Source organism: Mobilitalea sibirica, assembly GCF_015999265.1.
Lineage (GTDB): Bacteria > Bacillota > Clostridia > Lachnospirales > Lachnospiraceae > Mobilitalea > Mobilitalea sibirica.
The window spans coordinates 1-115343 of record NZ_JAEAGR010000005.1 but is presented as its reverse complement, the minus strand read 5'-3'; the positions used below and the strand labels follow the sequence as shown (position 1 = coordinate 115343).

Sequence of the window (115343 nt, the reverse complement as noted above, 5' to 3'; positions counted from 1 at the left end):
AATTGATTTCGCCCTTTTCATCATCTTTGCCGCTTTATGCCCTATGGCTCCCCGATCAGCCGAATGGGTACCTATTTTGGAAGCTTCCACCTGATCTGCCCAGCCCATGGCCCTTTTTGCAGCATCATTTAAAATTGCTATCTCCTTCTTCAACTGCTCATTTTGCTCTAATTCATAGCGCTCCTGCAACTCTTTGTTCTCATGCCAGGAAGAGAAATTGCCCTTTTGTACTTCGATGTTATTAAGATTAATGGAAAGTACATGATCAATACATTGATCTAAAAAAGCCCGGTCATGGGATACCAGTATAAAACCCTTTTTTGTCTGAAGATATTGCGCCAAAGTCTCCCTGCCTTCCATATCCAGATGATTCGTAGGTTCATCAATCAATAAAAAACGATTCTTCTTTAAGAATAAGGCTCCCAGCATAATCTTAGTCCGTTCCCCAAAGCTTAAGGTAGAAAACGGTCTGTGAAGTACCGAAGGGTCCATCGAAAGCTTAGCGATTTCTTTGTCAATCAGCTCTTCAATAATATAACCGTCATGCTTTTGATATAGCTCCTGAAGCTCTCCATAGCGGTTTAGTCCTAAGGTTACATCCCGATCATTCTCTTGAGCCTTCAGGCATAGCTCCATCTCCCTTTCCCAGTCCTGAAACGGAGCAATAATCTCTTTCATAACCTCCATAGAACTTTTATCGTCATCTGTTACCTCAAAGGGAAAGTAATCAAACTCTATGGAAGTACTGATGCTTCCCTGGTAATCATATTTACCCAATAAAAGGTTTAGAAAGGTTGTCTTCCCTCTTCCATTCCTTCCGATAAAACCAAGCTTCCAATCCGTATCAATCTGAAAGCTGACATGTTCAAATATATTATCATACACTGTATCATAGCTAAAGGTTAAATCATTTACCGCAATCTGCGACATAATATCATCCTCCTTCTTAACGTAGCCACAAGTATTGTTTCTGTAGTACCTTTCAGCGGATTTCACACCACACTATTTCATGAACACAAAAAAACCACAAGAAATTATCCTTCTTGTGGTTACGTTTGCTTTCATAATTTATGAAACCTAATCATATAGGAAGCTTATATTTTGGTGATTACAATAGAGCTTCCACCATTATAATCATAAATTAGGTTCCTAACTGCACTTATAATCAGAATTTGAATGATAATTTCTTGCCCGCAATAAAACAAAGCTAACAATTAGCTTGTAATAATGCATATTCAATTACTTATTAGCAAGAAATTTTAAACATCCTTTACCCTCACTTTATAAATATATTTTTGCTTATTCTAGCATTGAAACCTAAGTATGTCAACACCGAAACCTCAGTTTTCTTTAGCTTCTTCGTTTTCCTTATCAGTATCCATATCCAGAAGGATATCTAAAAACTTAAGGTAATCCTCATAGGAAAAGATGGATTCTACTAATACGGATACATCCTGATTTGAGACAATCGGAGCTGCTTTCACAGGCTGATAAGTATAATTTATGGTCGGTGCAGTTACCATCGGAGTAGACTTCGTTACGGTAACGTTACCGGTATTCAGTTCCTGCTTCATGAATTTATTTACTTTAACCACATAGTTTTGAGTTTCTTCAAAAGGGGGAATCCCACCGTATTTTCTCACATTACCCATACCGGCATTATAAGCTGCTAAAGCTAAGTTTGTATCTCCATCGTATTTATCCAGTAATTCCTTGATATACTTAGCACCACCCATAATATTCTGCTCCGGATCAAAAGAATCCTTTACTCCTAGATAAGCTGCTGTCTTAGGCATTAATTGCATGATACCCTGAGCTCCGCTTCTGGATACGGCCTCCGGTCTAAAATCAGATTCCGCTTTTCCAATTGCTTTTAACAAATTTACCGATACATTATATTTTTTTGCCGCTTCTTCAAAAATATCATCCAAAGACTTCGTCTCTTTCATATAGGAAGAGAAATCCGGATTGTTATTTCCTTTTACTTTAACAGCATTTGTTCCATAACTATTCTTTTGTTCTATATTAGATACCGCGTTCACTTCTGACATTGAATTCCTCCGTATGTTTCTAAAAGCATAACGGAAATACCGTTATATCATCCTTATCAAAAAGTTAATATTGAATTAAACACCGATGTATAGCTAATATATACTCGATTTATTTTCCGTTGATTTATTATGCATCCATTTATTATACGTTAATTGCTATGAGTTGATTTAACTACACTCCGGTCTATATAAGCACCAATCCTAGTCAGAGTATATGTGTACTTGATGGAATCTGTGTTAATGGAATCTTTGTTGATGATATCTTTGTTGATGAAATCTCCACCTATCATATCTCTTTTTATAATAACGTTCTTCTTAACTCCTCGCCGGATTTGATTGAGAGATACGCCGGCGCGATGTCAAATACGGATCTGGCACCGGTTTGACCTTCTTGGTTTAATCGATAGGCTGCTCTTGCATAAGCCAATAATACATTAGCCGTAAAATCAGGATTAGAATCTAGTTTTAGGCTATATTCGATAATATGAGAGCTCTCGTTATGAAAGCCTGTTTTACCACTTTGGAATACAAAACCACCGTGCGGAATTCCCTGATGATCTCTTTCAAGTTCTTCTTCTGTGATAAAATGCACGATGGTATCATAGTCGGCGAAATAATTCGGCATTGATTTTATCTCATGCTCAATTTTTTGCAGATCCGCTCCGGCTTCTGCTACGACAAAGCATTCTCTAAGATGCTTTTCTCTCGTTGTGAATTCCGGTGTTTCACCCTTTCTTACCCTTTCCATCGCTTCTTCCACAGGGATGGTATACTGCTTGGCATTCCGTACCCCCTCTACCCGGCGGATTGCATCGGAATGGCCCTGACTTACTCCTTTTCCCCAGAAGGTATAATTTTTACCTTCCGGTAAGATTGCCTCAGCATACAATCGATTTAATGAAAACATTCCGGGATCCCAGCCACCGGAGATGATACCTATCTTTTTCGATGACTTTGCTTTCTTATCAACAGCATCAAAATACTCAGGAATCTTAGCATGGGTATCATAACCATCCACTGTATTAAACATTCCGGCAAACTCCGGTCCCTGTTCCGGCAGATCAGACATACTTCCTCCACAGAGTACCATAACATCAATCTGATCTGTCATGTTAGCCGCATCCTCTATATGATAAGCTTTTACACCTTCAGTTAAAAGGTGAATAGAATTTGGATTACGTCTTGTAAAAACCCCAACTAATTCCATGTCAGGATTCTGACGAATTCCAGCTTCCGTACTCTTACCTAAATTACCATAACCTACAATACCAATTCTAATTTTCTTCATATGAAGTACCTCCAGTAAACTTTATGCTAATAAATATGTTATATGTATTATTTTGTATTATAACATAATCTAGTCATAGATTGTACTATCTTTTTCATTTCAATATAAAAATGATTCATACAATTAAATGTAGAAATAAGATGAACCGACAAGCAGTATCTCTTGTCATGTATTATATAACTCTAAGAAATAAGCTATGCGAATTTCTCCGATGTCAATTGTATGGAGATTTTACGCGGGTCATGACAAATTCCATAGGAAAAATATCTTATTATAGCAATAGCATCACAATATGTTAGTAATATCTCTACGCTTTATATGAACAAGGACAAGTGGTAATCCACTTGTCCCTGTTCGATAATTATTTTATATCAATCCTTACTAAGAATTAGTTTGTAAATAACTGTGTCCAGTATAATCTACCATTGGACTGATATACACCAATACCAATCTTATTGAAGTTACCGTTTAAGATATTCGCTCTGTGTCCGGGAGAATTCATCCAACCGGTTACTACTTCCTGTGCTGATTTCTGTCCCCATGCGATATTCTCACCGGATGTTCTGTAAGAAACTCCATACTCTTTTAATGCTGTTGAGAAGGATGTTCCGTTAGGTCTGGTGTGGGAGAAAGACTGAACGATTTCTTGTGCACGCTTATTCGCTGCATTTGTTAGTGCAGGGGTTGTAGTGAAAGCGGATAATCCTGCTTTTGCACGTTCCTGGTTAACTAATTGAAGAACCTGATTTGCATAAGCGCTAAGTCCTGTATTAGCATTCGTATTTGTAGGTGTCTTAGTACCTGTATTGCTTGGTATTTTTGTATCTACCTTGTTCGGAGCCTTAGGCTCTGTATAGCTGGGCGCTTTTGTAGGCGCCGGTGTCTTTGCAGCAGACTTTTGATTGTTAATTTTGTTTTCAAGCGTTGCTAAAATATCTTCTAAAGAATCGATGTTTTGAATATTTTTGTTAGTAATATTGGTATAACCGTTTTTCTGTAGCTCATTTACAACATCTTGTGTTGTTTCACAATTGGATAAATCAATATTCTTAAATATAACTTGTCCATTCTTTAAGTCGAAATTATCATCCTTAACTGTGCTAGTATTCACATTTGTCTTCTGAGGAACTGTTTCTTTGACAGCTGCTTTTTGTACAGGAGCTTCTGCTTTCTTAACTTCTGCTTCTACTGCCTCTTTCTTGGTACCGGTAACCCCTTTTTTCTTCTGAACAGGTGCTACTTTATTATTGCTGTTATCACTAACCTTCTCTGTTTTCACTTCTTTTTTATCTTCATTGTTCTTAATCTGAACTTCATTCTTTTCGTCTTCTGCTGTATCTTTCTTATCCACTGTCTCAATATCTTTTTCTACTTTAGCATTATCGGAAACAGTTGTTTCCACCTCTGTAATTTTATTAACTTTATTTTCTACTTCTGTAGTTTCTTCTATTTCATTTATATTTACATTATTTGTATTTATATCGTTTACTATTTCTTGCGTATCTTGTTTTGCTCCAATTGTACCGAAGAGTGATAATGCCAGTGTACATATAGATGTTATGATTAATCTTTTCAATGTTTGTACCTCCTTATTGGTATCTGTCTTGCTGCTCCTTTAGACTATCACATACGGCTTAGGGGTTCAATAGTTAGATACTGGTGGATTTCACAACTCTTGTAACATTTGTGTTATTATATTCCTGAAATTATGTAATAAAGTTCTAAATTTTTTACATTAAATATCCAACTTCTAAATACGCTGATTTCTATATAACCCTTGTATTACATAGGTTACACGTATTTATACAAAGATTTATTTCGTTACGGGCTATGGGAAAAACGATGGATTTTACGGCTGATTTATACCCTTAATTATGTTTCAATATTTTTAATTAATTGTTACAATATTATTAATTTCTTTTTACTTATATTGAGTTTCATAACCAAAAACATAATAATCGTTATAGTTATCAGTGCAGTCAACCATATAAATAATACATAGAGGTAACTACTATATTACTCTTCCCTATGGAATCATCCTATTGTTAATTAATAAGTATATGATCCGGCAGCCTATTGGTTCCTCTTATGATCTCATTGATGAGAAAAAGAGAAGGTACAGAATAAACTTTCTTATGCTTTCAATCAGCATAAGCAGCTTTAATCTGTACCTTCTCTATTTTAAATTTGAATCAACTGATATTAATATATTAATCAGGTTGAATACTATTATGAGATTCTTAGTTATTAAGTAATTTCTTTTTCTTAGTCCAGCTCATCATATTACGAAGTTCTGCTCCGACTGTTTCCAGCTGATGCTCGGATTCAATTCTTCTTCTTGCATTGAAGTTGGTACATCCGATCTGATTTTCTAATAACCAATTACGGGCAAAGGTACCATCCTGAATATCAGAAAGAACCTTTCTCATCGCATTCTTAGTATCTTCTGTAACAATCTTAGGACCTGTAATATAATCGCCGTACTCTGCAGTATTGGAGATAGAGTATCTCATTCCGGCAAAACCGCTTTCGTTAATTAAGTCTATGATTAACTTCATTTCATGAATACACTCAAAATATGCACTCTCTGGTTCGTAACCTGCTTCAACAAGTACCTCAAAGCCTGCCTTCATAAGCGCTGTAACACCGCCACAAAGAACTGCCTGCTCACCAAAAAGATCTGTCTCTGTCTCCTCACGGAAAGTAGTCTCAAGAACGCCTGCTCTGGCTCCACCAATTGCTAATGCATACGCAAGACCCAGATCATGTGCTTTTCCTGTTGCGTTCTGATGAACAGCGATCAAGCAAGGTACGCCCTGTCCTTCCTGATACTGGCTTCTAACGGTATGTCCGGGGCCCTTAGGAGCAATCATTAATACATCAACATCAGCCGGAGGAATAATCTGTCCGAAGTGAATAGAAAAACCATGAGCAAACATTAGCGCATTGCCTGCCTCTAAATTCGGTTCAATTGCTTCTTTATAAAGTTTAGCCTGTTTCTCATCATTAATTAAAATCATGATAATGTCAGCCTTTTTCGCCGCCTCTTCCGCAGTATATACATTAAATCCGGCTGCTTCTGCTTTCGCCCATGACTTACTTCCTTCATATAGGCCGATGATAACATTAACACCCGACTCTTTCATATTCAGTGCATGTGCATGTCCCTGGCTACCGTAGCCGATTACTGCTACTGTCTTACCTTCTAATAATGATAAATTACAATCCTGTTGATAATAAATCTTTGCCATAACCTTTCTAATCCTCCAATTCTTTATTTGGGAGGATTTCTCCTCCAGTTTTATTATTGAATTTCTTCCTTTTTTTTGTAGTTAGGAAGATTTCTCTTCGTTTTTATACAACAAACATATCAACTTTTGATTTATACGTTTATTTCTCTTACATAGCTAACTAGTGAATTGCATCGTATCCATCATCTTAATATCTCAATATGTCGGTAATGATTATGCTCTCAATCATCAATATAATCAGCGATATCACCAGATCCTCTAGGTAAACCGGTGATACCTGTTCGAACCAGTTCCTTTATAGAATATGGCTCCAACAGATTAATAAATGCATTAATTTTATCCTGATTTCCTGTAAGTTCAATCATCAGAGATTCCATAGCTACATCTACTATCTTAGCGCGGAAAATATCTGCGATCGATATCACTGCCTGCCGATCCTTCTGTGCTACATTGACCTTCACTAAAATCAATTCTCTCGTTACAGATTCACCCGGTACCAATTCAATGATTTCAATTACATCTTCCAATTTCTGAAGCTGCTTTCTGATCTGTTCCAGAATTTGATCATCTCCTTGTGCTAAAACAGTCATTCTTGAGATAGCAGGATTTTGTGTTTCACCAACAGTTAAGCTGTCAATATTATATCCTCTTCTGCTAAACAGACCCGCTACACGACTCAGTACACCTGCCGTATTATCCACTAGAATTGACAATACTATTCTCTTCATAGCATTCTCCTCTCTTATTTATGTATCTACGCCAACAAATCCGTCTTACTACGCCAGCAGTTATAAGAAAAGCCCCACACCACAGGACTCTCTGTAATGGGGCTGCTGTTGTATAAAAAGTAAGATTATTAAACTTTAGGTTATTGTATCAACTACCATTTCATTTGTCAAGTACAGAAATAAAGCACTTTACAGATTTTTTTTAATAATGCTCATCTATAAAAGCATTGCATAAAAATACAAAACTATACAATAATCATAAGTCCGATGTTACGTATTAACCCAGTTTTCAAAAATCCATAACGCAGTATATGAATTCTTTTGGTTAAAAAATTTACATCATGTAAATTGGAAAAACGCTGAAGTATTATTTTATTTTTATCGGATAAATAATCTTTATATAGAATATAAAATTCTGCTGCCTGACGTTCCAGTACCAGAATGGACTCTTTCTGTTGCTTTAATGATAATATTCTGTTCTTCATATAAGAGCGAAAATTCATATTACCCACTACATTGCCACCATGTTGGCGATAAAGAAGTGTGGTCTGATTTAAGTAATCTATCCGACCAAGAGAAGAAGCAATGAGTGCAACCCATCCATCATGAAGCTTAGCTCTCTCCGGTAACTTACTCTTCTGCACAATTTTCCGTAGTGCTGCATTCATCATTACCGTACATCCAATCACCTTATTCTCCATCAGAAGATGAGGAAGATCTGTTTTATAAGGATTGAGTCTGCCGGATCGAAAAAAAGAATTCTGAATAATTGACAAATCTTTATCCACAACCTGTGCATCTGTAAATACAGCGATTGGTATATCTTTACCATCCGCTGCCTCTATCTCTCTCATCTTATTTAGTGTAACTAAAATTTTATTCGGATTCCATACGTCATCCTGATCACAAAACATCACATAATCCGTAGAGGTGCGACATAACCCCTGTAGGAAATTACGAGTTACTCCAAGATTTTTCTCGTTTTTATAAACATGAATTTTATCTGGATGATGAGCCGAATAACTGTTAACAATCTCTAATGTCTTATCCTTTGATCCGTCATCATAGATAAATAGTTCAAAATCCTGATAATCGGATTTCAGTATCGATTCAATCTGGGCACCGACATATTTTTCTCCGTTATAAGTTGACATCACAACAGATACCATACTCATGGTTTGTTTATCTCCTGACCTAAATGTAAGTTTCCTAAGGATAGGAAACTATATACTATTTCTATTTAAATAAACATTAATTTTAATTCAGCAATATATCTATCATTGCTTATTCTAGATAAGTCAAAATCTATTAACAGACATAGACCGGTCTAATTCCAGTAAGATTTATTCATACTAAATCGAACCACTAAGTCCCTCGGAAGTTTATTGTAATGAAAGCCCAGCTTGTAGCCAAGGTACTTGCAGCCTGCCGTCAATATTAGATCCGGTATTAATAGATATTGTTTATGATCGATTAAATATTGCAGTGATTGCTTTACCAGCTTTATTCCTTCCGTCTCTGATTTAACACTTTGAAACAGTTCAATATATTGCCTATGGGATACACCCAAATCAAAATTTCTGGTAAATTGTTGAAGGCAGGAATATCTATGGGAATGTATTACTTTCGCATCTGCTGTATAAGCAATCTTATATCCGGCACCTATGATAGCAAAAGCCAGAATCATATCTTCATTAAATATAGTGTTTTTTACAAAGCCTCCAAGCTTTTGATAGGTTTCCTTCCTGTAACTTGCACATACATTGGAACAAAAGAAGGTTTTTATACCAAGATCATGAATGTCCTCTGAGGATTTTACTTTGCTGTCTTTCGGATAATTAAATAATCTCGAATATCGCTCCAATAAATCAGCTTTTTCCTCCGGCAGCTGTCTGGCATAGGTAGCTGCAACCCTAGGATCCTCATAGGGCTTTATCAGGTTCTCTATCAGATATTCATCTACCGGAATTGCATCCTGAGTCATATACAGAAGAATATCCGCATCCGATAATTCTGCTCCGTATCTTCTGGTACCCCCATGGTCAAAATCCTTTTTATCAATCGGTATTACTGTGATATTGGTATCCGGTATTTTGGGAAGCTTTTGCTCCTGACCTTCTGTTTCTACTGTATGAAGTATAATCACTCTTTTGGGCTTTACTGTCTGGCGGTAAAGCATAAATAATAATTGATTGAATTTGTCATCTGTATGATAAGTCGGTATTATAACATCGATTGAATAATCTTTTATAATATTTTCCCTGTCGTTATTCTTAATCATAAGCCTCATCTTATCCTTTCATTTCGTTTCGTACCATAGCAATACCTTCTATACATATGATATCGGTTATGCACATTCCAGTCTCTGGCATATTCTGTTATTCATTATTATACCACATTTTGGAGAAAATGAAACGGATAAAAAGAACCAAGCTTAAAATTCAGTAACCATCCTTCATATTGTTTTTTGTTACTCATTATGGTTCGAAGGATCCAAAAGCTTCTTAACCAGATTTACGGCTGACTGCGCATCAGAGGAATATCCGTCCGCTCCTATCTCTAACGCATAGCTCTCTGTAATTACAGCACCACCGATAATTACCTTGGATTTTAATCCACTTTCTCTTACCAGTGATACAACACGTTTCATCTCTACCATGGTCGTTGTCATTAATGCAGAAAGCGCGATAATATCAGCTTCTTTTTCTTTTGCGGTGCTTATAATTGTTTCAGCGGCCACATCCTTACCAAGATCTATGATTTGATATCCATAATTCTTTAACATTAAGGCGACCAGATTTTTTCCGATGTCGTGGATATCACCGGCAACCGTAGCAATTATAACTGTTCCCGGACTTTTGGTTTGCTCTCCCTTTTGAAGCATAGGTTCAAGATAATCAATTGCCTTCTTCATAGTCTCTGCACCGGCAATGAGCTGTGGTAGAAAATAAATCTGGCGATCAAATAAACTTCCTACTTCATTGATTGCTGGAATTAACATTTCTTCAATAATTGCTTCCGGAGCTTTGTTATTATTAAGTTCCTGTTCTACGAGGGAAATGATATCTCTTTTGTTACCCTTTATAACAGCATGAAAAACTTCATTACCCGTTTTATCCTTAGCTAGATCACTATCCTGCTTTAAAGCTTTCTGCTTAATGTTACCTGTTTTTTGTTTTTCATCCCCTACGGTTAATTGCATTGGCCTGGCAGTAACCCGTTGGATATAGCGTTCTGCGGCATCTTCTTTCCCTAAAAGTAGATCTGCAGCAAATGCCGTATTCATTAAAAGGTCCTGAGAAGGGTTCGCTATTGCCATCGTAAGTCCTGCTTGTATAGCAAAGGCCAAAAATGTACTATTAATAAACTGTCTCTCAGGAAGTCCAAAGGATATATTAGACAGACCGACTACGGTTGCAATTCCTAACTCTTCCTTACAGTATCGGATTGTCTCCAAAGCTTCCAAAGCAGCCGTTTTATTAGCACCAACCGTATTTACCAGGCCGTCCACAATGATATCTTCTTTTGTTAGCCCTAACTTAAGCGCTTGATTTAAAATAGTCTGTATAATTAACTTCTTCTCTTCCATGTCCTTTGGTAAACCTTGATCGGATAGAGGCAGAAGAATGAACATTGCTCCATACTTCTTTGCAATAGGAAGCAGCTTCTCAAATTTCTCCTTCTCAAGGGATATGGAATTAATAAGAGCCCTGCCAGGGTATAACCTAAGCGCCGCTTCAATAACATCTATATGACTTGAATCAATACATAGGGGTATATCCGTTACTCTTAGAACTTCATGCATTGATAAAAGCATCATTTCTTTCTCATCGATTCCATTCATTCCAAGATTAAGATCTAAGATATCAGCCCCCAGCTCTGACTGTTCCACTGCCATTTTAGAAACCAGGGATACATCTCCCTGCCTAAGTTGCTCCTGTAGTTTCGTCTTACCGGTTGGATTAATCCGTTCACCGATAATCATAAAACGGCCGCTAAGATCTATTGTAGTCGTTGTTCTCTCCGTTGTCAGTGCCCTGATATGCTTTTCATTCAAAGGTTGCGGAATGAAGTTCTTTACTCTGTCAGCCATACGTTTTATATGCTTTGGAGTACTTCCGCAGCATCCGCCAATGATCGATGCGCCTTCTTTCACCAAACCTTCCATCTCCAGAGCAAACTCTTCGGCCTCCATAGGAAAAACCGTATGTCCGTCAACCAGTTTCGGTATTCCGGCATTGGGTTTGGCCATAACCGGGACATAGGCATACTTTTTCATATCCTTTATAATAGTATGCATTTTCTCAGGGCCGGTGGAGCAATTTACTCCCACTGCATCTGCCCCAAGACTTTGCAAAGTAATCATCGCAGTTTTTGGATCTGTACCAAAGAAAGTGCGCCCCGTTTCTGTATATGTCATCGAAACCATAACCGGAAGATCACAAAGCTCCTTGATTGCCAGTAGGGCCGCCCTGCATTCTTGCAGACTCATCATAGTTTCGACTACGAATAAATCTACCCCTTCTAAGAGGAGATATTTAGCCTGTTCCTTATAAACCTCCACCAGATCTTCAAACGCTAACTTACCCACCGGATACACCTGTTCACCGGTCATAGTCATATCGGCAGCGATATAAATATTTCTTTGATCACCGCTTTTTTCACGATACAACCGTATTGCTTCTTTACTTATTTTAATCAGTTCCCTGTTAAACTCCACTATCCTGTCTGTCTGTCCATATTCCTCCAACTTAATACGGTTGGCTGTAAATGTAGGCGCAAATAAAATATCGGTACCGGCCTCAAGAAATTCTCTTTGTAGCTCTACTACCTTCTCTTTATTATCAACCATCCAACACTCCGGACATACACCGGCTGCCATGCCCCGCTTTTGAAGATTGCTGCCGGTAGCACCGTCAAGGATTACGATTTTTGATTGTGTCAAGGATAGAAACTCCTGTTTTGTCATCTTGCTTCCTCCGGATTGAATTCTAAAGTTCTAAATAATCGGTTAATATAATAAACCGTAGCACCGATTAATACAACGGAATAAATCATATAAAACGTATCCCTACCATAGAAGAAATGAATAAAGATCAAGACCCCTTTACTCATCATTGCTAATATCCAACCGGCCAATAATTCGTTGTTATGCCACTTATTCTGAAGACAGTTTGTCATTTTTACAATACCTCGAATAACGTTAAACTCTATTAATATTTCAATAATAACAATTAGAAAATTGTATCCGGCAGCCTTTAAATATAAATCCTCTAACTGAAAATGATAAGGTAACTGTGGTATCACAATATGTAATACAACCGCAACAGGTATTAACAACATAGCTGTAATAAAACGCTTACTGCCTTTTACTAATAGAAAACATCCGATAAAAATGAATAAATAACCCAGCAAATCCGGTATAACATCTATCATTGGACGGGACCCGATAAAATTGTTAATAACCCGAAGCTGCAATTCTTCACCAAGTTCTTTCGTTAAAGGCATGTCAGAATACACTTTTCCAAAAGGAATTTGATAATCAACCACCATTAATAAAATACCAATCACTATAAACCAAATAGACTTTTTCATACATACATCCTCCTTCTAACCCATGATCTTTTCCATAAGACTTACCCGATTAAACGGCAACATGATATAATATCCATCAGCAACAGGTTCCAAAAACTCCATGATTTCTCGAGCTATGGAAGCCCCCACCAGCTCTGCCTCTTCCTTTGACATATCAGGGCGATACCGATTAACAATTTCATCCGGTACGTTGATACCGCTAAATTCGTTTTTAATAAAGTTAGCATTTCGGTAGCTTACCAAAGGCATAATACCACATAATATTTTAGTATCTACCAATTCTTTAATTCTAAGGATCCGCTCAGCATCTTCTATTGAATAAACAGGCTGGGTAAGAAAAAATTTAGCTCCGGCATCAATCTTTTTCTTCATCCGCGCTACAACTTTTTCAATCGAACCTCTTCCATGATTAAGAGCTCCACCGTAGTAAAAAGGTTCCGTCTTAAAATGTTCTATATTCATTTCCTTCACATATTCCATCAAACGAATCGAATTATAATCGAATACACCGGTCGTAGATACTCTGCTATCTCCGGGTACCGGATCTCCGGTTACGATGAGGAGGTTTCGAATTCCATGGATATACGCTCCAAGTAAGGATGCCCGCATGGAAATCATATTCCTATCCCGACAGCAAACATGGGGCATAACCTTCAACCCTGTCTCTTCTGCTATTTTAGTGCTCATCAGTATGGAATCAACCCGACTTCTTCCAAGTGGGGAATCTGCAAAGGTAATAATATCTGCCTTACTGTTCTTTAATATATGGGCACATTCCAATATATGATCTATATTGGCATCATAAGGAGGATCCAGCTCCACTGCAATCACTTTCTTTTTGCTTTTGAAGAGTTCATAAAAGTCATTGGGTTTTTCCACAGTTTCTATCCCGGAAGCCTGACTTTGGTTTTTCTTACGTATATTAGATGGCTGATCGATGTCAATGTTTTGTATCATTGCTTTCATATAAGCCGGAGTCGTTCCGCAACAACCACCTAATAAATCCGTACCAAGTTCCGCTATTTGTCTCATATTTTTTGCAAAATATGCTTCGTTATCCATAAAAACCATTCGGTTTTGCATCTGTTCGGGATAACCTGCATTCGGTGCCGCAAATATATATTTATGATCCGGAAAGTTAACCTTCTTAAATATCTGGTACATATGACCCGAACCAACACCGCAATTAAATCCACAGCCGTCGATTCCCTCAATCAGACCTACCTTTTCCATCAAACGGGAAGCGCTGATACCTGCCCCGGAATAGCCGTTTTTATTCAAGGAAAAGCTGGCTAGAATAAACATATCCTTATTCCTTTCTTTAATATAAGGAACCAACTCCTCGATATATTTTAAACTCGGAAATGTTTCAAAATGAATTCCGTGAAGCCCCTGGTCGATAAAAATATCACAAAGAAGCTTATACTCTTCAAAAATCTCCTCCCAGGTAGAATTAGCATCCTCTACTATTGGACCAACATCTCCTGCAATCCATATCATGTGGCTGTTTTTGTCTGTAGTAAATTCTGAAACTGCGTTTTTGGCAATCCGGCAGGCCGCTTCCACTAAAAGCCTCTGCTCTTTGACATCTATCTTTAGAGCTGCTCTATTGGCAGCAAATGTATTAGTTCGGATCATTCTGGCTCCGGCCAGTATATATTCTGTATGTATTTGTTCAATTACTTTTGGAGTTGTAAGGTTAGCTGTTTCAGAAAAAGCCCCGGGTAGATTTATTAGATTCGAATAATATGTTCCCATGGAGCCGTCCATTATTAATCTATGTTTCATTAAATATTCTTTAAGTCGCATTTATTTATTCCCTTCAACATAAACCGGATTTTATAGTATCAATTAATTACCTTCTATAGTGGATCGGTAGCGTAGCTTAGAGTCTTTTGACCTATTATATACTAATATATTTACCACTACAAGTATATAAAAATCCTATTGTTTACATTCATTTATTCATTTTAAGATAATGTATTATCCGGTTTTTACCTTTTTACAAGATACCTCACACACTCAAATCTTTTACTGATCATACCATATTCAGGAGGCCAATTCAACGAAATAGAGTAACCTGCATTAATTAATGATACTTTTTATTTAAATCACCCTAGATTTTCATGGAACTATTGGTCTTTGCATCTTTTGCAAAGCTGTATACATCTATATAAAATAATTGTTTTACATTGACGAATTTGAAATAACAAAATATAATGTTTATGGATATTCATTCATATTAAGTAACGGAGCATCGAATCTGATCTTAACATTGTTCTTTCATGTCGTAGTTTCTATTAAGTATAGGAATCAGACTGATATGATACATACTCTATGTATTTCGTATCTTAATGAAGCGATTTTTGTTCTAAGAATGCTTATACGGTTGTATGAATATTAACGGAAATGAATTGGAGGAAATGAAATGAAAAACATACCTGAATTAAAACTGGGAATTGTTGCTGTGAGCAGAGATTGCTTTCCCATGGAACTGTCGGAAAACAGAAGAAAAGCTGTTGTTGCTGCATATCAGAAAGGTTACGGGAAGCTTTATGAATGTCCTACCACTGTAGAGAACGAAATCGATATGATGAAAGCTTTGGAAGAAGTTAGAAATGCAGGCTGTAATGCTTTGATTGTATACCTTGGAAACTTCGGTCCCGAAACACCGGAAACATTACTTGCAAAATACTTTGACGGCCCTACAATATATGTAGCTGCTGCAGAAGAAAGCGGAGATGATTTGCTTGATGGCAGAGGCGATGCTTACTGCGGAATGTTAAATGCAAGCTATAACTTAAAGCTTAGAGGCATCAAAGCGTACATACCGGAATATCCCGTAGGTAATCCGGAAGAAATAGCAGACATGATAGCTGAATTTGCCCCAATTGCACGAACAGTCATCGGCTTAAAAAATCTAAAGATTATATCCTTCGGACCCCGTCCTCAGGATTTCCTTGCGTGCAATGCACCAATTAAGCAGTTATACAACTTAGGTGTTGAAATTGAAGAGAATTCAGAACTGGATTTATACGCTGCATTCAATGATCATGCCAATGATCCTAGAATTCCCGATGTAATCAAAAGCATGGAGGAAGAATTAGGTACCGGTAATAAAATGCCTGGCATACTTCCTAAATTAGCACAATACGAACTTACCTTATTGGATTGGATGAATGCTCACAAAGGTTCCAGAGAATATATTGCCTTTGCTAACAAATGCTGGCCTTCCTTCCAGACACAGTTTGGATTTGTACCCTGCTATGTAAACAGTCGTCTTACTGCTATGGGCATTCCGGTTTCCTGTGAAGTAGATATCTATGGTACCTTAAGCGAATATATCGGAACCTGCATCAGTGAAGATGTAGTTACTTTACTTGATATCAATAATACCGTACCCGCAGATATGTACCAATCAGAGATTAAAGGCAAGTTCCCGTATGAATTAAAAGATACCTTTATGGGCTTCCACTGTGGTAATACTGCAGCATGTAAACTAAGTAGCTTTAATATGAAAAACCAAAAAATTATGGCTAGAGCTTTAGAACCGAACCAGGAACCGAATATAACCCGCGGTACTTTGGAAGGTGACATCGCTCCCGGCAAGATTACTTTCTTCCGTCTGCAAAGCACAGCGGATGCTTTGTTAAAAGCATATGTAGCAGAGGGCGAAGTGCTTCCCGTAGCTACCCGTTCCTTTGGATCCATTGGTGTATTTGCCATCTCTGAAATGGGACGTTTCTATCGTCATGTATTAATTGAGAAAAATTATCCTCATCACGGTGCAGTTGCTTTTGGTCATTTCGGAAAGTCGCTTTATGAAGTATTCAAATATCTTGATGTCGAAGATGTTGGTTTTAATCAACCAAAAGGTATGTTATACAAGACTGAGAATCCATTTGCATAATATGTGTCGTGTCGAAGGCAGAAAACACAAATAAAGTGATTATCAATAATTTCTTAGATCAGAAATTTTATTAATTTACTCTCCAATCATAAACATTCGGTTTACATGCCGTTAATGATTGGAGAGTTTTTATTTCAATGGTATTATGTATTAAACAGTACAAGTGAAATATTTTATAAACACCCGAAATTTTACTTTACCTATATTTACATATTTTTTTATTAAAACAGATGCATACTTATTTCCCAATCAGCGAATAATTAGATTACAGTATGGTACTTTTATCATCAAAGTTGCAATCCTAATTCATATATTCAATGAAAGGTATGAACCTATGCTTGATTTTAATGGATTTGCTGAAAGTGGAGCTTTTTCCGGCCTCGACCCGGCACAATTTTTCATATCTCACAATCCCAGAATTGAAAGCCGTCTAGACCAGCTTGACGGTGCTACCAGAGATGAAGTAAAAAATCATCTTAGAGAGTTCCATTCAGAAGAAGAAATGGAGCGATTTATTGACCATTTAACCATAGGCATAAAAATATTACATGACAGCAAAAGCTGTCCTCCTTATAATATATAACTCACGTATTAGAGTAACACTAAGGCTGTTCCGGGCGAAGTACACCCCAAAATTATATCCTGTAGATCCAGTGAATAAATTAGGCGGTGCATTTCACCCGGGACAGCCTTGCCCTACTCTATATTTTATATTAATTAAGTTCCATATCGTAGTATTTTACCCATTCCTGTGCAGAACCATCATAAAATTTAACGTTGTTATAACAGTGTTATTACAAATCACAATAGACGACGTACTTCATTCAAGCGAGAGCGTGTTTCGAATAAACTATGTTTGTATCACTAATTCAATAACTAATATTGCGAAAAATATACGTATGATATTTGTTTGATTTTTATAACATCCTAATCCTATAACATAACAAAGGGACAGTTGAAAAATTAATTCATTTTTCAACTGTCCCTAAGATTTAGAAACAATTAAGTTAATCGAGCAAAATGTAGTACTTTATTTAATCTCTATTCTTTTTGTTTCCACGACTTGAGCATTTTCTTTCGGTAAATGAATCTCTAATACTCCATCATTATAAGACGCCGAGATTTCATCCTTTTTGATTCCGGGAATATGGAAGCTTCTACAGTATGAATTATAACGTCTCTCCTGTCTAACATAATTGTTTTTATTTACCTTCTTTTCTTCACTATGGGTCGCAGATATTGTTAAATTATCATGATCAATATCAATATTAATCTCATCCTTTTTAAATCCCGGTAATTCAGCCTGTAGCTGATAGCTATCACCCTTATCAATTACATCTGTATTGAAGTTATCAAAGTGGTTTAATCCATTGCCAAAGAAGTCATGAAATACTCTGTCAAAAAATAATGGTCCTGAAGGTTCAAATATTGTAGGTCTTAACATATAAATCACTCCTTTTTAAATTATAGGTTTTTTGTTTCTCTTGTAATATATGTTATACATGATATATAACAGATATTCAATATATTATTTATAAAATTTTTATAAAAAAAATATAAAATGTATAGATAGAACTAACGATATTAACGATCCATTAGATAAAAAAGCATAATGTTTGTATCAATTAACTGCTTCCTTTGTTTGTTACGAAAAATCCAATATACAGAAAGATTATAGTAAGTATATTACATATCTAGAGTCATAATTGGCTACACTACCTTCGAGGTGATAATATGTCTTATGTAGCTCCTGAAATTAGAGAAAAGTTTGAAACTCTTTCCATCGATCTTAAAAATGTTATTTTAGAACGGGATGTACAATTATATACAATCCATGACCTAATTAATGTTTTAGACGATATTGTTAAAGAGGCGGATGCCGAGGATACCAGAATAAATCAAACATCAAGATAAAAACTGCAAAGCAAAATATTAACTTTATTTTCTTTTAATCGGCATGACAGATAACACATAATATTGTTTTAGAATTACCAAAAAATGATACGGGTGATACGAAAATTCTATGTTTCATTCAGTAGATATAATTATCTACTGAATAATTACATTTGATTTTTGTATCACCCGTATTTTAGTTTTATTTATAAATCCTGTAACGTAACAAGTATAAGACAAAATTAATAAGTAATAGTTATGTCCTTTGTATGGATATAGTGTTCAGATTATACTTCTGTTTTTTTTAGTTCTTCTGTCGTACGAATTATCTTTCTTCTCACACCTGTCATATATATCCCATACATTCCGGCGGCACCGAATAAAGATAGTATAATGCTTAGTAACCATATAGATTTTAAGCCGTTGAGTTCAATAAAACTTCCTGCTATGGAGGTTCCCAATGCTCCTCCTATGGACCAGCTTAAGGAACCTACGGCACTAAACCTGGCCCTGAAATTACTGGGGCTGTTCTCCGCCATATATACCCCAAAGTTCGTTACAACCAGTATCTCTCCTAAGGTCCATATAATTGTTGATAATATGAACATTGGATAACTTTGAATAAAACTCAGCATTCCAAATCCAATTGCATAAAAAATGCCGGCTATTGTTATGTTAATGATCGGTTTAAGATTCTTTGTAACTGTAGTGACTGCTACAGTACAGAATAATACTGTAAAAGCATTAATACTCATTAATAGTCCGAAGCGACTCGCTCCTGCTTCTCCAAATACCAAGTCTGCCGTTAATGGAAGCGAAAAACTATGTTGTGTATAGACAAAACTATAAAATAAATAAACGATTAAAAAGAATGTAATCTGTGGTCTTTTAATTAATGCACATATCGTGCTCCCTTTTTCTTCTTTTTCCTTCTCACTATATATTGTCTCCTGCAGATGTTCGGGTTCTACTTCCTTAACATTTTTCCATATCAGAAATAAAGCAATAATGGATGTTAATGCATCACCAATAAAGAGCAATGGCAAAAGATTATGAAACAAAAAACCGGCTACGATAGGTCCCAGTGCTACGCCTACGTTAATGCCCAAATATTGAAGTGAAAAACCCTGCTGTCTTTGATTAGGTGGAAGCATATCGGTTATCATCGCACTCATCGATGGTCTTGCAGCTCCTCGTAAAAATGTAGAAATCATAAGAGATATTACAATTAGAATAGGATTCGTTAGAAAAGCACAAGGAAGAAGGGTTAAGGCTGCTCCCCCTTGCGATATGATATAAATCTTTTTTCTTCCTACCTCATCTGCAAGCTTTCCACCCAATAAGGAGGACGGAATACCCATAAGTGAGGTAATCATTACAATCACTCCCGCAACCCCTACAGAAAGACCTATCTTAATCGTAAGATACATTGTTAAAAAAGGCATCACGAAATCGCCAAATCTGTTAATAATGGTAGCTATAAACATGATATACATATTTTTAGGAAGACCCTTATAAGTATCAATTATTCTAAGCTTAATCATGAATACCTCTTTTCTGTCCTCATCGACAATATTAATATGTAAAGCCATTCTACTGATAAGTTATATTTTTGTCAATTGTTAACTATACTGAAAGTTAGTATCTATAAATTAAAGTTATCTCTTTTATGCACAAATATAACTGTTTTCTTATTTCTACATTGACAAATATCATTGTATATAAGAATGCAATACAGATACATTATATTGCTTGTTGCTGTAACATTCATAGACAAAAACATAATATCTCATTATAATAGATATATCTGAGAGGAGGAATTAAAGGATGCAGCAATATTATTCAATTGGTCAAATAGCATCAATCTGTTCGATCTCTATTCAAACACTTCGTTATTATGACAAAATCAACCTAATAAAACCTTCCTATGTTGATAGGTTAAGTAATTATCGCTATTATACAGATGCAGATATTAAAAATCTACGAATTATTATTGACATGAAGGATACCGGACTTTCACTGGAGGAGATTAAAGATTGCTTGTATAAAGAAAATTATACGGATATTACATATATACTTGAAAAAAAACGTGAAGAATACCTTGATAAGCTTAAAGCTACAAATACAATACTTAGTCGGATTAATTATCGCCTTGAGAATTTGAAATTGCAGGATAGAGCTGCGGATACCATATCTGACTTTATAAATTCAATAGAAATAAAAGAGATACCTAAACGCACGGTTGCATATACCAGATATATGTCAAGCTGTAGCCATGATCAGATCGTCAAACGATATTTTGATCTAGATAACCTACTGAAAAGGGAAGGACTAGAAGCAACGGGGAGCAGAATTGCCATATATCATGACTTTTTAAATAACTTCAATCCACTTAATTGTGATTTTGAAACCTGTATTCCTATTAAAACAGATATTGTTCATAAAGATTTTATTCGTGTCATTAAAGAGGGATTATATGCCACCGGTATATTTAAGGGCACCTATGAAGGACAATGTAGCGTTTTAGTGGAATGGATAAAAGAAAAGGGGTTTCAAATTACAGGACCGGGAGTAGAGGTATACATTAACAGCTTTATGAATACAAAATTTCCAAAAAACTATATTACCGAAGTACAATTCCCTATAAAAAGGTGTTGACTCTATTGTTACTATAGACTTTATAATCATGGTATAAAAACACTAAGGAGGGCTATTATGTCAAATAGACGGTTGTTTCGATTACTTATGATTATATCAGTTATTATGCTTTTCGGTTGCAGTCAAAGAGATAATGATGCTTCAGAGAATGAGTCGGACACTTCAACAGTCTTAAAAGATGTAGGAAATGATAAAGCTATGGAAAAAAATGAAAACTCAGGTAAAGAACCGGAAATAACAGAAGAAATCAAACAAGATATTTTAGAACCAAGGTTAATATACAATTCTGATACTATGGTTTTACCTGAAATAGACACCAGAAACAAAGAATGGATTGAAACTTTCAACTCTACGGAGGGAAGTTTTGGTGAATTTTATACCTCAACATCATTATTTTTCCCCGAAAAAGAATGCATCTTACAGGACTCAGATGCTATTATTAACTATTACAAGGATATGGCAAAATCATCAAAAATTCAAAACTTTACTGTGGAGCACCGTGTACAGCTTGAAGAAAACTCGTCAGTGACATACGAAATAGGTCACTTTTCAACAAATGGTGGCGACGAATATCAATACCTTGTTGCTTGGTTAAATGAAGACGGTATTTGGTTTCGTGAAATAGACGCTATTGCTAAAAAGGAAAATCAATTAAATTATGAGTCAGAAATTGATAGCATTAGAGAAACATGGATAAGGTTGGCAAATGAACACTCCTCAGTAAATCTTGTGGAGGGAGTCTACTCAGAAGATTTTGTCTATTATGGTGGTAGAAGATTGTTTCAAGGGTATGAAAACTTAGCAAGGGAATACTCTTATATGAATGCAGAATCTTTTACAATGAATCTTACGGCAGATAAAGTTGCTTTAGTCCAATCAGATTTGGCATATGAGATTGGCGAATGGGATGTAGGATTTACAGGAAAGTATATTATTATATGGAAAAAGATTAATAACGAATGGAAAACATGGTTAGATGCGAATTGGTAGTTAACTTTATACAAAAAAACGGCGTAGATTTCGGAACCACCGAACAATACGCCGTTTTTTATAAATTATAGCTATTCATACGATTGCATATATAGCCTATTTAAGCCATTTCTTAGAACTTTCCTGCATCAGCAGCTTCCTGTATAGCAACTGCTACTGCAACCGTAGCACCAACCATAGGGTTATTACCCATACCGATCAGACCCATCATTTCAACGTGAGCCGGAACAGATGAGGAACCTGCAAACTGAGCATCAGAGTGCATTCTTCCCATAGTATCGGTCATACCGTAAGAAGCAGGACCTGCTGCCATGTTGTCCGGATGAAGGGTTCTACCGGTACCGCCACCGGAAGCAACGGAGAAATATTTCTTATTCTGCTCAACGCATTCCTTCTTATAGGTACCTGCAACCGGATGCTGGAATCTGGTAGGATTGGTAGAGTTACCGGTAATGGAAACATCTACTTTTTCCTTATGCATAATTGCAACACCTTCTGTTACATCGTTTGCACCATAACAGTTAACCGCAGCTCTGGGACCGTTGGAGTAGGATTTACGGAATACTTCCTTAACCTCACCGGTTGCGTAATCCATGTCTGTTTCCACATAGGTAAACCCATTGATACGGGAGATAATCTGAGCAGCATCCTTACCAAGTCCGTTTAAAATAACTCTTAAAGGATTCTTTCTTACCTTGTTCGCTGACTGAGCAATACCGATTGCACCCTCAGCAGCAGCAAAGGATTCATGACCTGCCAAGAAGCAGAAACATTCCGTAGACTCTTCTAAAAGCATCTTACCCAGGTTACCATGACCTAAGCCAACCTTTCTCTGATCAGCAACGGATCCCGGAATACAGAAAGCCTGAAGACCTTCTCCAATTGCTGCCGCTGCATCTGCTGCTTTTTTTGCTCCCTTTTTAATCGCAATCGCAGCACCTACAACATATGCCCAGCTGGCATTCTCGAAAGCAATCGGTTGAATTCCTTTTACCTGATTGTATACGTCAAGACCGGCATCCTTCGTAATCTTCTCAGCTTCTTCAATAGAAGCGATACCGTAGCTGTTTAAAACAGCATTAATCTGTTTAATTCTTCTTTCATATGATTCAAATAAAGCCATTTTATGTATCCTCCTTTACTATTCGTGTCTTGGATCAATGATTTTAACAGCATCAGCCACACGTCCGTATTGGCCTTTGGATTTTTCTAATGCAGTATTAGCATCATCACCTTTTTTGATGAAGTCCATCATTTTGCCAAGGCTCACGAATTGATAACCGATAATTTCATTATCAGCATCAAGAGCGATACCGGTTACATAACCCTCTGCCATCTCAAGATATCTGGGTCCTTTTTCAAGTGTACCATACATGGTACCTACCTGGCTGCGAAGTCCCTTACCTAAATCCTCAAGACCTGCACCAATCGGAAGACCGTCTTCAGAGAAAGCACTCTGGGTTCTACCATAAGCGATTTGTAAGAAAAGTTCTCTCATCGCTGTATTAATTGCATCACATACTAAATCCGTATTTAAAGCTTCGAGAATGGTTCTACCCGGTAAAATCTCGGATGCCATAGCAGCTGAATGAGTCATGCCGGAGCACCCAATCGTTTCTACTAAAGCTTCCTGGATAATACCATCCTTAACGTTTAAGGTTAATTTACATGTTCCCTGCTGAGGTGCACACCAGCCTACGCCATGGGTTAAACCGGAGATATCGGTTACTTCCTTTGCTTTTACCCATTTTCCTTCTTCCGGAATAGGTGCAGCGCCATGGTTTACGCCCTGTTTCACGGGACACATCATTTGTACTTCATGTGAATAAATCATGTTGTTGAAACTCCTTTCGGTTTACATTAGTGTAGCATGTTTCTTTTTTCTATAGTAAAAACAATGCTTTCATAATAGATTAACTACATTCCAGTTAATAATTGTAAATAATAACAAATAAGTCTGTTATTTACTTAACATATTTTCGCATAAAACCTTTCATAAGTCTAGAGTTTTTTTATGAAATTCCATAAGAAGCGACAATAAAAACCCAAAATATAAGAAAGCTGACATTTTAACACCATCTCCACACCAAGGTAATCATCAATTGATAATTAACTTATATATGCGTACATATCATTGAAAAGGGTTATATAAACGAATTCTACTATTGTATAAAAAATCAGCACGCCTATATCAATAAGATACAAACTTGCTGATTGTAATGATGGATCGAGATTTTTATTTTCATTATGTATGTTTCTATATACTTAACCCATTCTTAAGTAAATAAGCTTTTCGTCCAGGTTCTTTTATAACATTTTCGTTTATTTTTTTGTGTTCATAATTCTAATATATTTCACTCTACCTTTTCTCGATAATTTCCCCAACCTTTTTGTAGATACTTCCCTCAGGTACATAACCTCTTACCATGGACAGAGGATAAACGTTGGAATTTCTTCCAACCACGGTACCGGGATTTAGTACGCTATTGCATCCAATCTCTACGTTGTCTCCTAGAATAGCACCGAATTTCTTTAAACCGGTTGCTATCCTATCTTTTCCCGCTGTTACCGTTACAAGGGTCTTATCTGATTTCACATTCGAAGTAATGGCTCCTGCACCCATATGAGCTTTGAAACCAAGAATGGAATCTCCAACATAATTATAATGGGGTACTTGAACCATATTAAATAATATAACATTCTTTAACTCTGTGGAATTGCCGACAACAGCTCCCTCTCCCACGATTACACTTCCCCGAATGAATGCACAATGTCTTACCTCAGCATTCTTACTTATGATTGCCGGTCCATAGATTGCGGCTGTGGGGGCCACTTTCGCTGATTTTGCAATCCAGACATCACTGCCAAGCTTATCATAATCCTCCGCAGATAAAGTCGCACCAATTTTAAGTATCTCATCTTTAATTTTACCTAATACCTCCCAGGGATAGGTATACCCCTGAAACATATGAGCTGCTATAGTTTCGTTAAGATCTAATATCTCATTAATGTTAAGCTTTTCCTGCAAAACAATACCCCCTATCATCCATTTATAGCTAATTTATATCTTTTGCTCAATTCATTATATTATAAATATCTATAGAATACTACAGGTACTAATGTTACCCGTCTTCTTATACTGAGTTCAGTTTACTTATAATAAGAAGCTACATCATTAAAATAATTAATCAAGGCTGTCTGGTTATTTAAGGTTTTGACTCCTTCCACCATTCTACCTACAAAGCCCTCCAGCTTCTCCATATATTCTTCCTTGGAGATTTGACCCTCTGACACATAGGTAAGCCCCTTTTCCCAACTGGCTGTAAGTTCGGCATTTAATAAGGATTTAATCGATGTGTTTACCACTTCAAACACCAACTCTCCAAGTAAAGTAGGAGTAATAATCTGTGTCTTTTTATTTAAATGCAGGTAAGTGATTTTTACCAGCTTGTTTAATATCTCGGCTCTTGTGGCACTGGTTCCGATACCGCTACCTTTAATCTGAGCTCTAAGCTCTTCATCCTCAATTAATTGTCCTGCATTTTCCATCGCAAGAATTAAGGTACCGGAGCTATATCTCTTTGGAGGGGTTGTTTCACCCTCTTTTATCATAAGTCCGTGAACCGGAAGCAACATGCCCTTCTTAAGACTCATTACGATCTGTAGAAAGGATTGATCCGAATTCTCATCCTCTCCATTATCTCCTTCCTCAGGGCTGTCCTTGTCTTTACCTAAATCTTTCGTCCCTTTCTCATTCGGACTACCCAGCACCTTCAGATACCCTTCCTTCTCCAGTACCCGAAAGGAAGCGAAAAAGCTCTCTCCTTTAATTGCAACTGTAACGCCTACTTTACGATACTCCGCTGCCGGATAGAAGATACTTAAAAAACGTCTTACTATGGTTTCATAAATTCTAGCGGCTGTATGTGTGATACTTCCAAGAGCATTCAACCCCTGACCGGTTGGTATAATTGCATAGTGATCCGTGATCTGACTGTCATTGACATATCGGGTTTTCGCTATGTTCTTATAGGTTCCCTGTTCTAAAATCTCCGTAGCAAAATCTCTTGCTGTGTTAAGTCCCTGCAAGCCTTTGATATTTTTGTATATTTCTTTGGCAACTGCTGATGACAATACTCTGGCATCGGTTCTAGGATAGGTCACTAATTTTTTCTCATATAATTCCTGAACCACCTTCAAGGTTTCATCGGGGCTGATTTTAAACATTCTGGCACAATCATTCTGAAGCTCTGCCAGGTTATATAAAAGCGGCGGATTCTTATTCTCCTTCTTCTTCTCAATCCGGGTTACCTCAGCCATAAGTTCTTTTTGTTTTTCCCCATTCACATTAGGAGACCAGTTACCATCCTCTGTGATCGACGGAATATCCTCTGCCAGTTCTGCAATTAAATTCGTCGCAGATTCTCGTTTCAGAAAACCATTTTCTTTATATAGTAAGGGGGAATTAAAGTACTTCGATCCTTCGACTGCTCTGAATTCCCCGTTAAATTCTTTATCCCCGGCCATAAGAGCAGCCATTACTCTGTAAAATGGAGTTTTAACAAAGCTTCGTACCTCCCTTTCCCTACGAACCACCATACCCAAAACACAGGTCATTACCCTGCCGACGGAAATAGCGGACCATTTTTGAGATTTAAGAAATCTCTGAACTTCGTTTCCATACTTTAGGGTTAATATTCTGGAGAAATTGATACCCATCAGATAATCTTCCTTGGCTCTAAGATATGCTGCATCGGATAAATTATCATAGGAGGATAAGGGTTTCGCCTCTCTAATTCCACGAAGGATCTCTTCCTCGGTTTGGGAATCAATCCAAACCCTCTTCTTAACCTTTGTATCCGGTACTCTGGCCGCCTTATCTACCAGCCGATATATGTATTCTCCTTCTCGTCCGGAGTCAGTACAGACATAGATCGTATCAATGTCTTTTCTGTTTAATAACTCTCTCACTATTTTAAATTGTTTTTTTACATTCGGAATTACTTCATACAGAAATTCCTTTGGAAGAAACGGTAAAGTATCCATCGTCCATTTCTTTAATGCAGGATTATAAGCCTCAGGATAACTCATGGTTACCAAATGACCGACACACCAGGTTACAACTGCAGTCTCAGATTCAATGAAACCATCCTGTTTTCTTCCGGATATTTTCAGTGCCTTTGCAAATTCAGTTGCTACACTCGGTTTTTCTGCTATATATAAACTCTTAGACATCGTTTCCCAACTTTCTATCAATTTCCTCTTTTCGTAGTTTCTTATTTTCTTTTCTTATCATTCCATAAAACGCCCAAGAACGAACAATTAATTTAAAATCATTAAAACTATGATGTATCATGAAATAGTATTTGTCTGAAATACCGAAAAGAGATCCAGTTACATTTAGTATACCTTAAAATTACGATCAGGACAAACAAAAAATCATTGGTTATTAAAGAGAATATTCTCATTATTTTTATTGAATATTAACATACTATCGTATACAATATATTTAATAATATAGGCTTTTTTACACATTCCGTATGTATTTCCGGTATGTTATAAATCATTTGCTTTCGCTTAATACTGGTACTGGTGCAACGTTAGCAAATAAATGTGCATACAATGATTCTTATTTTACAAAACTTTGTACTAGATACAATTAGGAGGAAATCATGAGAGAATATCAATTGTTCAGCGATTCATCATGCGATTTACCTGAAAGCTTAATCTTAGAACACAATATTAAGTTAATACCCTTCTATGTAAGCTTTAATCAGGAAAACTACTATAAGGAAAACATAGAAATATCCAAAGAGACTTTTTATGAATATCTAACGGAGAAGCGTCTTTTTTCAAAAACCTCTCTTCCCTCCGTACAAGATTATATAAATGAGTTTAAACCGGCTTTGAAGGAAGGGTATGATATTCTATGCCTATGTCTTACCCAGAAGTTTAGTGGTTCCTATCAGTCGGCCGTTAATGCAAAGCATATTTTAGAAGAGCAATATCCAAATTCGAAGATTTACGTTGTGGACAGTATTCAGGCTACTGCAGGTCAGGGCTTACTACTGCTTCAGGCAGCTTATATGAAGAAAGCCGGTTTATCAATTGAAAAAAACGTTGAAAACCTTAATATAATAAAACCGACAGCAAGGATTATGTTTACTGTAGATACTTTAGAATACTTAATGAAGGGCCGGCGTATCGGAAAAGTAGTTGCCTTAGCTAAGGATATGCTGGATTTAAAACCATTAATACAATTAAAAGAATCTGAACTGATCCCATATTCCAATATCCGAGGCCGTAAAAAATCCTTAGACAAAGTATTTGAGATGGTTGAGGAATACTTTTCGCAAACCGGAGAAAATCCGAAAGATTATGATTACTGCATCGCCAATGCCACTACCATGAAGGATGCATTATTTCTACAAAAACGCCTGGAAAAATATATTGGTAGTGATATTACCTATCCGATATTCCAGATCGGTGTGACTATTGGAACCTATACGGGGCCGGGAGCCATTGGGATCTGTTTTGTAAAAAAATATGACAGAACTTGATTATCTGCTGAATAAATAAAGTAAAGTTAGATTTACAATTGAAAGGGGCGATAACAAATGTCAGCCAAAAAAAACTATTATGAGAATCTAGCAGACAGTCTCATTGAAAAATTTAATAAAAGGGGTATAGAAGGGTATTATTGTGATAATGCGGAGGAAGCCCTATTAATGGCAAAACGTTTTCTAACCCCCGGTTGTTCCATCTCCTGGGGTGGTTCGGTGACCTTAGATGAAATTGGTTTAATCGATGAGCTAAAGGCCTCCGATTACATACTTTATGACCGTCATGCAGCACATACCCCGGATGAGAAATCTCATATGTATAGTAAAATTGTAACTTCAGACTACTATTTTATGAGTTCAAATGCAATTACACTGGATGGACAGTTGGTGAATATTGATGGTCATGGCAACCGAGTTGCATGTCTTATTACAGGACCTAAGAATGTAATCATAATTGCAGGTATGAATAAAATAGTAACGGATGTTAATACCGGCATCGAACGGGTCCGTAATATGGCATCCCCTCCGAATGTGGTACGTTTGGGTTTAAAAGCCCCTTGTGGAGAACTGGGTAAATGTGCAAACTGCCTTGTGGATGACTGTATCTGTTGTGAAATAGTAATAACCAGAAAATCCAAAATACCCGGTCGTATTAAGGTAATTCTTGTCGGAGAAGAGCTTGGCTATTAATAATACGCATGAAAATGCATAAGAACAAATAAGATATAGAAAGATAGATTTAAATAATCTAATGGAAAGGATGAGATTTATGTCAAAAAACGATTGTTGTTCACAGGAAAATGTAGGTACCTCTGTTACCGTTAAGGTGGATGTATCAAAAATTGTAAAATATGCTTGTATTGCCGGTGTATTTATCGTAGGAATTATCTTTGGAACAAGATGTTATCAGAAGATGCTCGAAGAAGGATATATTGATAAATTATAATGCTAATAGAAAGTCTACTATTACATGGTAGTAGTGAAAATTTCTTACACTAATGTTTTATTTATTAAGACGGTATTCCGACTATAAAAGGGAGTATAACTTACCACACACAATGTATTACGGTAAGTCATACTCCCTAAATTTTATTGTAAACCTTGCAGTATAGAAACCTACTTAGGTTTAATACAAAGGATATTGATCTGTTAAGGTCTTAACCATAGCCATAGCCTTTTCTTTATTCGCATCAACATCTTTGATCAACAGATAAATCGCTTCTGCAATTACATCCATATCCTCTGGCTTTAACCCTCGGGTAGTAACAGCTGCTGTACCAAGACGAATACCGCTGGTTACAAACGGAGAAGCCGGATCGTTAGGAACTGTATTCTTATTACATGTAATATTCGCAGCATCCAATAACTTCTCAGCATCTTTACCGGTAACTCCCATATTTTGAAGATCTACCAGCATAAGATGGTTATCCGTTCCACCGGATACGAGATTAAAACCTCGTTTCATTAAGCCTTTCGCAAGTGCTTGTGAATTCTCTATTACTCTTTTTGCATATTCGGTAAAGCTAGGGTCCAGAGCTTCTTTAAAGCATACTGCTTTCGCAGCGATCACATGCATTAACGGACCACCTTGAATACCGGGGAATACGGATTTATTTAATTTATATTCCTCTGCAAATTCTGCACTGGATAGAATCATTCCGCCTCTTGGTCCTCTTAAGGTTTTGTGGGTTGTTGTTGTTGTTACATGGGCATATGGAATTGGACTTTCATGGCATCCGGCAGCAACCAGTCCGGCAATATGTGCCATATCAACCATTAAAAATGCCCCAACCTCATCTGCAATTTCTCTAAATTTCTTAAAATCTATCTTTCTTGCATAAGCACTGGCACCGGCAATGATTAATTTAGGTTTACTCTCCAGGGCAATGCTTCTTAAATCATCATAATCTATAAAACCTTCATCATTTACTCCGTAAGGAACAATATTAAAGTAACTTCCGCTCATATTGACAGGACTTCCATGGGTTAAGTGTCCTCCATGGGCCAGGTTCATGCCAAGAACTGTATCACCGGGTTTTAACAGAGCAAAAAACACTGCCATATTCGCCTGCGCTCCGGAATGGGGCTGAACATTGGCATAGGTACAGCCGAATAATTTCTTTGCTCTTTCAATTGCAAGATTTTCTGCCATATCAACATACTCACAACCGCCATAATATCTTTTTCCTGGATAGCCTTCCGCATATTTATTCGTTAGCTGGCTTCCCATGGCTGCCATTACAGCCTTGCTGACAAAGTTTTCAGAAGCAATCAACTCGATATGATCATTTTGTCTTCCAATTTCTAAGGATATTGCCTCTGCCAGTTCAGGATCATATACTTTTACATCATCAAATGAATACATTCTCATCCGTTCCTTTCCGGTTAAAATATTACTGTGCTTTATGCATAAAACATATAATGCACTTTGTACTAGTTATAGTAATCTATTGGATTAGTATATCATAATCAAGATAATTATGGAAGTATGAATAATGAATCTATTAGGTTTGATTTATTACTAAATCTAATAATTATTATATTCCGTATTTATAATTATACGGTATTGAGCATACGTGATCGTTACTATCCTGCAATTTCATTCAGTGCCGTTTTCCTTTATTATCTTAAGTTCAGTTTAGAATCATCCTATTCTTTTGTGATGAATCTATTCTGGTACTTTAAGATGATATCCTGCTCCGGTTCTACATAAACAATCCCATTCTCAGCGTCCAGAACAGCCGATTTATGATGATAGTGTTCCTCCGGTTTAAGATCCGATTGGATCAGTGTCGGAATGTTTTTATTTCTTGCAATGATTGCCATATGAGAATTCTCTGAACCTTTATATAGAATAATACCCTTTAACAAATTACAATCGATGGCCATCAATTCACCGGGAGTTAAGTCATCAGAAATTAGAATAGTCGATTTACCTTCCACTTCTATATCATGATGTTCATTGTACAATATACCAAGCAATCGAACTACAACATCCTCAATATCCGCAGCCCGTTCTTTTATATACTCATCCTTTATTGTTTCAAACAAAGAAACCAGACTTACTTTTGTTGATAAAATTCCATACTCTACATTCATGTTCTCTTTTTCAATGATATCAATCACCTGCTGATAAAATTGCGGATCTTTAAGAACCATCTGCTGCGCTTTAAATATTCCCGCAACGTCAGGACCTAACTCCCCTAGGGTTTTATGATAAACTTCCTCCAATTCAACTTCAGCTTTTAAAATGGCATCTTGAAAACGTTTAATTTCCACCTTGCTGTCTTCGACTTCTTCCTTAACAATATGGAAATCCTTTTTATGAAAAATGGATAACCTTCCAAAGGTTATCCCATTATATATACTCTTTCCATGAAAAACACTGCTCATACTTAAGCCCCCAATATAATATGCTGCAAATTAAGAGCAGTTCTTAAAATCATCGCATGATTTATGCAAGTTAATTTACCCTTCAACTGCTACATACAGCTTCTTACTTTTATCCTATGTATGGCCCTTCTATAGATACATCACACGGTAAAACACTTCACTATGACGATGATTTATAATTAATTCCTACATTAATTATTCTATAAGCTTTCCGGACCAAAACCCATTGGTAAAAGTTCCTCCAAAAAAAACAAAAGATAGTCCTCCTCCGACTTAGCCAGTATCACTAAAAACTGTTTTGGATCTACAAACTCTCTTATCACCTGCCTACATACTCCACAGGGAGGACAATAATCTGTAATGATGCCTTCTTTTCCTCCTACGATAGCAATTGCTGCAAAATCTCTTTCTCCTTCGCTGACTGCTTTAAAAAAAGCCGTCCGCTCAGCACAGTTAGTCGGAGTATAAGATGCATTTTCAATATTGCATCCTGTGTATATTTTTTGTCTGGATGTAAGTAATGCAGATCCAACATAAAAGTGGGAATAGGGATTATAAGCGTGTTCCATACTCTCCATGGCTTCTCTGATCAGGTTTTTAACAACGGACCTGCTCACAATGCTTTGTTTTCCCAACAACTCACCTTTTTCTCTTTGAATCAGACTGTTTTTTGGTTCATCTTCTCTTTGCATTCTAAGAAACCTCCTTTATAGATATTGCATTTTAATATCCGGATCCCTCTTGATTTTTGGCAAGCTTAATTATCCGGCTGGTTCCAAGTCTGGAAGCCCCCAGTTCAATAAATTTCTCTGCATCTTCAAAGGATGCTATTCCTCCTGCTGCCTTTATCTTAACTTCCTTACTCACATACTTAGAAAACAATTCAACATCCTCAAAGGTTGCACCGCTCTTTGAAAAACCGGTTGAGGTTTTGATATAATCCGCACCGGACTCAGTAACAATTTTACACATTTTTATCTTCTCTTCCTCTGTAAGGAGGCAAGTTTCAATAATAACCTTTAATATCTTATCCTTACATGCTACTTTGATCTGCTTAATCTCATCCAATATTTTATCATATTCGCCATTTTTCAATAATCCGATATTTATTACCATATCAATTTCATCGGCTCCGTTACTGAGTGCGTCCTTCGTCTCATAGACTTTCACATCGGTTGTATTATAGCCGTTGGGAAATCCGATTACCGTGCAGACTGCTATTTTATCTTTCACATATTCCTTTACCCTCTTCACATAGGAAGGAGGAATACATACAGAAGCCACCCCATAAGTGATGGCATCATCGCATATCTGTTTGATTTCTTCCCAGGTTGCAGTCTGTAATAATAAAGTATGATCTACTTTTTCGAAGATTAATTTTCTATCCATATTGTACTCTCCTGTCATTTCACTATTAATTCTAGTTAATTAATATTACGCTATCTCCAGAGCAATCTCCATCATATCCCGGAAGGTATTTTGACGGTCCTCTGCCGAAAGGGAGGCTCCTGTAAATACATGATCAGAAATCGTAAGAATACAAAGTGCTTTCTTACCGGCTCGTGCAGCATTCATATACAGAGCTGCTGCTTCCATTTCAACTGCCAGTACATTCATTTTACTCCATAGCTTCATTGCTTCCTCATTATCATCGTAGAAGGTATCTGATGAAAGAATATTACCTACTACAGTTTTGATATTCATTTTATCAGCCGCTTCCACTGCTTTTCTAAGTAATTCAAAGTCTGCAATTGGTGCATAGGTACCCGGTAGACGATACTGATTAGCAAAACTTGAATTCGTGGAGGCTCCCATTCCAATAACGATATCTCTTAGCTGTATGTTCTCAGCTATTCCACCGGCAGAACCAATTCGAATAATATTATCCACATCATAAAAATGATATAGTTCATAGGAATAAATACCGATGGAGGGCATTCCCATTCCGCCGCCCATAACCGATACCTTTTTCCCTTGGTAGGTACCTGTATAGCCAAACATATTTCTTACTTTATTAAAACAAACCACATCCTCAAGGTAATTATCTGCGATGAATTTTGCCCTAAGGGGGTCTCCCGGCATTAAAACTGTTTTTGCAATTTCTCCTGCTTTCGCCTCATTGTGCGGAGTTGGTATATTATGCATAATGTTTCCTCCTTTATGTTGGTACATATATTTATTTCCAATCTTATTGTGTACTGCTTCCATTTAGTTTATGAATTATGAGACACTCTAATTCACAATCAAAGCAAATAATAAATATTGATATTATTTGTTATTGATATACTTAACCTATACATAATTATGGAAATATTTATGAATTAATCATACCATAAACTCATAAAAAAGGCAATGAACGTTATATGATCTCACCAGTAAAACAGTTTACTTTAAACCAACCGTAAGTCACGGTATGTCCAATTCCGGTAACCTCATCGTCCAATACGAATTCATATAAATGAATTAGATAGTAATTATCTTCTTCGATATAATCTTCGTTTACAAGATAATACTCTGCCTCCGATAGTTTATAATAGTATCGGGTTTCATTCTCCCATACCTTTATAAAATTAGTTGCATGGATTTCCTTTATCCTATCCAAAGCCTCCATCGGAGATATCATTGAAGGCATATGTAAGCTTTCCTCCTGCGTATGTGTTGCTATTGCTATATCTGATTTATCTATAATGGACAAGAGAGAATGAATTATCTGAAGTATATCTTTCTTCATGGTTTGTAAATACCGGATATAGAAACCGACATGTGTCTTTTCTCTGTCGTCTTTTTCGGTTTGTGTAGCATAGATTTCTTTCGTATAATCTACATGTGAATATCCGGCGGTGAAGGATAGACACATAAGAATCATCAGTCCAATAATGAGCCGTCTTCGTTTCATATAAATTCATACTCCTACCTTTATTTAGTTTAGCGCAATACGCTAAGTTAGGTTTATTATATCATTGTTTTACATATATTTCCATTTATTTGAGCGCCGAGGAATCGACTTGGTTCTTATCTATAAATGATGTAAAGCAATGCTTTATACTATATTATGATTATCCCACAGGCGATATCTTTATCGAGATTATACCGACAAGGAGGCCGGTTCACTCAGTTCAATAAAAGAGGTAGCTAAAGCAAAACAGGACATAGGCTCCCTTAGGGAACCTATGTCCTGTTTCATCATGAACCATTTTCAATTATGAGACTGCCTAATTTATTGGTAACTAGTCAACTAATAAATTCTTATGAATACCGTGAAGTTTTCTAAACCCCATGATACGCTTTGATATATAGATCTTTTAATTCCGATACCAGCGGCATTCTAGGGTTCGCAGTCGTACATTGATCTTCAAAGGCCCTATCTGCTAACATATCAATCGATTGCATAAACCGTTCCTTAGCTATACCACAATCCTTTATGGAAAGGGGCATGTCCAGTTGCTTCATCAGATCAATTAATTTTGATATTAAGCTTGTAATACCTTCCTCGGTGGTACTACAGGGTAGTCTAAGATATTTTGCAATTTCTGCATACTTTTCATCCGCTATATAATGTTCATATTTTGGAAAAGCAGTAAATTTAGCCGGTATCGACGCGTTATAACGGATAACGTGTGGAAGCATAATCGCATTCGCTCTACCGTGAGGAATATGAAATTCACCCCCAAGTTTATGAGCCAGACTATGATTGATTCCCAAAAATGCATTTGTGAATGCCATACCTGCGATACAGGAGGCATTATGCATCTTTTCTCTGGCGATCTGATCATTACCGTTACGATATACAATCGGTAAATATTCAAAAACCAATTGTATCGCTTTCATGGCCAGCGCATCCGTATAGTCGGATGCCATTACAGAAACATAAGCTTCGATTGCATGGGTTAGAATATCGATTCCGGTATCAGCCGTTACATTCGCAGGTACTGATTGAACAAATTCCGGATCTATGATGGCAACATCCGGAGTAAGTTCATAATCAGCAAGCGGATATTTTGTATCTTTCGCCGGGTCGGTAATTACGGTAAAAGAGGTAACCTCTGACCCGGTTCCCGAGGTGGTCGGTATAGCAACTAATTTTGCTTTATTACCAAGGGGTGGATATTTAAAAACTCGTTTACGGATATCCATAAACTTCATTCGAAGATCCTCAAAATCGGTTTCCGGATGTTCATAAAACAACCATATGGCTTTGGCTGCATCGATGACGGAACCGCCACCTAAAGCGATAATCACATCCGGTTGAAATGACTGAGCTACCCGAAACCCATCCAGGACTGTATCTACAGTAGGATCCGGCTGTACTCTGTCGAAAAGCTCCGAATGAACATATTCTCCAGTGCTCCGTTTTCTTAAATGATATAACACTTTTTCAACATAACCAAGCTTCACCATAACTTCGTCCGTAATAATGAAAGCTCTTGAAATATGAGGCATCTTAGCTAAATACTGTACGGAACCGGGTTGAAAATATATTTTCTCAGGGATCTTAAACCATTGCATATTATACCTTCTTCTTGCTACACGCTTTTTATTAATTAAATTTACTGCTGTAACATTTGCCGTTGTACTGTTTCTACCAAAGGAACCACAGCCAAGAGTTAGTGATGGCATATTCGTATTATAAAGATCACCGATTGCTCCATGACTCGAGGGTTGGTTAACAATGATCCGCCCTGTATTTACTTGTTCAGCAAAGCAATTGATGACTGCTTCATCATTCGAGTGAATGACTGCGGAGTGTCCTGAACCACCGAAGTTAACCATCTCCACAGCTCTTTTGATCCCTTCCTCTGAATTAGCCACCTTATAGCATGCCAGAATTGGACAAAGCTTTTCTCTGGATAATGGATATCGGTCACCCACTCCTTCCACATTTGCAACTAAGATCTTCGTACCTTCCGGGACTTCAATTCCGGCTAATTTTGCTATTGTCATAGCAGATTGTCCTACAATCTGAGGATTCATGGCACATTTCTTTTCATCAATGGCTAACTTTTCAAGCTTTTTCTTTTCTTCACCATTGACAAAATAACAACCTAGCATAGTCATATAGTTAACCGTTTCCTCGTATATATCCTGATCTATGATTACTGCTTGTTCTGAAGCACAAATCATACCGTTATCAAAGGTTTTCGACAATATCAAGTCCGTTACGGAACGTTTTATATCTGCCGTCTTTTCAATATAACAGGGTACATTACCCGGTCCTACCCCGAGTGCCGGTTTTCCTGCACTATAGGCTGCTTTCACCATAGAAGATCCACCGGTTGCCAGAATTAATGAGATGCCATCGTTATTCATTAAAGCCTGGGTAGCATCAATTGAAGGTTCCTCAATCCATTGAATACAATCTTTTGGGGCTCCGGCAGCTATAGCAGCATCACGAACAATCCTGGCGGATTCTACACTGCAGTTTTGAGAACTGGGGTGGAAAGCAAAAATAATCGGATTCCTGGTCTTAATTGATATAATACATTTAAATAATGTAGTTGCAGTCGGATTCGTAACCGGTGTGATACCGGCAATGATACCTACCGGCTCAGCAATATCAAAATAATCCTCTTCTTCGTTTTCATCGATGATACCAACCGTTTTTTGATATTTGATACTATGGTAGATATATTCGGTTGCAAATAGATTTTTTATAATTTTATCTTCATATACACCGCGTTTTGTTTCTTCCACTGCCATTTTTGCAAGTGACATATGATTCGCCAAACCGGCAAGTGCCATTTCTTTTACAATATGATCTACTTTTTCCTGATTTAACTTTATCATGTCTTTTAAGGCAATCTTAGCCTTTTCAACCAGTTGTTCTATCGCATTCGGGACATCATTGGTTACATTATTATGCTCAGCCATAAAACTCTCCTATCTATTACTGTAAATTTTTATGTCTTTTTCTTATTTATTATTTACAAGCTATGGCTGTTTTATTATATAATATTAAAGAATCACAAAATCGAAGAGGACGCTGTCATTATTCCAACAGCGCCCTTAAATCAAGGTGATTTCATATCAAGTTGTATTTGACCATAATTACTTCCGGTATGTTTTCAGCAAACATTATATTTGCTGTATAGTAATAATTTGAAATAAATTTTCCATCTGCTGTTTGTTTGCTAATGGTAACAAAAACATTCTCATCCGATATCTTCTCTATCTTAAAGCTAGTCATTATATTATTGTTAAGATGCATAATAGCCACCATATTTTATATTAGCGTCTATTTTCTGAGATGGAGTTAGTTTTTCTATAAAACTACAAATAGTATCCCGCTGTTTCTTAGTAGCAGTTTTCTCATCAAAACCAGTACCTTCAATAAATTGATACATTATAATCTGATCACTTCTACTAATATTTAAGACTTTAAATATCTTATCTCTGGGTTTGATAAAAAACCGTAAAAATTAGAATAGTCACAACAGGGATAATTAATAGAAATATCTTATTTTGTTTCATTTTTATTCAATCCATCACTATTTACTTGTTTTCATCTATCCTATCTTCCTTGTTATTGTCTGAATTCCCATCTCTGTCTTGTTTGACCTGTGGATGATATTCTTTCATAGTCTTTTTATAAATCCTTCTTCCTATGAGAATAATTACAGTTATTATAATTGCCCAAATGATAAGATAAGGCAAGTTTACAACAAACCATACGAAGAAGTTTTGAAATCCTTCACTTATATTATAAGTTGTTTCACGAAAACCGGTTCCGATTCTCTTCCATACCGTGAGCTTCTCTTCTTCCACCGGTGTCATCCGTTCTACTTCTTCGATTGACATCGTCACCGTACTATAATCCACCTTATTATCAATTGTTCTAAGCTGGGTTTCATAATTTTGCAATTCATAACGGATAGAACTAAGTCTGCTTTCCAATGTGATTATCTTGTCTAAGGTATCTGTCTTTTCTAGTAGTGCAAATAGTCTTTCCTGCTCAATCTCAAGAGCCTTTTTTCGGCTTTGGGCATCTACATATTCAAGCGTTACATTTTCTGTATCTACTGCCTTATTTACAACATTAGCATTATCATATACGATATCAACGAATTCATCCAATCTGTTTTTGGGAATCCTTGCAACAATATGCCCCCTTCGGGAAACGTTTCTGCTATAATATCTTTTTCCACTTAGGTTTGAGCTTTCTACATAGCCACCGAGTCTATTAATCTCCTCATCAATAGTATTCACTAAGGTATCAAACTCCTGGGTTTCCACATCCATATTCACACGACGGATAATCTTCTCCATAGACATAGCACCGGAATTACCGGTTGTAAAAACTGAGGTGCTGGTGAGGCCTGCCTCATTACCGTCCATAGCGTAATCATAGTATTCATCATCCGCCATTTCACCCTTGGCTTCCTGAGGTTCTGTCGCGGATGAGTCATATTCGGTACTCTCATTCTCGCTGTATTTATACTCACTGCTGTCTGATTTTGCACCACAGGCACTCATCGTCATAATCAATACAACAACAATAGTCAGTAGTTTGATTGATCTTTTCATTTTCATATTCATAAAAACCCTCCCTTAACAAATCATTTAAGAACTTACCTACCACTTTTTAAACATTCCTTATGTCTTTTAAGCAATAGAATATTAGCTTTAAAAACCGGTATTGTTTTATATCTGTTTGTCGTATACGTTCTGTAAACTTTTATCTAGTTAAGAATTAGACGATAAGTGCGTACTTATGGTTCCTATTTTTCCAATTTTATGAGCTTAAACAGAAAATCAAGATAGGAATATTCAAAAAAGACCCCATCTGCTATCATCTTTCTTAGTTGTTTTTGCGTAACCCATTTTGCATCGGCCACTTCGGATTTCTGCAGTTTCAGATCTTTTATCTCAATATCTGTTTTAACCAGCCACACGGTAGAAAAATGATCTAATCGTTTATACATGAATGCCAGAGTAGAATTTTCTTTCGTAGCTTTAATCCCTAGCTCTTCTAACAGTTCTCTTTGACATGCGGTCCAGGCATCCTCTCCGGCAATAGCAGAACCTCCAGTAGCTGCCCAGATACCGGGTTTCCAGCTGATCGTTTCCGCCCTTTTTTGGATTAGGATTTCACCCTTTTTGTTAATCGGATAGATATGTACTACCAGATGATAATCACCTTTAGCCAAAGGCTTTCCTCTTTCATGGGTTCTTCCTGTTTTCATAAAACAATCATCATAAATGTCCCAAATCTCCATAGTACCCTCCTGTAATTTCAGTTTTTTCTTTTTTGTATTAATATAACCCAAGATCCAATCATTAATTTATCTCATTATTTCATCTCATTAATATATACAAATTTTCTACTATATAAAATCTTTTGCTAGTAAGTCAACTTACCTTTCACGTAAAAAGACTGTACCATCTGAATATATCCCTACCGTTTCATGGTAGATCTATGTCCTCCTGATAGTACAGTCTTATCATATCATATTAACCTTATTATTACTACACCGTTTCCCGGTAAAACGAATGATACCTTGTGCTAATTGGAACCGGTAATCACCTTGATTAAAGGTCCTCTGCCTGCTTTATTCATTCCCCATACCTTAACCGCAGTATCTGCTTTTAACTTAGGTATCTCAATCGTAAAATTACCCTTATTGGTAATGGTTCCTTCATAGTTTTTCTTGCCAATTGTAACGAATATTCTCGTCCGGGTATTTAAAACCTTAGAAGGAGCATTGGTTAGGCTTTTCGGTAATTTCTCATCCCCGGTATCTTGTTCATCCTCAGAAATATAATCTAATAATTCTATCTTCCCGGTGATGGTGGTATCCCCTTCCTTAATCGGATTGACCTTGGGCGCATCCGGAGCCGCCTTTACGACAGCTGATGTAAGGGCATCACTGGTTCCGCTTAAATTCGTAGCTGTAACCGAAACCTTAGTCCCTGATACATCTCGATCCGTTGTAAAGGAATAGATATACTGATCTGTCGTTGAATCGTAATGGTATTGATCGGTTACGTACTCTTTTGCTCCAATGGTAAGAGTAACTTCACAATCTTTAAAAGCTGCAACCTGAACCAGTTTATCTGTATTTCTTACTTCCTGTAAAAGAACAGGTGTCTCCGGCCTGCCTGCGATTACCTCTGTTTTGTTGGCTATCAGTATTCTACCATCTGAGAATCTGACCATTGCATATATCTTGGTTCCAGCCTCTAAGTTCGTCTCAAGCGGATACCGAAATTTGGCAAAGGAATCTGTTTCAACACTCAACAGAGAGTTTTTAAGGCTCATACCTTCACCTCTTGCTATTGCAAGATAAACCATACCCCTATCTTCATAAGTTCCGGTTATAAAGATAGACTTATTTGATACTCTGTTAATCGTAAGGATTGTAGTTTCATTCCTTACATAGTTTTCAATATCATTAACGATCACCTCTGTTACGTGGCTCTTACGAATTATTCCATTCTTCGTATCCCTTGCTGTCACCTTCAATATCTGCCCGCTATATAACTGATCCGTAAAAAGGAAAGTAAATTTACCCTCTTTATCTGTCTGAGTGTTATAAGTCTTTTCTCCAATCTCAAGTGTTATATCATATGCCTTTTTCGCGGCACCCGGTATATAACCACTAAGGGATTTCTCAATATTACTTACCTCATAAACAACCGGTGCATTCGGAGCTGCTTCACTTACGGTTGTTGTATTTATTCTACTATTTCTTCCAATATGATCCAGGCTATAAACAGTTATTTTCTTTCCTGCTTCCTGTGGAGGTAATAGCAACATATAATAGCCACCATCAAAAACTTCGGAATAAGTTTCTACAATATTTAAGCTTCTATCATAGATCTCAGTATTCTTTTCATAGAGTTCCTTGCCACCATCTTTCGATACATATACGGTATCATCAATGATCGCAATTACCGTTGCATCCCCATCTTTTGTCTCACCGCTAATAAAGCCATCATTATTATGAAACGGATTTATACTTGGTTGGTTGGGTCCGGTTCGTTTTACAGGGACTCTGATGTGTTCACTTTCCAGTCCATTCTTCTCATCTTTTACATAAACAATTACTTCGGTACCGGAAGGTTGTGCCGGTAGTGAATAGGAGAAATTACCGCTGCCATATACTTTACTTTCATAAACTCCGGTATAAGCTTCGAATACAATCGTAGAATTAGGTTCTGCGATACCTCTTATACTTGACTTACGATTCGTATAAGTTTCAACCGTCGGTTTTCTCATCATATTCTCGTTAAAATTATCAATCGTTAGTTTTTTAATTGTTTTATTACCATGGATATCTTCTGCATAGATAGAATATAAACCGTTCTCCCATACCGTAAATGTATTGGCTGTAACTTTATTCGCTACCGACCACCCGTTATAAGATATATTATAATCACCCTTGAGATATCGTACCATTTTTAATTCTGATTTATCTGTTACATGGACCGAAACCTCAAAAGAATTGGCTGTTGCGCTGGTTGTCAAAGGGGCTACAATAATATGTGGTCCGGTGGTATCCCCATTCTCTTTGGGATAGGATGCAACATAATAACGGTATTGATCAGCTTCCTTCAGATATTTCCTGTACCATGATGTTTCCTGTATCAACTCATTGGCATAATAAGGTGCTCTTATTAAAAACTTATTCTCTGCGGGAAGACTTACCCTCCAGTTATAGTCTACTTGAGGAATGATATTACCGCTGATGGTTAATTCTTTAATATATTTACTTAAAACTGACTGGCTCCGTGTAAATCCTTTTAAAACAGCTTGAGTTTCTATTCCTCTGTTAGCATCCTGAGGTTTCGTTATCTTATTGGTAACCAGCAGAAGTTTCATCGTGTCTGTAACCTCTTTGCCATTATAGGTAACACTCTTAATACGTCTGTTGTCACTGATTAAATTACCGGAGATATCATAACGGGGAGGTGCATCCGGATTTATCACATAATCTATACCGTCAAATATAAAGAAACTACTCCAATCCTCCATCCATTCTTCACGGATAAGTGATTTTATTCCTTCCTCTCTCATAAGCTCTTTCATGGTCTCATTGGTCCAATCCGAACTATGATACCCGGATTCATAAGCACTGGCTGACCATTCCAGCCATTCCTTTAATTGTTTCCCTGTAATGGAATAAACATAAAGATAATTATTATATGGTTGAATTGCTTTTAAATCTGACTCAGTTATCTGATCTCGAATATTAACAAAGTCGTCAATGGAATTCAACCCATAACTCGCATAATTTGAAGCTGCCACAATCGGATAGTCTTTATATTGTTTTCCTGTTGTGTTAGCATATTTCAAAGCATAATGGATTTTAGAATCATTTAGTAATTGAATTGCAAAATTATCACCCAGTAACCCATAATAATTTTGTATCACTACATTCTTTTCCAACTCTCCAATGATATCCGTTGAATAATTTAACAAACGTTCATCCCAAGATCCATACAGAGAAGCTATTGTCTTATTTTCAACTGTTTTTTTCTCAGATACCATACGAATTTCCGACTTACGATCCATAATAGAGACTTCATCTTTTCTTACCCTCAGTGTGAGATCTACAACTCCGATTGCTTCTCCACGGTCACCGGCCATAATAACGTTCTTTCCATTCATCAGATAGGTTTTCCTATCGACATTAGGTAGCTGATAATAAGGTGAAGTCATATCTGTTGTAGGAAAAAGATTGTGCTCATGCCCTGCTACAACAATATCAACTTCCGGAATTTTTGTTAGTGCATAGGCCACATTCTTAAAGTTTAGTTCCGGATTTTCAGGTCCAATACCGGTATGAGAAAGGCAGATAATGATATCCGCTCCCATTTCTTTAAGCTTTATCGCTTGTGCTTGTGCGTTAAGAACCATATCCTCGGTCTTGAGAATCCCTGCATAGCTATGGGTCTTTGAGGTTAGAGTTGGAATGGTTTGGCCAATGATTCCTACCTTTACTTCCACCTCATTTCCTAAGGATGTTTTTAATTTTCGTGTTATAATCATATTTTCCAAAAAAGGATGTTTCCCAGTTTTTGAATCAACCACATTGGAAACCACGGTAATATCTCGCATACCTGACCCGTTTAACTGTCTCAGTAAATACTCATAACCGTAATCAAACTCATGATTTCCAAGAGTAATTGCATCATATCCAATCATAGCCATAGCCTGATAGATTGGTTGAATCGCATCCTGATTCTCTGAAAAAATGTACTCTGTGGTATAATCAAATAACACATCACCATTATCCAGAGTTATAGTATTCTCTTTCGGTAACTCTTCCCTGGTTTTTGTAATTAAATCAAATACTCTTGCCAGACCACCATTGTTATAATCAATACCCTGTTCATAATCCTTGCTGTTAAGCTGTCCGTGTAGGTCAGTTGTTCCGATAACCCTTAAGTTAACCGTCTCTATTTTTTGTTCAGCCGCATTTACTTCCTGCTGCCTGAATTCATTAATACCCCATATTGTGCCACATACAACAGTAGATGTAGATATGACAGTTGCTAAAATAATCTTAAATCTTTTCTTCAATCTATGCATTCCATCTCCTTACCCGTAAAAAGACATCAAAATACAGTATCATACATCTTTTTACTATTATTAGTCTCCATTGCCAGTGTTTCACATCCCAAGATTATTTTAGAAAAATTTTAAGGCAAAAGAATGTCAGAAAAATTAAGAAAAACTTACCATTTGTGATATTGTTTTATAAAAATATGCTCCTGAGCAAATAAAATAATAGAGGAGAATTCTGATATGACCCCTGTCAAGTAGACAGGTTAAATTATGAAAACAAAGCACCAAAAAAAAGTAGAGCCTTACATATAGATGTAAGAAATTGATTTATGAAATAGAAAGCACCTAGTAACATAAATTCTTACAATAACAGATGTAAAGCTCTATTCTTATTTATATTATATTTGACAATATAACCGTCGTTTCGTTGTCTTACGTATCCATCGCAGAAAGAACAGGTTTGATCAGCTCCAGTATACGTTCTGTACGATTCATTAAATACAGATAACCAACTAATGCTTCTAAGCCAGTTGCAGTCCTATATTCTACAATTCCTGCATTTTTCGCAGAAGTGAAAGATTTGGCATTCCTTCCTCTTTTATAGACGGCCAGCTCTTCCTCTGACAACTGGTCCTGAATTCTATGAAACAGTTCAGCCTGTGCCTTGGCTTGTACCATTTTTGAAACACTTTTATGAAGCTTATTCACCGGAGCATTACCGCCTACCACTACCACAGTACGAATGATAATGTCGTATATCCCATCCCCTATAAAAGCCAGTGTAAGTGGTGAATATGTTCGAATATCCGTATCCGGCAGTTTATAATGTTCTTTGATATATCCGGCTAATTGTATTTGGTTTTGTATATCCGTTAACTCCTTTTCCATCTTACCCCTTCTCTGGTATCTTCTAAAATAATACCTTTATCAAGTAACAGGTTTCGTATCTCATCCGCTCTTACAAAATCCTTATTTTTTCTCGCACTTTGTCTTTCCTCGATCAGCTTTTCAATCTCAGCATCCAGAAGTTCCTCTTCCTTATGAGCTTTAATACCGAGAACATCACATAGCTTTACAATTCTATCATATATATCCTTAACAAAGGATTTTGTAGAATCGCTATTGCAGTTTGAATTGGCGAATCTGACAAGTTCAAAGATAGCTGTAATCGCATCTGCTGTATTGAAATCATCATCCATGGAGGAATCAAATTTCGCATGATATTCCTTAACCTCTTCAAGCAAAGCCTGTTCTTCATTCGTAAAACCATTTTCGTCTAAAGATGCGTTTTTCAACAAATAATCTAGGGATCCGACCGCAGTTAGAATTCGGTTTAATGAATTTTTTGCTGCCTCCATCAAATCCTTACTAAAATTCAACGGACTTCTATAGTGAGCATTCAACATCAGAAAACGCACCACCTGTGGATCGTATTGTTTGCATATATCTCGGACTGTAAAGAAGTTCCCTTCGGACTTTGACATCTTTTTATTATCTATATTTAGGAAAGCATTATGCATCCAGTACTTTACGAATTCTTTCCCATTGGCAGCTTCACTTTGTGCAATTTCATTTTCATGATGTGGAAACACAAGATCCTCACCGCCACCATGAATATCAATTTGGTCACCTAGGTATTTTCTGCTCATCACCGAACACTCAATATGCCAGCCAGGACGACCGTCGCTCCAAGGCGAGGTCCAATATGGCTCTCCTTCCTTCTTCGGCTTCCAAAGTACAAAATCCATCGGATCTTCCTTCTCCTCGCTGACTGCAATACGGCTTCCTGCTTCTAAGTCGTCAATGTTTTTCTTAGAAAGTTTTCCATATTCATCAAAGCTTCTGGTTTTAAAATAAACAGTGCCGTTTTTTTCATAGGCATGACCTTTTTTGATTAAAGTATCAATCATCTCAATCATTCCGTCAATTTCCTGGGTAGCTTTTGGATGATAGGATGCCTCTAAAACGTTAAGAGTAGCCATATCCTTCTTAAACTCTTCAATAAAACGTTCGGAAATTTCTGTTGCACTAACACCTTCTTCGTTGGATCGATTTATAATCTTATCATCAACATCCGTAAAATTGGTTACATAATTCACATCATAACCCTTATACTCAAAATACCTTCGTACCGTATCAAAGAATATGACCGGTCTGGCGTTACCAATGTGTATATAATTATATACTGTTGGTCCGCATACATACATCCGTACCTTTCCTTCCTCAATCGGAACGAAGTCATCTTTTTTTTGTGTCAATGTATTATAAATTTTCATTTAGTAACCTCCTTGTTCTTAGTATATTTATTCTTTCTTATTTTTTTATGTTTGTTCTAATAATTGTAGCTCTTTAAATTTATTCATACACATTTCTTCATTTCCATTTATATATTCTTATTCATTCACTCAACTCAACTACTTTGAAATTTTATGTTTGATTTTTACATATGTCTTGTAAATGGAGCAAACTATTCTTACACAGTATTTATTCTTTCATAATTATTTTTTCTAAATCTTCTAACCGATCATATAGTTTCGTTAACTCATCCCTCAAACAGTCATTCTCCTTCTTAAGCCAGGACATGTCAGTTTGAAGCGGATCCGGAAAATGAATCTGATCGAGATCTTCGCGAGGAACTCTTATATTATCCCGTTTCACGACTCTGCCCGGAACACCTACGACCGTTGAATTAGGTGGGACTTCTGTAAGCACGACAGAGCCTGCACCTATTTTCGAATTTTCACCAATTGTAAAAGATCCAAGAACTTTTGCTCCGGCACTGATCATGACATTGTTCCCTACCGTAGGATGTCTCTTTCCTTTTTCTTTACCGGTTCCTCCTAAGGTAACTCCCTGATACAGGGTTACGTTATCGCCAATCACAGCTGTCTCTCCTATTACTACTCCGTTACCGTGATCAATAAATAAGCCCTTCCCAATTGTAGCTCCGGGGTGTATTTCAATTCCGGTTTTCCTTACAGTTCGTTGGGAAAACCATCTAGCCAGAAAGTAATGTTTCTTCTTATATAAGTAGTGTGCGATACGATAACGGATAATTGCCCGAAAACTCGGATAAAGCAATATCTCCAAAGGCGTCTTTATCGCCGGATCCCGTTCTTTAATCACCTGCATCTCTTCTTTATAATACTTTATAAATCCCATAAATTACTACCCTCCTTAAAGTTTAACCTACTTGTCAGTTAAGTATGCTACGTATGTGTCATGCAAGCTTGGTATTGTACGCGCATCCTTGATACTTCGTATCAGATGCCCGTCCTTTGGGTATTGGTCGCCGGCTCGCATCATCTTTTCCATACATGCTCAGTCTACCTACGCGCATCCTTGATACTTCGTATCAAGGATCGTGGGCTCGCTCGCATCCATTCAAGCATGCTTGCCGTTCAAATACACACGTGCTATTAAAAAGTAAACTTTTATAGCACGTATGTATTTGAACTATAAAATGTCTGCTCGCTTCGCTTACACGCAAAAAACCGCCTCTAATTATAGAGGCGGTGAAATACGCGGTTCCACTCTATTTGTATGTAGAAAAACATAACATACATCTTTTACAGATAACGGCTGTCTCCCGTGTTCGGCTAAGTCACCTTCACCGAACCAGCTCCCGGATGCACTTCGCACATAACTTCGTAAAGAATGCTTTCAGCCGGTGGCATTCTATCTCTGCTACTATCTTATGGGCTACTTTTCCGTTCATTGCCTTTATTATAAGTATATATTATAAGTTTTTAAGAACAACTACTATTTTATTTATTGTATGCAAGGAAAAATCTTTTGTCAATACTATTTCCAGTTTTATTTTTTCGGACAGCCTCCACAACCTCCACAACCTGTACTGCTACTTTTTGGCGTGACATCAAACTGATAATTCATTGCTGACTCAAGTAAACATACAGCATTTGCGGCAATACCCTGACCTGCTCCGGTAAACCCAAGCCCCTCTTCTGTTGTAGCTTTTATATTGATACGGTCCCTAGTTATACCCAAAGCATCGGCAATATGATCAATCATGGCCGGTAAAAAGTCTGCTAATTTCGGCTTTTGAGCAATTATGGTAGCATCGATATTTTCTATTATATATAATTGCTCTTCAATCAATGCCTTCACTTTTTTTAATAATTCTATGCTAGATATCCCTTTATAAGCGGAATTTGTATCCGGAAAATGTCTGCCGATATCACCTAAGGCTGCTGCCCCCAATAGTGCATCCATAATGGCATGTACCAAAACATCTGCGTCGGAATGACCCAGAAGTCCTTTATCATATGGTATTTTTACGCCACCCAGAATTAGATCACGATCTTCCACTAATTTATGAACATCATATCCTGTTCCTATTCGCATCTATTAAAATCCTCCTGTATTCATATTCAAGTAGTAATCCATGCCTTAAGTTAAACGTATTGTATAGATACTTTAGCATGTCCTACGAATTCATTATATCGTATCAGAGAGGATTTATCCAGCACAATACATTGACTTTAAACCAAATACTGAATACATAGTAAAACATTTATTAATTTACGTATGCTTGCTATACTATCGCTTTTATAACTATGTTAATTATTATAAAGATTTATATATCATCTTCGAATTAAAATATCTTGTTTCAACGATACGCTTAAAAGCCGATACTAAAACGACATATAATTTATATATAGCTCATTGAACTCCTCATCATTGGATAAATGAATCTCCCTGGATATCGTTCTCAATTTTTCAACATCTTCCTTGGCTTTGGAATCTGTAAGATACTTTATGGCGCCAGCTAAGGAACTGTTACCAACCGCTTTGATTTTACCGGATAGTTCCTTCGGTAATAAACCGATGTGGATGGCCTTTTGTATATCTATTTTATAGCCAAAGCCTCCAGCCAGATATACTTGATCTATCTGATCATAAGAGATTCCATATCGACTAATCAATATCTCGATGCCTGCCCGTATAGCAGCTTTTGCCAGTTGTATCTCCCTAATATCCTTTTGTAAAAAGGTTAAATCGGTAATACGATACCCCTCATGAAAGTATGGATTAATAAGTAGTCCCGTATTATCAATGATGCCCTCTTTCCATAGTTCAGAAGTCAAATCTATGACTCCGGTTCCACAGATACCAATTGGAGGTTTCTCATCGATGGTTTCATAATGAATTTCATCACCTTTTAGTGTCACATGGCTGATTGCTCCGGGAATACTACTAACTCCACAGGTAATATTCCCTCCCTCAAAGGCAGGACCTGCAGCCGTAGAGGTGACTAAAATATCCTCCTTAGTACCTAAGGCCATCTCTCCGTTCGTTCCAATATCGATCAGCAACCATGGTTTTTCAGAACTGAGAAATCCACAAACCATAAGACCGGCAACGATATCTCCCCCAACAAAAGTTGAAATACCCGGTAATAAAATAACAGGAATATTAGGTATCTCAGGTATATCTATATTCACTTGATAATCCTTAGTCGAAAAAATATCTGTCATATTCATTTGAATCATTTCAATATTGACCGGCGTAAAAGGAAAAGAACCTAAAGTTTCACAGGAATATCCCATAAAAAGATGACTCATTGTAGTATTACCTGCAATGACTATCTTTTCAATATGGTTAATAGAGACTTCTTCTTCGGTAATTAAAATAATAATTCCCTCTATAATCCCCCGTCGAACGCAATCCCGTAGCTCAATTAATTTCCCCTTGTTGGAGGCTTCCATTCGAGTAATTACATCCGCTCCATACCGTCTCTGAGGATTCTCTTTTGTATATGTTTTATAAATCCTGCCACTTTGCATTCCGATCAGGCTGATTGCAATTGTTGTGGTACCCAAATCAACAGCGATGCCAAAACTATTCTCTAAACGCGCCGCAGGGAGAATTTGAGTAGTATCTGTGTTAGTGCCTATCTCTGTATATTTGTCTATCTCTCCATACTTATCAATCTCTGCGTTTGAAGTATCGAGATTAATCTTTGATTTATCTAATGCATTCTCAGACACTACAAATATCTGTGAATTAGACTCATAAGCCAACTCAATGGTGCACTCCTTCTTAGGATGTGCTTTACAGGATAGACGATACCCCTGCCGTAACCATGCTTCGTTAAAAAGCATCTTATCCTGTCGGGTAATGGGAAGCTCACCATCAATAAGGCGTATCTTACATTTACCACAGGCCCCTCTTCCCCCACATTCTGCCGGAACATAAACTCCATGTCGCAATATAGCCTCCATAATGCTTTCTTCTTCCAAGCACTCAATCTGAATCATCTTATTTTGATCCGGTATCTTTATTATAATTTTTATCTTCTCTGCCAGTGATATCACCGCCTTAATCATTATTTACCTGGGATGGATTAATATCTACATTTTATGTTTTCTGTCATCTTTCGTCAATGCTGGTCTTATCATAACCTTAATTATAACCCAATAAGAGGAAACTTTATAACCGAATAGTAGGAAACTCATATTGACATAATACACTACCGGCAATACACTATAGAAAAACCGGTGATTGTTCTGTTGCCGAATTTATTACGTATTATTTACTATTATAGCATTCCTATTATTATAATTATATTATATATCGAACAGAAAGGTAAGTAGTTAGAGCTACATAGGTAAGAGAATGAATGCAAAAGAAATTGTAATAAACACAATTGAAGAAAAAAAAGATCAAATCTGTAGTTTAAATGACCAAATCTTTTATTATGCAGAAGGAGGTTTCAGAGAAGAACAATCCGCAAACCTTTATTGCAGCCTGTTAAAAGAGGAGGGTTTTCATATTACCAATAAGCTGGCAGACATTCCAACTGCCTTTAAAGCATCTTACGGAGATGGTGCACCCTATATCGGAGTTCTGGCTGAATATGATGCACTTCCCTTTTTAAGCCAGAAACCGGGAGTACCTTATAAAGAGCCTTTGGTGGAAGGTGCCCATGGCCATGGTTGTGGACATTGTGCTTTGGGAGCCGGTGTATTTGCCACAGTCTTAGCGGTGAAAGAGTTTTTGGTACAAACCGGAATAAAAGGTACCATTGAATTATATGGCTGCCCTGCAGAAGAGGTTGGATGCGGAAAATCCTATATGGTTAACAAAGGTGTATTTGATCACCTGGATGCTGTCTATACCTGGCATCCCAGTCAGATTAACGGAGCTTTGTCTAAAGCTTGGATTTCACTTGAAAGCTTAGTATTTACCTTTACCGGAATTACTTCCCATGCTTCTATCTCTCCCGATCAGGGAAGAAGCGCATTGGACGCCTGTGAGCTTATGAATGTAGGGTCAAATTATCTAAGGGAACACTTGATACCGGAATCCAGAATTCATTATGCCTATTTAGATTCCGGAGGGACATTTCCTAATGTAGTGCCGGATAAAGCCTCCTTAAGATATGTGGTACGAGCCCCTAGGATTAGTCAGGTAAATGAAATCGTAAGCCGTGTACTAAACATAGCAAAAGGTGCCGCTTTGATGACAGATACTACAATGGATTATTATATAGAAAGTGCTTATTATGATTTTAAGCCCAACCATGTGCTGGCAGAAGTGCTTAACGAAGCTGTATTTGAAATTGGTGCTCCTACGTATGAGGAAGAAGATTTTCAATTAGCGAAAGAATTCTTTGATTTATATGAAGACGCAACACGGAAAACATTGATTGCAGACTTACGAACTGAATTTAATTCTGCTGAAACCAAAAATCTTGAAAACAATCCGATTAATACCTTTTTATCACAATATACATCAGATACCTCGGATTATAGCTATGTATCTACGGATGTAGGAAATGTTGCCTATGTGGTACCTACAGCCATGCTTGGCCATACCATATCTGCCCTTGGTACTCCCCTTCACTCCTGGCAGTTAACCGCACAGGCCGCTACCTCGATTGCCCATAAGGGATTAATAAATGCAGGCAAAATCATGGCGTTGGCTTGCTGCAAGCTTTTTGAAAATCCCGAGTTAACAAAAAAAGCAAAGCTATCCCATCAGGAATATTATTCAGATACCTTTGAGAGCCCCATACCAAAGGATGCCATTCCTCCAAAAACTCTGGACTAGGTATGATATGATCAATAAGATAGCGAGACTACATTGTTAGTATTGCGTGTTAATTCTTTATCGTATCAACAACGAAATCCGGCGGTAATATCTGGTTATATAAATAATATAGTAACACGCTTGATGAGTTTCTCTGTTTCGCGTATAAGAAAAAACTCTTATGTTCTATAGAACATAAGAGTTTCTTTCAATAGCGAAGGACGGATTTGAACCGCCGACACCACGGGTATGAACCGTGTGCTCTCGCCAACTGAGCTACTTCGCCGAATTATTTGACTATACCAGTGAAAACTGTTATCCGATACCTTTTTCTTAGATATAATCTCTCATGATTTTCATGAAAATGGGACCTATAGGGCTCGAACCTATGACCCTCTGCTTGTAAGGCAGATGCTCTCCCAGCTGAGCTAAGATCCCAAGTACTCCAAAAAGCACTTTTTTATTATATGCATTTCCCATAGGTTTGTCAAGAGAAGAATTGTGTATTTTATATGATAAATACCTCCAATTTCTTCTATCCCTATATACTGCGTAAATAAGACATAGGGTTAACTATATTCTTATGAAATCAATCTATACCCCGGATGACAATAAAATACACCCTATGTCTTAATCTTTCAATCCTATTTTTATAAACATGAATGAAAATCAACTATCTCTACTGTCGTCAAAACCTTAAGAAAGTGTCTGAAAATGAATACTATGATTTATTACCTTTCTCTTTCTATGTCAACATAAAAGCCTAGTAAGGCTGCCCTGATAAACGATATATAGCTCATGCAATGCTCTGGTAATTGCCACATATAGAAGTTTAGCATCTTCATCCCTTGCCTGATAGCTAATTTCGTCGGGATTCCAAATAACAACTGCATCAAACTCAAGACCTTTAGTCATATGAATTGGCAATACCATGACCCCGTTTGTAAAGGTCATCGTTTCTATATCTTCATCATAATGCCGGGTGGTTAAATAGGGATCTAATAAGCTTTGAACCTTCAATGTTTCGTCCACAGTTCTACATATAACTGCAATCGTATCATAACCATTCTTCTTAATATTTTGAATGATTCGAACTGCTTCTGAGACTAAATTTTCTTCCTGTTTTGCTTGATAAACCGTAACTTCCTTGCCATGACGGATAATAGGTTCTATTTCATAGGTTCTAAAGGAGCATTTTTTTAAAACCTTACTGGCATACTCCGATATCTCTACCGTATTTCGATAACTTTTCGCCAGAACATAAAACTTATCCTTCTCAGGAAGAAATACTTCCTGCTTTAAAGTCTCCCAATCGTTCATTCCGGTGTGATAATTAATGTTTTGCGAAACATCTCCCATTATGGTATAGGTACAATTCTTAAATAACTCTTTCATAATAGCAAAGATTATGACACCAAAATCCTGAGCTTCATCCACAATGATATGACTGATAAATTCAAAATCCCTAGTCTTCTTTAAACGTTTTTTAATGTAAGTGAGCATTCCCAGATCATATATATCTATGTTTTTATGACTAAGTTCCTGCAGCAAAATATGAATGCTATCCTTTGGCGGTACTATGATACCCTTTTCGCTATACCAGGCTGAATGCTGTGCAAAATGCTCTAAAAATCCAAGGTAAACCTCCATCAAATTGATCTTTTTACTTCGATTGCCAAAGTAGTTCTTAAATTTTTTCACCTCCGCCATGATTACTTCTTTTCGCGTCATTTCCTCTTCATTAATTGATGTGATTTTATAAGTGAGACGTTTGTTTAAAAGATCAATTTTCTCCTGTAAGGGTAAATCCTGAAAAAATGTGAGAAAATAAATAATCTCATCTTTTGAGTAAATTATTTCATTGTTATAAATAACCGATTCGGTTTCAACCGTGTCAAGTTCATACAGTTTTACATACTCCTTGATAGCTTTAAAAAATTCCATAGATCCTTTAAAATTCTTTAGATCCTTGAAAGCCTTTTCATCTTCCTCATGATCCAACTTCATGAAACTGTTACTTAGATTGTATTTTCCTTTCTTTATATCCATATCCCGATCCAAAAGCAGCATAAAAAACTCTTCCAGGGTCATTTGATTAATATTATAAACATCCAGATTAGGCAATACTCCCGTAATATAATTTAACAACATCTTATTGCTTCCGATAATATAGAATTCATCCGGTCTGAATTTATCCTTATAATTATATAGGATATAGGAGATCCGATGCATGGCCACCGTAGTCTTACCGCTACCGGCAACCCCCTGCACAATCACGCTATGAAACGGAGTATCCCTGATGATTTCATTTTGTTCTTTTTGAATGGTTGCAATGATTTCTCCCAGTACTACTTCTTTATTCTTGCTCAGGTATTTCGTTAAAAATTCATCATTAGTAACAACATCCGAATCATAAAAATCAACTAATTCACTTTGAGAGATTTCATAAGTCCTTTTTAATTCCAGATCAATCTCAATGGTTTCTCCAAAAGGTGTTGTATAGGAACTTTCCCCTATTTCACTTTCATAATAAACACTGGAAACTGGTGCTCTCCAATCCACCACAATACTTTGGGTGCTGTTTTCTCTGACCCCATTCTTTCCAAGATATAAAGAGAAATTGGTTCCATCCTCTTTTTCCTTATAATCAATTCTTCCAAAATAGGGTTTCTTCCGTGCTAATATGCTTTTATTCAAGATACGTTCCAGCTGAGATTTGATATCAAGTCCTACGGATAAATCATTGTGCAGTTCCGGATTGTTGGACCTGTAATTATCATAAAGCTCCTTCGTTTCATCACTTATCTGTCTTAATTCTTCTGAATATTTTGCTATATTTCTTTCGATGATGTTGAAACAATATTCTAGACGCCTAAGCTCCGACTGCCATTCTGTCTCCATATCTATGTCCTGATTATTTTCTTGAAACTGCATGCCTACTAATTCTTCCATCTTAATCTCCCTTCTAACTTTTGTTTAAAGGTTTTTGTTATTAAATAAGTGAATTCTATTCACATCACATGTTCTATGATAAATATTTTTGAAAAAATTACTAGACTTATATTTCAAGTTGTGTTATGATGATAAATGAATTTTAGCCTAAAATAACTTACTCGTTGTCAGAATTTTCTGACAACTTTTTTTCATATTTGCGAAGGTAAAGCGAATTAGAAGCAAACAAGATCATCCTAGATTCTTATAGGGTGATTTTTTTGCTTCTATGAGCGCGTCCAGCGAATAATGTCCAAAAGATGGGCATTAAGATACGCAGTATCGAATGGCATGAGAAAAGTGCACCTGAGTGCACTTTCGTCATATGACCCGCTGATTTATTTTGTAACAACCCCAAAAATTTATAACATTAATTATAAGTCGTATAATGCAACAATATGATCTAAGCAAAATTTTATGCTTAATAAACAGCTTAATCGGATATCTGTTTGAGTTATTCTATCACTTACTTTAACAGTTACTTCTTCCGGTTACTTCATTAACTGCGTCTACAGGCGAAGCTAATGATATTTCCGTCCGGATCCTTAAACTGCATTGATCGGTTTCCCCAAGAATAATCTGTCGGTTCTTTTATAATCTCAACCCCCAGCTTTTTTAATCTTTCATACTCCAGATCCACATCATCTACACCGATTTGTAATGCAAAACTGCCGGAACTAAGTCCATAATACATTGACATATCCCTTTTCGCCGCTTCTCGGGAATAGATGGACAGAAGTGCCCCTTCCGTATTGATTACAGCGTGGATATCATCCCCCTCTGAGGTTGTCTTAAGAACCTTCTCATAAAAAGAAGTTAACGCTATCACATCCTCAGTCACTAAACATATTCCATGAAATTTCATACCAATCTCCCCTTCTAATTATCTTAATATAATTTTGTACTATTTTTCTTGATATGCTTCAAATTCTTGTGCTGTCAGATTATAATCTCTTAAATATATCTTTTCGTTCTTACATTCAAGAATACTAATGCAGGCGTTTTTCAGCCTTGTTTTACCGGACCCGATTTCACCGTTTGATAAAACTGCTAAAATTGTATTGATGGCTGCACCATGGGATACCATGATAATCTCATCCTGGGGATAAATCATAGCATATTGGTCAATACAATCCATCAGCCTTTTACTAAGTTTTTCCCAAGGCTCAATACCCTCGTCCTTTCCAAAGGTATCAAAATGTTTTCTTTTATCAAAGGTTAGACCTGCTATTGCCCCAAAATCTCTCTCGATTAAAGCTTCCTCTACGATAAAATGATCCACCGATATATTTTCTGAGATTATTTCTGCTGTCTTTTTTGCTCTGATTAACGGACTTGTGATGACTGCTTTTATTTCTTTATCTTTAAAAGCCTGTCCGCATCGCTTTGCCTGATGAATTCCATTATCATTTAATGCTATATCTTCTCTTCCCTGTAGTCTTCCTTGAAGATTCCAGTCTGTCTCACCATGTCTAATTAAGTATATTTTCATTTGTTCGCTCCTAAATTATTAATATAAGTAATATAGTATCAGAAAAGAACTGTATCATCGCATTATGATAATATTATTTTTATAGATCTAATCCTTCTATGTATTCTTTTCCCGCTTATTATATATAATGCAAATCAAAATAGCAAGATTTTGAACATAGATAGATAAAATATAGCATAGAAAAAGCATAGGATTATTGTTAACCAATATGCTCCTATGCTTTCTAATTATTCTACTTAATTATATACTTATTATAAGCTTACGGATACTACTTTACCATTCGTCTCTAAGATTTCCTTTACTTCCTGCATCAGTTCCTTATCCGGTTCCTTCGTATCTGCCAGTTTGTATTCCAAACCAAGCTCCTTCCACTTATACTCACCCATCTTATGAAAACCTAAAAGTTCAATTTTAGATACGTTTGGGTAATCGTCCAAATGCTTAGATAACTCTCTTACATTATCAAGATTATCTGTAAGTCCGGGTACTACTACATAACGAACCCAAGTATTTACGTTCTTTTCTTTTAGATATTTAAGCATTTTTAAAGTAGGTGCGAGAGAAACCCCGGTAACTGTTTTATAAACAACCGGATCATAATTCTTAATATCCAGCAAAACCAGATCTGTATATTCAAGTACCTCTTTGACCGTATCATTCCAGATAAACCCTGAAGTGTCTACGGCTGTTGAAATTCCAATTTTCTTACAAAGCTTACTTGCTTCTAAGATAAATTCTGCTTGAAGTAGAGGTTCTCCACCTGTAAAGGTTACCCCTCCACCGGAAAAATCCATATAGGATTTATACTTCATAATCTCCTGGACTAACTGCTCCGGTGAATACTGAGAGCCTTTGTTAACATCCCAGGTATCCGGATTATGGCAAAACTGGCACCTTAGCGGACATCCCTGCATAAAAACGACAAACCTTATGCCCGGTCCGTCCACAGTACCGAAACTTTCAAGTGAGTGTATTCGTCCCATAATGCCCATTGTATCACCAACCCTTCCGGCAGCTACTATATGAGCTCCTGTAAATCCTATCGATCCTGTTATTCGTTTATATCTGTAATATGATAAGCCAGGAAGCTGCTTTTTATAGGCGGCAGCTTCCTTCACTTACCGATGATATCGTATATTTCTTATATCGTTACTATCGTCTATATCTTCGAACTATTATATAACATTATAATGATATATATTCCGAATTTCTTATCTTTGATGGAAGGTACGGTTGATAACATCGAGCTGTTGTTCACGGTTTAGTTTTACAAAGTTTACGGCATAGCCGGATACTCTTATTGTAAGCTGAGGATATTTTTCAGGATGTTCCATCGCATCCATTAAGGTCTCACGATCAAATACGTTGACATTGATATGATGTCCTCTGCTGTGGAAGTAACCGTCTAACATGCCTGATAGGTTATTAATTCTTTCTTCTTCATTCTTACCTAGTGCCTTTGGTACAATAGAGAAGGTGTAGGAAATACCGTCCTCTGCATGCTTATAAGGTAATTTAGCAACGGAAGCCATGGATGCAGCTGCACCCTTCTTATCCCTTCCATGCATAGGGTTTGCACCCGGAGCAAAAGGCTCTCCTGCTTTACGACCATCCGGTGTACTACCGGTCTTCTTACCGTAAACCACGTTAGAAGTGATCGTCAGTACAGACAGTGTCTGCTTAGAATTACGATAAGTCTTAACTTTACGTAATTTATTCATAAACAGTGCTACCAAATCAACTGCAATTTGATCCACACGATCATCGTTATTACCAAATGCGGGATAATCCCCTTCAATCTCATAATCTACTGCTAATCCTTCCTCGTTGCGAATTACCTTAACCTTAGCATATTTAATCGCTGATAAGGAGTCCGCTACTACAGAAAGTCCGGCAATACCGCATGCTTCCGTACGAAGAATATTTATGTCATGAAGTGCCATCTGCAGTCTTTCATAGTTATATTTATCATGCATGTAGTGTATTACATTTAAAGTATTAATGTAAAGCTCAGATAACCAATCCAAGGTCTGGTCAAATTTAGCCATCACCTCATCATAATCAAGGTATTCACCTGTGATAGGTGCGAACATCGGTCCAACCTGCTCTCCGGATTTTTCATCCTTACCACCGTTTATAGCATATAATAAAGCTTTTGCTAAGTTAGCACGGGCACCGAAGAACTGCATCTGTTTACCAAGTCTCATAGCAGATACACAGCAGGCAATTCCGTAATCATCACCCCATACCTCTCTCATGATATCATCACTCTCATACTGAATGGAGCTGGTATCAATGGAAACCTTAGAACAGAATTTCTTGAAGGGTTCCGGGAGGAATACGGACCAAAGTACGGTAAGGTTTGGCTCAGGAGCCGGGCCTAAGTTATACAGTGTCTGAAGAACACGATAGCTGCTCTTCGTAACCAACGTTCTACCGTCAAGACCCATACCACCAATAACTTCTGTAACCCAGGTCGGATCACCGGAAAACAGATCATTATATGCAGGGGTACGCAGGAAACGTACCATACGAAGCTTCATTACAAACTGATCCATTAATTCCTGGATTTCTTCTTCTTTGATCAAACCATTCTTTAAATCTCTTTCATAGTAGATATCAAGGAAGGTGGATACACGACCAAGACTCATTGCTGCACCGTCCTGCTCTTTAATTGCACCCAGATAAGCGAAATAGGTCCATTGCGTTGCTTCAAAGGAGTTCTTAGCCGGCTGGCTTATGTCAAATCCATAGGAAGCGGCCATTTCCTTTAGTTGTTTTAAAGCTTTAATCTGTTCTGAGATTTCTTCTCTTAGACGAATATCAGGAGACTCTAAGGTCTGTATTTCTAACAGCTTCTTCTGATGATTTTTCTCCTCAATTAATAAGTCAACACCATACAGTGCCACTCTTCTGTAGTCACCTATGATACGACCACGGCCATAAGCATCCGGCAGACCGGTGATAATACCGGTATGTCTAGCCTTCTTCATGGCATCCGTATAGGCATCAAAAACACCATCATTATGGGTCTTTCTATTCTGTGTATAGATTTCTTCTGTGGTTTTATCAAGGGAATAACCATACGCCTCTAAAGCATTTTTAACAACTCGAACACCACCGTTTGGCATAATACCACGTTTTAAAGGCTTATCTGTCTGAAAACCTACGATTACTTCCTTATCTTTATCCAAGTATCCTGGACCAAAGGTTGTTATAGTAGATGGTTTTTGAGTCTCGACATCAACGATTCCCTTTTCTGTTTCTACTTTCATTAGTTCTAGTACTTTATCCCACAATTCCAGTGTTCTTTTTGTAGGACCGGATAAAAAAGATCCGTCTCCCTCATAGGGAGTATAGTTATGTTGAATGAAGCTTCTGACATTAACATCTGTCGTCCAGCTCCCACCATTAAAATCATACCATTCCTGTCTCATAATCTGCCTCCTCTTCATTTTCATATCTATAAATACATTTTTCTCAAATGCCAAACCCTGTATGCTACCTTCCAAATTAATTCTATTACCATTATCTACCTCTTCGCATGACAGGCTTCTTATATTAATATAATAAATCTGCTGCTAAACTATGTCAATACCCAATGATAATAGTAATCATTTTTGTTATTTATACCAAAAACGCAAAAAAAAGAGTGTAAATTCTATACGATAACACAAAACCCCACATAGAATTTACACTCTTAATATAGGAATGTAAACATATAAATTATGGTAATTCTTAATTTCCTTATATAAATCACAAATGGTACTAAAGATTACTGTATCCCATTATATGAGTATCAACTGCTTTTGCCGCCTCTCTGCCTTCACGAATTGCCCATACAACAAGGGACTGTCCTCTGTGCATATCACCAGCTACAAAGACATTATCTACATTGGTCTGGTAATTTCCTGCATCCGTCTTCACGTTAGTTCTGACATCCAACTCAACACCAAAGGCATCTGCCACGTAGGACTGCGCCCCGAGAAAACCAGCAGCAATTAAAACCATATCCACCTCAATCTCATATTCACTTCCGGCAATCTCTTCCATCATAAAACGCTTGCTTTCTTCGTTGAACTTGCTTTCCAACCGTACAATTTTAGCCTTGCATACATTACCTTGTTCGTCAGCGATAAATTCCCTAACGGTTGTCTGATAAACTCGTGGGTCTTCACCATAAAGAGAAATGGCTTCCTCCTGGCCATAATCTGTCTTAGCGACTTTCGGCCACTCAGGCCAAGGATTGTTATCCGCTCTCTGATCGGGAAGCTTTGGCATCATCTCCAGCTGGACTACAGAGATTGCCCCTTGCCTAATTGCAGTTCCGACACAGTCATTACCGGTATCACCACCGCCTATAACAAGTACCTTCTTACCCTTTGCCGTTATGGTAAAATTCTTAAAATCAGGTGTTAAGGTTTTATTACGGTCAAGAATATCCTTCGTTGTTGCCTTAAGATAATCAACGGCAAAATGGATACCTTTGGCTTCCCTTCCGGGTACCTTAATGTCTCTGGGATTCGAAGCACCGCAGGCAAGTATCACGCTATCATAGGATTTCATGATCTCCTCAGCATTGTAATTACCTCCGATATCTGCCTTTGTAACAAAGGTAATCCCTTCTTCTTTCATAATATTAATTCTACGTTTGATAATCTGCTTTTCCAACTTCATATTTGGTATACCATACATAAGTAAGCCGCCTAGACGGTCCGAGCGCTCATAAACTGTAACCGAATGACCTCTTTTGTTTAGTTGATCCGCAGCCGACAAACCGGCCGGACCGGAACCGATGATTGCTATCTTTTTTCCTGTCCGCACCTTAGGTGGATTTGGTTTAAAGTAACCTTCCTCATAGGCATGCTCAATAATCGTTAATTCATTTTCCTTAATAGCAACCGCATCTCCATTTAAGCTACAGGTACAGGCGGCTTCACAAGGGGCCGGGCACACCCTTCCCGTAAATTCCGGAAAATTATTTGTCTTCATCAAGCGGGATAGGGCCTGCTTCATATTACCTCTATAGATGGAATCGTTCCACTCCGGTATCAAGTTGTTGATTGGACAACCAGAAGCCATACCCCCGATGATAATCCCTGATTGACAAAAAGGTACTCCACATTCCATGCAGCGGGCTCCCTGGCATTTTCTCTCCTCCATGGATAGAGGCTGATGGAATTCATTAAAATGCTTAATTCGCTCTTTTGGCTTCTCAGCATGACTTACCGATCTTTCATATTCCATAAATCCTGTTGGTTTTCCCATAATAATCCTCCATCCGTCTCTAATCTTTGTTAGTATTTGCAAAAAATGCTTCTATCTGTGCCTGTTCGCTGCTTAAGCCCTTTTCTTCCATCTGTACAATTGTCTGAAGCATGCGACGGTAATCATGGGGAATAATTTTCTTGAATTTAGGCAGATAGGTATCAAAATGCTCTAATACTTCTTTTCCTTTTGCTGAGTTGGTATATTTAACATGTTCTGTAATCATATTTTTTAATTCCAGAACGTCATATTTTTCCGTCACAGCTTCAAAGGATACGAGTCCTTTATTGAGCTTCTTATACAGATCGCTTCCTTCATCCAAAACATAAGCGATACCGCCGCTCATTCCTGCGGCAAAGTTCTTTCCTGTTTTACCAAGAACAACCACTCTTCCTCCGGTCATATATTCACAGCCATGATCACCAACGCCCTCTACAACAGCCATGGCTCCGGAATTGCGGACCCCAAATCTCTCGCCGGCAACACCGTTAATGAATGCCTTGCCACTGGTTGCACCATAGAGAGCAACATTACCGATGATAATATTCTCTTCTGCTTTATAGGTACTTTTCTTCGGAGGGAATACAATCAACTTTCCTCCGGACAAACCTTTACCAAAGTAATCGTTACTGTCACCTTCCAGTTCAATGGTTAAGCCCTTTGGAATAAAAGCACCAAAGCTTTGACCTCCGCTTCCCTGGCATTCGACGACAAAGGTATCCTCCTTTAAATCAGTTCCAAATTTTTTCGTAATCTCGGAACCTAAGATTGTACCAAAGGTACGATCCGTATTGGACACCTGTAATCTAACCTTCTGAGAGTGCTTATCGGACAACTTGAATTTCTGTAACAATACTCTTTCATCCACTGTATTCTCTAATTCAAAATCATAAACCTGATCCGGGCTAAAATGGATTCCTTTGCCCTTTGGAATAAACGGATTATTTATAATCAAGCTTAAATCCACCTTACGGGCTCTCTCCCCGTTGGCACAATTTTCCTTAACCTTTAATAAATCAGTACGTCCAACCAGATCATCCACAGTCTTTACACCTAGGGCAGCCATATGTTCCCTAAGTTCCTGGGCAATAAAACGCATAAAATTCTCTACATATTCAGGTTTTCCTTTGAATTTTTTACGTAACTCAGGATTCTGAGTAGCTACACCAACCGGGCAGGTATCCAGATTACATACTCTCATCATGACGCAGCCAAGGGTTACTAAGGGTGCCGTCGCAAATCCGAATTCCTCTGCCCCAAGCAAGGCTGCAATTAATACATCCCGTCCTGTCATCAGTTTACCATCAGTTTCTATCACGACCTTGGAACGAAGGCCATTCATAATCAGCGTCTGGTGTGTCTCTGCAAGGCCCAGCTCCCAAGGAAGACCCGCATTATAGATTGAGGTTCTGGGTGCAGCACCGGTCCCACCGTCATATCCTGATATTAAGATAACCCCGGCTCCTGCCTTAGCTACGCCGGCAGCAACCGTACCTACTCCTGCCTCAGAAACTAACTTAACTGAAATCCTGGCATCTTTATTGGCATTCTTAAGGTCATAAATTAATTGCGCCAGATCTTCTATGGAGTAAATATCATGATGGGGTGGCGGCGAAATCAAGCCTACACCTGGGGTAGAATGTCTTGTCTTAGCAATCCAAGGATATACCTTCTCTGCCGGAAGCTGCCCCCCCTCTCCGGGTTTCGCTCCCTGTGCCATCTTAATCTGAATTTCCTTCGCACTTACCAGATACTCGCTCGTTACGCCAAATCTTCCAGAGGCTACCTGTTTAATTGCGGAACAGCGGTTGATGCCATCCTCTCCGGTCTTTAATCGGTCTAAACTCTCTCCACCCTCACCGCTGTTGGATTTACCGCCAAGTCGGTTCATAGCGATTGCCAACGCTTCATGGGCTTCCCTAGAGATCGATCCATAGGACATGGCTCCTGTTTTAAATCTTTTTACAATAGAGTCAACGCTCTCAACATCATCGATTGAAATACCTTTTTTAGGGTAGTCGATATCCAGTAATCCTCTTAAATGGATTCCTTCCTCCTCACTCGTGATTTCATTCGAATATTCCTTAAATAAATCATAGTTACCGGTACGGGTTGCCTGTTGTAAAAGATGAATTGTCTTAGGATTATACAGATGTTCCTCTTTCCCGCTTCTTAGTTTATGAGATCCGCTACTGTCTAAGGTCAAATCAAGACTTAGACCAAGGGGGTCAAAAGCCTTAGAGTGTAATTTATCCACCTGCTGCTCCAAGTCTTTCAGTGTAATACCCCCAACACGGCTTACGGTCCCGGTAAAGTAGCGGTCAATTACCTCCTTGCTTATCCCAATCGCTTCGAATATCTTCGATCCCTGATAGGATTGAATAGTTGAGATTCCCATCTTAGAAGCTATCTTAACAATACCTTTTAAAACAGCTTTATTATAGTCATCTACAGCCGCATAATAATCCTTCTCCAGCATGTTGTTTTGAATTAATTGCCGTATTGTTTCCTGTGCTAGGTAAGGATTTACCGCACAGGCACCATATCCTAATAGGCAGGCAAAATGGTGTACATCTCTAGGTTCAGCACTCTCAACAATCATGGCCACTGCAGTTCTCTTTTTCGTACGTACCAGATGCTGCTGCAGAGCGGATACTGCCAGTAAGGATGGAATCGCTACATGATTTTCATCGACTCCCCGATCGGATAGGACTAGAATATTGGCACCTGATTTGTAAGATCTATCTGCTTCAAGACACAGATGATCAATTGCCTTTTCTAAGGAGGTGTTTTTATAATAAATCATTGAAATTACATCAACTTTAAAGCCTTCTGTTTTCATTGTCTTAATCTTAAGCAAGTCCGTACTGGTTAAGATCGGATTATTGATCTTAAGTACTTTACAATTCTCTGCCTTTTCCTCTAGCAGATTACCATCCTCACCAATATATACCGTGGTCGATGTTACGATTTCTTCACGGATTGCATCAATTGGAGGATTCGTTACCTGTGCAAAGAGTTGCTTAAAATAGTTAAAGAGAGGCGGATTGTTTTTCGATAGGACAGGAATGGGAGAATCTGCTCCCATTGCTGCAACCGCTTCCTGTCCGTCGTTTGCCATAGGAAGTATGGTGGTTTTATAATCCTCATAGGTATAGCCAAAGGCTTTCTGTAGTCTCGCCAATTCTTCCTTATTGTGCTCTATCACTTTCATATTCGGTATATGTAAATCCTTTAAGCTTATCAGATTAGAATCCAGCCATTCACCGTAAGGTTGACGATTCGCATAGTAGTTTTTCAAATCTTCATCATCGATAAGGCAGCCCTTCACCGTATCAACCAAAAGCATCTTACCGGGACGCAATCTTTCCTTCTTAACTACATTCTCCGCCGGTATATCCAGTACACCTACTTCGGAGGACAGTACTACATAATCATCCTTTGTAATATAATAACGGGAAGGTCTAAGTCCATTACGATCAAGTACTGCTCCCATTAAGTCTCCATCGGAGAAAAGTATAGAAGCCGGTCCATCCCAAGGTTCCATCATCGTAGCATAGTACTGGTAAAAGTCTCTTTTTTCTCTGTTGATTGCCTGATCATTACTCCAAGGCTCCGGAATCGTTATCATAACTGCCAAAGGTAAATCCATTCCACTCATAACTAAAAATTCCAGGGTATTGTCAAGCATTGCTGAGTCAGAACCCTCTGCATTGACAACCGGAAGTACCTTATGAAGTTCACCCTTCAAATGCATTGATTCCATGGTTTCTTCCCTGGCCAGCATCTTATCCGCATTACCCCGTATTGTATTTATTTCACCATTGTGCACAATCAAGCGGTTCGGATGAGCTCTTTGCCAGCTAGGATTAGTATTGGTAGAAAATCTTGAATGAACAATCGCAATGGCACTTTCATAGCTATCATCCTGTAAATCCTCAAAGAAAAGGCGAAGCTGCCCCACCAAAAACATACCTTTATACACAATCGTACGGCTGGATAAGGACACTACATAGGTATTATCATTACTTTGTTCAAAGATCCTTCTGGCAATATATAACTTTCGATCAAAATCTAATCCTTTATTAACATTGGCAGGCTTTTTAATAAAGCATTGAAGGATATGGGGCATACAAGAAACTGCCCTTTCGCCTAAGGTATGAGGTCTTGTAGGAACCTCTCTCCAGCCTATGAATTTCATACCCTCTTTCTGGATAATAATCTCGAACATCTTCTTAGCCTGATTACACTTTAACTCATCCTGTGGAAAAAAGAACATTCCCACACCGTATTCTCTTTCAGAACCCAAATCATAATTTAAAGGTTTTACAGACTTGGTAAAAAACTTATGGGAAATCTGAAGGAGAATTCCAACACCGTCCCCTGTCTGACCATTCGCGTCCTTACCGGCACGATGTTCTAAATTTTCAACGATTTTCAAGGCATTCTCCACCGTTTCATGGGTTTTCATTCCCTTCATATGAACCACCGCGCCAATACCACAATTATCATGTTCAAACCTGGGGTCATAAAGGCCCTGCGGAACCTGTTTTACTTCCTCTCTCATTTTGTCCATCATAAGCACTCCTCTTTTCTAATTAATATCTACCTTGTTAGTTATTGCCCGTACTCTCTGTAAAATATCGAATCACGTAACTCAGTTACTAATAATCATACATTCCATGTTCCCTAAATTATGATTCTATTTTATAATCATAATTAGCAATGTTAACAGCATGCCAATACGGTTATTGTAAAATTTGTGTTATAGGAAATTCAAAAATTCTATAACACAAAAAAGAGCGCTTCCAGATTCCTTGCAGGTAATCTAAAAACGCCCTCGTTTATTGTTGTAGATTATAATATATAATTTCTTGAATTGCAAGTATAAATTATTTATATTGCTATTATATAGATCTTTATTTGAATTTGATACCAGAAAAATATGGTTCATTTACATTCAAAATAAGCAATATAACACTTAAATTGTTTCTATACCGATGCTAGAATAAATAATAATCCGTAAATGAAAACCGTGTAAAAGACGATATAAAATATAGGAGATATATTTTAGTCCAATACAAATTATTTTTAATCAGCATAACTATAACTCATGAAATAAAAGGAGGATCCATATGGACATCAACAATCCGGATTCTACAAAATATAAATCGAATAAGCTGAATAGTACCTCGACCCCTATCAACAAGAGCTCCGATCATAAAAGCGCTCCTATCCCTAAGGTTTCCGCCCAACCTAAGCATACAACTGTAAGTTCCGCCGGTTTAAAACCGGGACAAGTATTAAAAGGAGAGGTTGTAGATATACGATATCAAGAAATTAAAATTCAATTGGATCCGGAAGATCAGGTAATTACAGCTAAAATGGATGGCAGTATTGAGTTATCCATCAATCAAAGCGCACGATTTCAAGTTATAGAGGCTCAGCCGGATCAATTAATATTAAAGTATCTGCCTGAAGCGGCAAAGCCTCTCCAGGATACTACCATCGAAAAAGCACTCAGCGCCTCCGGTCTGCCGGGTACTGATCGAAACCAAGCTATCGTCCAGGAGCTTCTTCATCATAGAATGCCCATAGATAAACAAACTTTACAATACTTAGTGAGGTATTCCCATAAAAACCGCGATGCCACGCCCGCTACTCTGGTCCTGATGCATAAGTATCATATCCCCCTCACAGAGTCTAATATACAGCAATTTGAAAGCTACCAAAAGGGTGAGCATCCAATTCTTCAACAATTAAATACTCTGACCGAAGATATCTTCGGGCTTTTAAAGTCACGGAAAGCTCCCGGCTCTCCTGACCCGACAGCCATAAATCAAAGGCTTCTATCCATGTTTACTATGGATACAGATCAGGATCTCACACAACAAACTGCCAAGCTCGCAAGCTTTCTGTCAAAAGACGAAATTGATCTATTTATGAAGGCAGTGATAATAAGTGATAACCAGATTTCAGCAGCTGATAACCATATGAATACCCTTGGATTATCGCACCGTATGGAACAGGCCTATCAAGATATCTTAAGTCGACAAGGCAAAGGTAATTTAACTCTTATGGATCTGATACGTGTGTTATCCGAACGCCCTAATAATAACTTAACCTTATCGACAACAGATCCTTTATCCTCAGAGGGGTCTCTACCAGTACAGGATATCAACCAAAATACCTCCGATAAGATCGCTGTCTCATACCGCTTAGAAAGTCTAAATCTTCCTACCCTGACATTTTCTTCTCATACAGATGGGTTAAAGGCTCTATTAAATCACGAGAATTTTATGAATCATCCGGCATATGCAACGCTGATGGATAAAATCGAGTTTTTCGGTAAGGACACATTAAACTTAAATTCAATCTTGAATTTACAGGAGCGGGAGAGCCTATCCCAAACACTTGGGGTTACTTCCGGAAAATTAAAAGATATGATACTTAACGATAATCTTCCCGTTAAGGACTTTTTACATATTATCACGGAGAATCCAGAGGTCTTTACGAAAAATGTTATGCAAAATCTGATCCTGCTACCGGAATATCAAAAGATATTAAAAGAGATGCTGCACCACAGATGGACTCTTAAGCCCGGGCAGCTTTCAAAACAGAATATGATTAACAATTTTTATGAACGGTTGAATGACGATATCGATGTTTTACGGCAGATGCTTCAAACAGAGCAACATTTATCAGATAATGCCTTATCAAAATCCACTACAAATATAGCAGATAAATTGAGTTTTATGAAGGATTTGAACCAAGTCTTTACTTGTTTTCAGATGCCGGTACAATTAAAGGATAGAGATATTCATAGTGAGCTTTATGTCTTTACAAAAAAGAAAGCTTTGAAGGATAATGATTCATTAAGCGTACTTCTCCGTCTGGACATGTCAAATCTGGGGAAGACAGATATTCATATAACCTTAAGTAATACCTTAATACAGGCAAATTTTTATCTTGAAAACAAGGAAACCTCGACATTAATTAGGTCTCATCTACCTGAATTTATTAGCAATATTGAAAAAAAAGGATACCGGGTGAAGGCAGAGGTAAAGGATGCTTATGATGCCTTTGATTTTGTTGACGATTTTATTGAACAAAATTCACAGGATAATTACATCAGCCGCTATTCCTTTGATATTCGTACGTAATTACTTCTCGTCTTTTTCTCCTGCGGAAGTGCGAATATCTTTAATTAAGTTTACAATACTTTCGGACTTGCCATAAATCAACATGTTATCTCCTTGTTCTAACCGATAGCCTGCATTCGGAAGATTGATAAGATTATCACCTTTGTCTATATTTAATACTAATATATGATACTTCTCCTTGAGTCCTGATTCATATATGGTTTTATTAATAAGAAAAGAATCTTTTTCAATAATAATACTGTAGATACCGTAGCCCTTGTTTTTATTTAAAAGCTGATAAACTCTGTTCTTTGATACCTCAATCAGCTTATTTTTAATAATTATTTTCTCTATTAATCTTTCAAATTTTAGAAGTATCCGGGGATTTTTAATGATGATAAAAAAAATAGTAAAAATAAGTACAATAATGATAAAATCCTTGATTTGTAGATTACTTGTAATTATATTTACAATAAATGAGATTAAGGTTGCTGTTCCGATATAACCCAAAATCATAACAATTTGCGCCAATCGCCTTCTGGTAGGATGTTTTACAATCAGTTCACTTTCCCTTGTGGTAAATCCTGTACCGGTTAGAATAGAAATTACCTGGAATTTTGCCTTTTCCTCGGTTAAGCCGGTCAGCCTGAATAAGACGGTTATAACCTCAATAATAATGATAAATAATATAGTAAATATCGTAAGATAAATCAACATAATATAGGCCCCCTTTCACATTACAGGATGAAAGATTTATCGAATACATAAAACCAACCAACAGCACAACTCCAAATATTCATGTAGTTGTTTCTTATATAACTTATATTTCATATAGATAACTTACTTTTTTCATACATAGAAAATGCACACCTATATTATACATTATTTAAGTTAAAATGTATCACTAGGGTGCATCTTTTTTATCATGATTAAAGTAACATAAGCACCATCCGTGCTTTCAGATACCATATATTGCCACAAAACTTATTCACTTATAACAATACATTGATATTCGGTAAAGTGCACAGCACCTTATGACGCTTTTATCATATCATATTAATCGTTCATAATCTACTCCTGCGTATCCAGCCTTTTATCATATTCTTCAAACACGTAGGATAGTATCGTTGCCATTCCAACAAATTCACATCCATACATCGTTTTGTTATCCTCTGCCGGTTGCCTTCTTACAATTTGAACGACGCAGTGTAAGGTATCTTCATTACCAAGATTGATATTCGCATTAAAATAATAACCTTCGGGAAGAACACTCTCAGAAAGAAATCCAATTCCGGTCTTTGAAATATTAATCACTTCAATCGGTGCATGTAAATTACTTACCCTGACATGATCCTGTTTATATAGGTTACTGATTTCTAAAGATAGGGTTACCGGCATTCTCTTTGCCTTTCTTCTTTCCTGCATGTTGATCCCTCCAATAATAAAATGTAATCTCGATTTTTGAGCTGTAGTTAAATATGTCACATTAATTGCCTAAATATTATATCAATGATATCTATTTATACTAATTATACCTTACATAAGGCTGATATACAATCACAATATGGAAAATCAGAGTAAATTATCCATGTTTATCACATCAATAAGGAAAGACGAATAGGGTGTGATTATCATCCATAAGAAGACCGTTTGCCGCCATCGGTACTTAGGTTGTGCCAGATTCCTAATTGTCACAATCTTATATACCGCTATGAACGGCATCGAGGGAAAACGTGTCTTTTGTTGGATGATAATTACACCCTATTTTTAAGACCTGATGTGTGATAAACATAAACTTTTATTTATCCAATAATTCCTTGACAATCTGATTTACCATTCCGGGATCGGCTTTCCCTTTCATCTCCTTCATAGTCTGACCCACAAGAAAGCCCATTGCTTTACTCTTACCTCCCTTGTAATCCGTAACTGATTGAGGATTATCGGCGATTACTTTCTCGATGGTAGAGCGTAAAAGACCATCATCAGATACCATTCCCAGACCATGCTTATCTACATATTCTTCCGGATCAATATTTTCCTTAAAGATCTTCTCAAAGACCTCTTTGGCTACGGTACGGTTAATTTTATTCTGATCTACCATTTCAATCAGTTTTGCCAAATGATCCGGAGAAAAGTTAATATCCTCCGCTTCCATCTCCTGTTCTTTAAGTAGTCTCATGGTTTCCACCATTAACCAGTTAGATACTTCTTTGGGTTTTTTACAGATAGCAACGGTCTCTTCAAACAAATCTGCCAGATGTTTCGATCCGGTTATTATGGATGCATCATAGGAAGGAATGTCAAATTCCTTCTCATACCGAAGCATTTTGTCATCACGAAGTTCAGGCTGCCTAGATCTTATGGTCTCCAGCCATTCATCACTGATTTCAATCGGAAGAAGATCCGGCTCAGGAAAATACCGATAATCCTGTGCATCCTCCTTAGAGCGCATGGCAAAGCTGGTATCCTTATTATCATCCCAGCGTCTGGTTTCCTGAACCACACACTTACCATATTCTAACAATTCAATCTGACGCTTTCTTTCCCCTTCAATCGCTCTTGCTATGGCCTTAAAAGAGTTCATATTCTTCATCTCAGTTCTGGTTCCAAGCTCTATGGCACCTACTTCTCTTACAGATAGGTTAATATCGGCACGAAGAGATCCTTCCTGCATTTTGCAATCGGATACACCCAGATACTGCAATATCAATCTCAGTTTTTCCAGATAGGCTACCACCTCTTCGGCACTGCGCATATCCGGCTCACTTACAATTTCGATCAAAGGAACGCCGCAGCGGTTATAATCAACCAAGGTACAATCCTCCCAAGGATCATGGATCAGTTTACCAGCATCCTCCTCCATATGAATTTCGTGAATTCGCACTGTTTTCTTACCGGCTGAGGTTTCGATCTCGATACCACCATCCCTGCAGATCGGAAGATAGAGTTGAGATATCTGATAAGCCTTAGGCAAATCAGGATAGAAATAATTCTTGCGGTCGAATTTACATCTTCGGGTAATAGAACAGTTTAGGGCTAAACCGGCCGCTATCGCATATTCAACTACCTGTTTATTTAAAACCGGAAGCGTTCCCGGCATACCGGTACAAACCGGACAACAATGGGTATTGGGATCCCCGCCAAATAAGGTGGTACAGGAACAAAAGATCTTTGATTTTGTAGCCAGCTCTACATGAACCTCTAAACCTATAACGGTTTCATATGCTTTCATATCTATTCTCCCTTCCCTTTTGTTATATCACTTGAAATATGTTTTGTTTCTTTATTAGTTTCAGTCAAAGATATCGGCCTCTCATACTTAACAGCCTGTTCAAAACTATAAGCAGCCCGTATGATATCTTTTTCCCCAAAGTGCTTTCCAATCAGTTGCAATCCAATCGGTAATCCCTTTTTATCCCTGCCACAGGGTAGGCTGACAGCAGGAAGACCGGCCAGGTTAACGGAAACCGTATAAATATCGGAAAGATACATTTTTAACGGATCGGATAAGCTTTCCCCCAGTCCCGGTGCGGTTACAGGAGCTGTCGGTCCTAGGATAATATCGTATTTTTCAAAGGCTCTTTGGAAGCCTTCATTAATGATAGCCCGAACCTTTAGCGCTTTATTATAAAATGCATCATAATAACCGGAGCTAAGTACAAAGGCACCTATCATCATCCTTCGTTTGACTTCGTTTCCAAAGCCTTCGCTTCTGGAGTTTTTATAAACATCCTGTAATCCCTCATAATTCTCTGTTCGATAGCCATACTTTACTCCATCAAATCTTGACAGGTTCGAGCTGGCCTCTGCACAGGCAATCACATAGTAAGAAGGAACAGCAAAATCAACACCGTGCATTTCAAATTCTTCTACAATAGCGCCCTTATTTCTAAAAATCTGTGCTGCATTTAATATACCTTCTCTTACCTCTTCATCCAGTCCTTTACCCAGATAATCCGTAGGAATACCAATTCGAAGCTGTTTGACATCATCGACCAGTGCTTCCCTATAGGAATAATTTAACTGATTTACAGAAGTAGAATCTTTTAAATCATGTCCTGAGATCACTTCAAGAGCCGCTGTACAATCTGATATGTTCCTACCGATGGTACCAATCTGGTCCAGAGAAGATGCATACGCTATTAATCCATAACGGGATACCGTACCATAGGTAGGTTTTATACCTGTAACACCACAGTAACCGGCCGGTTGCCTGATAGAACCACCGGTATCAGAGCCCAGAGCATAGAAGGCTTCCTCTGCCGCCACCGCCGCCGCAGAACCACCGCTGGAGCCGCCGGGTACGCACTCTGTATTCCAGGGGTTTTTCGTCGCTCCCAAAAAAGAGGTTTCCGTTGTACTCCCCATAGCAAATTCATCCATATTCGTCTTACCAATGATGATAGCTCCGGCCTGTTTTAGTTTCTCAATTACCGTTGCATCATAGGTAGGTACAAAGTTATATAAGATCTTGGAAGCGCAGGTGGTTTTTATCCCTCTTGTGCAGATATTGTCTTTCACTGCCATTGGTACACCGGCTAAGGTCGAATTAAAAAGCTCTCCTGCATCGATTCTTCTTTGTATTTCTTCTGCCTGAGTATAAGCTTCCTCTTCCATCATAGTAATATAACACTGATAGGAGGGGTCTCTTAACTTCATTATATCAAACTGTGCCTTAACAGCCTCTGCTACTGATATTTCCTTTTGTTTGATTGCCCTACCAAGGTCCAGAGCCGTCATTGTTGTAATATCCTTCATCCCTCTTCCTCCTATTCTACTGTTTTCGGAACTGCAAAGCTTCCATCCTTTTGCTTTGGTGCATTCTTTAATAACTCCTCACGATTGTTCTCATTTATAACAACATCCTCACGGAAGATGTTTTTAACCGGAAGTACATGGGACATAGGTTCTACACCTTCTGTATCCAGTTGATTCATGATTTCCATATAATCCAAAATATCCTCCAAGTCCTTTGCTATCTTTTTCTTTTCACCTTCCGTAACGGAAAGCTTCGCTAAGGCCGCAACATATTGAATGGTATCCTCTGTTATTTTCATACTATAACCTGCCTATAATTAGATTTGCCGGAGATTTTATTCTTTACGGTGCTCCTGCTTAGTCACCTCTTGGGGTCCATAATAAAATAAGATTTCATCCTTCTTGAAGATATAAACATTCAAGCATTCATTCCTATTCTTATGGATATTTCATTCATTTTCTTACGTTTATAGTCTCAATACTTTTCTAACAATATCATCATTATTCTTAAATTTAAGTATGAATGGTTTACTTTGATTATAATATATTTTCCCTAATCTGTCATAAAACGGAATGATTTATGGCTCCAATCGGGATACATCCCTAGGAAACAGTGTTGTTTCTCTTACATTTTGTTCGTCTAAAAGCTTCATGGTCAGACGTTCCAGTCCAATACCTAGGCCTCCATGGGGCGGCATTCCATGCTTATGAATCATCAGAAAATTCGTAAAATCTTCAGGGTTCATGCCCCTGGCCTCCATCTTCTTTACCTGTTCCCCATAATCATGAATTCGCTGACCGCCGGTTGTAATCTCCATTCCCTTAAAAAGCAAGTCAAAGCTTAGGGTGAATTTCGGGTCCGTGGGATCATCCATGGCATAGAAGGGTCTTTTTTTTGAAGGATAGTGGGTCACGAATACAAAATCACTGTCATATTCTTCTTTAAAATACCTTCCGATTAGAGTTTCTTCCTCTGGCTCCAAATCATAGGGATTTCTGATCTTTCGATTGTACTTTTCTGAAACCATTACCTTGGCGGCATCAAATCGAACCGATGGTATCTTATCAACCTTTGGCAGGGTAATATCTAAGATTTTTAACTCCTTTTCATAGGCTTTCTCTAAAAACGCAAAGGTATATCGAAGCATCTCTGTCTCCATTACCATAACGTCTTCAAAACCGTTGATATAACCCATCTCAAAATCCAGGCTGGTATATTCATTCAGATGTCTGGTGGTATTGTGTTTTTCTGCTCGAAACACCGGTGCTGCTTCAAATACCCTGTCATAAACACCTACCATGGTTTGTTTGTAAAACTGAGGACTTTGTGCCAAGAAAGCTTTCTTACCGAAATACTCCAGTTTAAAGACATTAGCTCCCCCTTCGGCATTACCTGCCACAATTTTAGGAGTTCTGATTTCCGTAAATTGTTGTGAAAACATAAAATCTCGAAATCCCCTTATAATACCTTCCTGAATTTTAAATACTGCTCTTTCTCTAATGTTTCGCAAAGAAACAGGTCGATAAGCCAGCTTGGTTTCCAGGGAAGTCTTCATCTTCCATTTTGATATCGGAAGCGGCATCATACAACCATCCAATGGCGAAGATAATATCTGAATATCCGATAAAAGAACCTCAAAACCCTGGGGTGCTCTTTCCTCCTGATGAACGATTCCTTCCACTAAAACCGTCATTCCTTCCTTCAAATCCTTAACACAACCGTTTATCTTTCCTTCTTCCCATACACATTGGATTAAACCCTCTCTTTTTCTTAATACAAGAAATGCAAATTCACCCATATCTCTGATTGTATGAATCATACCGTTAATCTTTACGTTTCCTGTAAATCCACTCTCAAGAATATCGCTGATTTCATGGGTATCCTTTTTCCTAAAGCCTGTTATAAAATCCATAGCCATCCTCCTATCTGGTTTTTCTTTTACTAAGTTTATGTTTTATATCATTCCAGACTGTGTCTTCTTTCTCATACTTCGTAACCTTTGAAGTACACAGTCTCCTAAAAAGACCAAAGAGCTTGCCTTGGCAAACTCTCGCGCCGAGCGCGGTCGGTAAAACCGACAAAATTCCTTACGCGCGAGTGTGCATCCTGCCTAGAAGGCTTTTTATGATATAGGAAATTCGGAGAAATTTCCTATATCATAAAAAAAGTCCCGAAGAATGTAATTTCACAATCACATTCTTCGGGACGAGATTTTTTACTTGCTATGACATGACTGTATCCTGTCATAAGTCGTTTTCCCGCGGTACCACCCGCATTGAGAGTATAACTCTCCGCTTTCCATGCACTTAACGCGTGCCACGCATGAACCTACTAATCGTTCAATCCACGGGCTCTGGAGTGTTCCGTATTCTACTTATTACCATTGGTGTGCTCTCAGTCGGTGACTCACCATTCCTGTCATTCGGTCATTGGGTAGAATAAAGTCTCCTTCTTTGCCGATGTCTTTATTTAGATAAAAAAATACAAAGGTATTGTATTATCCGCAACACCTTTGTTGTTGACCTATATTATCATATATTTTATGCAATAGCAAGCAAAATATTTATTATTATAAAATTAATTATCAAAATACTATTCTAGAAAGCTGATAATTCTATCTGCATACTCCGCATCCTTCTCCGGATCTAAAAACGCATCCTCTTTCTCCATAAAATGTAATTCCTCTACCTCTTACCCATTTTTTACCTGCTCAGGTGCATTTTTCATAATCCTCCAATGTTTGCATAAGGAACCCGGGAATCTTTGCCATCCATGAAGAAGGCAGATCCTTCCTTTCTTTTTAAATATGACTTAATTATATGAGTATGCTATATATAAAACCGCCCCACAATTTTACTCCATACTCAAGGATAGTTCAGGGAACACAGATCGGTAATAATCTTTTTTTATAATCATCTGAGATACCGTAAATTTATTTTTAATAATTTTATTCAGGTTTTTAATATAATCCTCCGGCAGTTCCTCTTGCGTCAATTGAATCACTTCACCTGTTTGTGAATTAAACATAACCTTATCCGTAATAAAGCTTCTGTTATTTAAAATCACTAAAGGCTCTGCCTCAGAGAAGATGTCCCGTCCCATTAAAAGCCTTGAATCGTATTCAAATCCAAAGAGGTTGGATAAGGTTGGAAGGATATCCAGACTAGAGGCCGGTTTTTCTACAACAATGCTCTCCTCCATACCGGGGGTCCATAAGATAAAATGATTTCGATATACCTCAAAATTAGGATCCACTTCATGTCCGGCAATCTCATCCAGTTTGTCTTTTTCCCATCCATAGGGATAATGATCTGCACTTAAAGCGATAACGGTTTTGTCTGCTACTCCGGCCTCTGTCAGCCTTCGGATTAACTCCTCCAAGGCTTTATCCAATTCAACCTGACAGGCAATATATGCTCTTACATCTGAGGAATAGGGTAAATCCTTAACAAAGTCCTTGTTTTTACTGGACATACTGTTACCTACAAAGGTGTAATTCATATGCCCACTTACTGTCAGATAATATACATGAAACTGTTCTTCGTCTGTGTATTCATCCACCGTATGGTTAATCATTTCCAGATCAGATCCCGGCCAGACATCAGATTCCAGAACAAGTCCATTCCCCTTAGCTTTAAAAATATATCCCAAATTAGGATGTGTTTCATTTCGTTGATAATAGGTATAAGTATGATTATGATATGCCTTGCTCTCAATTCCCAGACGATTAAACTGATGCCCCAAAGCAAACGGCATCAAATTATTCCTGGAATGATACATACTTCTGGTGCCTACCGGTATTAAGCCGGTCATGGCAACAAATTCGCCATCACTAGTACTGGTTTGCCACAGTGCAGTATAAAAATTGTTAAATATAAATCCTTCCTTCGTAAGCTTATAAAGAGTAGGTGTTTTCTCCTGATGTACCGCATAAGGTGAGAACCCTTCTGCTGTAATCATAATCAGATTGTAACCCTTAAACATACCCGTGTATTCATTCTTATTCGTCGGGGTAACCGAAGAGAAATACTGATGAAGCGTTTTAATCGTCTCATCCTTTTCATCCTTTGCTAGAGCCACAAAATCAATATTCATGATGTTAGGAGATGTATCGATCGGTGTCGGTGTCGGTGGTGGTGTGGGAGTCAGAATCACAGTGACTCCCGGTTCCTTTTGCTCAGGCACTGGCGTAACCTCTTTTTTGGGTTCCGATATTTTCTTAGGAACCGTCGTGGGAACAACTGTGGGTTCCTGCTCTAACATATCCCATGTAATTGCAGAAGTATCTGCTAAAACCAGTTCATCTTCCCCAAAGATAAGCTTCGTAAGATCAAAACGAGTCAGTGTTACCACACCCAGTTGTTTACCGCACAAATCAGGAACCTTGCTTTTATGATATAAATCATATGGGGTATAATCCCCAACGCCGAATAAAAATAAAGCTAGAAGAGCAACTAGATGCGCTCCGAGCATTCCTGTTAACAAGATTGCCTGTTTCTTAATATTTCTCTTTTCACAGTGAAAGAATCTATGTATAAATATTGCCAATACCAGTAATGGTAATAATATTAGCAAAAATACAATGATATTATCTCGAATTGCTGTGGTAATATCTCCACCGAACTCTGATATAGCATCATCTGCCATACCTATCGTTTGAAAGGAAAAAAACACCTTAAATACAGAATAATAAATTAGTTGAACGGCAAAAATCAGACAGGTGATAACCGTCAAAAACCACATTAATATAATATTAACAATCCTTTTAAAAATTCCGGTCAGAAAAGTAAAAAGAATTCCTATGGGAACAGCATATAAAAACGGGTAAATAATCTTGCTGTCAATCCCTCTGTAAAAATGCAAATGTAATACTAACTCCAGATATATGATAAGTCCGACAAAGAATATTAAGGGAGTTGAAAAATTGTTTTTTAGTTTAATCCTAAAAAAAGAGATTCCTCTTTTTAAAACTTGTTTTATTTTATTTCTGGCACCAGATGCTTCCTCAGATAGATTATCACTTGTCCCAGCTATCGTTTCATCTGATCCTTCGTTTAATTTATTATCTACATCTTTTTCAATTTCTTTGTTGTTTACAGCATTTTTATTAATAGTAGATACCGCAATCTCTTTTTTCTTATTACTCAGTTCTGGATCTGCTATGATAGCGCTCCTATTTTTTTTGAACGGTTTTTTTATCATTTAGATGTTACCTTCTTTCAAAAGAGATACTTCCTTTTCCACCTTTGCTGTAAACATTGGCGATGGCACCATTGATCATAGTAAACTGGGGTTGCTTATGTCCTATATCCGCATCCATAATGATTGGTACATTTAATTCTCCTAACACAGCTAATAACACTTCCTCATAAGAGGTGTCGGTATAGGTTTTATACATAGCAGGTCGACCGAAAATAAAACCTTTAGCCTGGGAAAACCACCCTGCTTCCTTTAACTGCCATAACCCTCTGGCTAATGCTTCGCTTCCCAAATCAAAACTTTCTAAATACCATAGAATACCATCCGTCTGATATCTGTTTATAAACTCTTTGGTTTTATCAAATCCGGTTCCAACCAGATTAAGAAGTACATCAAGGCAACCTCCCAGTGCACGACCGCTAAAATGTATTTCATCCTCTCTTTTCATAGTTGGAAATATATTCTTCCAGTTGACATTTTCCTCTAAGAAGAAACCTTCCAAACCGGTAACTCTTTTCTTATATCCGTCCTGATATCGATCAAAGCTGTTTTGAACAATATCCTGTCCTTCTAAAATCCTTATGTTTTCATAAAGAGATCTGTGCCATTGTTCCATACCAAAGCTACTAAAATTATTCCCATAGATTGTAGCCATATCCAGATGAGTTGTTAAGGTATAAGTCATTCCGGTATTATCAGAAAAACCCTGAAACCATTTTGGATAAGATTGTATGGCATCAAAATCTAAATGAGGAAGCATTTCAAACAAATAATCTCCTCCACTGGCAGCCATAATAATACCCACTTCCGGATCTTCCATCAGCTGCAACAATTCTTTTGCTCTGGTCTTACCATCGGAACTTCGGCCTTTTATACATTTCCTCACATTATCAGTTTCAACAACCGGATATCCTAAGCTGTTAAAATGCTTTATAGCACTTTCAAGTCTTACAATATCTACCTCTGTTTCAAAGCCGGCTGATGTGGCTGTAACCCCGATTTTATATCCTTTGGCCAAATTCTTTGGATAGATCACTATGCATTCCTCCTAAATAATCTCTGAGTGTTAGTATACCATTTTCGGTAAATTTTTTCAACGCAAAAAGCCCTGTTAAAGGACACCTCATCAATTATGTCTACCGCTGACATAATCAACTTTGTGTCCTCCAACCTGTGTATTAAGTAAGTCATTCTTCCTACTTATCCACGATATAACAGTCAATTTATGAGTTTATCAGTTATACTATCATTATCTTTGGTGTTATTTTGAGAGTTTATCAATAATACTTCTGATTTCCTCCAGCTTTTCTTCTGTATTTCCTGTTTCAACTGCTTCCTTTAAGCATGAATTAATATGCCCGTGAAGCACCTCCTGATTTACTTTCTTAAGTATCGCTTCTGTAGCCATAATCTGATTGGAGATATCTATGCAATAGCGATCCTCCTCTAACATATTTAAAATTCCATCAATCTGTCCCCTGGCAGTTTTTAACAAACGGCTTACCTTTGCCCTATCTGCTTTCATAGTACCGGCTTCCTCCGATCTAATATTTCAATCACATATATATTTATCTTTGACTTCATACCCCTGGGGGGTGTATATCATTATCATAATCTGCTTGGACTTATCTGTCAATCATTTTTACATTAGATATCAACAGCGCGATCGGTAAAATCAACAAAAATTGCTTTCGCACGAGCGTACGTCCTGCCTGGAAGGCTTTTTATGATATAGGAATATCATAAAAAAGACTGCCCCAAGAAATCTCATCTTATACCAAAAGCAGTTGTTTACACCGTTTTTTGAATGTAGGTGATTTATAACAACTTCGCATAAGGATGAAAAATCTTGTAGCAGTGTTATTTAATAAATATCGTATTTTTTATATTTGGTAATAAAAATCAATAGCATGATATTGATATTTACGAAATTTTCGTATCACAATTATAACTTTTTAATCCTTTCAATTGCTTCTAATGTGTTCTCATAGGTTCCGAAAGCGGTCAGACGGAAGTAACCCTCACCGCTAGGTCCAAAGCCTGAACCGGGAGTACCTACCACATTTGCCTTTTCCAACAGATAATCAAAGAATTGCCAACTGGTCATTCCTTTTGGTGTCTCTAGCCAGATATACGGAGCATTCACACCTCCGGATACGGTATAGCCTGCGGATAATAATCCTTCTCTGATTATCGTAGCATTCTTCATATAATAAGCAATCTGCTCCATAGTCTGTTTCTTTCCGGCCTCAGAATAAACAGCTGCTCCGGCAGCCTGAGTAATATAGGGAGCTCCGTTAAATTTCGTTCCATGACGTCTTGCCCATAGACTGTTAAGCATCACATCACCGGATTTTAATTCCTTCGGTACTACGGTATAACCAAGTCTGGTGCCTGTAAATCCGGCATTCTTGGAGAAGCTACGGATTTCTATGGCACAGGTCTTAGCTCCCTCACATTCATAAATGGTATGAGGAACATTCTCCTCAGAGATATAAGCTTCATAAGCAGCGTCATAAATAATAACAGCACCCACTTTATTCGCATAATCCACCCATTTTTGCAGTTCATCCTTAGTAATTGTTGAACCAGTAGGATTATTCGGGAAGCATAAATAGATGATGTCCGGTTGTTCCTTCGGAAGCTCCGGTGCAAAATTGGTTTCCTTTGTACAGGGCATATAAATAACATTGGTCCATTTTCCAATCTCCGGTATATACTCTCCGGTTCTGCCTGCCATTACATTAGAATCCACATAGACCGGATATACAGGATCACATACGGCTATTTTATTATTTACGTCAAAAATCTCTTGTATGTTAGCGGAATCACTTTTTGCTCCGTCACTAACAAAGATTTCATCCGTTGCTATCGTAACTCCTCTGGTTCTATAATCATTTTCCGTTATTGTCTGACGAAGAAAGTCATATCCCAGATCAGGTGCATATCCCTTAAAGGTATCCTTCCTTGCCATCTCCTCCACTGCAATATGCAAAGCGTCAATCACAGCAGGAGCTAAGGGAAGAGTCACATCCCCAATTCCCAAACGGATAATTTTCTTATCCGGATTCGCTTCGGTAAACTCTCTAACCTTCTTACCAATGGTAGAAAATAAATAACTTCCGGGTAACTTTAAGTAATTTTCATTAATTTTGAACATTATGATACCAAGCCTTTCTTATCTTTTCATTTGAAATATATAATATACATTTTATTGTCTTCTATAGCTCTATTTCACCATCAAATACTTTTTTTGCAGGACCTGTCATAAATACGATATTCTTTTCTTCATCATATCGTATCTTCAGTTCTCCGCCAAGTAATGTCACTGTCACTTCCTTGTCTGTATAACCATTCAGGATACAGGCTATCACACTGGCACAGGCACCGGTGCCACAGGCTAAGGTTTCGCCAGACCCCCGTTCCCATACACGCATATGTATGTGACTTCGATCAACTACTTGTACGAATTCTGTATTTACTCTTTCAGGAAATATCTCATGATTTTCAAATAAAGGACCTATAGTCTCAATCGGTACTAAATTCGTGTCTTCTACAAAAACTATTGCATGGGGATTTCCCATAGAAACGCATGTGATATGATATACAGCGTCTCCGACTGTAATTGGTTCATTCACTACATTCTCTTTTTCTGATACAACCGGAATGGATGAGGGTTTCGTTATGGGCGGGCCCATATTTACCGTAACCAAAGATACTTTATCATCTTCAACGGTTAAATCCAGTTCTTTAACCCCGCTCAGGGTTTCAATTAAAACCTGCTTTTTCTGTGTTAGTTTATTATCATAAACATACTTTGCAACGCAACGTATCCCATTACCGCACATCTGAGCTCTCGACCCATCCTGATTATACATATCCATCATAAAATCCGCTTTATCCGAGGGTCTGATTAGAATTAGTCCGTCGGAGCCAATACCAAAATGTCTGTCACTGACTTTTCTGGCTGTTTCAGGTATATGGTCAATAAGCTTTTTTGTACAATCCACATACACATAATCATTGCCACAACCTTGCATTTTCGTAAACTTCAATAATCTCACCGCCTTTTTCATTTATCTTAATCGACGTTTGCATTATATCAAATACTCACCTATAGGTAAAGGCATCTTTTAAGAATAGAACATACGAATCACAATCTCTGCCATCTCCACCATGTTTGTTCCGCTATCCATACTATTCTTTTGTAGATATCTGTGAGCCTCTTCCTCTGTCAGGTTGTTTCGATCCATTAATATCAGCTTAGCCTTCTCAATCGTATTCTTCTCTTCTTCTGTTCTCGTCTTAGGCTTATCTTTTTCCTTCTTCTTTCTTCTCTGATATTGGTAGGTCATCATCTGTAGTGTATTCAATAAATCATGGGTCTTAACCGGCATACGTAAACAGACTATGTTTTCCTGACTATATTCCAGCTTCTGTGGGGAAGCCACCAAAAGCATCTCGAAGCCTTTCGGTAAATAGTTATTTAATTCACTATAGTGCATATCTGAGAATCGATATCCGCATACTACAATACCTTCATCTAAATCGTTTGCAAGCGTGACAATCTGTGCACCAAGAGTACAGGGTTCACTAACATTATAACCATTTCTGACTAAGACATTTTTGATACTCGCTGCATCTTCATATTTGGGAAATCCCACAATAATACTAAACAAATCTGTTCACCTCCGCTCTTTATGCCATTTCTTACCATACACTATTTACATTGCTACCTTGTACATACGGTATACCCGAACCTTATTATGATATCATTTGGGCAAAACTGAGTATTACAATAAGAGCAGCAGGTTATGTAAAAGTGCCTGTGCCGTCATAAATTGAGATGAACAGATTAATACCTATATAAATACTGATCAATTTCCCATTGAGTTACCTGTGTTCTATAATTGTCCCACTCAGCTTTCTTAGCTTCAATGTACTTTCTACTGATGTGTTCACCGAGAACATTTTTAATAAAATCATTTTTTTCTAAGGCTGTAACTGCCTCTTCTAAACTTGCAGGCAGATTGTGTACCTTAAAAGCTTCTCTTTCTTCTAAGGGCATGGAAAAAATATTTTTATCCACACTTTCCGGTGGCAATAATTTATTTTTAATCCCGTCAAGACCTGCCGCCAGACATACAGCCAAGGTTAGATAAGGATTCGCAGATGGATCCGGACATCTAAGCTCCAGCCTTGCAGAATCCCCTCTACCGGCGGGAATTCGAATAAGCGGACTACGGTTGTTGGCTGACCAAGCAATATAAACCGGTGCTTCATAGTTAGGTACAAGCCTTTTATAGGAATTCACCAAAGGATTGGTAATTGCAGCAATACCGCCAATATGTTTCATAATACCCGCAATAAAATAATAAGCCTCTTGGCTTAGACCTAATTTATCCTTAGGATCATCGAAGGCATTTTTACCATCTTTTTTTAAGGACATATTGACATGCATGCCGGATCCGTCTACTCCATATTTCGGTTTTGGCATAAAGGTAGCATGTAATCCATGTCTTTTCGCTATGGTACGGGCAACCAGTTTGAAGGTCATAATATTGTCTGCTGTTTTCAATGCTTCATCATACTTAAGATCAATTTCGTGTTGTGCCGGAGCCACTTCGTGATGGGAAGCTTCAACTGTAATATCCATTTCCTCTAAGGTAAGTACCATATCTCTTCTCGCATTTTCACCAAGGTCCAGAGGTCCTAGGTCAAAATAACCGGCTCTTTCATGGGAAATGGTAGTTGGCTGCCCATTTTCACTCTGATGGAACAGAAAAAATTCCAATTCAGGGCCGACATTAAAGGTATATCCCAGTTCAGCGGCTTCCTTAATTACTTTTTTCAAAACATATCTGGGGTCCCCGGCAAATTGATTGCCATCCACGGTATATACATCACAAATTAATCTGGCTACCTTACCCTGCTGTGGTCTCCATGGAAATGTAACATAGGTATCCAGATCCGGATATAAATACATATCTGACTCCTCAATTCTTACAAATCCCTCAATGGATGATCCGTCAAACATGCATTCATTGTTTAAAACCTTCTCTAACTGTCCGGTCGTTACTGCTACATTCTTTAAATTACCGAACATATCAGTAAACTGTAGTCTAATAAATTCAACATCATCCTCTTCTACCATTCTTATAATATCCTGTTTCGTATAATGTTTCATAACCTTCACTCCTTATCTTTTATTCAAGACAACATGGATTACAAGCGAAGCTTGCAGATGTTGTACATTATGATTTTCACTTACAGTTACTACGTGCATGATATCCAATTCTATAGTTTTAGCCAATACTTACAATCTGATTAACCTAAAAACAGGGTTACCATAATAATTATATAAACAAGCATTTTATATATAGATTTATACATTTGTACTTCAAGTTATACCTGAAAATGTTATTTACAGAACAAAGAGTTTACTTTAGCGCTCATATCATAAAAAAGGGCAAAGGAGGTACATATTACGGTACTCCTTTGCCCATGTTATTACGATAATACCAGTTAGACTGTTATATTGTCAATATGAAATATCAAGCTTATCCAACTTTGTCTGCACAGTCATGAAGCAAAGGTAAGTCACTTATCTTTAATTGCAGCTAACAAGATAATAATTATTGATGGAGTATTCTTATGGAATACCGTTCTATATCCTCTGTTTATGAAAGACTTTGGGTATATAAAGCTTCCAGATCGTTTTGTGTAGGTATTATCTTGGAATTCTGAATATTTTTTGCTTGAATGGCTATCCCTGAAAACTTTTTAATCTCCTCGGGGGTAAGCGTTTCCCTTTCTCCTAACAGTTCATGAAACAGAATATCCAGCTCATCATTGGAATTTAGCTTCATAGCTGTCAATATTGTTTTTACCTTTGCGAAATCACTTTTTTCAATAAATTTCAGAAAACCGGGTAGTAACAAAGCATTTGCTCTTCCATGGTCAATATTTCGAAAATAAGTTAAAGAATATCCCATAGAATGAACCGCTGTTGTTCCGGTATGAGCGATTACAATTCCTGCAAGCATGGATCCATATAACAGTTGTTCCCTAACCTTCTCCGGAATTTGAGGTGACTGCTCTTCTTTGGCTTTTTTCAAAACAGAAAGACTATCCGATAACTTTAAGATACTTTCAACCGCCAATGAATCCGTCAGATCGGTAGAACGTATGGACAGCATTCCTTCAATGGAATGGGATAATGCATCCAGTGCTGTATTGATGGTTATTTCCATCGACAGATCCTTCATATATTTCGCATCAAGAAAAGAAAGCTTTGGAAAAAGTACAGAAGTTGCTATGCTCTGCTTGGTTTTCGCTCTGTCATTGGTCAAGATAGAATATTGTGTTACTTCTGACCCTGTACCTGCTGTGGTGGGAACCATAACTAGTGGCAGTGCTTTCGTTTCATATTTTCCTTGAAACAAATCCTCTTCTGTGATATTCTGCGTTGCCAGTAATGCTATGGCTTTCGCCGCATCCATAGGAGAACCTCCTCCTATACCGATGATAAAATCCACTTCCTGTTCCTTCGCTAATTCTGCACCTTCAAAGACACAATCAACTGTAGGATTGCTCATTACTTTATCAAAAATTGTATAAGATATTCCTACAATATCCAATGCCTTTGTAATATCCCTTTGTGAACCGTTTAATCTTGCTGAATTTTTACCGGTTACGATCAACGCCTTAGTCCCAAAGCTTCGAAACAAATCAACATTTATCTCAATACAATTCTTGCCTTGCACTACCTTTGTGGGCATAAAAAAATTAATATCCATATGCAGTCCTCCCTAGTTACAGGAAGTTGTTAAAAACTAATCAGACGCTGTTACAAAATGAATTTTAAGGAGTACGACTTACCTCACACATATTCATTTTGTAACAGTCATAGCTTATGCATGTTTTCAACAACCCCTTTTCATATTACTTATATCAATTATACCGTCTATATAGACATTGTCAATATAGACCGACACGGCAACCATATGGTAATAATGTATACTATTTTGCAGATTGCTAGTTGTATTTTGTCTAAAACTGTTATATACTAAATTAAGTAAATTTGGTGGGGAGGTGTAAGTTTGCTGATTGATGAGCTACCTAAGGGTGGGAATATCGAATTAGAGGTAAAATACAGCGGTCAAGCCATGTCATTTCGTAGTAATATTATCGCAATAAAAAATAATTCCGTATTAATAACTGCCGTTAAAGTAAATGATCAAACAATTGGCTTCTCCGAAAAATGCCAGATTAACTTTTTATTTAAAACTGATGGAAAAGTGTTTTTATGGGAAAAAATAGATGTTAAGCTTGTAAAATATGACGGTCAAATCTGCCATAAAATCGATTTATATGGTGAAGGTAAATCTTATAATCGTCGAGAATCCTACCGATTGTACATAGGCGAGGATATGCCTCTTTATGTTAACACAGCCTCCGGGCCCTCTGCTATTTCTGTTCTCGTTAAGGATATTTCGGAAACAGGTGTGGCTTTTATCACAAAGGACGAGATTGATATCGATCGAACCATACGTTTAAAACTGAAAGATAATAATACTCTTATCAGTTTATCAGGCGTGGTATTAAGAAAGGAATATTTGCCAAATCTAGACTCTAATCTTTATGGTTGCAGATTTAATGAAAAGAACAATATGTTGGGTAAATATATTGCTAAGAAGCAAGGTGAACAATTAAGAAAGAAAGCTCCCAGCTATTCTTCCCCTCCTACTAGAGAAAGAAAAAAATAAACCTCCATAAATCTAACTAGTTAATAGAATAAATATTAATATATTAACCAATAGACAAGGGGCTGTCGCACCAGCGGTTCAGTTGGCATAACTGCTGGTGGGCAGCTCCTTTTTTGCTCACTTTTTAGGATTTGACCAGAAAACTTCCAAGTGTATCGGTGTGATTTTATATAATGGCGTACTTTAATAGGTCTAATTGTTTTTAGGCGTATGTCTTTTGTGATGTTTTTTCAAGCTTAAAATATATGCAGTTCCTTACTTATGATTCTTTCAAGATTTTCTTTTCGCATTCGATTATGTAAGTTATTTTTGTATTCGCATGCTTATATATTAACATAAACCCCATTCTTTTCGAAGTCTGGGGTTTATTTAATCAGTTAAAAAAATAGGAACAGCGCCTATTTTTCGTTCTAAAGCCGCGCTATAGAATGCTTTTCATCAGGATATATCTCTGCCTGTCAGTTCAACCGCCTGAAGCTGTGCTTTTACCGAAAGCTCCGCTGCTTTAAAAGCATGGTCCTGTGTCATAGCATTCTCTGTGCGGTTGATACAATCCAGAATCAGTTGTCCGAAAAACGGATAACCAACCTTACCTTTAACCTCATAATGCTTTTCTCCCTGCTTATTTACCAGGAATACATGATCGGAATCCTTCGACATACCTACATTTACATATTTTCTTAACTCGATATACCCTTCCGTTCCTAATATAATAGTCCGACCGTCTCCCCAGGTAGAAAGACCATCCGGTGTAAACCAGTCTACCCTGAAATAATTGGTGGCTCCGTTATCTCCAACAATATTACAGTCACCGAAATCATCCAGTTCGGGATACATGGAATTGTTGTAATTACCGATTTGGCTGCGAACCACCTGTGCATCCTTAACATTTGCATAAAAGAGGAACTGTTCAATCTGATGGCTTCCGATATCACACAAGATACCGCCGTAGTAATCCTTCTGAAAAAACCAATCCGGCCTTGAAGGAGCATTCAGTCTATGGGGCCCTAATCCAAGCACTTGAATTACTTTGCCTATGGCTCCCTCCTGGATCAGATATCCTGCATAGATAGCACTTTCCACATGCAGACGTTCACTGTAGTAAACCATATATTTTTTCCCGGTTTTCTTAACCTTTTCCTTAGCCATATCCAGTTGTTCCAGGGTGGTTAGAGGAGCTTTGTCCGTAAAATAATCTTTCCCGGCATCCATCACTCTCATCCCCAGTTCACACCGCTTAGAGGTAACGGCTGCTCCTGCAACCAGTTTTACCTCCCTGTCCTGCAAAATCTCTTCCTCAGAGGAAGCCACCTTCACTCCCGGAAATGTATTGCAGAATCTTTTTATTTTCTCCGGATCCGGGTCATAGACCCATTTTAACGTAGCCCCTGCTTCAATCAGCCCGTTACACATACCATAAATATGACCATGGTCCAGTGCTATCGCAGCAAAAATAAATTCACCCTCTTTAACCACGGGCGCCGGTTTTCCCTTTGGTGCATAATTCATTCCATCACTTACCTGCATACTACATTCCTCCGTCCTTAGTACAATGCATCTGTGTTGTACTAGAAATATTTGTAATCGCTTCCTACTGTAATATTCTGATCTTCAAAATTCTCAATGGATTTTGTCTTTTGATAAAACGGTTTTACATTTTTCATGATACCCTCTGCCGTATACCATGGATCATCTTTTGCAATCGGTAACTCTACGCTTTTTTCTTCGAAGCCTGATTTATAAATTGCTGTTATCAGTTCAATGGTATTCCTTCCGCTGTCACCGGTTATCATAGGCTGTGTTCCGTTTTCCAGGGCTGTTAACACATCTTCAATTTCACCGGTATGTCCTTCATGAGTTAGCTTAGGAAGTGCTTCGTAATATTCGGTCAGTTTTTCTTCCAAACTATTATTTCTTTCCGGAAAACCGTTACCCTTAGAATCAGATGCAAATACGTTCCAGGGGGCAGAGATTTTTGCCTTCTCTCCGTGAAACTCAATTTTCTGATTCTCGCCATGATGAACCAGTGAACTGGTTAATCGTGCCATAGCTCCACCTTCGTATTTTAATACTGCAACCGATGTATCCTCTACCTCCGAATTATCATGGGATACGTTACCTAAAACCGCATTCACCTTCTTAGGACATCCTCCCATCATCCAGTTGAGCATATCTATATGGTGTACTGCATGATTTAACGTACAGCCGCCGGCCTCCTTCTCCCAGGTACCGCGCCACCATAGATCATAATAGCTATGACCTCTCCACCAATAGGAATCAATATCTGCCCATACAATCTTACCTATCATCCCTGTGTCCAGGGTCTTCTTTAGATTCATAATCGGATCACGGAATCTGTTCTGTGCGATAATGCCAAGCATTTTCCCGGTTTCTTCTGAGGTTCGTAACATTGCATCACATTCCTCCAACGAAGCTGCCATTGGTTTTTCACAGAGTACGTTCATACCTGCTTTCATACAATCTATACTGATACCGGCATGTACATAGGGTGGTGTACATATACTGACTAAATCTATGTCTTTTCTATCTAAAATATCTTTATGAGAAGAATAAACCTTTGCATCCTTAAGAGAATACTCCTCTGCCTTCGCTTTCGCTTTCTCCGGATAGATATCTATCAGTGCTACAATCTTACAGCGGTCCTTAAACTCCAGATATCCCTTAATATGATTTTGTGATATATTACCTGTCCCAACAATTGCTACATTAATCATGTATCTACCTCCGTATTCTTTATCCTTTGATTATATAATATAACATTTTCCTAGAAAATGTTATATATTAACTTTTTTGCTGTTCTATTTTATAAATAAAGTTTATACCCAAGCTTTCCATACTTCCGGACAATATCCGACGGTTGCCTTTTTTCCATTACGGACAATTGGAGTATGAAAAAGCTTCGGATGTTCCAATAGCTTCTCTTCCTTATCTTCTAAAGATAAATACTTCATTAGATTAAGCAGCTCCTTTTCATTGGAATGCTCATCAAGTAACTTGTCAAATCCACCGACTGCCTGTTTGATATTATTATATTCACCCTTACTAATTCCAAACTTAGCTAAGTCAATGGATTGAAATTTGATCCCCCTTTCCTTAAAATACCGTTCTGCCTTCTTGGTATCAAAACATTTTGATTTTCCATAAATCTGAATGTTCATACGCTCCCTCCTGCATAACTTTCATTTTTATTCTCTTAACTATAATGATACTTTAAAACTCAGATTTTTTCCACTATTCTGCATGATAAATTATCTTTATAAAAAGATAATTAACATATAGATTTTTCGAATATTCCCAATTTATTAGGTACCATATTATGCTTAACTTTTTATATGATGTACACGATGACCTTATTATTTTTTAGTACATGAAGGCCTTAATATATTTTTGTGGCTTTCATCGCATTCTCATGATATAATATCTTAATTATTGTATCTTCTAAAATTTTAAGTATCTATTTTGAGAGGGTAAATGATAATAAAAACTTAATTAAAAATAATTTAAATAATCATAGGAGAAAAAACATATGAGGAATACTACTGCGAAAGCAATCGGCTTTAATCTTCTCATGGTTAATTCCTTTGTCTATATCGCCTTTTCTGTTTATGCACCGTTTTTAACTTTGTATTATACTGAAAAAGGATTAAGTGCCGGACAGATTGGTATCTTATCTACCATAGGCCCAATCATGGCGATTTTTATTCAACCCTTATGGGCTATGCTCAGTGATAAGACCGGCAAAAGAAAAGATGTATTATCCCTTGTTGTAATCGGTAGTGGTTTATCTTTATTCAGCTATTATCTTGGTAGTGGTTTTCTTACGTTTTTCTTCGCTACCATATTATTATCCATATTTGTCAATTCCATCATTCCGCTAAGTGATGCGATTGTGATACAGGATGCAAAAAAACACAATTTGGATTTTGCTAAAATCAGATTGGGCGGAACCATTGGTTTCGCTGTTATGGTAGCAGCAGCAGGAAGTTACTTAAAGCGTAACCCTTCCATACAGTTTATCTTTGGCTTTATTGCTTTTATGGTACTTCTGCTGTTTATTCGAATTCTTCCGAAAGATAATAAAAAAGAACGTCAGACCTTAAAGGCAAGGCGATTTGCAATAAAATTACCCAAATTAAATGGGCTGCTTCATATTTTTAATACCAGATTAATCTTATTTATATTGGCTTTTGCACTTTTAAGCCAAATTGGGATAAGTTTTTATTTTAGTTTCATGGGTGTTTATGTCTCCGAATTAGGCTTTGACCAAAACATACTGGGTCTTTTAAACAGCGTATCTGCTTTCAGCGAAATTCCGGTATTAATATTTATTAACAGAATATTGAAAAGATTCGGCGCCATGAAAATTATTATCTTCTCCTGCATGTTATTGGGTATTCGTATGTTACTCATGGCTAGTGGTTTCCTGTCCTTGTTGTTTTTTGCACAAATGTTTCATGGTGTTACATTTATGACTATCTACTTTAGCTGTGCCGTCTTTATTAGTGAGCATGTATTACCGGAGAAACAATCCCAGGGTCAGAGTACTCTGGCAATTGTACAAGCGGGGATCGGAAGCGTGATAGGTAATGTTGCCGGCGGCTATCTGGTGGATTATTTAACGGTGAAAACAACCTTTCAGCTAATTGCCATCTTAATATTATCCATGACTACTATTATAATGGTAATACAAATACTCTATACCAAAAAGATGAAAACCAAAGCCGTATAGATATCGTAACCTATCATATTGTATGATACTGAATATATTAAATACATCTGCAACTATAATTGCATTTATATGTTAAATTCAAAAGGGCTTCATAAGACCATGAAATCACTATAATCATGGACTTATAAAACCCTTTTCTATCCTAACATATTCATGAAATATATAATATAATAATCTTGTTTAATCAATTATAATATCTACTTGCTTTTTAATGTTTCTTCTTACTCTTGTATCATAACCGATGTCTTTAGCTTCGCTTCTGCTTCTTCTTTTGTATCCAGATAAATAAATTGATACAGTTTTACGATATTTAAATCCCAGTCTATTACCAACGGTGAAGTGACTCCGTTATAATCATCAGGTGCTTTAAATGTATTGTTAGCAGGTATACGGCTAGTGTCCATCTTTGAAATCTTATTCTCCAAGACATCCTCTAAGGCTCTCTCGATCTGTTTTGGTGAAAGATCTGTCGTTACATATCCCAAACATTGGTTCATAATCGGTAGTAATTTAAAGATGCTTTGGGATTTATAGCGGTCAAAGATCGCTTCTAACACCCTTCGATGTCGAAGGGATCGGCCGTAATCATCCGTGGTCCCACCTAGGGTTTCCACTCTACGTATTCTGCAATATCCCAACACCTGATTACCGTTTAATTTATTAATGCCGGGTTTTACATTACGATAGGCTTTGTTCGATATATAATTCGTGGTATTTAGGTACTCTGCTTCCTCTTCGCCAAGTTCTATCGTAATTCCGCCAAGTCTGTCTACTATCTTTTCAAAAGAATTAAAATTTATGGTTGCATAACCGTCAATTTTAATCCTATAATTCTGCTCAATTGTTTTTACCAAAAGCTTTGCTCCGCCCCTGGCATAAACCGCATTCAATTTCATTGGTTTCATTTCGGGAATTTCAATATAGGTATCCCGCAAAAGTGAGGTCAATTTTATTGTATGATCTTTTATATTGATAGAAGCAATCAACATACTGTCAGTGTTTCTTGCCCCTTTCATTTCTTCTACTCCAAAAATCAGGTAATTGGTTACATAGTCCTCTTGTCTTGGTTTAATAATTCTCTTTTTTAGAACAGTCTTATCTACGTTCTCATTCTCAGATCTACCTGTTGTAGTGCTTTCTTCTTCCGCTTCTTTATTTTCATTCTCTTCATCTTCGATATTCTCATTCCAAACTTCAGGAATGTATTCATGGATCACATCCTCCGTTTTAATATTCCCATGAATAAAATGACTGGCTATCTTATATATCATACTGCGACCACTTCTGGTTTTCACTAACCAAGCAGACAAAGATAAAAAAACGATTAGTACAATGCCACTGATTAGTAATAGCTTTTTTATTATTCCTCTATGTTTGATTGAATCCTGACTACTATGTTCTGAATCTGAGTGTATATCCTCCTGCATTTTTTATCCCCTCTTTTCTTATGTTTCCATTGCATATGAGTTTTTCATATGCTAATCCATAATACCAAATTTATGCAAATTTTGCAAACCCATATATTTGGAAAAACCGTTTGAGGTAAAATAAAGCTTTATTAAAATATATTTTTTCATAAAAGCGAAAGGACATATGATTAATTCTGTATATAGGATATGAATATAATGATTCATTTCTTATATACCTAATCAACAATATGCCCTTTCAAAAGTGCATTACACTAAGTGATAAGATTAAAATCCATTACGCATCATGCCTACTACAAGGTTACTCCTTGCTTAAAAATAGCCATATCATGAAAGCCTGCCGCTTCTGACTTAACCTGCTTACCGGAAGCAATCTCTAATACATATTGAAACAATTCTTCCGTCAAAGATTCCATTCCCTCTTCATTTAAAAGTTTTCCTGCATCAAAATCAATCCAGTTTTTCTTTTTATCATATAATCCGGTATTGCTGGATATCTTCATAGTAGGAACCGGAGAAGCAAAGGGAGTTCCTCTTCCGGTCGTAAATAGTACCAAGTGAGCTCCTGCTGCTGCCAAAGCCGTCGCTGCTACCAAATCATTACCGGGAGAAGAAAGTAAATTTAATCCTTTCGTAGTTATAATATCACCATACTTTAACACATCAGTAACCGGAGCATTTCCTGATTTTTGTGTACACCCAAGAGACTTATCCTCAAGGGTTGATATTCCACCCTCTTTATTACCGGGAGATGGATTTTCATAAATGGTCTGATTATGTCTTCGATAATACTCTTTAAAATCCGTAATCATCTCTACAGTTTTATGGAAAAGTTCTGCGTTCTGACACCGATTCATCAGTAAGGTTTCCGCCCCGAACATTTCTGGTACTTCCGTCAGGATGGTTGTACCACCGTGGGAAATCATAACATCAGAGAAAGCCCCTACTAAAGGGTTCGCTGTAATCCCTGAAAATCCGTCAGAACCTCCACATTTCAATCCGACAATCAATTCTTTGGCATTAATTTTCTCTCTGACATAACTGCCGGCATATGAAATAAGCTCTTTTATAAGTAACTCTGCCGCTTCCATCTCATCCTCAACGTCCTGGCACTGAAGGAATTTAACCCGGTTTTTATCAAATTCTCCAATATATGCAAGTAATTCCTTGATACTACTGTTCTCACAGCCAAGTCCAAGTACCAGTACTCCTCCTGCATTGGGATGATTAATTAAATTAGCTAATATCTTTCTGGTGTTTTCCTGGTCATCTCCCAGCTGAGAACAACCATAGGGATGCCCAAAAGCGATCACCTGATCCACTGTATCAGGTAGGTTTTTGTTCATCCTTCTTGCTAAAGCTTCTGCTATGGAATTCACACAACCTACGGTTGGGATAATCCATATCTGATTTCTTATTCCTACTTTTCCATCGGTTCTCTTATAACCGTTAAAATAGGCTTCTTTCCATTCCATATCCTGCATAGTCTGGGGCGCATAATCATACTCCACATTATCCCCCAGAGTTGTAAGAATATTATGGGTATGAATCCAAGTTCCGGTTAAAAGATCTTCTTTTGCACATCCAATGGGAAAACCGTATTTTATGACGGGCTCCCCTTGCTTAATATTAGCTATACAGAATTTATGACCGGATGGTATCTTCTCGTTAAGTATAATAGGATGATTATCAACCATGACCTCAGTGCCTTTATTTAATTCAGTTAAGGCTACGGCCACATTATCCTTCTTATGAATTCTGATATATTCCTGCATATTCTGCTCCTTCTGAATTCGATATATCAAATGTTGTGTAAAGATTGCATCTGTATATCTTAATAGCTGAGGTAATTTATCATAACAACTAGCCATTCCTGATAACATTTAGCTACATCGTAAATTACATTTATTGAAATCGTTTTATTTAACCGGAGACAGGATAGATTTTAATGCCTCTCTCATTCCGTTTTCTCTGATTTCTTTTAGATAGCTGGATAATAATTGTATCAAGCCGGGATAACCGGTCATATCCTCACCGAAAAATTTATCGTTTTTAAGATATGCTAATGCAAAATCATCATCCGATAATCCCGCGTTTTCCTTGAAAAACTCCAGTACTGAGGTATCATCCATGATATGATATTTATCTTGATCCCGATAGCCAATCAACGCATGGTCACTCATTTCTTCACTTCTATAAAAGCTCATTAATGCCGCAATGGAGAATGTAAGATGTAGAGGTAATTTATCATATTTTTTTATATAATCCCGGAAGCTGGGAAGGCAACGGGCCTTCCATTTTGAAACACTGTTTAAGGATATCGATAACAGCGAATGCTTAATAAACGGATTTTCAAATCGTTCTAAAACGGAATCTGCGAAGGATCGAAGCTCCTCCTCCGAAAGAGTAAGAGTAGGAATAATTTCATGATATATGGTTTTGGTTAGAAATTCCCTAATCAACGGATCCTTCATGGATTCAAGTACATAATCATTTCCCGCCAGATAGGAAGCCAAAACCATTGAGGTATGGGCACCGTTTAATATTCTGACTTTTCTTTCTCTGTAAGGTCGTTGATCATTGGTGAATATCACAGGAAGTCCTGCCTGATTAAGAGGAAATTTCTTGGATATATCCCTCTCACTTTCAATTACCCAAAGTCCAAACAATTCTCCCGTTACCAGCAAATCATCCTGATAACCTAAGTCCTCAAAACACTCCTTAGCTTCATCTTTTGGAAAACCGGTGATGATGCGGTCCACTAAAGTTGAGCAAAAAGTACAGGCTTCTTCTATCCAAACACGAAATTCATCTTCTAAGTTCCATAAGTTAATAAAATCCATAACACATCTACGCAATGTTTCTCCATTACGCTCAATCAGTTCACAGGGAATGATAATAAGTCCTTTCTCCTTATCCCCATGAAAGTTTAAAAATCTGTTATGCAAAAACTTCGTTAATTTTCCTGGGTAGGTTTTTGGGGGCTTCATATAATAAGAATCTGTTTCATCATAAACAATACCCGCTTCCGTGGTATTCGATACGATAAACTGAAGCGATGGATATTTGGCATATTCCATATATTTATCATATTCTTCATATGCACCAATCGCCTCTGAGATACTGGTAATCTTTCTGTTGATTACCTTACTTTCTCCGTTTTCATTCCCCCGTAAGGAGACGCTATATTGGCATTCCTGCTCACGAAATAAATCAAGATTACCATATGGAATTGGCTTTACTATAACAACATTTCCATGAAAAACACCGGCTTCGTTAGCCACATCAATCATATAATCAACAAATCCGCGTAAAAAGTTACCCTCACCGTATTGAAGTACCTTTACAGGACGCTCAACTGCTAATGTGATACTTTTATCTAATCGTTTCATTCGTACCTCCTGCTCTTCCTAAGCTGTAACACGATACACCCTGTTCAGCATATTGATTTCTTCTATCTATTATTTTAAGGATTACTAATATACAAGTCAATCATACGATATTATCTTTTTTATCTTATTGTTATACTCAATTGACTTATGGCGTGTCTTAGTTGCACATAACTATTCCTTTATTGTATAATCTTCCTGTACTGATACGATCTATACTAACCCGAATAAAATCCAAGGAAATATATTACAAAAAGCAACGTAATTCATTCGTTTCTTGATATAATCATTATAATTATTATAATAATAACGAATAAAACCAATTTATTTATTCCTAAAGATTTCGTTAATCATTATTACATCATACTAATACAACCATTAGAGGAGGATTCATATGAAGCAATTTATGGACCAAGATTTTCTTTTGACAACAGAAACGGCAAAGGTATTATATCATAATTATGCCAAAGAGCTGCCAATTGTTGATTACCACTGTCATATCAGTCCAAAAGAAATCGCTGAGGATAGACATTTTAACAACATTACTGAGGTTTGGCTGGGGGGCGACCATTACAAATGGAGGCAGATGCGCTCCAACGGTATTGAAGAAGAATATGTAACCGGGAAGGCCTCCGATCGGGATAAGTTTCAGAAATGGGCCCAAACCTTACAAAGAGCTATCGGTAATCCTCTGTATCATTGGAGTCATCTGGAATTACAGCGATATTTTGATTATAATGGTGTTCTGAATAAATCTACCTGGGAAGATGTATGGGAGCTTGCCAATGAAAAACTTCGCCAACCTGACATGAGTGTTCGTAATATTATTAAACGTTCTAATGTAAAAGTAATCTGTACCACCGATAGTCCTATTGACGATCTGATGTGGCATAAGATGATTGCACAGGATGAAAGCTTTGATGTGAAGGTTCTACCCACTTTCCGTCCTGATAAAGCAGTTCATATTGAAAAATCTGATTTTATTGAGTTTATAAAAGAACTGTCTAATATCAGCCAATTACCAATTACGAATTATAATACAATGTGCAAAGCCTTACAGAATAGAATTGATTACTTTGCCGAGGCAGGATGTCTTGTGGCTGATCACAGCCTACCCTATGTTATGTACCAACCCACCTCTGAAGCAGCAGTGGAAGAAATCTTTCAAAAACGGTTGGGCGGAGCCAGCTTAGACGAAACTCAGTTGATGCAATATAAAACCTCCATTATGCTCTTTTTTGGTAGGGAATACCATAAGAGAAACTGGGCCTTGCAACTACATTTTAATTCCCTTCGTGACAATAACACCAATATGTTCAAACTGCTTGGTCCTGACACCGGCTACGATTGCATCAATAATGAAGGCAGCGCGGCGCAGTTAACCGGTTATCTAAATGCTTTGCAAAGTACAGATCAGTTACCAAAAACCATATTATACTCCTTAAATCCGAACGATAATGCCTTAATTGGTACCGTACTGGGATGCTTTCAGGATTCCTCTGCCATTGGTAAAATACAACATGGTTCAGCTTGGTGGTTTAATGATCATAAGCTTGGCATGACAGAACAACTACAATCTCTGGCGAATCTGGGGCTTTTGTCTAATTTCATAGGAATGTTGACTGATTCCCGCAGCTTCCTCTCGTATACCAGACATGAATACTTTAGAAGAATTCTCTGTGACATCATTGGCAACTGGGTCGAGAATGGTGAATATCCATATGATTTGGAAGCCCTTGGGGAGATTGTGCAAGATATATCTTATAATAATGCGATTCGTTATTTCGGTTTTATATAGATTTAATGAACAATTAAAGAATATTTTCGGGGTTGTCTCACACAGACTAAGATAGGACAGGACCTGGGTTTCCCACACACTCTCGTTGGAGTACGTCTTCTCAGATTAATATGCCTGTTTTCGTACATAAATGTACGTAACAATCAGACAAATCTGAGAATTCGTTCTCCAAATAGTGCATTTAGGGAAACCCTGGTCCTGTCTTTTTATCTTAGTCTGTATAAGACAGCCCCGCTGTACTCGTTAGGGTTCGTATTATAAGTTTTTCTCTATAAGATTTGAGTCAAATGCCTTTCTTCAATCTGGAATTCGTCAAATGATTCAAGCAAATCATAGTTTAGAGCAACTGTTGTGTACACCACTATATATTTCATACAAGCGAGTGCGTGCCCGGAATAAACTATGGTATGTATCACCTATTCAATAACTAAGATTGTACAAATTTAAGTATGATGTTATTTTCGGGCTCTTGAAACATAACTGTATAATAAAATAACCCTGCCTCTTTCCAAGTTCTGATAGTACAGACTAAAAAAGGCAGGGTTATTATTGCTCTGTGTCAATAGTTATGATCGGATACCACTTTGTGAGTGCGTACAGCGGGCTGTTTCCAATAGAATAAGATAAGTAGGAACCTATGTTCCGTCTTATCTTATTCTATTGGAAACAGCCCGTACTAAATCATATTATCTGTCATATAGGAACTCTTCCGGTAGCTCTACATGAAAATCCTTTGCCAGATCTCTAAAGTTTTGTGCCGTTATGGTTTGAAGTTTTTCCTTACTCATAGAGAGAACTTTCACTAAAATCTCAGCTGCCTTTTCTACCGTATGAGCCAGTCCAAAGGTGATATCAAAATCTTCTCCGGAACAAAACATTCCATGGTGTGCCCAGATGGCTACACTATATTTTTTCATCAGTTTACTGGTCTCTACCGCAATACTTCTTCCACCCGGAACCATCCATCCTACAACACCGACTCCCTCAGGAAATACAACCGGACATTCTGTAGCCATCTCCCATAATTCTCTGGTAAATATCTCATCCTTTAGGGGAAGGACGAAGGTTAATGCTATCACATTCGCTGGGTGACAATGATATATGACTCTATGTTTTCCTCCTGTCACCTCTTTTTTCACTTCATGATTCATCAGATGAGAAGGCAATTCGCTGGTCGGTCTTCCGCCGCTACATAACCCCCATCGAATCCGATAATTTTCTCCTGATGCATCAATTTCAATAATTGCAATATTCTCCTCCGGAGCTAGTACTACATTTCGAAAGAACTTTCCTGAACCGGTTACAAGAAAATATTCGCCGGCAAGTCTCGGTACTTTAGCTCCGATATCAACCCAGGGTTGATAGGCGGTTAGGTGATCTTTTACCTGCTCTACCTCTTCCGACTTTAAACGGTACGTTAAATTACCTCCGTTTCGTTCATGCCACCCCTGTTTAAATCCGTCATCGGTTAATCTGATAAAGCCTTTGATAAATTCAATATCTGTTACTTTCATCCTACAGTCCTCTTTTCTATGTTATCACTTATTATATGAGTACATAATTTCATGTTTATCCTTCCTAACCATATACTATATTTGTTCATCCCATAAAGCACATTTCAGGTTAAGTGATCGATTACCCCCAAGTTTCTATCTTATCTCATGAGTAATCCACATGAATTAAAACCATTCTGATATTTATGAACGTAAACCGGTATTCTATGAACATAGATCACATTATAACCTATTATTTTACTTGCATCTAAGTTTCATATCTCTTACCTTTTTGATAATACATCCGTTTCATATTGCTGTATCCATGCAAACCAATCTTCCTTCTCCGGTACGTTATGTTTGTTGCAAAAATAATCCCACACGTCACCAAAGGGATAGGATTTCATCTCCTCTTGCATGACTAATAGCTTTGTCAGCTCATTATTCTTTTGCATACGGGCAAATTCTTTATAGGGGGTCAGAAGTGCAAACAGCAGTGCCTTTTGCATATTGCGCATTCCTAATATCCATGCGCTGATGCGGTTGATGCTGGCATCGAAAAAGTCTAATCCGATCATTACCCGATCAAGTGCATCATTTCGAACAATCTCCTTGGCAATTTCTTTCGTTTCATCATCAAATAATACCACATGATCACTGTCCCAGCGGACCGGTCTTGTGACATGTAAAGCCAGCTTCTGATCAAATAGAAGTAAGGAGGATAGCTTATCCGAAACCATCTCGGTAGGATGGTAATGACCGTTATCCATCAAACTCAAAATTCCCTTCTGCGCGGCGTATTTCATGCAAAATTCTGCACTGCCTACCGTATAGGATTCCAAACCGATCCCAAATACCTTGGATTCTAAACTCACCAATACTTTCTCTTTATCATAATCGATGGATAGAATTTGATCGAGAGAATCCTTAAACCTCTCCCTTGGCGAGTACCTGTCCGCCGGAATATCCTTATATCCGTCAGGTATCCAGATATTCATTAGGCAAGGAGTATTTAGCTCCTCAGCATAATATTCTGATATTTTGATACAGGCTTTTCCATGGTCAATCCAAAATTTTCGTATCTCTTCATTAGGACTAGATAAGGTAAACTGCGCAGCCTTTGGATGTGAGAAAAAAGTCGGATTAAAGTCTAACCCTAAGCCCCTTTCCTTAGCAAAATCGACCCATGCTTTATAATGTTTCGGTTCCAGCTGATCTCTATCAGCAAATTCCCCCTCTTCAAAAATTGCATAACAAGCATGTAAATTAATCCTGTGGGTTCCGGGTATCAGACTAAGTGCCATATCAATATCCGCCATCAATTCCTTAGGCGTTCTTGCTCTACCCGGATAATTCCCGGTGGCCTGAATCCCCCCGGATAAGGGTCCTTTCCTGTCAAAACCGGTTACATCATCCCCTTGCCAGCAATGCATTGACAAAGAAATATTATCAAGTCGTTTTATTGCTTCCTCTGTATCTACCCCGATTTTTTGATAAAGTCTTTTTGCTGTTTCATACCGCTTTAAAGTATCCATTCACATCCTCCATTCAGTTGTTATGCTTAATAAAATTCTAAATCAGTTTTTGTATTTCAAAGGAGTGATACACACATTCCCTGGCATCCTTCAAGCTACAAAATACATTGTCCTTCATCATCTGTACCAACAGATTTCCAATCGCTGTTGCTTCCACCGGTCCGATATAGATCTCCTTCCCGGTTGCTTTGGCTGTCAGTTCATTCAGATATCCGGCATTGGATCCACCTCCAACGATATGAATACCGGAGTAGGTTATCCCTGTCAATCTCTCAATTTCATTTACTGTAACGGCATAGCTTTCAGCCAGACTATGATAGATGCAGGCTGCCAACTCTCCAATCGTGACAGGGATCGGTTGATTGGTTTTCTTACAATAATATTTAATTTCCTGTATCATACTCTCGGGAGCAAGAAAAACTTCTGCATTAACATCCAATCTCGAAGGAAAATCGTCTGCCTCTTTGGCCAACTGACATAGTTCCTCATAGGTACATTTAGATTTAAGTTCCCGTCGTATGCATTGAACCATCCATAGGCCCATGATGTTTTTAAGACATCTGTAACGGTATTCAAAGCCTCCCTCATTGGTGAAATTATGCTCCATACTATAAGCAGAGTTATAGGGTTTCATACTTTCAATACCCATCAAAGACCAAGTGCCGGAGCTTAGATAGATAAAATCCTCCTGCTTCGAAGGAACAGCCAGTACCGCTGAACCTGTATCATGCGTAGCAGGTAACACTACCTGACAGTCAAATCCAACTTCATCTATTATATCCTTACGAAAGGAGCCTACCACCGTCATCGGCATATGGATCGCTTTAAAGATATCCCGGGGAAACTCCAGTAAATCCATTAATTCATAATCCCAATCCTTTGTCTTAAGATTAACCAACTGTGTTGTCGTGGCATTGGTATACTCCACACATTTATTACCGGTTAAAAGATAATGAAAGTAATCCGGTATCATAAGAAAATCCTTCGCTTTATCTAAGTACTTCGGATGATTTTGTTTTACTGCCATCAGCTGATATATCGTATTGAAATTAAGCTTTTGGATACCGGTTCTCTGATACAAGCTTTCCAAAGAAATTAAATCACCGACCTTACGATCCATCCCATTGGTTCTACTATCCCGATAAGCTACGGTGTCACCCAGAATCTGACCATCTTTATCTAATAGAACAAAATCCACTGCCCAAGTATCGATTCCCATGCTAGTTGGTATACGGTTTTGCTTTTTGCATATTTTCAAGCCATTTACTATCTCCTGAAACAATCCCTTTAGATCCCAGCACAGATGCTTGTTCTGCTTTATTAAATTGTTTTCAAAGCGGTATACTTCCTCCAATGTAAGTTTTCCATTATTCATATACCCCAGAACATGTCTTCCACTGGAGGCTCCGATATCAATAGCCAGATAATATTTCTGCATCTACTCAATCCTTTCAAATTTTATTATACATTTATGTAAAATCCACTTGAAAATCATCTATAGTGGTGCTTTGGCCACGCTTTCTTTTTGTATTATTGAAAGGTGCAGATTTTACTTTTTGCTTTTATAAGTTTTACAAACACACAAATCATTATATACAAATTAAAACAATTAAACTATAACAATATTGTTTGATTTTCCTTAGAAAAAGCATAATATATTTGTAGTTTTATTAAATATATTGATTTATAATTAGGTCAAAAGAACATATTTTTTTCCATGAACAAATCTGTTATTTTTATAATGAACAAAATATTACAAAAAGCGAGGTAACAATATGATCTTTAAAGACAATAAGGTATCTGATATTAATATAGCGTATATCGGAGGGGGATCGAAGGGTTGGGCCTGGACCTTTATGGCTGACTTAGCCATTGATGAACAAATGTGCGGTAGAATCCGCTTGTACGATATAGATAAAGAGGCAGCACATTACAACAAGATTATCGGTAACTCCGTATCAGACGACCCGGATACAAAAGGTAAATGGAATTACGAAACTGCCGACAGTTTAAAGGAAGCCTTAACCGGAGCCGATTTTGTAGTGATCTCTATTCTACCGGGAACCTTCGAGGAGATGCGCTCTGATGTCCATGCACCTGAGAAATATGGTATCTATCAACCGGTTGGGGATACCGTTGGACCGGGCGGACTGGTTAGAGCTCTTCGTACCATTCCTATGTTTGTAGAAATTGCTGAGGCCATCAAACAGTATTCCCCCAATGCTTGGGTAATCAATTATACGAATCCCATGTCCCTATGTGTAAAAACTTTATATTATGTATATCCGGACATAAAAGCTTTCGGCTGCTGCCATGAGGTATTTGGTACACAAAAGCTTCTTGCAAAAATGTGTGACGAGATGCTTGGTATAGAAAATATAGATCGTAGTGAAATCAATGTCAATGTTTTAGGAATTAATCATTTCACTTGGTTTGATCGGGCCTCTTACAAAGGTTATGACTTATTCCCATTGTATAAGGAATTTTCAGACCGTTACTTCGAAGAAGGCTGTGCTATTAAGGATGACAACTGGATGAACAGTCCGTTTGCCTGCAGTCACAGAGTAAAATTTGATTTATTCCGTCGATATGGTTTAATCGCCGCTGCCGGTGACAGACATCTGGCTGAATTTGTTTCCCCTGTCTATCTAAAAGATCCGGAAACCGTTATTTCCTGGGGCTTTAAATTAACCTCTGTGGATTTTCGCATCGATGACTTACATAAGCGTATGGAAAAATCCGAACAATATGTAAGCGGCGAAAAAAAGCTTGATAAAACTCCTTCCGGTGAAGAGGGAATACTTTTAATCAAATCCCTCCTTGGCCTAGCGCGAACGGTGAGCAATGTTAACGTGCCTAACTATGGTCAGATAGCCAATCTGCCGATTGGTGCAATCGTAGAAACTAACGCTTTGTTTGAAAGAGATCATATTGCCCCTGTGTTCTCCGGTTCTGTACCGGAGAATGTTAGGGAATTAATCGCTCCTCACATAATAAATCATGATGATATTTTACATGCTGCTCTGACCTGTGATCGTAAACTGGCTTTTAAAGCATTTCTAAACGATCCCTTAATGACCATTCATGAAGCAGATGCCCTTGATTTATTTAATGAAATGCTTGAGAATACAAAAGCATATTTACCAAAGGATTGGTTTCCACACAAATAAACATAATATTTCTATTTAACCAATCTGCTTTAGTTTCATCAACTTCTTACGATATTTTAAAGGTGAAATTTCAGTATACTTTTTAAATACTTTTTCAAAGTAAGTGATACTATCATACCCAACGAGCCCGGCAATCTGAGTAATACTGTAATCGGTATTTTCTAATAGTTGCTGGGCTTTCTTAATACGGATGATATTGATATATTCATTTACGGTAAAGCCAGTAATTTCTTTGAAAATTCTGCTAAGATAGCATTTACTGATATAAAAATCTTCTGAAATATCCGCTAAGGATATATTATACTGATAATTTTGTGTAATGTATTCTGCAATTTCATTGATTTTCTTATATTTTTCCGTTTGTATGGTTTCTGACTTTAAGGTAGCATTCTCTCCGTTTTTACATCTTGTGGCAAAGATCAGAAGTTCCGCTAGTTTTGCTTTGGTTACAAACTCATAGCTGGTATGCTTTTCCTTCATTTCTCTAATAATTCCGAAAAGAAGCTCCTCCACATAATGCTGTCCTGCTTCATTCAATTCAATTACACCTGAGTTTTTTGTAAAAAAGCTTCTCATATCAATATTATCGTATAATTGAAAGATCGGTTCTAAGGCCTCTTCCGTAATCAGCATCAGAATTCGATCGTGATGAGTGGTGTTGGTTCCAACCGTTTTATGAATTTGATTCCGATCAATAATGACCAGACTTCCCTTTTTCACATCATAGGTCTGCTTCTCGATGAAATAAAACCGTTCACCACTTACAAGATAATATATCTCATATTCATTATGAAAATGTTTTGATACCATGTTAAAGCTAGCTTCTCTTTTAATCCGCTCTACCATGATACCCCCAACTGTATCACTGAATAAAATAGTGTCCATATTAACCCACTTTCTAAAAGGAATGTATGTGTCTATCTTTAATAAGGAAAAGGAGCTATATTTTCAACCTCAATCTGCCACATTCCGTTTTTTGGAAAACCGGGAGTGTCTTCCTTGCAACCTGAGTAGCCAGCCGCCATCATGGCAACTGCCAGAAGCAGAGATCCGTTACCGGGAAGGTATAGAGGCAGATCCTTTCTTAATCCCTGTGTATTATTACCGCTGGCTGCATATTGATTGTTCGGTGTATTCATAAGAAGACTTTCAATTGCCGTATCAGGATCTTTAAGCCTTGTTGCAGTCATGGCAATCATAGCAAAATCCCAACCCCAGGTGGTTGCAAAATCCCAACCCTTCATCGTTGCTTCCACTGTGTTTTTCATAATGTTTTTGTCAACCCTATCACTATAAATTAAACCATAAGCGGCCAGCATCGATGGATGATCCTTATTAAACTTCGTAAAGGTATCCGGACAGTTTTCGTGGGCCAGATATACACCGTCCTTTACCGGAAGGTCTGCCATATGGTTAGAGATTTCAAGCCATTCATAGCCCTGCTCTTCCTTTCCGATTCGTTTTGCCCAGTCCGCCGCAATCCGTAATGTAAATCTCCAATATTCCAGCTCATAGGTTGGATTATGGGTTGTTAACGGATTATGTGCTTCCTGTGCCGGTATTAAAGGCGCAACCAACTCATATTTTCCCGTGATCGGATTTTTCACTGCGTAGTCCGCCATAAAATCCGCGGTTTCTTTCATTACTTCCCAGTATTCCTTTAATAGAGTATCACAAGGATTACATTGGTATACCATCTCTAACATATAGATGATGTGAGGCTGCTGCCAGATTAACAGGGTTGCGATCGGTGAGGGACTGTCTACTGCATCATAAGCAACCTGTTTGGGCCACTTCGCTCCCTTAAAACCATTGCGGGAAGCATTATCCTTCGCTTCCTTCAGATGTTCTTTATACCATCCAAGGCTTCTTTTCAGTAGCTCTGTTCTTCCCCACAAAGGCAGATAAGCCAGATGCCACAGATACATCTCCAGATGAAATTTACCGTGCCAGCTGTTACAAGTCAGTCCGGTTTCCTGGGGCGGCATGGACCCACAGGAATTAACAACACTGACGTATTGGGATAGAACAATCCTTCGTTCCAACTCCAATGCCCGTTCATCCTTTGATTTATGAAGGTCTATAGCCCCTCCATTCTCCCAGAAGTCCTTCCAGCCAAGCTTGCTGCTGTCCAGCGCTTCGTCGTAAGTGCTTAAATCTTGAATCGGTTCTTTTGAAAATGTTGTAGAGAAGGCTATTTCATCTTGACCGGAAGATCCTATTACTATTTTGTGATTATCTTTAACATCATAAGTTATTTCATTATCAGACTTCACTCCTACATAATAAGCATCCCTATCTAATCTTCGATTCACCAATAAGGAGGTATGGTCAATCGAATTGATCACTATCGTTTCGTGTTTGTCCACCTTTTCCCAATCAGAGGCTGTGATATCTGCAGACCCATAAGGAAAAGAAAGCATTATTTTTAAGCTTCCTTCTTTCAGAAGGTCACTTTCTATTTGAATCGCAATGGCATCCTTACTATGATGACAGCAGGTGAAAACCTTACATTTTACACCGTCTAATAAAAAATTACTTTCTATCGTACCGGTATATAAATTCAGTGACTGATGAATATCGGATAAATCCTCAGGTTGAATACATTTTCCTTTATAAATAAGCCCAAGTCTACCAAGATTCATGCGATGAGGATTTTGGCGAAGCCAGTAATATACCTCTTCATTTCCTTTCTTACACTCTACCGCATAAGTAACTTTACGACCGGCATAATCGTACTCCGTCATTTCTACATCCTGTAGGGTATAACTATACCTGTCAGAACTTACCGGGGTTGTATGCCAGCCCCATTGGCTTAAGGTACATAAGGGATTATCATTTTCTTTATAATAGTCATATAGGGATTGCATACCTGTTATATCAACAGTATAAGCAAATTCCCCATTCCCCACTGTGAAAGGGGATCTAACATCAATATGATTTAATTTAGGATTATGTCTGGTAACCAGACTGTATCTGTTAATTGGCATATTTACCCTCCGTATGCCTTTTCGGCAATTCAACTTGTACTTCTATCTTAATGTAGACAGTTCCTGCTGACAATACCCTCTTTCGAATATTTTCTGCATAACAGCAGTTAATATGATAGTTGGTAAACAGCAGGAACATGGTTTCAAAAATATATCCTTAGTTTTTTCATTTATAAAACTTAAATCTTAAGTTAACCTTTTAGCCCACTTGTACTGATTCCCTCTGTCAGATATTTATTGAAGAAGAGGAAAATTAAGAATACCGGCAACAAGGATAAGGTTGACATTGCAAACATGGCACCATAATCTGTTCTGGAAGAGGCATCAGCAAAAAGCTTTAAGGCGATGGACACGGTATACGACTGTGGCTTGCTTAGATATACCAACGGACCTTGAAAATCATCCCACTTCCAATAAAACTGAATAATAATCGTAGTAACAATAACCGGTTTTAAAAGCGGGAATACTATATTACGAAATATTCCATAACGGCTACACCCATCTACAAAAGCTGCTTCATCCAGTTCTCTTGGAATACCGGCCATAAACTGCATCATCTGAAAGATAAAGAAAGCCTGCCCAAGAAAATGTGGGAGAATTAGTGGTATCATGGAAGGCACTAATCCAAGTCTGTGATAAATTATGAACTGGGGAATTAAGAGTATCTGTCCCGGTAATAACAAAGTCATAATCATTAGAGTAAACAGTAACTTTCTTCCTCTATATCTAAGTCTGGCAAAGGAATAAGAGATACAAGCTGAACTGATTACGGTACCTATGGTTGCTACCACTGTAATGAAAAATGAGTTTTTAAAGAAAGTTGCAAAGGTTATTTTACCGAAGCCGCTCCAACCTGTTACGAAGTTTTCCCATCTAAAATTCGGAGGAATTAAACTTAAGGAACCATTTAATATCTCTGTGTTATTCTTTAAGGAACCGCTGATCATCCACAAAACCGGGTAAACCATGGCAAATCCGAAAATTGAAATTAATACATGATAGAAAAGTTTTGACATTATTTTTTTATTATTCGTCATCATTTCTACCTCCTAATTGCTGTCTGCTTCACTAAACACCCAGTATTTCGATGTTTTGAAGATAATAAAGGTAATTAAGCTCATGACCACCAGCATAATCCAGGACATCGCACTGGCATATCCCATGTCGTAGTATTTAAACGCATGATTATATACATACAAAGCATAAAAATTGGTTCTGTCATTGGGACCGCCTCTGGTGATAACAAAGGCCTGGGTAAATGACATAAAGGCAGCAATGGTCTGCATAACCAGATTGTATAAGATGACCGGTGATAAGCAGGGTATCGTAATTTTAATAAATGACTTCAGACGGTTTGCACCATCAATCTTAGCTGCTTCATAATAAGTAAGAGGTATCTGTTTTAGTCCTGCAGCAAAAATGATCATACTAGATCCAAACTGCCATGCTGACATTAAAATCAAAGGTGTCATAGCAAAATCCTGATTACCGAACCAAGAGATCTTTTCAAACCCCAACCCGGTAATCATATGGTTAATTAAGCCGTTTCTTGAGAACAGTTCCTTCCAAACCAAAGCTACTGCAATGCTTCCACCGATTAGAGAAGGGACATAAAACAGCGAACGGTAAAAGCTTTGCATCCGTGTTCTGCGTGTTAAGATAACAGCAATAAATAGCGCAAAGGAAAGTTTTAATGGTACGGAGGTTAATACATACTCCAGCGTAACCTTTACGGAATTTATAAATCTGCTATCTTGAAATAATCGGGTATAATTATCAATTCCAATTACCTGTTCTTGTTTAATTAAATTAAAGTCGGTAAAGGAATAATAAAACGATGTGATAATCGGTACGATTGTAAATCCTAAAAATCCTATGATAAAAGGAGCTGCGAAGATATAACCAACCGTATACTCTTTATGTAGGAATTTATAAACTGAACTTTTCAACTTCTTCATCCCATTCCTCCAATCTTTTAGGGAGGAATTATCCTCCAATCTTTTTCGTATTATTTTTGTAGGCTACTATCTTTCTTTGGGAAATCACATCAAACTTATGTTTTAGATTCTATTATGAAACATCTGGCTCATTATCGATTTATTTATCAAAAAGCCTTTATACGCTTAAGGAGAATAGACTCCATAGATTCCATATTATTGTTATTAATTCCATAGGGTATGGTGCAACTTAAAAACACTATGGAATTAATAATTTTTTAACTAATACATTCTTTGAGTCATTCTTAGTTGCTACTATGCCAGCTTGAAGTATTAGAACTCCTTACTATATAAAGTAAAGAGTTCTAATACGATTGTATCTTTTTAATACCTTTTGGTTCATTATTAAATAGTCATAGTACTATACAATTTCTTATAGATCTCTTGGACTCAGTTCAAAAACTACTATTTACTGAATTTTGATTTTGCAAATTCATAATTCGCTTTTGCTGCCTCATCTGCTGTCATTTCGCCATAGATAACCTTTTCTATTAACAGTTTATAATTATCTTCGATTTCTGCCTTTTGCTCGGGGCTGATAACATTAACTTCTCCCGTTTCAAAGCTACCAACTAATTCAACAAATTCGTTAACTACAACCTGAAGATCTGATTGTAATGGAGCTTGTGCCTCAAGTACATTAGAAAAGATTGAGATACCACGTTCGCCCATTAATATCTTGTTAGCTTCCTCATCTGTCCAGAAGAAATTCAAGAATTTTGCTGCCTCTTCCGGATGTTCGGAATCCTTAGAGATACTGAACATCTGGGAAGACTGGATCGCTGATCCGGAAGGTCCGTCTGCTTTCTTTCTAGGGATTGGAGCTAGTTTAAGTTCTCTGCCTGCTGCTTCTGATAATGCGATAAACTGATTGCTTGCAATCCAAGTCATAGCTGCTTCGCCTGTCACAAGGTAATCACCTTCAATATCTTTGATCTCTGCAATTGCACCGGGATCCGGATATGCTCCGGCATTTGTAAGGTCAGCTCTCATCTGAATATAGTCTGTCATTAAGGTGTAGTCATCAAAACCTAGGTCATCATTCGACATTGCAAAGAAGCCTAAATTAATGTCGGACTGAGGAATACCTGCAGAACATCCTCCGATGAAATCATCGAATTTGGAACTTCCATAAATCCCTAGTTTTTCACTAATAGTCAAACTTGCCTGTGCATAATCATCCCAGGTCCAATTATCTGTAGGTTCCGGAACTCCTGCTTCTGCAAATAACGCAGGATCATATGCAACGCCATAGGTGTTAACACCACTGGATATACCTACTTGAATACCTTCGTGCTGTGTTGTTTTTAAGAATGCATCTGTTGTATTGGATACATCAATAATACCTGATTCTATGTATTCGTTTAATGGTACAATTTTAGTTAAATAGGTAGGGAAATTACCACCTAACTGGAACATATCCCATACATCATCGGAAGCTACCAAAGTATTAAGTTTTGTTATGTATCCATCAAAATCATAAAACTCATATTCAATGTTTACATTAGGGTTTAAGGATTCATAAAGTTCAATTACTTTAACGGTACCGTCATGTCTTAATTGGGAACCCCACCATGCGATACGTAATTCAATCTTCTCTTCGGAAGCTGTATCCGGTGTATCCGTATCCTCTTTGTTCGTATCTTCTACACCCGCATCCTTCTTACCGGTTTCTTCTTCTTTGTCTTTACCACTACATGCCACAATTGAAAACATTGTGAAAATTGCTAAAAGAATAACCAAAAACCTTTTCATTTTCATATAATTTTTCCTCCCTTTAATGTGTTGTTAGCAACATCTATGTGAAAATTATACAACGTAATGGAATTTAAAGCAATATATAATGATAAATATAGCAATATCGTTTGAAAAGATATATTTTTCAAACAATATTGACCAGCAAAATGCATATTGCATTCCTCAACTCACATTTGTCATAGGAAAACAAGGGACTGAACAAGATGTATTATTCCCAATCGATCATTAATTCTGATGAACCCGATAGAGAGGTTATATGAGTGTAAAAATAAACAATTATTGCATATATTATCATGAAGTTATATATAATAGGGGTTTCACATGCTGAATGGAATTAATAGCGCAAAGATAGAAAATGAACTTAATCTGGCCCTTGATATTCCTGCATCGGAAAGAGCAAAGACTTATAATCTGGATGTAGGTTATTCCCCAATCACTAATCTATGGGAATTGATTGTTAAGTTTAGTGGAGATTTAGAACGCCTGGAAGATGAATTAGGTGCGTCCACCGTAGAATTATTCAATGGCTATGCCATTATAACAATTCAGGAGGAGTTCATTGACAGACTTGCTGAATATGATGAAATTGAGTTTATTGAAAAACCAAAACGCATCTACTTTGAAGTAAATCATGGCCGAGCTGTTTCCTGTATTAATCCCATTCAGGCACCGGGTATCTATAATCTATTAGGCAGCGGTGTACTAGTAGCCATTATAGACTCAGGAATTGATTATTCACACCCGGATTTTCGCAATGAAGATGGAACGACAAGAATTGCCGCTCTATGGGACCAAACAATAGAAGGTAATCCACCTCCTAATTATGATACAGGCACTTTATATACAAGAGATGAAATAAATGAAGCCTTATTACTACCCATACCGGAGCGGTATGAAATTGTACCCAGCGTTGATTTATCCGGTCACGGTACCCATGTAGCCGGTATCGCCGCAGGAAATGGAAGAGCCAGTGACGGATTATACCGCGGAGTAGCCCCCTTAAGTGAGTTAATTGTCGTAAAACTGGGTACCTCCATCGGTGACTCCTTCCCAAGGACGACTCAGTTAATGACAGGCATAGATTTTGCTGTACGTTATGCCCTAGCGTTAGATCTTCCGCTGGTGGTTAATATCAGTTTTGGCAATAATTATGGCTCCCATACCGGTAGAACCATATTAGAATCCTACATTAACGATGTAGCTAATCAGGGTAAAACCAGTATCGTTATAGGAACCGGCAATGAAGGAGCCTCTGGAAGACACGCTAGGGGTATACTTACCATGGATGAAAAAACCTTGGTTGGGATATCGGTCAGTGAATTTGAATTTAATTTAAGTTTACAGATATGGAAGTATTATTTTGATCATTTTGATATCGTTATTATAGCCCCTAACGGAACTCGGGTAGGGCCAATTCCCAGATTATTAGGTACGCAGCAGTTCATTATAGGACAGACGGAGATCCTACTGTATTATGGGGATCCCACTCCCTTTAACCAGTTACAGGAGATTTATATCGAACTTATTCCTGTTCAAACCTATATCAACACCGGTGTGTGGCAGTTTGAACTGGTTCCGCGAAAAATCGTAGTAGGGGATTATGATATGTGGCTGCCTGCCGGAGGAACCTTAAATCCATCCACACGTTTTCTTTTTCCTTCTGAATATACAACTCTGACCATACCCTCAACAGCTTACCGCGCTATATCCGTAGGAGCCTATAATGGTTATACTGACAGCTATGCTCCATTTTCCGGAAGAGGTTATACGAGAGACGTAGATATAAAACCGGAACTGGTTGCCCCGGGAGTTGATATCACCTCCACATCACCCGGTGGTGGATATACAACCCGTTCCGGAACTTCCATGGCAACACCTTTTGTAACCGGAAGTGCTGCATTGCTAATGGAATGGGGTATTATCAGAGGAAATGATCCCTATCTGTATGGCGAAAAACTAAAGGCATACTTAATTGACGGATGTAGATCTCTTAGAATTGAACCTGTTTATCCAAACAGAACCCTTGGTTACGGCGCCTTATGCCTACGGGAAACATTCGACAATATCATATTATAATAATGTAAAAATCCTTTCTATCACAATTACATGTTTTTGACATATATTGATATCAAAAGATTATGGGGGGCTTGATATGTCCGAGCAGATGAAATCCAACTCAGATCATGAAAAAGAGCTAAAAGCACAAGCTGATAAAAAAGATAGTGATAACAAAGAAGAAACCAAAACTTCAAAGCAAAATTTAGGTGGATACCCATATAGTAATAATAATCTATATGATAACAACGATAACAACAATGTAAACCGTCCAGACGTTTATAATAATAGACCTGGGGTTTATAATGGGGTTTATGACAACAATAACTATTTCGGCGAGCCGGGGTTAAACGGCGGCATTTATAACAACCGCAACCGCAGACCGGGCGTTTATGATGGAATTTATGAAAACAATAACTATATCGGCGAGCCGGGCTTAAATGGCGGCATTTATAACAACCGCAACCGCAGACCGGGCG

At 37.6% G+C, this 115343-nt stretch carries 85 protein-coding genes, 2 tRNA genes and 1 other annotated feature (1 of these 88 running past the window's edge); of the genes, 16 read left to right on the top strand and 71 right to left on the bottom strand.

The window, feature by feature from the left end; all coding sequences use genetic code 11:
- From abc-f to I5677_RS06700, 11 genes are all read right to left on the bottom strand, one after another.
- A protein-coding gene (gene abc-f, locus I5677_RS06750; RefSeq protein WP_197660806.1) for a ribosomal protection-like ABC-F family protein crosses the window boundary here: on the bottom strand, positions 1 to 930 show its 5' portion. It extends 660 nt beyond the left edge of the window; the window shows 930 of its 1590 coding nt (coding positions 1-930); it begins with the start codon at positions 928 to 930; the stop codon falls past the left edge of the window.
- A 410-nt stretch (positions 931 to 1340) separates the two neighbouring features.
- Positions 1341 to 2051: a lytic transglycosylase domain-containing protein gene (locus tag I5677_RS06745; protein WP_197660805.1), complete on the bottom strand. Its 711-nt coding sequence runs from the start codon at positions 2049 to 2051 to the stop codon at positions 1341 to 1343.
- Positions 2052 to 2349: 298 nt separating this feature from the next.
- Positions 2350 to 3339 (bottom strand): diaminopimelate dehydrogenase, encoded by a 990-nt coding sequence (locus I5677_RS06740; protein WP_197660804.1) that lies wholly within the window; start codon positions 3337 to 3339, stop codon positions 2350 to 2352.
- A gap of 388 nt (positions 3340 to 3727) precedes the next feature.
- Positions 3728 to 4915: a CAP domain-containing protein gene (locus I5677_RS17420; RefSeq protein WP_330617867.1), complete on the bottom strand. Its 1188-nt coding sequence runs from the start codon at positions 4913 to 4915 to the stop codon at positions 3728 to 3730.
- A gap of 664 nt (positions 4916 to 5579) precedes the next feature.
- Positions 5580 to 6590, bottom strand: a complete 1011-nt coding sequence (gene ilvC / locus I5677_RS06730; RefSeq protein ID WP_197660803.1) for a ketol-acid reductoisomerase — start codon at positions 6588 to 6590, stop codon at positions 5580 to 5582.
- Between the two features lie 221 nt (positions 6591 to 6811).
- Complete coding sequence (gene ilvN / locus I5677_RS06725; protein WP_197660802.1) at positions 6812 to 7318, bottom strand: acetolactate synthase small subunit; 507 nt, start codon at positions 7316 to 7318, stop codon at positions 6812 to 6814.
- Between the two features lie 245 nt (positions 7319 to 7563).
- Positions 7564 to 8493 (bottom strand): glycosyltransferase family 2 protein, encoded by a 930-nt coding sequence (locus tag I5677_RS06720; protein ID WP_197660801.1) that lies wholly within the window; start codon positions 8491 to 8493, stop codon positions 7564 to 7566.
- 152 nt (positions 8494 to 8645) lie between these two features.
- Complete coding sequence (locus tag I5677_RS06715; RefSeq protein WP_197660800.1) at positions 8646 to 9599, bottom strand: glycosyltransferase family 2 protein; 954 nt, start codon at positions 9597 to 9599, stop codon at positions 8646 to 8648.
- Positions 9600 to 9788: 189 nt separating this feature from the next.
- Complete coding sequence (locus I5677_RS06710; protein WP_197660799.1) at positions 9789 to 12287, bottom strand: homocysteine S-methyltransferase family protein; 2499 nt, start codon at positions 12285 to 12287, stop codon at positions 9789 to 9791.
- Positions 12284 to 12913 carry a hypothetical protein gene (locus I5677_RS06705; RefSeq protein ID WP_197660798.1) on the bottom strand — a complete coding sequence of 210 codons (630 nt, stop codon included), beginning with the start codon at positions 12911 to 12913 and terminating at the stop codon, positions 12284 to 12286. The genes I5677_RS06710 and I5677_RS06705 overlap by 4 nt, the downstream gene beginning before the upstream one ends.
- Positions 12914 to 12928: 15 nt before the next feature.
- The gene (locus tag I5677_RS06700) at positions 12929 to 14722 is read right to left on the bottom strand and encodes a bifunctional homocysteine S-methyltransferase/methylenetetrahydrofolate reductase (protein WP_279380744.1); all 1794 of its coding nucleotides are present in this window, start codon (positions 14720 to 14722) and stop codon (positions 12929 to 12931) included.
- A 619-nt stretch (positions 14723 to 15341) separates the two neighbouring features.
- Between I5677_RS06700 and I5677_RS06695 the strand changes: the two genes are divergently transcribed.
- Together I5677_RS06695 and I5677_RS06690 are read left to right on the top strand one after the other, a co-directional pair.
- Positions 15342 to 16823: an L-fucose/L-arabinose isomerase family protein gene (locus tag I5677_RS06695; protein WP_197660796.1), complete on the top strand. Its 1482-nt coding sequence runs from the start codon at positions 15342 to 15344 to the stop codon at positions 16821 to 16823.
- 334 nt (positions 16824 to 17157) lie between these two features.
- Complete coding sequence (locus I5677_RS06690) at positions 17158 to 17406, top strand: hypothetical protein (RefSeq protein ID WP_197660795.1); 249 nt, start codon at positions 17158 to 17160, stop codon at positions 17404 to 17406.
- 447 nt (positions 17407 to 17853) lie between these two features.
- Here I5677_RS06690 and I5677_RS06685 read toward each other — a convergent pair whose 3' ends face one another.
- Positions 17854 to 18267: an Hsp20/alpha crystallin family protein gene (locus I5677_RS06685; protein WP_197660794.1), complete on the bottom strand. Its 414-nt coding sequence runs from the start codon at positions 18265 to 18267 to the stop codon at positions 17854 to 17856.
- Between the two features lie 290 nt (positions 18268 to 18557).
- Between I5677_RS06685 and I5677_RS06680 the strand changes: the two genes are divergently transcribed.
- On the top strand, positions 18558 to 18737 hold the full coding sequence (locus I5677_RS06680; protein ID WP_197660793.1) for a hypothetical protein: 180 nt from the start codon (positions 18558 to 18560) through the stop codon (positions 18735 to 18737).
- Positions 18738 to 19003: 266 nt separating this feature from the next.
- On the opposite strand, the gene I5677_RS06675 is transcribed toward I5677_RS06680, so the two are convergent.
- Positions 19004 to 20308: an MDR family MFS transporter gene (locus I5677_RS06675; RefSeq protein ID WP_243456516.1), complete on the bottom strand. Its 1305-nt coding sequence runs from the start codon at positions 20306 to 20308 to the stop codon at positions 19004 to 19006.
- Between the two features lie 235 nt (positions 20309 to 20543).
- Between I5677_RS06675 and I5677_RS06670 the strand changes: the two genes are divergently transcribed.
- Both I5677_RS06670 and I5677_RS06665 read left to right on the top strand, forming a co-directional pair.
- The gene (locus I5677_RS06670) at positions 20544 to 21374 is read left to right on the top strand and encodes a MerR family transcriptional regulator (protein ID WP_197660792.1); all 831 of its coding nucleotides are present in this window, start codon (positions 20544 to 20546) and stop codon (positions 21372 to 21374) included.
- Between the two features lie 57 nt (positions 21375 to 21431).
- Positions 21432 to 22364, top strand: a complete 933-nt coding sequence (locus tag I5677_RS06665) for a nuclear transport factor 2 family protein (RefSeq protein ID WP_197660791.1) — start codon at positions 21432 to 21434, stop codon at positions 22362 to 22364.
- A 112-nt stretch (positions 22365 to 22476) separates the two neighbouring features.
- On the opposite strand, the gene I5677_RS06660 is transcribed toward I5677_RS06665, so the two are convergent.
- The 4 genes from I5677_RS06660 to I5677_RS06645 all read right to left on the bottom strand — a co-directional run bounded on the left by I5677_RS06660 (position 22477) and on the right by I5677_RS06645 (position 27599).
- Complete coding sequence (locus tag I5677_RS06660) at positions 22477 to 23487, bottom strand: GGGtGRT protein (protein WP_197660790.1); 1011 nt, start codon at positions 23485 to 23487, stop codon at positions 22477 to 22479.
- A gap of 18 nt (positions 23488 to 23505) precedes the next feature.
- Positions 23506 to 24198: an iron-sulfur cluster assembly scaffold protein gene (locus I5677_RS06655; RefSeq protein WP_197660789.1), complete on the bottom strand. Its 693-nt coding sequence runs from the start codon at positions 24196 to 24198 to the stop codon at positions 23506 to 23508.
- Between the two features lie 525 nt (positions 24199 to 24723).
- Positions 24724 to 25332 (bottom strand): acyltransferase, encoded by a 609-nt coding sequence (locus tag I5677_RS06650; RefSeq protein ID WP_408632534.1) that lies wholly within the window; start codon positions 25330 to 25332, stop codon positions 24724 to 24726.
- Positions 25333 to 25514: 182 nt separating this feature from the next.
- Complete coding sequence (locus I5677_RS06645; protein WP_197660787.1) at positions 25515 to 27599, bottom strand: DNA topoisomerase; 2085 nt, start codon at positions 27597 to 27599, stop codon at positions 25515 to 25517.
- A gap of 437 nt (positions 27600 to 28036) precedes the next feature.
- On the opposite strand from I5677_RS06645, the gene I5677_RS06640 reads away from it, so the two are divergent.
- From I5677_RS06640 to I5677_RS06630, 3 genes are all read left to right on the top strand, one after another.
- Positions 28037 to 28924 (top strand): DegV family protein, encoded by an 888-nt coding sequence (locus I5677_RS06640; RefSeq protein ID WP_197660786.1) that lies wholly within the window; start codon positions 28037 to 28039, stop codon positions 28922 to 28924.
- Positions 28925 to 28981: 57 nt separating this feature from the next.
- On the top strand, positions 28982 to 29617 hold the full coding sequence (locus I5677_RS06635) for a lactate utilization protein (RefSeq protein WP_197660785.1): 636 nt from the start codon (positions 28982 to 28984) through the stop codon (positions 29615 to 29617).
- 79 nt (positions 29618 to 29696) lie between these two features.
- Complete coding sequence (locus I5677_RS06630; protein ID WP_197660784.1) at positions 29697 to 29873, top strand: hypothetical protein; 177 nt, start codon at positions 29697 to 29699, stop codon at positions 29871 to 29873.
- 180 nt (positions 29874 to 30053) lie between these two features.
- On the opposite strand, the gene glyA is transcribed toward I5677_RS06630, so the two are convergent.
- From glyA to I5677_RS06545, 17 genes are all read right to left on the bottom strand, one after another.
- Entirely contained in the window at positions 30054 to 31292 is a 1239-nt protein-coding gene (gene glyA, locus I5677_RS06625; RefSeq protein WP_197660783.1) for a serine hydroxymethyltransferase, read from the bottom strand.
- A 284-nt stretch (positions 31293 to 31576) separates the two neighbouring features.
- Positions 31577 to 32320 carry a phosphoenolpyruvate-utilizing N-terminal domain-containing protein gene (locus I5677_RS06620; RefSeq protein ID WP_197660782.1) on the bottom strand — a complete coding sequence of 248 codons (744 nt, stop codon included), beginning with the start codon at positions 32318 to 32320 and terminating at the stop codon, positions 31577 to 31579.
- 200 nt (positions 32321 to 32520) lie between these two features.
- Positions 32521 to 33012: a cytidine deaminase gene (locus I5677_RS06615; RefSeq protein ID WP_197660781.1), complete on the bottom strand. Its 492-nt coding sequence runs from the start codon at positions 33010 to 33012 to the stop codon at positions 32521 to 32523.
- 31 nt (positions 33013 to 33043) lie between these two features.
- Positions 33044 to 33709 (bottom strand): deoxyribose-phosphate aldolase, encoded by a 666-nt coding sequence (gene deoC / locus I5677_RS06610; RefSeq protein WP_197660780.1) that lies wholly within the window; start codon positions 33707 to 33709, stop codon positions 33044 to 33046.
- Positions 33710 to 33754: 45 nt separating this feature from the next.
- Positions 33755 to 34465: a purine-nucleoside phosphorylase gene (gene deoD / locus I5677_RS06605; protein ID WP_197660779.1), complete on the bottom strand. Its 711-nt coding sequence runs from the start codon at positions 34463 to 34465 to the stop codon at positions 33755 to 33757.
- A 214-nt stretch (positions 34466 to 34679) separates the two neighbouring features.
- Entirely contained in the window at positions 34680 to 35216 is a 537-nt protein-coding gene (locus I5677_RS06600; protein WP_197660778.1) for a hypothetical protein, read from the bottom strand.
- Between the two features lie 371 nt (positions 35217 to 35587).
- Positions 35588 to 38188, bottom strand: a complete 2601-nt coding sequence (gene adhE / locus I5677_RS06595) for a bifunctional acetaldehyde-CoA/alcohol dehydrogenase (RefSeq protein WP_197660777.1) — start codon at positions 38186 to 38188, stop codon at positions 35588 to 35590.
- 151 nt (positions 38189 to 38339) lie between these two features.
- Positions 38340 to 38525: a hypothetical protein gene (locus tag I5677_RS06590; RefSeq protein ID WP_197660776.1), complete on the bottom strand. Its 186-nt coding sequence runs from the start codon at positions 38523 to 38525 to the stop codon at positions 38340 to 38342.
- Positions 38515 to 38661, bottom strand: a complete 147-nt coding sequence (locus tag I5677_RS06585; protein ID WP_197660775.1) for a hypothetical protein — start codon at positions 38659 to 38661, stop codon at positions 38515 to 38517. Before I5677_RS06585 ends, I5677_RS06590 begins: the two co-directional genes overlap by 11 nt.
- A gap of 148 nt (positions 38662 to 38809) precedes the next feature.
- Complete coding sequence (locus tag I5677_RS06580; protein WP_197660774.1) at positions 38810 to 39853, bottom strand: DUF4349 domain-containing protein; 1044 nt, start codon at positions 39851 to 39853, stop codon at positions 38810 to 38812.
- Positions 39854 to 40035: 182 nt separating this feature from the next.
- The gene (locus I5677_RS06575) at positions 40036 to 40533 is read right to left on the bottom strand and encodes an NUDIX hydrolase (RefSeq protein WP_197660773.1); all 498 of its coding nucleotides are present in this window, start codon (positions 40531 to 40533) and stop codon (positions 40036 to 40038) included.
- A 287-nt stretch (positions 40534 to 40820) separates the two neighbouring features.
- Positions 40821 to 44852 (bottom strand): bifunctional metallophosphatase/5'-nucleotidase, encoded by a 4032-nt coding sequence (locus tag I5677_RS06570; RefSeq protein WP_197660772.1) that lies wholly within the window; start codon positions 44850 to 44852, stop codon positions 40821 to 40823.
- A 408-nt stretch (positions 44853 to 45260) separates the two neighbouring features.
- Entirely contained in the window at positions 45261 to 45716 is a 456-nt protein-coding gene (locus tag I5677_RS06565) for a Mini-ribonuclease 3 (protein ID WP_197660771.1), read from the bottom strand.
- Positions 45701 to 47104, bottom strand: a complete 1404-nt coding sequence (cysS, locus tag I5677_RS06560; RefSeq protein ID WP_197660770.1) for a cysteine--tRNA ligase — start codon at positions 47102 to 47104, stop codon at positions 45701 to 45703. Before cysS ends, I5677_RS06565 begins: the two co-directional genes overlap by 16 nt.
- A gap of 208 nt (positions 47105 to 47312) precedes the next feature.
- Positions 47313 to 47990 (bottom strand): serine O-acetyltransferase EpsC, encoded by a 678-nt coding sequence (epsC, locus tag I5677_RS06555; protein WP_197660769.1) that lies wholly within the window; start codon positions 47988 to 47990, stop codon positions 47313 to 47315.
- Between the two features lie 343 nt (positions 47991 to 48333).
- Positions 48334 to 48555, bottom strand: a binding site (T-box leader).
- A gap of 89 nt (positions 48556 to 48644) precedes the next feature.
- Positions 48645 to 49193 carry a 2-C-methyl-D-erythritol 2,4-cyclodiphosphate synthase gene (gene ispF / locus I5677_RS06550; protein WP_197660768.1) on the bottom strand — a complete coding sequence of 183 codons (549 nt, stop codon included), beginning with the start codon at positions 49191 to 49193 and terminating at the stop codon, positions 48645 to 48647.
- A gap of 290 nt (positions 49194 to 49483) precedes the next feature.
- Entirely contained in the window at positions 49484 to 51178 is a 1695-nt protein-coding gene (locus I5677_RS06545; RefSeq protein ID WP_197660767.1) for an ASKHA domain-containing protein, read from the bottom strand.
- A 289-nt stretch (positions 51179 to 51467) separates the two neighbouring features.
- On the opposite strand from I5677_RS06545, the gene I5677_RS06540 reads away from it, so the two are divergent.
- On the top strand, positions 51468 to 52904 hold the full coding sequence (locus I5677_RS06540) for an amidohydrolase (protein ID WP_197660766.1): 1437 nt from the start codon (positions 51468 to 51470) through the stop codon (positions 52902 to 52904).
- A 191-nt stretch (positions 52905 to 53095) separates the two neighbouring features.
- On the opposite strand, the gene I5677_RS06535 is transcribed toward I5677_RS06540, so the two are convergent.
- The 9 genes from I5677_RS06535 to gltB all read right to left on the bottom strand — a co-directional run bounded on the left by I5677_RS06535 (position 53096) and on the right by gltB (position 67213).
- Positions 53096 to 53169 (bottom strand) — tRNA-Met (locus tag I5677_RS06535).
- A gap of 79 nt (positions 53170 to 53248) precedes the next feature.
- Positions 53249 to 53321 (bottom strand) — tRNA-Val (locus I5677_RS06530).
- Positions 53322 to 53633: 312 nt separating this feature from the next.
- A complete protein-coding gene (locus I5677_RS06525; RefSeq protein ID WP_197660765.1) occupies positions 53634 to 55835 on the bottom strand; it encodes a HelD family protein in 2202 nt (733 codons plus the stop codon).
- Positions 55836 to 56373: 538 nt separating this feature from the next.
- Positions 56374 to 56739 carry a VOC family protein gene (locus I5677_RS06520; protein WP_197660764.1) on the bottom strand — a complete coding sequence of 122 codons (366 nt, stop codon included), beginning with the start codon at positions 56737 to 56739 and terminating at the stop codon, positions 56374 to 56376.
- A 39-nt stretch (positions 56740 to 56778) separates the two neighbouring features.
- Entirely contained in the window at positions 56779 to 57366 is a 588-nt protein-coding gene (locus tag I5677_RS06515; RefSeq protein WP_197660763.1) for a histidine phosphatase family protein, read from the bottom strand.
- Positions 57367 to 57617: 251 nt separating this feature from the next.
- Positions 57618 to 58484, bottom strand: a complete 867-nt coding sequence (pflA, locus tag I5677_RS06510; protein WP_330617866.1) for a pyruvate formate-lyase-activating protein — start codon at positions 58482 to 58484, stop codon at positions 57618 to 57620.
- A 93-nt stretch (positions 58485 to 58577) separates the two neighbouring features.
- Positions 58578 to 60803, bottom strand: a complete 2226-nt coding sequence (gene pflB / locus I5677_RS06505) for a formate C-acetyltransferase (protein WP_197660762.1) — start codon at positions 60801 to 60803, stop codon at positions 58578 to 58580.
- Between the two features lie 331 nt (positions 60804 to 61134).
- Entirely contained in the window at positions 61135 to 62634 is a 1500-nt protein-coding gene (locus I5677_RS06500; RefSeq protein ID WP_197660761.1) for a glutamate synthase subunit beta, read from the bottom strand.
- A gap of 19 nt (positions 62635 to 62653) precedes the next feature.
- Entirely contained in the window at positions 62654 to 67213 is a 4560-nt protein-coding gene (gene gltB, locus I5677_RS06495) for a glutamate synthase large subunit (RefSeq protein ID WP_243456512.1), read from the bottom strand.
- A 556-nt stretch (positions 67214 to 67769) separates the two neighbouring features.
- Here gltB and fliK point away from each other — a divergent pair.
- Complete coding sequence (fliK, locus tag I5677_RS06490) at positions 67770 to 69797, top strand: flagellar hook-length control protein FliK (protein WP_197660760.1); 2028 nt, start codon at positions 67770 to 67772, stop codon at positions 69795 to 69797.
- On the opposite strand, the gene I5677_RS06485 is transcribed toward fliK, so the two are convergent.
- The 14 genes from I5677_RS06485 to I5677_RS06420 all read right to left on the bottom strand — a co-directional run bounded on the left by I5677_RS06485 (position 69798) and on the right by I5677_RS06420 (position 87533).
- Positions 69798 to 70493, bottom strand: a complete 696-nt coding sequence (locus I5677_RS06485) for a TrkA C-terminal domain-containing protein (protein WP_197660759.1) — start codon at positions 70491 to 70493, stop codon at positions 69798 to 69800.
- Between the two features lie 354 nt (positions 70494 to 70847).
- On the bottom strand, positions 70848 to 71201 hold the full coding sequence (locus I5677_RS06480; RefSeq protein WP_197660758.1) for a PilZ domain-containing protein: 354 nt from the start codon (positions 71199 to 71201) through the stop codon (positions 70848 to 70850).
- 373 nt (positions 71202 to 71574) lie between these two features.
- On the bottom strand, positions 71575 to 73008 hold the full coding sequence (gatB, locus tag I5677_RS06475) for an Asp-tRNA(Asn)/Glu-tRNA(Gln) amidotransferase subunit GatB (protein WP_197660757.1): 1434 nt from the start codon (positions 73006 to 73008) through the stop codon (positions 71575 to 71577).
- A 2-nt stretch (positions 73009 to 73010) separates the two neighbouring features.
- Positions 73011 to 74534, bottom strand: coding sequence for an Asp-tRNA(Asn)/Glu-tRNA(Gln) amidotransferase subunit GatA (gene gatA, locus I5677_RS06470; RefSeq protein ID WP_197660756.1), 1524 nt, complete (start codon positions 74532 to 74534; stop codon positions 73011 to 73013).
- 11 nt (positions 74535 to 74545) lie between these two features.
- Entirely contained in the window at positions 74546 to 74833 is a 288-nt protein-coding gene (gene gatC, locus I5677_RS06465) for an Asp-tRNA(Asn)/Glu-tRNA(Gln) amidotransferase subunit GatC (RefSeq protein ID WP_197660755.1), read from the bottom strand.
- 279 nt (positions 74834 to 75112) lie between these two features.
- Complete coding sequence (gene aspS, locus I5677_RS06460) at positions 75113 to 76447, bottom strand: aspartate--tRNA(Asn) ligase (protein WP_197660754.1); 1335 nt, start codon at positions 76445 to 76447, stop codon at positions 75113 to 75115.
- 941 nt (positions 76448 to 77388) lie between these two features.
- The gene (locus I5677_RS06455; protein WP_197660753.1) at positions 77389 to 79737 is read right to left on the bottom strand and encodes an LTA synthase family protein; all 2349 of its coding nucleotides are present in this window, start codon (positions 79735 to 79737) and stop codon (positions 77389 to 77391) included.
- A 7-nt stretch (positions 79738 to 79744) separates the two neighbouring features.
- Positions 79745 to 80770 carry a S66 family peptidase gene (locus I5677_RS06450; RefSeq protein ID WP_197660752.1) on the bottom strand — a complete coding sequence of 342 codons (1026 nt, stop codon included), beginning with the start codon at positions 80768 to 80770 and terminating at the stop codon, positions 79745 to 79747.
- A gap of 225 nt (positions 80771 to 80995) precedes the next feature.
- Positions 80996 to 81259, bottom strand: coding sequence for a metal-sensing transcriptional repressor (locus I5677_RS06445; protein ID WP_197660751.1), 264 nt, complete (start codon positions 81257 to 81259; stop codon positions 80996 to 80998).
- A gap of 420 nt (positions 81260 to 81679) precedes the next feature.
- Complete coding sequence (locus I5677_RS06440) at positions 81680 to 82894, bottom strand: LL-diaminopimelate aminotransferase (protein ID WP_197660750.1); 1215 nt, start codon at positions 82892 to 82894, stop codon at positions 81680 to 81682.
- Positions 82895 to 82955: 61 nt separating this feature from the next.
- Positions 82956 to 83789: a diaminopimelate epimerase gene (gene dapF, locus I5677_RS06435; RefSeq protein WP_197660749.1), complete on the bottom strand. Its 834-nt coding sequence runs from the start codon at positions 83787 to 83789 to the stop codon at positions 82956 to 82958.
- A gap of 78 nt (positions 83790 to 83867) precedes the next feature.
- Complete coding sequence (locus I5677_RS06430; RefSeq protein ID WP_197660748.1) at positions 83868 to 84413, bottom strand: ANTAR domain-containing response regulator; 546 nt, start codon at positions 84411 to 84413, stop codon at positions 83868 to 83870.
- Positions 84414 to 84589: 176 nt separating this feature from the next.
- Positions 84590 to 85921, bottom strand: a complete 1332-nt coding sequence (gene glnA, locus I5677_RS06425; protein WP_197660747.1) for a type I glutamate--ammonia ligase — start codon at positions 85919 to 85921, stop codon at positions 84590 to 84592.
- Positions 85922 to 86414: 493 nt separating this feature from the next.
- Positions 86415 to 87533 carry an iron-containing alcohol dehydrogenase family protein gene (locus I5677_RS06420; protein ID WP_197660746.1) on the bottom strand — a complete coding sequence of 373 codons (1119 nt, stop codon included), beginning with the start codon at positions 87531 to 87533 and terminating at the stop codon, positions 86415 to 86417.
- A 303-nt stretch (positions 87534 to 87836) separates the two neighbouring features.
- On the opposite strand from I5677_RS06420, the gene I5677_RS06415 reads away from it, so the two are divergent.
- Positions 87837 to 88502, top strand: coding sequence for a flagellar brake protein (locus tag I5677_RS06415; protein ID WP_197660745.1), 666 nt, complete (start codon positions 87837 to 87839; stop codon positions 88500 to 88502).
- A gap of 438 nt (positions 88503 to 88940) precedes the next feature.
- Here I5677_RS06415 and I5677_RS06410 read toward each other — a convergent pair whose 3' ends face one another.
- From I5677_RS06410 to I5677_RS06400, 3 genes are all read right to left on the bottom strand, one after another.
- Positions 88941 to 90029, bottom strand: coding sequence for a Gfo/Idh/MocA family protein (locus tag I5677_RS06410; RefSeq protein ID WP_197660744.1), 1089 nt, complete (start codon positions 90027 to 90029; stop codon positions 88941 to 88943).
- Between the two features lie 41 nt (positions 90030 to 90070).
- Positions 90071 to 91237, bottom strand: a complete 1167-nt coding sequence (locus I5677_RS06405; protein ID WP_197660743.1) for a Gfo/Idh/MocA family protein — start codon at positions 91235 to 91237, stop codon at positions 90071 to 90073.
- Between the two features lie 102 nt (positions 91238 to 91339).
- Positions 91340 to 91681 (bottom strand): arsenate reductase family protein, encoded by a 342-nt coding sequence (locus tag I5677_RS06400; protein WP_197660742.1) that lies wholly within the window; start codon positions 91679 to 91681, stop codon positions 91340 to 91342.
- 368 nt (positions 91682 to 92049) lie between these two features.
- On the opposite strand from I5677_RS06400, the gene I5677_RS06395 reads away from it, so the two are divergent.
- Positions 92050 to 93252 (top strand): MFS transporter, encoded by a 1203-nt coding sequence (locus I5677_RS06395; RefSeq protein WP_197660741.1) that lies wholly within the window; start codon positions 92050 to 92052, stop codon positions 93250 to 93252.
- Between the two features lie 221 nt (positions 93253 to 93473).
- Here the strand turns inward: I5677_RS06395 and I5677_RS06390 are convergent, their stop codons facing one another.
- The 3 genes from I5677_RS06390 to I5677_RS06380 all read right to left on the bottom strand — a co-directional run bounded on the left by I5677_RS06390 (position 93474) and on the right by I5677_RS06380 (position 98071).
- Complete coding sequence (locus I5677_RS06390; RefSeq protein WP_197660740.1) at positions 93474 to 94679, bottom strand: LCP family protein; 1206 nt, start codon at positions 94677 to 94679, stop codon at positions 93474 to 93476.
- A gap of 293 nt (positions 94680 to 94972) precedes the next feature.
- The gene (locus tag I5677_RS06385) at positions 94973 to 96454 is read right to left on the bottom strand and encodes a UxaA family hydrolase (RefSeq protein ID WP_197660899.1); all 1482 of its coding nucleotides are present in this window, start codon (positions 96452 to 96454) and stop codon (positions 94973 to 94975) included.
- Between the two features lie 144 nt (positions 96455 to 96598).
- Positions 96599 to 98071 carry a tagaturonate reductase gene (locus tag I5677_RS06380; RefSeq protein ID WP_197660739.1) on the bottom strand — a complete coding sequence of 491 codons (1473 nt, stop codon included), beginning with the start codon at positions 98069 to 98071 and terminating at the stop codon, positions 96599 to 96601.
- Positions 98072 to 98462: 391 nt separating this feature from the next.
- Here I5677_RS06380 and uxaC point away from each other — a divergent pair, with 391 nt between their 5' ends.
- Positions 98463 to 99866, top strand: a complete 1404-nt coding sequence (gene uxaC / locus I5677_RS06375; protein WP_197660738.1) for a glucuronate isomerase — start codon at positions 98463 to 98465, stop codon at positions 99864 to 99866.
- Positions 99867 to 100552: 686 nt separating this feature from the next.
- Here uxaC and rhaD read toward each other — a convergent pair.
- The 3 genes from rhaD to rhaB all read right to left on the bottom strand — a co-directional run bounded on the left by rhaD (position 100553) and on the right by rhaB (position 104332).
- On the bottom strand, positions 100553 to 101380 hold the full coding sequence (gene rhaD / locus I5677_RS06370) for a rhamnulose-1-phosphate aldolase (protein WP_197660737.1): 828 nt from the start codon (positions 101378 to 101380) through the stop codon (positions 100553 to 100555).
- A 263-nt stretch (positions 101381 to 101643) separates the two neighbouring features.
- On the bottom strand, positions 101644 to 102894 hold the full coding sequence (locus I5677_RS06365; protein ID WP_197660736.1) for an L-rhamnose isomerase: 1251 nt from the start codon (positions 102892 to 102894) through the stop codon (positions 101644 to 101646).
- A gap of 37 nt (positions 102895 to 102931) precedes the next feature.
- Positions 102932 to 104332, bottom strand: coding sequence for a rhamnulokinase (rhaB, locus tag I5677_RS06360; protein ID WP_197660735.1), 1401 nt, complete (start codon positions 104330 to 104332; stop codon positions 102932 to 102934).
- A gap of 337 nt (positions 104333 to 104669) precedes the next feature.
- On the opposite strand from rhaB, the gene I5677_RS06355 reads away from it, so the two are divergent.
- Complete coding sequence (locus I5677_RS06355; protein ID WP_197660734.1) at positions 104670 to 106064, top strand: family 4 glycosyl hydrolase; 1395 nt, start codon at positions 104670 to 104672, stop codon at positions 106062 to 106064.
- A gap of 15 nt (positions 106065 to 106079) precedes the next feature.
- On the opposite strand, the gene I5677_RS06350 is transcribed toward I5677_RS06355, so the two are convergent.
- The 5 genes from I5677_RS06350 to I5677_RS06330 form a co-directional block, all read right to left on the bottom strand.
- Positions 106080 to 106949 carry an AraC family transcriptional regulator gene (locus I5677_RS06350; protein ID WP_197660733.1) on the bottom strand — a complete coding sequence of 290 codons (870 nt, stop codon included), beginning with the start codon at positions 106947 to 106949 and terminating at the stop codon, positions 106080 to 106082.
- A 38-nt stretch (positions 106950 to 106987) separates the two neighbouring features.
- A complete protein-coding gene (locus tag I5677_RS06345) occupies positions 106988 to 109054 on the bottom strand; it encodes a glycoside hydrolase family 65 (RefSeq protein WP_197660732.1) in 2067 nt (688 codons plus the stop codon).
- Between the two features lie 191 nt (positions 109055 to 109245).
- Positions 109246 to 110091: a carbohydrate ABC transporter permease gene (locus I5677_RS06340; RefSeq protein WP_197660898.1), complete on the bottom strand. Its 846-nt coding sequence runs from the start codon at positions 110089 to 110091 to the stop codon at positions 109246 to 109248.
- A gap of 12 nt (positions 110092 to 110103) precedes the next feature.
- Complete coding sequence (locus I5677_RS06335; RefSeq protein WP_197660731.1) at positions 110104 to 111012, bottom strand: carbohydrate ABC transporter permease; 909 nt, start codon at positions 111010 to 111012, stop codon at positions 110104 to 110106.
- Between the two features lie 444 nt (positions 111013 to 111456).
- Positions 111457 to 112812 carry an ABC transporter substrate-binding protein gene (locus tag I5677_RS06330; protein WP_197660730.1) on the bottom strand — a complete coding sequence of 452 codons (1356 nt, stop codon included), beginning with the start codon at positions 112810 to 112812 and terminating at the stop codon, positions 111457 to 111459.
- Positions 112813 to 113130: 318 nt separating this feature from the next.
- On the opposite strand from I5677_RS06330, the gene I5677_RS06325 reads away from it, so the two are divergent.
- Positions 113131 to 114885, top strand: a complete 1755-nt coding sequence (locus I5677_RS06325) for a S8 family peptidase (protein ID WP_206762678.1) — start codon at positions 113131 to 113133, stop codon at positions 114883 to 114885.
- A 76-nt stretch (positions 114886 to 114961) separates the two neighbouring features.
- Positions 114962 to 115343: hypothetical protein (locus I5677_RS06320; protein WP_197660729.1), on the top strand; the 382-nt coding region annotated here is incomplete at its 3' end.

Excerpts from the sequence above, each read along its gene's own strand:
- I5677_RS06745 (WP_197660805.1), bottom strand. The coding sequence starts at position 2,051 with ATGTCAGAAGTGAACGCGGTATCTAATATAGAACAAAAGAATAGTTAT.
- I5677_RS06740 (WP_197660804.1), bottom strand. The coding sequence starts at position 3,339 with ATGAAGAAAATTAGAATTGGTATTGTAGGTTATGGTAATTTAGGTAAG.
- ilvC (WP_197660803.1), bottom strand. The coding sequence starts at position 6,590 with ATGGCAAAGATTTATTATCAACAGGATTGTAATTTATCATTATTAGAA.
- ilvN (WP_197660802.1), bottom strand. The coding sequence starts at position 7,318 with ATGAAGAGAATAGTATTGTCAATTCTAGTGGATAATACGGCAGGTGTA.
- I5677_RS06720 (WP_197660801.1), bottom strand. The coding sequence starts at position 8,493 with ATGAGTATGGTATCTGTTGTGATGTCAACTTATAACGGAGAAAAATAT.
- I5677_RS06715 (WP_197660800.1), bottom strand. The coding sequence starts at position 9,599 with ATGATTAAGAATAACGACAGGGAAAATATTATAAAAGATTATTCAATC.
- I5677_RS06710 (WP_197660799.1), bottom strand. The coding sequence starts at position 12,287 with ATGACAAAACAGGAGTTTCTATCCTTGACACAATCAAAAATCGTAATC.
- I5677_RS06705 (WP_197660798.1), bottom strand. The coding sequence starts at position 12,913 with ATGAAAAAGTCTATTTGGTTTATAGTGATTGGTATTTTATTAATGGTG.
- I5677_RS06700 (WP_279380744.1), bottom strand. The coding sequence starts at position 14,722 with ATGCGACTTAAAGAATATTTAATGAAACATAGATTAATAATGGACGGC.
- I5677_RS06695 (WP_197660796.1), top strand. The coding sequence starts at position 15,342 with ATGAAAAACATACCTGAATTAAAACTGGGAATTGTTGCTGTGAGCAGA.
- I5677_RS06690 (WP_197660795.1), top strand. The coding sequence starts at position 17,158 with ATGCTTGATTTTAATGGATTTGCTGAAAGTGGAGCTTTTTCCGGCCTC.
- I5677_RS06685 (WP_197660794.1), bottom strand. The coding sequence starts at position 18,267 with ATGTTAAGACCTACAATATTTGAACCTTCAGGACCATTATTTTTTGAC.
- I5677_RS06680 (WP_197660793.1), top strand. The coding sequence starts at position 18,558 with ATGTCTTATGTAGCTCCTGAAATTAGAGAAAAGTTTGAAACTCTTTCC.
- I5677_RS06675 (WP_243456516.1), bottom strand. The coding sequence starts at position 20,308 with ATGGCTTTACATATTAATATTGTCGATGAGGACAGAAAAGAGGTATTC.
- I5677_RS06670 (WP_197660792.1), top strand. The coding sequence starts at position 20,544 with ATGCAGCAATATTATTCAATTGGTCAAATAGCATCAATCTGTTCGATC.
- I5677_RS06665 (WP_197660791.1), top strand. The coding sequence starts at position 21,432 with ATGTCAAATAGACGGTTGTTTCGATTACTTATGATTATATCAGTTATT.
- I5677_RS06660 (WP_197660790.1), bottom strand. The coding sequence starts at position 23,487 with ATGGCTTTATTTGAATCATATGAAAGAAGAATTAAACAGATTAATGCT.
- I5677_RS06655 (WP_197660789.1), bottom strand. The coding sequence starts at position 24,198 with ATGATTTATTCACATGAAGTACAAATGATGTGTCCCGTGAAACAGGGC.
- I5677_RS06650 (WP_408632534.1), bottom strand. The coding sequence starts at position 25,332 with ATGTTTCAGGGGTATACCTATCCCTGGGAGGTATTAGGTAAAATTAAA.
- I5677_RS06645 (WP_197660787.1), bottom strand. The coding sequence starts at position 27,599 with ATGTCTAAGAGTTTATATATAGCAGAAAAACCGAGTGTAGCAACTGAA.
- I5677_RS06640 (WP_197660786.1), top strand. The coding sequence starts at position 28,037 with ATGAGAGAATATCAATTGTTCAGCGATTCATCATGCGATTTACCTGAA.
- I5677_RS06635 (WP_197660785.1), top strand. The coding sequence starts at position 28,982 with ATGTCAGCCAAAAAAAACTATTATGAGAATCTAGCAGACAGTCTCATT.
- I5677_RS06630 (WP_197660784.1), top strand. The coding sequence starts at position 29,697 with ATGTCAAAAAACGATTGTTGTTCACAGGAAAATGTAGGTACCTCTGTT.
- glyA (WP_197660783.1), bottom strand. The coding sequence starts at position 31,292 with ATGTATTCATTTGATGATGTAAAAGTATATGATCCTGAACTGGCAGAG.
- I5677_RS06620 (WP_197660782.1), bottom strand. The coding sequence starts at position 32,320 with ATGAGCAGTGTTTTTCATGGAAAGAGTATATATAATGGGATAACCTTT.
- I5677_RS06615 (WP_197660781.1), bottom strand. The coding sequence starts at position 33,012 with ATGCAAAGAGAAGATGAACCAAAAAACAGTCTGATTCAAAGAGAAAAA.
- deoC (WP_197660780.1), bottom strand. The coding sequence starts at position 33,709 with ATGGATAGAAAATTAATCTTCGAAAAAGTAGATCATACTTTATTATTA.
- deoD (WP_197660779.1), bottom strand. The coding sequence starts at position 34,465 with ATGCATAATATACCAACTCCGCACAATGAGGCGAAAGCAGGAGAAATT.
- I5677_RS06600 (WP_197660778.1), bottom strand. The coding sequence starts at position 35,216 with ATGAAACGAAGACGGCTCATTATTGGACTGATGATTCTTATGTGTCTA.
- adhE (WP_197660777.1), bottom strand. The coding sequence starts at position 38,188 with ATGGCTGAGCATAATAATGTAACCAATGATGTCCCGAATGCGATAGAA.
- I5677_RS06590 (WP_197660776.1), bottom strand. The coding sequence starts at position 38,525 with ATGCATCTTAACAATAATATAATGACTAGCTTTAAGATAGAGAAGATA.
- I5677_RS06585 (WP_197660775.1), bottom strand. The coding sequence starts at position 38,661 with ATGTATCAATTTATTGAAGGTACTGGTTTTGATGAGAAAACTGCTACT.
- I5677_RS06580 (WP_197660774.1), bottom strand. The coding sequence starts at position 39,853 with ATGAATATGAAAATGAAAAGATCAATCAAACTACTGACTATTGTTGTT.
- I5677_RS06575 (WP_197660773.1), bottom strand. The coding sequence starts at position 40,533 with ATGGAGATTTGGGACATTTATGATGATTGTTTTATGAAAACAGGAAGA.
- I5677_RS06570 (WP_197660772.1), bottom strand. The coding sequence starts at position 44,852 with ATGCATAGATTGAAGAAAAGATTTAAGATTATTTTAGCAACTGTCATA.
- I5677_RS06565 (WP_197660771.1), bottom strand. The coding sequence starts at position 45,716 with ATGGAAAAGGAGTTAACGGATATACAAAACCAAATACAATTAGCCGGA.
- cysS (WP_197660770.1), bottom strand. The coding sequence starts at position 47,104 with ATGAAAATTTATAATACATTGACACAAAAAAAAGATGACTTCGTTCCG.
- epsC (WP_197660769.1), bottom strand. The coding sequence starts at position 47,990 with ATGGGATTTATAAAGTATTATAAAGAAGAGATGCAGGTGATTAAAGAA.
- ispF (WP_197660768.1), bottom strand. The coding sequence starts at position 49,193 with ATGCGAATAGGAACAGGATATGATGTTCATAAATTAGTGGAAGATCGT.
- I5677_RS06545 (WP_197660767.1), bottom strand. The coding sequence starts at position 51,178 with ATGATTAAGGCGGTGATATCACTGGCAGAGAAGATAAAAATTATAATA.
- I5677_RS06540 (WP_197660766.1), top strand. The coding sequence starts at position 51,468 with ATGAATGCAAAAGAAATTGTAATAAACACAATTGAAGAAAAAAAAGAT.
- I5677_RS06525 (WP_197660765.1), bottom strand. The coding sequence starts at position 55,835 with ATGGAAGAATTAGTAGGCATGCAGTTTCAAGAAAATAATCAGGACATA.
- I5677_RS06520 (WP_197660764.1), bottom strand. The coding sequence starts at position 56,739 with ATGAAATTTCATGGAATATGTTTAGTGACTGAGGATGTGATAGCGTTA.
- I5677_RS06515 (WP_197660763.1), bottom strand. The coding sequence starts at position 57,366 with ATGAAAATATACTTAATTAGACATGGTGAGACAGACTGGAATCTTCAA.
- pflB (WP_197660762.1), bottom strand. The coding sequence starts at position 60,803 with ATGAGACAGGAATGGTATGATTTTAATGGTGGGAGCTGGACGACAGAT.
- I5677_RS06500 (WP_197660761.1), bottom strand. The coding sequence starts at position 62,634 with ATGGGAAAACCAACAGGATTTATGGAATATGAAAGATCGGTAAGTCAT.
- gltB (WP_243456512.1), bottom strand. The coding sequence starts at position 67,213 with ATGATGGACAAAATGAGAGAGGAAGTAAAACAGGTTCCGCAGGGCCTT.
- fliK (WP_197660760.1), top strand. The coding sequence starts at position 67,770 with ATGGACATCAACAATCCGGATTCTACAAAATATAAATCGAATAAGCTG.
- I5677_RS06485 (WP_197660759.1), bottom strand. The coding sequence starts at position 70,493 with ATGTTGATTTATCTTACGATATTTACTATATTATTTATCATTATTATT.
- I5677_RS06480 (WP_197660758.1), bottom strand. The coding sequence starts at position 71,201 with ATGCAGGAAAGAAGAAAGGCAAAGAGAATGCCGGTAACCCTATCTTTA.
- gatB (WP_197660757.1), bottom strand. The coding sequence starts at position 73,008 with ATGAAAGCATATGAAACCGTTATAGGTTTAGAGGTTCATGTAGAGCTG.
- gatA (WP_197660756.1), bottom strand. The coding sequence starts at position 74,534 with ATGAAGGATATTACAACAATGACGGCTCTGGACCTTGGTAGGGCAATC.
- gatC (WP_197660755.1), bottom strand. The coding sequence starts at position 74,833 with ATGAAAATAACAGAGGATACCATTCAATATGTTGCGGCCTTAGCGAAG.
- aspS (WP_197660754.1), bottom strand. The coding sequence starts at position 76,447 with ATGGATTTTATAACAGGCTTTAGGAAAAAGGATACCCATGAAATCAGC.
- I5677_RS06455 (WP_197660753.1), bottom strand. The coding sequence starts at position 79,737 with ATGATAAAAAAACCGTTCAAAAAAAATAGGAGCGCTATCATAGCAGAT.
- I5677_RS06445 (WP_197660751.1), bottom strand. The coding sequence starts at position 81,259 with ATGAAAGCAGATAGGGCAAAGGTAAGCCGTTTGTTAAAAACTGCCAGG.
- I5677_RS06440 (WP_197660750.1), bottom strand. The coding sequence starts at position 82,894 with ATGTTCAAAATTAATGAAAATTACTTAAAGTTACCCGGAAGTTATTTA.
- glnA (WP_197660747.1), bottom strand. The coding sequence starts at position 85,921 with ATGAAACATTATACGAAACAGGATATTATAAGAATGGTAGAAGAGGAT.
- I5677_RS06420 (WP_197660746.1), bottom strand. The coding sequence starts at position 87,533 with ATGGATATTAATTTTTTTATGCCCACAAAGGTAGTGCAAGGCAAGAAT.
- I5677_RS06410 (WP_197660744.1), bottom strand. The coding sequence starts at position 90,029 with ATGCAGGTAAGTGATGGAATGAATTATGCACCAAAGGGAAAACCGGCG.
- I5677_RS06405 (WP_197660743.1), bottom strand. The coding sequence starts at position 91,237 with ATGATTAATGTAGCAATTGTTGGGACAGGTAATATATCACAAAATCAT.
- I5677_RS06400 (WP_197660742.1), bottom strand. The coding sequence starts at position 91,681 with ATGAACATTCAGATTTATGGAAAATCAAAATGTTTTGATACCAAGAAG.
- I5677_RS06395 (WP_197660741.1), top strand. The coding sequence starts at position 92,050 with ATGAGGAATACTACTGCGAAAGCAATCGGCTTTAATCTTCTCATGGTT.
- I5677_RS06390 (WP_197660740.1), bottom strand. The coding sequence starts at position 94,679 with ATGCAGGAGGATATACACTCAGATTCAGAACATAGTAGTCAGGATTCA.
- I5677_RS06385 (WP_197660899.1), bottom strand. The coding sequence starts at position 96,454 with ATGCAGGAATATATCAGAATTCATAAGAAGGATAATGTGGCCGTAGCC.
- I5677_RS06380 (WP_197660739.1), bottom strand. The coding sequence starts at position 98,071 with ATGAAACGATTAGATAAAAGTATCACATTAGCAGTTGAGCGTCCTGTA.
- uxaC (WP_197660738.1), top strand. The coding sequence starts at position 98,463 with ATGAAGCAATTTATGGACCAAGATTTTCTTTTGACAACAGAAACGGCA.
- rhaD (WP_197660737.1), bottom strand. The coding sequence starts at position 101,380 with ATGAAAGTAACAGATATTGAATTTATCAAAGGCTTTATCAGATTAACC.
- I5677_RS06365 (WP_197660736.1), bottom strand. The coding sequence starts at position 102,894 with ATGGATACTTTAAAGCGGTATGAAACAGCAAAAAGACTTTATCAAAAA.
- rhaB (WP_197660735.1), bottom strand. The coding sequence starts at position 104,332 with ATGCAGAAATATTATCTGGCTATTGATATCGGAGCCTCCAGTGGAAGA.
- I5677_RS06355 (WP_197660734.1), top strand. The coding sequence starts at position 104,670 with ATGATCTTTAAAGACAATAAGGTATCTGATATTAATATAGCGTATATC.
- I5677_RS06350 (WP_197660733.1), bottom strand. The coding sequence starts at position 106,949 with ATGGACACTATTTTATTCAGTGATACAGTTGGGGGTATCATGGTAGAG.
- I5677_RS06345 (WP_197660732.1), bottom strand. The coding sequence starts at position 109,054 with ATGCCAATTAACAGATACAGTCTGGTTACCAGACATAATCCTAAATTA.
- I5677_RS06340 (WP_197660898.1), bottom strand. The coding sequence starts at position 110,091 with ATGACGAATAATAAAAAAATAATGTCAAAACTTTTCTATCATGTATTA.
- I5677_RS06335 (WP_197660731.1), bottom strand. The coding sequence starts at position 111,012 with ATGAAGAAGTTGAAAAGTTCAGTTTATAAATTCCTACATAAAGAGTAT.
- I5677_RS06330 (WP_197660730.1), bottom strand. The coding sequence starts at position 112,812 with ATGAAAATGAAAAGGTTTTTGGTTATTCTTTTAGCAATTTTCACAATG.
- I5677_RS06325 (WP_206762678.1), top strand. The coding sequence starts at position 113,131 with ATGCTGAATGGAATTAATAGCGCAAAGATAGAAAATGAACTTAATCTG.